Annotated in this window: 114 protein-coding genes and 1 tRNA gene (2 of these 115 running past the window's edge); 35 read left to right on the top strand and 80 right to left on the bottom strand. The window is 62.0% G+C overall.

The window, feature by feature from the left end:
• Positions 1-1,042: the 3' portion of a formate--tetrahydrofolate ligase gene (locus tag M1D51_RS06685; protein WP_458108987.1), read on the top strand. 647 nt of this gene lie to the left of the window's left edge; 1,042 of the gene's 1,689 nt are visible here — the last part of the coding sequence; the start codon falls outside the window, past its left edge; it ends in the stop codon at positions 1,040-1,042.
• A gap of 677 nt (positions 1,043-1,719) precedes the next feature.
• Here M1D51_RS06685 and M1D51_RS06680 read toward each other — a convergent pair.
• The 8 genes from M1D51_RS06680 to glmS form a co-directional block, all read right to left on the bottom strand.
• Positions 1,720-2,805: an inositol-3-phosphate synthase gene (locus tag M1D51_RS06680; RefSeq protein WP_054808938.1), complete on the bottom strand. Its 1,086-nt coding sequence runs from the start codon at positions 2,803-2,805 to the stop codon at positions 1,720-1,722.
• Between the two features lie 167 nt (positions 2,806-2,972).
• Positions 2,973-4,010 (bottom strand): L-glyceraldehyde 3-phosphate reductase, encoded by a 1,038-nt coding sequence (mgrA, locus tag M1D51_RS06675; RefSeq protein WP_172322675.1) that lies wholly within the window; start codon positions 4,008-4,010, stop codon positions 2,973-2,975.
• Positions 4,011-4,089: 79 nt separating this feature from the next.
• Positions 4,090-5,862, bottom strand: coding sequence for a malto-oligosyltrehalose trehalohydrolase (treZ, locus tag M1D51_RS06670; RefSeq protein ID WP_458109554.1), 1,773 nt, complete (start codon positions 5,860-5,862; stop codon positions 4,090-4,092).
• Between the two features lie 57 nt (positions 5,863-5,919).
• Entirely contained in the window at positions 5,920-8,232 is a 2,313-nt protein-coding gene (gene treY, locus M1D51_RS06665) for a malto-oligosyltrehalose synthase (RefSeq protein WP_458108986.1), read from the bottom strand.
• Positions 8,229-10,508, bottom strand: coding sequence for a glycogen debranching protein GlgX (gene glgX, locus M1D51_RS06660; RefSeq protein ID WP_458108985.1), 2,280 nt, complete (start codon positions 10,506-10,508; stop codon positions 8,229-8,231). The genes treY and glgX overlap by 4 nt, the downstream gene beginning before the upstream one ends.
• Positions 10,509-10,577: 69 nt before the next feature.
• The gene (locus tag M1D51_RS06655) at positions 10,578-12,155 is read right to left on the bottom strand and encodes an NAD(P)H-hydrate epimerase (protein WP_458108984.1); all 1,578 of its coding nucleotides are present in this window, start codon (positions 12,153-12,155) and stop codon (positions 10,578-10,580) included.
• 15 nt (positions 12,156-12,170) lie between these two features.
• Positions 12,171-12,518, bottom strand: a complete 348-nt coding sequence (locus tag M1D51_RS06650) for a holo-ACP synthase (RefSeq protein ID WP_011775548.1) — start codon at positions 12,516-12,518, stop codon at positions 12,171-12,173.
• 4 nt (positions 12,519-12,522) lie between these two features.
• Complete coding sequence (gene glmS / locus M1D51_RS06645; protein ID WP_458108983.1) at positions 12,523-14,406, bottom strand: glutamine--fructose-6-phosphate transaminase (isomerizing); 1,884 nt, start codon at positions 14,404-14,406, stop codon at positions 12,523-12,525.
• 138 nt (positions 14,407-14,544) lie between these two features.
• On the opposite strand from glmS, the gene coaA reads away from it, so the two are divergent.
• Together coaA and M1D51_RS06635 are read left to right on the top strand one after the other, a co-directional pair.
• Positions 14,545-15,516, top strand: coding sequence for a type I pantothenate kinase (coaA, locus tag M1D51_RS06640; RefSeq protein ID WP_011775550.1), 972 nt, complete (start codon positions 14,545-14,547; stop codon positions 15,514-15,516).
• A gap of 67 nt (positions 15,517-15,583) precedes the next feature.
• Complete coding sequence (locus tag M1D51_RS06635; RefSeq protein WP_458109553.1) at positions 15,584-16,393, top strand: M15 family metallopeptidase; 810 nt, start codon at positions 15,584-15,586, stop codon at positions 16,391-16,393.
• Positions 16,394-16,457: 64 nt separating this feature from the next.
• Here the strand turns inward: M1D51_RS06635 and glmM are convergent, their stop codons facing one another.
• From glmM to rplM, 3 genes are all read right to left on the bottom strand, one after another.
• Positions 16,458-17,822: a phosphoglucosamine mutase gene (gene glmM / locus M1D51_RS06630; RefSeq protein WP_172324889.1), complete on the bottom strand. Its 1,365-nt coding sequence runs from the start codon at positions 17,820-17,822 to the stop codon at positions 16,458-16,460.
• Between the two features lie 154 nt (positions 17,823-17,976).
• Positions 17,977-18,483: a 30S ribosomal protein S9 gene (rpsI, locus tag M1D51_RS06625; RefSeq protein WP_035760464.1), complete on the bottom strand. Its 507-nt coding sequence runs from the start codon at positions 18,481-18,483 to the stop codon at positions 17,977-17,979.
• Between the two features lie 39 nt (positions 18,484-18,522).
• Positions 18,523-18,966 carry a 50S ribosomal protein L13 gene (gene rplM, locus M1D51_RS06620; RefSeq protein ID WP_024817563.1) on the bottom strand — a complete coding sequence of 148 codons (444 nt, stop codon included), beginning with the start codon at positions 18,964-18,966 and terminating at the stop codon, positions 18,523-18,525.
• A 287-nt stretch (positions 18,967-19,253) separates the two neighbouring features.
• Here rplM and M1D51_RS06615 point away from each other — a divergent pair, with 287 nt between their 5' ends.
• The 9 genes from M1D51_RS06615 to M1D51_RS06575 all read left to right on the top strand — a co-directional run bounded on the left by M1D51_RS06615 (position 19,254) and on the right by M1D51_RS06575 (position 27,232).
• Complete coding sequence (locus M1D51_RS06615; protein WP_458108982.1) at positions 19,254-19,898, top strand: prepilin peptidase; 645 nt, start codon at positions 19,254-19,256, stop codon at positions 19,896-19,898.
• A 322-nt stretch (positions 19,899-20,220) separates the two neighbouring features.
• A complete protein-coding gene (locus M1D51_RS06610; protein ID WP_458108981.1) occupies positions 20,221-20,409 on the top strand; it encodes a Flp family type IVb pilin in 189 nt (62 codons plus the stop codon).
• A gap of 104 nt (positions 20,410-20,513) precedes the next feature.
• Positions 20,514-20,921 carry a TadE/TadG family type IV pilus assembly protein gene (locus tag M1D51_RS06605; protein WP_458108980.1) on the top strand — a complete coding sequence of 136 codons (408 nt, stop codon included), beginning with the start codon at positions 20,514-20,516 and terminating at the stop codon, positions 20,919-20,921.
• Positions 20,922-21,004: 83 nt separating this feature from the next.
• A complete protein-coding gene (locus M1D51_RS06600; RefSeq protein ID WP_458108979.1) occupies positions 21,005-21,943 on the top strand; it encodes a pilus assembly protein TadG-related protein in 939 nt (312 codons plus the stop codon).
• Between the two features lie 51 nt (positions 21,944-21,994).
• Positions 21,995-22,762 carry a Flp pilus assembly protein CpaB gene (gene cpaB, locus M1D51_RS06595; protein WP_458108978.1) on the top strand — a complete coding sequence of 256 codons (768 nt, stop codon included), beginning with the start codon at positions 21,995-21,997 and terminating at the stop codon, positions 22,760-22,762.
• Positions 22,759-23,958 (top strand): AAA family ATPase, encoded by a 1,200-nt coding sequence (locus M1D51_RS06590; protein WP_458108977.1) that lies wholly within the window; start codon positions 22,759-22,761, stop codon positions 23,956-23,958. Before cpaB ends, M1D51_RS06590 begins: the two co-directional genes overlap by 4 nt.
• A gap of 107 nt (positions 23,959-24,065) precedes the next feature.
• Positions 24,066-25,397, top strand: a complete 1,332-nt coding sequence (locus M1D51_RS06585) for a CpaF family protein (RefSeq protein WP_458109552.1) — start codon at positions 24,066-24,068, stop codon at positions 25,395-25,397.
• A gap of 2 nt (positions 25,398-25,399) precedes the next feature.
• Positions 25,400-26,341, top strand: a complete 942-nt coding sequence (locus M1D51_RS06580; protein ID WP_458108976.1) for a type II secretion system F family protein — start codon at positions 25,400-25,402, stop codon at positions 26,339-26,341.
• 12 nt (positions 26,342-26,353) lie between these two features.
• The gene (locus M1D51_RS06575) at positions 26,354-27,232 is read left to right on the top strand and encodes a type II secretion system F family protein (RefSeq protein ID WP_458108975.1); all 879 of its coding nucleotides are present in this window, start codon (positions 26,354-26,356) and stop codon (positions 27,230-27,232) included.
• Between the two features lie 123 nt (positions 27,233-27,355).
• Here the strand turns inward: M1D51_RS06575 and M1D51_RS06570 are convergent, their stop codons facing one another.
• From M1D51_RS06570 to M1D51_RS06535, 8 genes are all read right to left on the bottom strand, one after another.
• Entirely contained in the window at positions 27,356-28,246 is an 891-nt protein-coding gene (locus M1D51_RS06570; protein WP_172325512.1) for a tRNA pseudouridine synthase A, read from the bottom strand.
• 32 nt (positions 28,247-28,278) lie between these two features.
• The gene (gene rplQ, locus M1D51_RS06565; RefSeq protein WP_089595783.1) at positions 28,279-28,839 is read right to left on the bottom strand and encodes a 50S ribosomal protein L17; all 561 of its coding nucleotides are present in this window, start codon (positions 28,837-28,839) and stop codon (positions 28,279-28,281) included.
• A 66-nt stretch (positions 28,840-28,905) separates the two neighbouring features.
• Positions 28,906-29,916, bottom strand: coding sequence for a DNA-directed RNA polymerase subunit alpha (locus M1D51_RS06560; RefSeq protein WP_011775567.1), 1,011 nt, complete (start codon positions 29,914-29,916; stop codon positions 28,906-28,908).
• A gap of 149 nt (positions 29,917-30,065) precedes the next feature.
• Positions 30,066-30,467: a 30S ribosomal protein S11 gene (gene rpsK, locus M1D51_RS06555; protein ID WP_014922380.1), complete on the bottom strand. Its 402-nt coding sequence runs from the start codon at positions 30,465-30,467 to the stop codon at positions 30,066-30,068.
• Positions 30,468-30,518: 51 nt separating this feature from the next.
• The gene (gene rpsM, locus M1D51_RS06550; protein WP_011775569.1) at positions 30,519-30,896 is read right to left on the bottom strand and encodes a 30S ribosomal protein S13; all 378 of its coding nucleotides are present in this window, start codon (positions 30,894-30,896) and stop codon (positions 30,519-30,521) included.
• 196 nt (positions 30,897-31,092) lie between these two features.
• Positions 31,093-31,206, bottom strand: coding sequence for a 50S ribosomal protein L36 (gene rpmJ, locus M1D51_RS06545; RefSeq protein WP_011775570.1), 114 nt, complete (start codon positions 31,204-31,206; stop codon positions 31,093-31,095).
• A gap of 72 nt (positions 31,207-31,278) precedes the next feature.
• Positions 31,279-31,500 carry a translation initiation factor IF-1 gene (gene infA, locus M1D51_RS06540; protein WP_011775571.1) on the bottom strand — a complete coding sequence of 74 codons (222 nt, stop codon included), beginning with the start codon at positions 31,498-31,500 and terminating at the stop codon, positions 31,279-31,281.
• Positions 31,501-31,693: 193 nt separating this feature from the next.
• The gene (locus M1D51_RS06535; RefSeq protein WP_458108974.1) at positions 31,694-32,644 is read right to left on the bottom strand and encodes a P1 family peptidase; all 951 of its coding nucleotides are present in this window, start codon (positions 32,642-32,644) and stop codon (positions 31,694-31,696) included.
• 245 nt (positions 32,645-32,889) lie between these two features.
• On the opposite strand from M1D51_RS06535, the gene M1D51_RS06530 reads away from it, so the two are divergent.
• The 3 genes from M1D51_RS06530 (at position 32,890) to M1D51_RS06520 (ending at position 36,210) form a co-directional block, all read left to right on the top strand.
• Positions 32,890-33,873 carry a carbohydrate ABC transporter permease gene (locus tag M1D51_RS06530; protein ID WP_458108973.1) on the top strand — a complete coding sequence of 328 codons (984 nt, stop codon included), beginning with the start codon at positions 32,890-32,892 and terminating at the stop codon, positions 33,871-33,873.
• Positions 33,870-34,802 (top strand): carbohydrate ABC transporter permease, encoded by a 933-nt coding sequence (locus M1D51_RS06525; protein ID WP_458108972.1) that lies wholly within the window; start codon positions 33,870-33,872, stop codon positions 34,800-34,802. The genes M1D51_RS06530 and M1D51_RS06525 overlap by 4 nt, the downstream gene beginning before the upstream one ends.
• A gap of 61 nt (positions 34,803-34,863) precedes the next feature.
• Positions 34,864-36,210 carry an ABC transporter substrate-binding protein gene (locus M1D51_RS06520; protein ID WP_458108971.1) on the top strand — a complete coding sequence of 449 codons (1,347 nt, stop codon included), beginning with the start codon at positions 34,864-34,866 and terminating at the stop codon, positions 36,208-36,210.
• Between the two features lie 97 nt (positions 36,211-36,307).
• Here the strand turns inward: M1D51_RS06520 and map are convergent, their stop codons facing one another.
• The 28 genes from map to rpsJ all read right to left on the bottom strand — a co-directional run bounded on the left by map (position 36,308) and on the right by rpsJ (position 54,793).
• Complete coding sequence (gene map, locus M1D51_RS06515; protein ID WP_172324485.1) at positions 36,308-37,135, bottom strand: type I methionyl aminopeptidase; 828 nt, start codon at positions 37,133-37,135, stop codon at positions 36,308-36,310.
• A 33-nt stretch (positions 37,136-37,168) separates the two neighbouring features.
• Positions 37,169-38,080: an NAD-dependent epimerase/dehydratase family protein gene (locus tag M1D51_RS06510; RefSeq protein WP_458108970.1), complete on the bottom strand. Its 912-nt coding sequence runs from the start codon at positions 38,078-38,080 to the stop codon at positions 37,169-37,171.
• Positions 38,077-39,789: a class I adenylate-forming enzyme family protein gene (locus M1D51_RS06505; RefSeq protein ID WP_458108969.1), complete on the bottom strand. Its 1,713-nt coding sequence runs from the start codon at positions 39,787-39,789 to the stop codon at positions 38,077-38,079. The genes M1D51_RS06510 and M1D51_RS06505 overlap by 4 nt, the downstream gene beginning before the upstream one ends.
• Complete coding sequence (locus M1D51_RS06500; RefSeq protein WP_458108968.1) at positions 39,782-40,966, bottom strand: cytochrome P450; 1,185 nt, start codon at positions 40,964-40,966, stop codon at positions 39,782-39,784. The genes M1D51_RS06505 and M1D51_RS06500 overlap by 8 nt, the downstream gene beginning before the upstream one ends.
• Positions 40,963-41,688 (bottom strand): glycosyltransferase, encoded by a 726-nt coding sequence (locus tag M1D51_RS06495; protein ID WP_458108967.1) that lies wholly within the window; start codon positions 41,686-41,688, stop codon positions 40,963-40,965. The genes M1D51_RS06500 and M1D51_RS06495 overlap by 4 nt, the downstream gene beginning before the upstream one ends.
• Before the next feature lie 83 nt (positions 41,689-41,771).
• Entirely contained in the window at positions 41,772-42,815 is a 1,044-nt protein-coding gene (locus M1D51_RS06490) for a 3-oxoacyl-ACP synthase III family protein (protein WP_458108966.1), read from the bottom strand.
• Between the two features lie 109 nt (positions 42,816-42,924).
• Complete coding sequence (locus tag M1D51_RS06485) at positions 42,925-43,494, bottom strand: adenylate kinase (protein ID WP_172324492.1); 570 nt, start codon at positions 43,492-43,494, stop codon at positions 42,925-42,927.
• A 5-nt stretch (positions 43,495-43,499) separates the two neighbouring features.
• Positions 43,500-44,810: a preprotein translocase subunit SecY gene (gene secY, locus M1D51_RS06480; RefSeq protein WP_172324490.1), complete on the bottom strand. Its 1,311-nt coding sequence runs from the start codon at positions 44,808-44,810 to the stop codon at positions 43,500-43,502.
• A gap of 186 nt (positions 44,811-44,996) precedes the next feature.
• Positions 44,997-45,479, bottom strand: a complete 483-nt coding sequence (gene rplO, locus M1D51_RS06475; RefSeq protein WP_035760461.1) for a 50S ribosomal protein L15 — start codon at positions 45,477-45,479, stop codon at positions 44,997-44,999.
• Positions 45,479-45,685, bottom strand: a complete 207-nt coding sequence (gene rpmD, locus M1D51_RS06470; RefSeq protein WP_026539814.1) for a 50S ribosomal protein L30 — start codon at positions 45,683-45,685, stop codon at positions 45,479-45,481. Before rpmD ends, rplO begins: the two co-directional genes overlap by 1 nt.
• 2 nt (positions 45,686-45,687) lie before the next feature.
• Entirely contained in the window at positions 45,688-46,359 is a 672-nt protein-coding gene (rpsE, locus tag M1D51_RS06465) for a 30S ribosomal protein S5 (RefSeq protein ID WP_026539813.1), read from the bottom strand.
• 29 nt (positions 46,360-46,388) lie between these two features.
• A complete protein-coding gene (gene rplR / locus M1D51_RS06460; protein WP_011775582.1) occupies positions 46,389-46,772 on the bottom strand; it encodes a 50S ribosomal protein L18 in 384 nt (127 codons plus the stop codon).
• A 3-nt stretch (positions 46,773-46,775) separates the two neighbouring features.
• Entirely contained in the window at positions 46,776-47,312 is a 537-nt protein-coding gene (rplF, locus tag M1D51_RS06455; RefSeq protein ID WP_026539812.1) for a 50S ribosomal protein L6, read from the bottom strand.
• Positions 47,313-47,330: 18 nt separating this feature from the next.
• A complete protein-coding gene (gene rpsH, locus M1D51_RS06450; RefSeq protein ID WP_011775584.1) occupies positions 47,331-47,729 on the bottom strand; it encodes a 30S ribosomal protein S8 in 399 nt (132 codons plus the stop codon).
• A gap of 78 nt (positions 47,730-47,807) precedes the next feature.
• A complete protein-coding gene (rplE, locus tag M1D51_RS06445) occupies positions 47,808-48,386 on the bottom strand; it encodes a 50S ribosomal protein L5 (RefSeq protein ID WP_458108965.1) in 579 nt (192 codons plus the stop codon).
• Positions 48,386-48,745, bottom strand: a complete 360-nt coding sequence (rplX, locus tag M1D51_RS06440; RefSeq protein WP_062073171.1) for a 50S ribosomal protein L24 — start codon at positions 48,743-48,745, stop codon at positions 48,386-48,388. Before rplX ends, rplE begins: the two co-directional genes overlap by 1 nt.
• 3 nt (positions 48,746-48,748) lie before the next feature.
• Positions 48,749-49,117, bottom strand: a complete 369-nt coding sequence (rplN, locus tag M1D51_RS06435; protein WP_003803789.1) for a 50S ribosomal protein L14 — start codon at positions 49,115-49,117, stop codon at positions 48,749-48,751.
• Positions 49,118-49,470: 353 nt separating this feature from the next.
• On the bottom strand, positions 49,471-49,767 hold the full coding sequence (rpsQ, locus tag M1D51_RS06430; RefSeq protein ID WP_011775587.1) for a 30S ribosomal protein S17: 297 nt from the start codon (positions 49,765-49,767) through the stop codon (positions 49,471-49,473).
• The gene (gene rpmC / locus M1D51_RS06425; RefSeq protein ID WP_014922387.1) at positions 49,764-50,084 is read right to left on the bottom strand and encodes a 50S ribosomal protein L29; all 321 of its coding nucleotides are present in this window, start codon (positions 50,082-50,084) and stop codon (positions 49,764-49,766) included. The genes rpsQ and rpmC overlap by 4 nt, the downstream gene beginning before the upstream one ends.
• A 2-nt stretch (positions 50,085-50,086) precedes the next feature.
• A complete protein-coding gene (rplP, locus tag M1D51_RS06420) occupies positions 50,087-50,503 on the bottom strand; it encodes a 50S ribosomal protein L16 (RefSeq protein WP_003803795.1) in 417 nt (138 codons plus the stop codon).
• Positions 50,504-51,325 (bottom strand): 30S ribosomal protein S3, encoded by an 822-nt coding sequence (gene rpsC, locus M1D51_RS06415; RefSeq protein WP_011775589.1) that lies wholly within the window; start codon positions 51,323-51,325, stop codon positions 50,504-50,506.
• Positions 51,326-51,691, bottom strand: coding sequence for a 50S ribosomal protein L22 (gene rplV / locus M1D51_RS06410; RefSeq protein ID WP_011775590.1), 366 nt, complete (start codon positions 51,689-51,691; stop codon positions 51,326-51,328).
• Positions 51,692-51,729: 38 nt separating this feature from the next.
• Positions 51,730-52,011: a 30S ribosomal protein S19 gene (gene rpsS, locus M1D51_RS06405; RefSeq protein ID WP_011775591.1), complete on the bottom strand. Its 282-nt coding sequence runs from the start codon at positions 52,009-52,011 to the stop codon at positions 51,730-51,732.
• 12 nt (positions 52,012-52,023) lie between these two features.
• Complete coding sequence (gene rplB, locus M1D51_RS06400; protein WP_011775592.1) at positions 52,024-52,863, bottom strand: 50S ribosomal protein L2; 840 nt, start codon at positions 52,861-52,863, stop codon at positions 52,024-52,026.
• Between the two features lie 29 nt (positions 52,864-52,892).
• Positions 52,893-53,198 (bottom strand): 50S ribosomal protein L23, encoded by a 306-nt coding sequence (gene rplW, locus M1D51_RS06395; protein WP_011775593.1) that lies wholly within the window; start codon positions 53,196-53,198, stop codon positions 52,893-52,895.
• Positions 53,195-53,812 carry a 50S ribosomal protein L4 gene (rplD, locus tag M1D51_RS06390; RefSeq protein WP_089595800.1) on the bottom strand — a complete coding sequence of 206 codons (618 nt, stop codon included), beginning with the start codon at positions 53,810-53,812 and terminating at the stop codon, positions 53,195-53,197. The genes rplW and rplD overlap by 4 nt, the downstream gene beginning before the upstream one ends.
• 4 nt (positions 53,813-53,816) lie before the next feature.
• Positions 53,817-54,467, bottom strand: a complete 651-nt coding sequence (rplC, locus tag M1D51_RS06385) for a 50S ribosomal protein L3 (protein WP_026539807.1) — start codon at positions 54,465-54,467, stop codon at positions 53,817-53,819.
• Between the two features lie 17 nt (positions 54,468-54,484).
• Positions 54,485-54,793 (bottom strand): 30S ribosomal protein S10, encoded by a 309-nt coding sequence (rpsJ, locus tag M1D51_RS06380; RefSeq protein ID WP_003803825.1) that lies wholly within the window; start codon positions 54,791-54,793, stop codon positions 54,485-54,487.
• A gap of 394 nt (positions 54,794-55,187) precedes the next feature.
• Here rpsJ and M1D51_RS06375 point away from each other — a divergent pair, with 394 nt between their 5' ends.
• Positions 55,188-56,621 (top strand): GH1 family beta-glucosidase, encoded by a 1,434-nt coding sequence (locus M1D51_RS06375; protein WP_458108964.1) that lies wholly within the window; start codon positions 55,188-55,190, stop codon positions 56,619-56,621.
• 32 nt (positions 56,622-56,653) lie between these two features.
• On the opposite strand, the gene M1D51_RS06370 is transcribed toward M1D51_RS06375, so the two are convergent.
• From M1D51_RS06370 to rpoB, 8 genes are all read right to left on the bottom strand, one after another.
• A complete protein-coding gene (locus tag M1D51_RS06370) occupies positions 56,654-56,779 on the bottom strand; it encodes a hypothetical protein (protein ID WP_256378464.1) in 126 nt (41 codons plus the stop codon).
• Positions 56,780-56,807: 28 nt separating this feature from the next.
• Positions 56,808-61,337: a hypothetical protein gene (locus M1D51_RS06365; RefSeq protein WP_458108963.1), complete on the bottom strand. Its 4,530-nt coding sequence runs from the start codon at positions 61,335-61,337 to the stop codon at positions 56,808-56,810.
• Between the two features lie 154 nt (positions 61,338-61,491).
• Entirely contained in the window at positions 61,492-62,682 is a 1,191-nt protein-coding gene (gene tuf, locus M1D51_RS06360; protein WP_011775598.1) for an elongation factor Tu, read from the bottom strand.
• 231 nt (positions 62,683-62,913) lie between these two features.
• Complete coding sequence (gene fusA / locus M1D51_RS06355; protein ID WP_026539805.1) at positions 62,914-65,028, bottom strand: elongation factor G; 2,115 nt, start codon at positions 65,026-65,028, stop codon at positions 62,914-62,916.
• A 69-nt stretch (positions 65,029-65,097) separates the two neighbouring features.
• The gene (gene rpsG, locus M1D51_RS06350; protein ID WP_003803829.1) at positions 65,098-65,568 is read right to left on the bottom strand and encodes a 30S ribosomal protein S7; all 471 of its coding nucleotides are present in this window, start codon (positions 65,566-65,568) and stop codon (positions 65,098-65,100) included.
• Between the two features lies 1 nt (position 65,569).
• Positions 65,570-65,944, bottom strand: a complete 375-nt coding sequence (rpsL, locus tag M1D51_RS06345; protein WP_009358312.1) for a 30S ribosomal protein S12 — start codon at positions 65,942-65,944, stop codon at positions 65,570-65,572.
• Positions 65,945-66,382: 438 nt separating this feature from the next.
• Complete coding sequence (locus tag M1D51_RS06340) at positions 66,383-70,282, bottom strand: DNA-directed RNA polymerase subunit beta' (protein ID WP_172325033.1); 3,900 nt, start codon at positions 70,280-70,282, stop codon at positions 66,383-66,385.
• 103 nt (positions 70,283-70,385) lie between these two features.
• Positions 70,386-73,892 carry a DNA-directed RNA polymerase subunit beta gene (gene rpoB / locus M1D51_RS06335; protein WP_043471397.1) on the bottom strand — a complete coding sequence of 1,169 codons (3,507 nt, stop codon included), beginning with the start codon at positions 73,890-73,892 and terminating at the stop codon, positions 70,386-70,388.
• A gap of 480 nt (positions 73,893-74,372) precedes the next feature.
• Between rpoB and M1D51_RS06330 the strand changes: the two genes are divergently transcribed.
• Both M1D51_RS06330 and M1D51_RS06325 read left to right on the top strand, forming a co-directional pair.
• Entirely contained in the window at positions 74,373-75,572 is a 1,200-nt protein-coding gene (locus M1D51_RS06330; RefSeq protein WP_172326303.1) for an acetyl-CoA C-acetyltransferase, read from the top strand.
• Between the two features lie 2 nt (positions 75,573-75,574).
• Positions 75,575-76,102 carry an aminoacyl-tRNA deacylase gene (locus M1D51_RS06325; protein ID WP_375154267.1) on the top strand — a complete coding sequence of 176 codons (528 nt, stop codon included), beginning with the start codon at positions 75,575-75,577 and terminating at the stop codon, positions 76,100-76,102.
• Between the two features lie 132 nt (positions 76,103-76,234).
• Here M1D51_RS06325 and rplL read toward each other — a convergent pair whose 3' ends face one another.
• The 9 genes from rplL to M1D51_RS06280 form a co-directional block, all read right to left on the bottom strand.
• Complete coding sequence (gene rplL, locus M1D51_RS06320) at positions 76,235-76,612, bottom strand: 50S ribosomal protein L7/L12 (RefSeq protein ID WP_011775604.1); 378 nt, start codon at positions 76,610-76,612, stop codon at positions 76,235-76,237.
• A 76-nt stretch (positions 76,613-76,688) separates the two neighbouring features.
• Complete coding sequence (rplJ, locus tag M1D51_RS06315) at positions 76,689-77,282, bottom strand: 50S ribosomal protein L10 (protein ID WP_062073190.1); 594 nt, start codon at positions 77,280-77,282, stop codon at positions 76,689-76,691.
• A 302-nt stretch (positions 77,283-77,584) separates the two neighbouring features.
• On the bottom strand, positions 77,585-78,754 hold the full coding sequence (locus tag M1D51_RS06310; RefSeq protein WP_458108962.1) for a GNAT family N-acetyltransferase: 1,170 nt from the start codon (positions 78,752-78,754) through the stop codon (positions 77,585-77,587).
• Entirely contained in the window at positions 78,733-79,839 is a 1,107-nt protein-coding gene (locus M1D51_RS06305; RefSeq protein WP_458108961.1) for a GNAT family N-acetyltransferase, read from the bottom strand. The genes M1D51_RS06310 and M1D51_RS06305 overlap by 22 nt, the downstream gene beginning before the upstream one ends.
• A gap of 119 nt (positions 79,840-79,958) precedes the next feature.
• Positions 79,959-80,666 (bottom strand): 50S ribosomal protein L1, encoded by a 708-nt coding sequence (gene rplA, locus M1D51_RS06300; protein ID WP_026539797.1) that lies wholly within the window; start codon positions 80,664-80,666, stop codon positions 79,959-79,961.
• Positions 80,667-80,813: 147 nt separating this feature from the next.
• Positions 80,814-81,245 (bottom strand): 50S ribosomal protein L11, encoded by a 432-nt coding sequence (rplK, locus tag M1D51_RS06295; protein ID WP_011775609.1) that lies wholly within the window; start codon positions 81,243-81,245, stop codon positions 80,814-80,816.
• Positions 81,246-81,375: 130 nt separating this feature from the next.
• Entirely contained in the window at positions 81,376-82,230 is an 855-nt protein-coding gene (nusG, locus tag M1D51_RS06290) for a transcription termination/antitermination protein NusG (protein WP_458108960.1), read from the bottom strand.
• A gap of 114 nt (positions 82,231-82,344) precedes the next feature.
• Positions 82,345-82,626, bottom strand: a complete 282-nt coding sequence (gene secE / locus M1D51_RS06285; RefSeq protein ID WP_024817604.1) for a preprotein translocase subunit SecE — start codon at positions 82,624-82,626, stop codon at positions 82,345-82,347.
• Positions 82,627-82,706: 80 nt separating this feature from the next.
• Positions 82,707-82,779: transfer RNA gene (locus tag M1D51_RS06280), tRNA-Trp, on the bottom strand.
• Positions 82,780-83,031: 252 nt separating this feature from the next.
• On the opposite strand from M1D51_RS06280, the gene M1D51_RS06275 reads away from it, so the two are divergent.
• Positions 83,032-84,261: a pyridoxal phosphate-dependent aminotransferase gene (locus M1D51_RS06275; protein WP_458108959.1), complete on the top strand. Its 1,230-nt coding sequence runs from the start codon at positions 83,032-83,034 to the stop codon at positions 84,259-84,261.
• Between the two features lie 111 nt (positions 84,262-84,372).
• Here the strand turns inward: M1D51_RS06275 and M1D51_RS06270 are convergent, their stop codons facing one another.
• Together M1D51_RS06270 and M1D51_RS06265 are read right to left on the bottom strand one after the other, a co-directional pair.
• Positions 84,373-85,047 (bottom strand): LuxR C-terminal-related transcriptional regulator, encoded by a 675-nt coding sequence (locus tag M1D51_RS06270; protein WP_172325829.1) that lies wholly within the window; start codon positions 85,045-85,047, stop codon positions 84,373-84,375.
• Positions 85,044-86,669 (bottom strand): ATP-binding protein, encoded by a 1,626-nt coding sequence (locus M1D51_RS06265; RefSeq protein WP_458108958.1) that lies wholly within the window; start codon positions 86,667-86,669, stop codon positions 85,044-85,046. The genes M1D51_RS06270 and M1D51_RS06265 overlap by 4 nt, the downstream gene beginning before the upstream one ends.
• A gap of 125 nt (positions 86,670-86,794) precedes the next feature.
• On the opposite strand from M1D51_RS06265, the gene M1D51_RS06260 reads away from it, so the two are divergent.
• From M1D51_RS06260 to M1D51_RS06240, 5 genes are all read left to right on the top strand, one after another.
• Positions 86,795-88,321 carry a PspC domain-containing protein gene (locus M1D51_RS06260; RefSeq protein ID WP_458108957.1) on the top strand — a complete coding sequence of 509 codons (1,527 nt, stop codon included), beginning with the start codon at positions 86,795-86,797 and terminating at the stop codon, positions 88,319-88,321.
• A 1-nt stretch (position 88,322) separates the two neighbouring features.
• Positions 88,323-88,724 (top strand): hypothetical protein, encoded by a 402-nt coding sequence (locus M1D51_RS06255; RefSeq protein WP_458108956.1) that lies wholly within the window; start codon positions 88,323-88,325, stop codon positions 88,722-88,724.
• A gap of 31 nt (positions 88,725-88,755) precedes the next feature.
• Positions 88,756-89,004: a PspC domain-containing protein gene (locus M1D51_RS06250; RefSeq protein ID WP_172326083.1), complete on the top strand. Its 249-nt coding sequence runs from the start codon at positions 88,756-88,758 to the stop codon at positions 89,002-89,004.
• 193 nt (positions 89,005-89,197) lie between these two features.
• Entirely contained in the window at positions 89,198-90,223 is a 1,026-nt protein-coding gene (locus M1D51_RS06245) for a 6-phosphofructokinase (RefSeq protein ID WP_026539790.1), read from the top strand.
• A gap of 17 nt (positions 90,224-90,240) precedes the next feature.
• Positions 90,241-90,990: a GNAT family N-acetyltransferase gene (locus M1D51_RS06240; RefSeq protein ID WP_172326082.1), complete on the top strand. Its 750-nt coding sequence runs from the start codon at positions 90,241-90,243 to the stop codon at positions 90,988-90,990.
• A gap of 71 nt (positions 90,991-91,061) precedes the next feature.
• Here the strand turns inward: M1D51_RS06240 and M1D51_RS06235 are convergent, their stop codons facing one another.
• The 7 genes from M1D51_RS06235 to M1D51_RS06205 all read right to left on the bottom strand — a co-directional run bounded on the left by M1D51_RS06235 (position 91,062) and on the right by M1D51_RS06205 (position 97,130).
• Positions 91,062-92,582, bottom strand: a complete 1,521-nt coding sequence (locus tag M1D51_RS06235) for a DHA2 family efflux MFS transporter permease subunit (RefSeq protein ID WP_458108955.1) — start codon at positions 92,580-92,582, stop codon at positions 91,062-91,064.
• Positions 92,566-93,195, bottom strand: a complete 630-nt coding sequence (locus tag M1D51_RS06230; protein ID WP_458108954.1) for a PadR family transcriptional regulator — start codon at positions 93,193-93,195, stop codon at positions 92,566-92,568. Before M1D51_RS06230 ends, M1D51_RS06235 begins: the two co-directional genes overlap by 17 nt.
• 111 nt (positions 93,196-93,306) lie before the next feature.
• Positions 93,307-93,735, bottom strand: coding sequence for an ankyrin repeat domain-containing protein (locus M1D51_RS06225; protein ID WP_458108953.1), 429 nt, complete (start codon positions 93,733-93,735; stop codon positions 93,307-93,309).
• A complete protein-coding gene (ygfZ, locus tag M1D51_RS06220; RefSeq protein ID WP_458108952.1) occupies positions 93,732-94,817 on the bottom strand; it encodes a CAF17-like 4Fe-4S cluster assembly/insertion protein YgfZ in 1,086 nt (361 codons plus the stop codon). Before ygfZ ends, M1D51_RS06225 begins: the two co-directional genes overlap by 4 nt.
• Before the next feature lie 39 nt (positions 94,818-94,856).
• The gene (locus tag M1D51_RS06215) at positions 94,857-95,579 is read right to left on the bottom strand and encodes a flavodoxin family protein (protein WP_458108951.1); all 723 of its coding nucleotides are present in this window, start codon (positions 95,577-95,579) and stop codon (positions 94,857-94,859) included.
• 50 nt (positions 95,580-95,629) lie between these two features.
• Positions 95,630-96,229: a nitrobindin family protein gene (locus M1D51_RS06210; protein WP_172326312.1), complete on the bottom strand. Its 600-nt coding sequence runs from the start codon at positions 96,227-96,229 to the stop codon at positions 95,630-95,632.
• Between the two features lie 166 nt (positions 96,230-96,395).
• Positions 96,396-97,130 (bottom strand): permease, encoded by a 735-nt coding sequence (locus M1D51_RS06205; protein WP_458108950.1) that lies wholly within the window; start codon positions 97,128-97,130, stop codon positions 96,396-96,398.
• Between the two features lie 260 nt (positions 97,131-97,390).
• Here M1D51_RS06205 and M1D51_RS06200 point away from each other — a divergent pair, with 260 nt between their 5' ends.
• From M1D51_RS06200 to asd, 10 genes are all read left to right on the top strand, one after another.
• Entirely contained in the window at positions 97,391-98,089 is a 699-nt protein-coding gene (locus M1D51_RS06200; protein WP_018776718.1) for a winged helix-turn-helix transcriptional regulator, read from the top strand.
• Between the two features lie 258 nt (positions 98,090-98,347).
• On the top strand, positions 98,348-99,319 hold the full coding sequence (gene mshD, locus M1D51_RS06195) for a mycothiol synthase (protein ID WP_458108949.1): 972 nt from the start codon (positions 98,348-98,350) through the stop codon (positions 99,317-99,319).
• 103 nt (positions 99,320-99,422) lie between these two features.
• Positions 99,423-101,672 (top strand): RNA degradosome polyphosphate kinase, encoded by a 2,250-nt coding sequence (locus tag M1D51_RS06190; RefSeq protein WP_458108948.1) that lies wholly within the window; start codon positions 99,423-99,425, stop codon positions 101,670-101,672.
• 9 nt (positions 101,673-101,681) lie between these two features.
• Entirely contained in the window at positions 101,682-102,650 is a 969-nt protein-coding gene (locus tag M1D51_RS06185; protein WP_458108947.1) for an NUDIX hydrolase, read from the top strand.
• 81 nt (positions 102,651-102,731) lie between these two features.
• Positions 102,732-104,393 (top strand): hypothetical protein, encoded by a 1,662-nt coding sequence (locus M1D51_RS06180; protein WP_458108946.1) that lies wholly within the window; start codon positions 102,732-102,734, stop codon positions 104,391-104,393.
• Complete coding sequence (locus tag M1D51_RS06175) at positions 104,390-104,782, top strand: GntR family transcriptional regulator (protein WP_458108945.1); 393 nt, start codon at positions 104,390-104,392, stop codon at positions 104,780-104,782. The genes M1D51_RS06180 and M1D51_RS06175 overlap by 4 nt, the downstream gene beginning before the upstream one ends.
• Entirely contained in the window at positions 104,779-105,582 is an 804-nt protein-coding gene (locus tag M1D51_RS06170; protein WP_011775634.1) for a thymidylate synthase, read from the top strand. The genes M1D51_RS06175 and M1D51_RS06170 overlap by 4 nt, the downstream gene beginning before the upstream one ends.
• On the top strand, positions 105,579-106,172 hold the full coding sequence (locus M1D51_RS06165; RefSeq protein ID WP_458108944.1) for a dihydrofolate reductase: 594 nt from the start codon (positions 105,579-105,581) through the stop codon (positions 106,170-106,172). Before M1D51_RS06170 ends, M1D51_RS06165 begins: the two co-directional genes overlap by 4 nt.
• Before the next feature lie 20 nt (positions 106,173-106,192).
• Positions 106,193-106,417 carry an NF038396 family protein gene (locus M1D51_RS06160; protein WP_172325131.1) on the top strand — a complete coding sequence of 75 codons (225 nt, stop codon included), beginning with the start codon at positions 106,193-106,195 and terminating at the stop codon, positions 106,415-106,417.
• A gap of 107 nt (positions 106,418-106,524) precedes the next feature.
• Positions 106,525-107,679, top strand: a complete 1,155-nt coding sequence (asd, locus tag M1D51_RS06155) for an aspartate-semialdehyde dehydrogenase (protein ID WP_458108943.1) — start codon at positions 106,525-106,527, stop codon at positions 107,677-107,679.
• Positions 107,680-107,823: 144 nt separating this feature from the next.
• Here asd and M1D51_RS06150 read toward each other — a convergent pair whose 3' ends face one another.
• Entirely contained in the window at positions 107,824-108,957 is a 1,134-nt protein-coding gene (locus M1D51_RS06150) for a winged helix DNA-binding domain-containing protein (protein ID WP_458108942.1), read from the bottom strand.
• 85 nt (positions 108,958-109,042) lie between these two features.
• Here M1D51_RS06150 and M1D51_RS06145 point away from each other — a divergent pair, with 85 nt between their 5' ends.
• Positions 109,043-109,522, top strand: coding sequence for a hypothetical protein (locus M1D51_RS06145; RefSeq protein ID WP_458108941.1), 480 nt, complete (start codon positions 109,043-109,045; stop codon positions 109,520-109,522).
• Between the two features lie 123 nt (positions 109,523-109,645).
• On the opposite strand, the gene M1D51_RS06140 is transcribed toward M1D51_RS06145, so the two are convergent.
• The 6 genes from M1D51_RS06140 to M1D51_RS06115 form a co-directional block, all read right to left on the bottom strand.
• Positions 109,646-110,713 carry a UDP-N-acetylmuramate dehydrogenase gene (locus tag M1D51_RS06140; protein ID WP_458108940.1) on the bottom strand — a complete coding sequence of 356 codons (1,068 nt, stop codon included), beginning with the start codon at positions 110,711-110,713 and terminating at the stop codon, positions 109,646-109,648.
• 9 nt (positions 110,714-110,722) lie between these two features.
• Complete coding sequence (locus tag M1D51_RS06135) at positions 110,723-112,069, bottom strand: MFS transporter (RefSeq protein ID WP_458109551.1); 1,347 nt, start codon at positions 112,067-112,069, stop codon at positions 110,723-110,725.
• 41 nt (positions 112,070-112,110) lie between these two features.
• Positions 112,111-112,548, bottom strand: a complete 438-nt coding sequence (locus M1D51_RS06130) for a MaoC family dehydratase (RefSeq protein ID WP_458108939.1) — start codon at positions 112,546-112,548, stop codon at positions 112,111-112,113.
• Between the two features lie 2 nt (positions 112,549-112,550).
• Positions 112,551-113,000, bottom strand: coding sequence for an FAS1-like dehydratase domain-containing protein (locus M1D51_RS06125; RefSeq protein WP_172324654.1), 450 nt, complete (start codon positions 112,998-113,000; stop codon positions 112,551-112,553).
• 71 nt (positions 113,001-113,071) lie between these two features.
• Positions 113,072-113,296, bottom strand: a complete 225-nt coding sequence (locus tag M1D51_RS06120) for a DUF3188 domain-containing protein (RefSeq protein ID WP_172324652.1) — start codon at positions 113,294-113,296, stop codon at positions 113,072-113,074.
• 169 nt (positions 113,297-113,465) lie between these two features.
• A protein-coding gene (locus tag M1D51_RS06115; protein ID WP_458108938.1) for a DUF2797 domain-containing protein crosses the window boundary here: on the bottom strand, positions 113,466-113,764 show its final stretch. Its footprint extends 616 nt past the window's final position; only the last 299 of its 915 coding nucleotides appear in the window; the start codon falls outside the window, past its right edge — the gene reads right to left on this strand; the stop codon is at positions 113,466-113,468.

Genomic DNA, 113,764 nt, shown 5'->3' with positions numbered 1-113,764 from the left:
CCTGGACGACCTCCGCGCACGGCTGGGCCGGATCACTTTTGGTTACACCTATGATCGCGCACCGGTCACAGTTTCGGACCTTGGCGTAGAGGGCGCCCTGACCATGCTGTTGAAGGATGCCATCAAGCCCAACCTGGTCCAGACCATCGCAGGAACGCCGGCGTTGGTCCACGGTGGCCCGTTCGCCAACATCGCCCATGGCTGCAACTCACTCATAGCCACCAGCACGGCCATGCAGCTGGCCGACATCGTGGTCACTGAAGCCGGGTTCGGAGCCGATCTCGGCGCTGAGAAGTACATGGACATCAAGGCGAGAATCGCCGACGTGGCCCCATCCGCCGTCGTGGTTGTTGCCACCATCCGTGCCCTCAAGATGCAGGGCGGGGTCCCCAAGGACCAACTCAGCCAGCCCAACGTAGAGGCCGTGGCTGCCGGAGTGGAGAACCTCCAAAGACACGTCCGGAACGTCTCGAAGTTCGGCATCTCCCCCATCGTGTCCATCAACAAATTCGCCACGGACACCCCCGAGGAACTGGAATGGCTGCTCGCTTGGTGCGCGGCGGAAGGCGTGGAAGCCGCCGTCGCCGATGTCTGGGGCCGGGGCGGAGGGGGCGACGGTGGCGACGAGCTTGCCGCTAAGGTGGCAGCGGCCCTGTCCTCGCCGTCGGACTTCCACCATCTCTACCCGCTGGAGCTGCCTGTGGAGGAGAAGATCCGGACCATCGTGCAGGAAATCTACGGGGCCGACGGCGTCGAATTCTCGGTTCCTGCCCTCAGGCGCCTTGCCGAGATCGAGAAGAACGGCTGGCAGGACTTCCCCGTCTGCATGGCCAAGACACAGTACTCATTCACGGACGATGCCTCCAGGCTGGGGGCGCCCAAAGGTTTCACAGTGCACGTCCGCGAGCTGATCCCCAAAACCGGCGCCGGGTTCATTGTCGCGTTGACCGGCGCTGTCATGACCATGCCCGGGCTGCCCAAGGAACCGGCCGCCATGCGCATGGACGTGGACGCCGAAGGTCAACCCACGGGCCTCTTCTGACCCTCTCCCACATCCCTCGGGCTTCAACCCAACCCCCTCCCACATCCCCCGGGCTTCAACCCAGCCCTCTCCCACATCCCTCGGGCATCAACCCAACCCCTCCCACAACCCCCGGGCATCAACCCAACCCCCTCCCACAACCCCCGGGCTTGGACGGGTTACGGCTGCACTGTTTCCCGAGCCGGCCGGCTTGATGGGAGGCTGCAGTCTGTGAATATTTGAAGCCGCTGCCCGTTGGGGATCTGTGGCTGCATGTGTCCGCGAATCGATCAGCGAAGCAGGTAGCTAAAAGATCGAGGATGGGCAGTACTTTTATGAACGGGCTCGTGCCTGCGCCGGCACCCGGAGGACGCGGGAGTCCCGACCCGGATCCGGTACCCGATGATCGGGGGCTTGTGGCGCGGGGAACACCAGACAATCTTGGCCGAAAACGAACGGTTGTAAGCAGAGGTCGAGTCCCTGGGACATGTCAACGAAGTCTTTGCTGCGAAGCAATGTAGAGCCAGGGACCTGATAGAGGGACCCACCCAAACCCGCGGGACCTGATAGAGGGACACACCCAAACCCGCGGGACCTGAAAGAGGGACCCACTCAAACCCGCGGGACCTGATAGAGGGTCCGGGATACGACAAACGCCCCCGCATCGGAATACAGGGGCGCCTGGCGTGAAGGAACGTTTAGCGTTCGATGTCGCCGCGGATGAAGGCTTCAACCTTGTCGCGGGCGAGGTCGTCGTTGAACTGCTCCGGCGGGGACTTCATGAAGTAGCTGGAAGCGGAGAGCAGCGGGCCGCCGATGCCGCGATCCAGGCCGATCTTCGCAGCGCGGATGGCGTCGATGATCACGCCGGCGGAGTTCGGGGAGTCCCAGACTTCGAGCTTGTACTCGAGGGAAACGGGGGCATCGCCGAAGTTGCGGCCTTCAAGGCGTACGAAGGCCCACTTGCGGTCATCGAGCCAGGCAACGTAGTCGGACGGTCCGATGTGGACGTCATCGGCGTGCAGCTCAGCTTCAACGTTGGACGTAACAGCCTGGGTCTTGGAGATCTTCTTGGACTCAAGGCGGTCGCGCTCCAACATGTTCTTGAAGTCCATGTTGCCGCCGACGTTCAGCTGGTACGTGCGGTCCAAGGTGACACCGCGGTCTTCGAACAGCTTGGCCATGACGCGGTGCGTGATGGTGGCACCGATCTGGCTCTTGATGTCATCGCCAACAATCGGGACACCGGCTTCGGTGAACTTGTCAGCCCACTCCTTGGTGCCTGCGATGAAGACGGGCAGTGCGTTGACGAAAGCAACGCCGGCGTCGATGGCGCACTGGGCGTAGAACTTTGCAGCCTGGTCCGAGCCAACGGGCAGGTAGCAGACCATGACGTCGGCCTTGGCTTCGCGGAGAGCGGCGACAATGTCAACGGCTTCTTCCGAAGCTTCAACGATCGTTTCGCGGTAGTACTTACCCAAACCATCCAAGGTGTGGCCGCGCTGAACAGTCACACCCGTGGCGGGAACGTCGGCGATCTTGATGGTGTTGTTTTCGCTGGCACCGATGGCGTCCGCGAGGTCCAGCCCAACCTTCTTGCTATCGACGTCGAAAGCAGCAACGAACTGGACGTCGTTGACGTGGTACTTGCCGAACTCCACGTGCATCAGACCCGGGATCGTGGCCTTGGGGTCAGCGTCGCGATAGTACTGAACACCTTGGACCAACGATGCGGCGCAGTTACCTACGCCGACAATGGCAACACGAATCGGATGTGAAGACACGGAACTCCTTTTGAGAAATAACCTCAGGTGCCAGGCGCATCCTGACTGAGTCCAGGGCACGGCTGAATGGCACGGCGCCATTCGGCGCACACTTGCATTGTAACCAACACAGCGGGAGCCGGTTTTGTTCCCTGCCGGCCCCCGCTGTTTGCGTCAGTTCCTGGAAGCTACTTCTGCTCCCACAGGTTGATGTCCGATTCCACGGCAAATTCGTCAATCGCGGTCAACTCATCGGTGGTGAACTTCAGGTTGTTGATTGCGCTGAGGGTGTCCTCGAGCTGAGCCACGCTGGAAGCACCAACCAGCGCAGAGGTGACGGGCGAGCCCTTGGGCTGATCGCGCAGGATCCACGCAATGGCCATCTGCGCGAGCGTCTGCCCACGCCCCTCGGCAATGGCATTCAGTCCCCGTACGCGGTCCAATTTGTCTTCGGTCAACGCGGACTCCGAAAGGAACCGTTCCTTTGCTGCACGGGAGTCGGCCGGAACACCGTTGAGGTACCGGTTGGTGAGCATTCCCTGGGCCAGAGGCGAGAACGCGATGGAACCGGCACCCACTTGGTCCAGTGCTTCGTAGAGGTTGGGCGAGCCGTTCTCTGTCCAGCGGTTCAGCATGGAGTAGCTGGGCTGATGGATGAGCAGCGGTGTTCCGAGTTCCTTGAGGATCCGTGCAGCTTCGAGCGTCTGCTCAGGAGTGTAGGAGGAGATACCGGCGTAGAGGGCCTTGCCGGACCGGACCGCGTAGTCCAACGCACCCATGGTCTCTTCCAGGGGTGTCTCGGGATCGGGTCGGTGACTGTAGAAAATGTCCACATACTCCAGGCCCATCCGCTCCAGCGACTGGTCGAGGCTGGAGATCAGGTACTTACGGGACCCCCACTCACCGTAAGGGCCGGGCCACATGTAGTAGCCGGCTTTGGTGGAGATCACCAGTTCGTCACGGTACGGCTTGAAGTCGTCCTTCAAGTGACGCCCGAAGTTGGTCTCCGCTGATCCATCCGGCGGTCCGTAGTTGTTGGCGAGATCGAAGTGGTTCACGCCGAGGTCGAAGGCACGACGCAGGATGGCGCGCTGTTCGTCGAATCGTTTGTCGTCGCCGAAGTTGTGCCAGAGGCCCAGCGAGATTGCGGGGAGCTTCAGTCCACTGCGTCCGACGCGGCGGTAGGGCATGGTTTCGTAGCGGTTTTCCGCAGCCGAATAAGTCATACGTACCATCCTGCCACTGCACAAACGGGGGCGACGGCGGTGTCCGCCATGTGGGCGCCGTCACCCCCGTTGGACAGGCTTAGTGGACGCGCACGACGGCGGCGCTACCGCCGGGAAGCGTCAACGTACCGCCTTCCAGGGCTGCTTTGTTGTCGGTAGCCAGCAACACCCAGCCGCTCAGCGGGGTATCGAGAGCTTCGTCCCCAAAGTTGCAGACCACCCGGACCTTTCCGCGGGAGAACTGAAGCCAGTGTTCGTCGTCGTCGAACTCAACGGATATCGCCTCGAAGCCGCCCTCAACCAGCTCCGGAGTATTCCGGCGCAGCTGTGCTAAATCCCTGTACAACTGCAGCAAGCGCCCGTGATCGCCTTCACCGGCTTCGTCCCATTTGAGCTTGGAACGCTGGAACGTTTCCGGGTCCTGCGGGTCGGGCACCACAGCGGGGTCCCATCCCATGCGTTCGAACTCCTTGATCCGCCCCTCCGCCGTAGCCTTTCCAAGCTCAGGTTCCGGGTGGGAGGTGAAGAACTGCCAGGGAGTGGAAGCCCCGAACTCCTCGCCCATGAACAACATGGGCGTGAAGGGGGACGTCATGGTCAGCACAGCACCGATAGCCAGCTTTCCGTAGGACAACGACGCAGTGAGCCGATCACCGGTTGCCCGGTTGCCGATTTGGTCGTGGTTCTGCAGGCACACCACCAGTGCGGACGGGTGGGCGAGGTCGTGCCTGATTGGCCTGCCATGGTGCCGTCCCCGGAAGCTGGAGTAGCTGCCATCATGAAGGAAGCCGTGCTCCAGGACCTTCGCCAGGACGGCAAGGGAGTCAAAGTCCGCGTAGTAGCCGGTGGTCTCCCCGCTCAGGTTGACGTGCACTGCGTGGTGGAAGTCGTCGCTCCATTGGCCCTCGAGCCCATAACCGTTGTCCATGCGCGGGTAGATGAGCCGCGGATTGTTCAGGTCCGATTCCGCGATCATGGTCCGGGGAATTCCCGTCTCCGCCTCGATTTCATCCCCCAGTGCTCCAAACTCCTCGAGGATGTGCACGGCGCGCTCGTCGCGCAAGGCATGAACAGCATCAAGACGCAGTCCGTCCACGTGATAGTCCCGGAGCCACATGGCGGCGTTTTCGAGGATGTAGCGGCGAACATCGTCTGATCCAGGTCCGTCCAGATTGACCGAGTCACCCCAGGTGTTGCCCTCCCCCGACTTCAGGTAGGGACCGAATTTGGGCAGGTAGTTCCCACTCGGTCCAAGGTGGTTGTAGACAACATCCTGGATGACTCCCAAGCCAGCGGCGTGCGCGGCATCAACGAATCGCTGGTACGCAGCCGGGCCGCCATACGGCTCGTGGACGGCGTACCAGAGAACGCCGTCGTAACCCCAGTTGTGGACTCCGTTGAAACCGTTGACCGGCAGCAGCTCGATGAAGTCCACCCCCAGGTCCACCAGGTAGTCCAGCTTGCCGGCGGCTGCATCCAAGGTGCCCTCAGGGGTGAAGGTGCCCAGGTGCAGTTCATAGATGACAGCCCCCTTGAGTTGCCGGCCCTTCCAGCCCGAGTCCTGCCACTGATGGGCTGAGGGATCAAACGTGGCCGACAACCCGTGAACGCCGTCCGGTTGGCGCCGCGAGCGCGGATCCGGGAACGGCCCTTCGCCATCGACGATGTACCCGTACGGCACACCGTCGCCATCCTGACCGGCCGCCTCAGCCGGCGCCCGCCACCAACCGGGCGCGGCGCCGTCGTGGTGTTGTTCCATGGTGTGCTCGCGCCCATCGGCAAGAAGCCGGACCGAATCAGCGTTCGGCGCCCAGACGTCGTAGCGGTTTTTTCCAGCAGCGTGCTCCAGCATCATGCTCCCTTATGCGTGTTCAAGCGTGCGTTGCAGCGATGGTTGTGATGACGTGCATTAGTCCGTTGGCACCAGCAGGGCCACAGGGTACTTATCAAGGAGCGTCGCCAGGGGGATGGTGCCGGCATCATAGGTAGCTCCCGTGAGCTCGTCCCTGACGGTGGTGGACACCTCGATTGACGTGTCCCGCCACCCGCCGTCCCCGGCAAGACGCTTGGGCAGGCGCGTGGCAACGGTGAGGGCACCGCGTCCTTCGGCGCCGCGGTCGAAAGCCACTACGTGACCAGCCGCGGAACCTTGCGCTACTACCGGCACATACCCGCCGAACAGCTCGGGCCGGTCGCGCCGCAGCCTGAGGGCACGGGACACCACCAACAACTTGGCGGCTTCGTCCGTGAATGACGGCGAAGCCCCCTTGTCCAGCTCTTCCAGTGCAGACATCCGGGCTTGGAAGTCAACAGGGCGCCTGTTGTCCGGGTCGGTCAGGGAACCGTCCCGGAACTCCGAGCCTTGGTAGACGTCGGGAACACCGGGCATGGTCAGCTGGATCAGCTTGGCTGACAACGAATTGGAGGTCCCATACGGTTCAAGCTCCGCTACGAAATTAGCCAGCGCCGCTGCAACCTCAGGCACATCAAAAACGGAGTCGACGGCGGCAGCCAGGTGACGCTCGAACTCTTGGTCGGGGTCGGTCCAGTTGGTGGAATTCCCGGCTTCACGCGCCGCCTTCAGGGCATACGACTGCAGCCGTCCCCGGTCTGCCGGCCATGCACCAACAATTGACTGCCATACGAGTGCGGCCAACGGGCCATCCGGAATCGGGGCCAACTCCTGGACCGTCCCGAGGAAGAGTTCCCACTCCGGGACGGCCTCGGAAATGACCGATATACGCGCCCGGGCGTCCTCGCTTCGTTTGGTGTCATGGGTGCTCAGCGTGGTCATGGACAGAGGCAAGGCCTGCTGTCGGCGAACCATGCGCTCATGGAAGACCTCACTGGAAACAGCGAATTCGGTGGGATCGGCCCCCACCTCCGTCAGTGTCCCCAGACGGGTGTAACGGAAGAACGCCGTGTCCTCCACACCCTTGGCCATGACCATGCCGGAGGTCTGCTGGAACCGCTGGGCCAATGCACCGGAGGAATCAAGCAGCAGCGGGGTCAGGTCTTCCAGCACATCCTTGAGATCCGCACGGCTTTCCGCTGCTCGGTGGATGGATTCCACCAAGACGGCCTCGCCGTAGGGCAGATAGGTGCGGTAGATGGGGAAGCAGCAGATGACTTCCGCGATGGCGTCGGCCACCTTGTCCGCGGGCAAGTCCATGGACGGTGGTACCAGGCGTGCGAGCCTGAGGATTTCCGACTTCAGAATGCCGTCCGCGATGCGGCGCTTGGTGCCGTGGATCATGGTTTCGTAGTCCGCCGGGGCGTCCGCATCCCGCAGCCTGGCATCGAGCGAGTCGAGGTATTCCTCCGCTGCGGGGTCCACAAAGAGCCGGTCCACATCGGCGAGGGCGTCATAGCCGGTGGTACCTTCACAGTCGAAGGTTTCCGGCAATTGTTCGCCCGGTTCCAGGATTTTCTCGACAAGAAGATATGCCCCGCCCGTGGCTTCCCGCAGCCTCGACAAGTAGCCCTCAGGATCTGCGAGCCCGTCCGGGTGGTCGATCCTGAGACCGTCCACCAGGCCCTCACGGAACCAACGCACGATCTCTTGGTGGGACTCGTCGAAGACCCATGGGATCTCCACCCGAAGCCCGGCCAAGGTGTTGACGGCGAAGAAGCGTCGGTAGTTCAGTTCGGCATCTGCCCTGCGCCATCCCATGAGCTGGTAGTGCTGACGGGCATGGACGTCCCGGGGGCTGTCCCCTGGGCCGTAGGTGCCATCTGCCAACGGGAAACGGTGATCGTAGTAGTGCAGCTCGCCATCCACCACAGTGAGTTGGTCGAGGTCGTCGTCGCTGCCCAGCACCGGGATACGGATCTTCCCGCCACCGAAGTCCCAGTCGACGTCGAAGGCCTCGGCGTACTTGGACCCGCGACCTTCCTTCAGGAGCTGCCACCACCAGGAGTTCTGTCCGGGTGTGGCAACGCCCATGTGGTTGGGCACGATGTCGGCCAGGACGCCCAGACCCTGCTCACGGGAGGCTTTGGACAAAGCCGCGAGCCCTTCAGGACCTCCGCGTGCAGGGTCCACAGTGGAAGGATCGGTGACGTCGTAACCGTGGTCCGAGCCCTCCTCCGCCGTCAGGATGGGTGACAAGTACACCCAGTCAATACCGAGCGAGCGCAGGTAGCCCGTGAGTTCCGCCGCGTCCTGGAGTGTCAGCCCGGGCCGGATCTGGAGCCGGTAGGTGGAGACTGGCGTTTTCATGAGTCCGCCTTCTTAGCTTCTCCGGTTTCCTCTTTTGCCGGTTCCTCACCCTTGTAGTCGAAGGGCAGCGACGTCACGGCCGGAGCCGTGATGGATGCCGTTTCCGGGGTGCTCGTTTGCGTCAGCGCAGCCAACGAGGCCGCCACCGAATGGTCGGGCTCAATCTCCGGAGTGCTGTGGGCACGGAGCACCACCAGTGACTTTGCCCCGACCATGAGGATCTGGTCAGGTTTGACGACGCCTGCCTCTGCGCCTTCACCAGCGGTGTCGATCATGATGTCCCAGGCCGGAGCGTATTCATCGGACGGGATCCGGAAGCCTACCTCGTCCTGGTCTGCATTGAAGTAGAGCAGGAAGTTGACGTCGGTAATGCGCCGTCCCTGGTTGTCGCGTCCGTGAATGCCGTCGCCGTTGAGGAACACGCCCACTGAGCGGCCCAACGCCTCATCCCAATCCGAGGGACTCATGGTGCTCGCGTCGGCATCCAGCCAAACGATGTCAGGGAGACGTTCGCCTTCGCCCCGCAGGACCGGACGTCCGTCAAAGAACCGGCTCCGGCGGAGGCTGGGGTGCTTGGCGCGGAGGGCGCACACCGCGGCGGTGAACTCGATGAGCGGCTGGTCCACGTTTTCCCAGTTGATCCACGTGAGTTCGGAGTCCTGGCAGTAGCCGTTGTTGTTGCCGTTCTGCGTCCTTCCCAGTTCGTCGCCGTGCAGGAGCATGGGGACACCTTGGGAGAGGAACAACGTGGCAATGAAGTTGCGCTGCTGGCGTGCCCGCAGGCCAAGGACCGCGGGGTCATCGGTGGGTCCTTCGGCGCCGCAGTTCCATGAGCGGTTATGGGACTCGCCGTCGTTGTTGTCTTCACCATTGGCTTCGTTGTGCTTCTCGTTGTACGAGACGAGGTCGGCCAACGTGAAGCCATCGTGGGCAGTAACGAAGTTGATCGAGGCCACCGGTCGACGGCCGGAGTGCTCGTAGAGATCTGCCGAGCCGGTCAAGCGGGACGCGAATTCTCCCAGGGTGGAAGGTTCACCGCGCCAGAAGTCGCGGACGGTGTCCCGGTACTGGCCATTCCATTCCGTCCACTGGGGCGGGAAGTTGCCCACCTGGTAACCGCCGGGGCCCACATCCCACGGCTCGGCGATGAGCTTCACCTGGGAAACAACCGGATCCTGCTGGATGAGTTCGAAGAAGGTGGAGAGTTTGTCGACGTCGTAGAACTCGCGGGCCAGGGTGGACGCGAGGTCGAAGCGGAATCCGTCCACGTGCATCTCGGTCACCCAATAGCGCAGGGAGTCCATGAGCAGCTGCAGGGAGTGCGGGCTGCGGACGTTCAGCGAGTTTCCGGTGCCGGTGTAGTCCATGTAGTACTTCTGGTCGTCCTCCACCAGCCGGTAATACGCGGAGTTGTCGATGCCCTTGAAGGACAAGGTGGGGCCGAGGTGGTTGCCCTCGGCCGTGTGGTTGTACACCACGTCCAGGATGACTTCGATCCCTGCCGTGTGAAGGGCCCGCACCATGGCTTTGAAGTCCTGGACCTGCTGGCCGGTATCACCCTTGGAGCTATAGCTGTTGTGCGGGGCAAAGAAGCCGATGGTGTTGTAGCCCCAGTAGTTGTTGAGGCCCTTGTCCTGCAGGATGCCGTCATTGACGAACTGATGCACGGGCATGAGTTCGATCGCGGTGATGCCCAGCTTCTGCAGGTGGGAAATAACGGCCGGATGCGCGACGCCCGCGTAGGTTCCGCGCTGTTCCTCCGGGATTTCCGGGTGCATCTGGGTCAGGCCCTTGACGTGGGCTTCGTAAATGACTGACTTGTGGTACGGAATCCGAAGGAGCTTGTCGCCATCCCAGTCGAAGAACGGGTTGATGACGACGCCCAGCATCATGTGCGGCGCAGAGTCCTCGTCGTTTCGGGAGTCGGGGTCCCCCAGGTTGTACGAGAACAGGGCCGGGTCCCAGTCGATCTGCCGGTGGATGGCCTTGGCGTAAGGATCCAGCAGCAATTTGTTGGGGTTGAAGCGCTGACCGGCATCGGGATCGTACGGGCCGTGAACCCGATATCCGTACTTTTGCCCAGGCTGAACCTGTGGAAGGTAGCAATGCCATACATATCCATCTACCTCGGTGACTTCTACGCGGACTTCCCCGCCGTCGTCGTCAAAGAGGCACAACTCAACTCTTTCGGCATTCCCGCTGAACAGCGCGAAGTTGGTGCCGGTGCCGTCAAAAGTGGCTCCCAGCGGATAAGCCGATCCAGGCCAGACTTCCATGCGTTCTCCTCTTGATGATGCGAACAACTGCTGCAAGCCTACTCATGACCCATGACACGGACAGTAACCTTAGGGTCTTGTCCGGTCGCATTCCGCGCTCAGCGAACCAAGGACGCTTGGAACCGCCGCCATGATCGCCGACGCTGTAATGGGGCCGCCGTGCAATAACGCCGATGCTGCCGCTCCTGCCCGCCCGTGGACGCTCGCCGCCACCGCCGCCACCGCAGCCCAGCGGTCGTCAACATCCAAGCCGAGGGCCGCATATGCGCCGTCGTCGTCCGTGATGGAGTCAGCGCACTGGGCCAGCAAGGCACCCAATACGCCTCCCAGGACATCGCCGCTGCCCGCGGTGGCCATCCACGCGATGCCCTCAGCCTGGCTGAAAACAACGCCCGACGGCGATGCCACCAGTGTGGTGGCGCCCTTCAGGAGCACGGTGGCACCGGTTTGTTCGGCGGCCTGCCGTACGAAGTGCAGGGGTCGGGACTCCACGTCCTCCCTGGTCACAGCTAGCTCACCCGTGGAAGGAAGGGATCCCAGCAGCGTGGCCAGTTCACCGGCATGGGGTGTCAGGATCCAATGGGGCGGGCAGCGTTCCGGAAGGAGGCTCAGCGCACCGGCATCAACAACCACCGGCACACCGGCGGTCAGCGCAGCCGCAGCCGCAGATTTGGCCCGCTCGTGTTGCTCTTCCCCATCCACCCCCGGGCCCAGCAGCCAAGCCTGGACACGTCCGTGTTCATCGGATTCCCACAAAGCTTCAGGGGTTCGGGCGAGTACCAGTTCTGCCGCCGCCCGGGGGCCGAGGTAGCGCACCATTCCGGCTCCGGCGAGGGCCGCCGCGTGGACAGCCAGAACAGCAGCCCCGCCAAACCGCACCGAGCCCGCCACAACACCAAGGACACCCCTGGAGTACTTATGTGCTCTACGGCCAGGTGCAGGTAGTACGGCTCCCAGGTCCTGGGAAGTGAGACGGCGGAGCTCCGGTTCCTGGGAGGCCAAAGAGTCTTCGATGCCGATCTGTACCAGGTGGACCACTCCGGAACATCCTTCGCCGGGATCTGTCATGAGCCCTGCTTTGACTCCCCCGAAAGTCACAGTGACGTCCGCGTCCAGTACCGGCCAGTGCACCTCACCGGTAGTGGCATCCAGCCCGCTGGGTAGGTCGCACGCCACCACCAAGGGAGGACGTAATTCCTGAAGGGAGGCAATCAATTCCGCGGAGGCACCTCGGAGGCCGCCACGGGCACCGGTACCGAGCAGGGCATCGATGATCACGTCATCGCCGGCGCACAGGACCGCGAGTTCCTCAGCATTTGCGTGCTCGAGGTACAAGGTCCGTCCGCCGGCCGCTGTGAAAGCAGCCAGTGCCTCAGCATGGACTTCCGCATTGGCGAGAACCGCCGTCGTGCGCATCCCCCGGCGGGCCAGCAGTCCGGCAGCAAAGAGACCGTCGCCGCCGTTGTTTCCCTTCCCCGCCAGGACAGTGACGCCGGCACCCGCAAGCCTGCGCCTTTTCCTGACCTCGCGCACCACGGCTTGGGCCAGCCCGTAAGCTGCCCGCTGCATAAGAACAGCGCCCTCACCGGAGTCCAGGAGCGGTTGTTCCGCATCCCTGATCTGTTGTCCGGTGAAGGCGCTGATCATTGCTTATGAAATCCGTTAGCCCTCGGCGAGGACAGTCGCGGTGGCGATGCCGCCGTCATGGCTCATGGACAGGTGCCAGCGCTTGACGCCCTTGGCCTCAGCCACCGCCAGCACCGTTCCCTTGACCTGGACCGTAGGGCCGTTCTCATCGAGACCGATCCAGCAGTCCTGCCAGTTCATTCCGGCAGGAGCGCCCAGAACCTTGGCCACGGCCTCCTTGGCAGCAAAGCGCGCAGCCAAGGAGCGGGTGTTCAGTTCCCGCTCGGCAGGAACAAACAGGCGGTCCCGGAGTCCCGGAGTCCGTTCCAGCTGCCGGCCGAACCGTTCGATGTCTACGACGTCTACCCCAATGCCAACAATCATGGCGTTATTCTACGGTCACGCTCTTGGCGAGGTTACGCGGCTGGTCCACGTCGTATCCCTTGGCACCGGCCAGTTCGGCAGCAAAAATCTGCAGCGGAACGGTGGTCAGCAGCGGCATCAGCAGGGTGGGCGTCTCCGGAACGTAGAACACCTGCTCTGCGTAGTCCTTGACCGACTCGTCGCCCTCTTCAGCGATAACCAGGGTACGGGCACCACGTGCGCGGACTTCCTGGATGTTGCTGACAACCTTGGAGTGCAGGGAATCGCGACCGCGCGGGGACGGGACCACAACGAAGACCGGCTGGCCGTCGTCGATCAGGGCGATCGGACCGTGCTTGAGCTCGCCGGCAGCGAAACCTTCAGCGTGGATGTAGGCGATTTCCTTGAGCTTCAGCGCGCCTTCGAGGGCAACCGGGTAGCCGACGTGGCGGCCGAGGAACAGCACGGACTTTTCGTCCTTCATGCTGCGGGCGAGCTCGCGCAGGGGACCGGCGTTGTCCAGGATTTTCTGGATCTTTGCCGGGATCTTGTTGAGGTCCGCGAGGACGTCCTTGATCTGGCCGGAGAAGATGTTGCCGCGCAGCTGTGCCAAGTACAGGCCCAGCAGGTAGGCGGCAGTGATCTGCGCCAGGAATGCCTTGGTGGAGGCCACTGCGATTTCCGGGCCAGCGTGCGTGTAGAGCACGGCGTCGGATTCGCGAGGGATGGTGGAACCGTTGGTGTTGCAGATGGAGATCGTCTTGGCGCCCTGTTCACGGGCGTAGCGGACGGCCATCAGCGTGTCCATGGTCTCACCGGACTGGCTGATGGAAACCACCAGCGTGTTGGCGTCGACGATCGGGTCACGGTAGCGGAACTCGTGGGCGAGCTCTACTTCCGTGGGGATACGGCACCAGTTCTCGATGGCGTACTTGGCAACCAGGCCGGCATAGGCCGCGGTACCGCAAGCCAGGACGATGATCTTGTCCACCTGCTTGAGGAGCTCAGGATCAATGCGCACCTCGTCCAAGGTCAGCTTGCCATCGAGGTCCGAACGGCCCAGGAGGGTCTGTGCAACAGCGTCAGGCTGGTCGTGGATTTCCTTCTCCATGAAGGAGTTGAAGCCACCCTTTTCGGCAGATGCCGGGTCCCAGTCAACGTGGTATTCCTTGCCCTCGGCGGGAGCGCCGAAGAAGTCGGTGATCTCCACGGAGTCCGCGGTGATGGTGACGATCTGGTCCTGGCCCAGTTCCACGGCACGGCGGGTGTAGTCGATGAAGCCGGAGACGTCGGAGCCGAGGAAGTTCTCGCCTTCGCCCAGGCCAACCACCAGCGGGGAGTTGCGGCGGGCAGCTACGACGACGTCGGGCTGGTCTGCGTGGACGGCAAGAAGGGTGAAGGCGCCTTCGAGGCGCTGGCAGGCCAGGCGCATCGCTTCGGTGAGGTTTCCGCCGTCGCCATTGAGCTCGGTGCGGAAGATATCGCCCACCAGTGCGGCAGCAACCTCGGTGTCGGTCTCGGACTCGAAGGTAACGCCCTTGGCCAGGAGTTCCTGCTTGAGTTCGGCGAAGTTCTCGATGATGCCGTTGTGAATAAGTGCAAGGCGGCCGCCGTCAGAGAGGTGCGGGTGCGCGTTGCGGTCGGTCGGGCCGCCGTGGGTGGCCCAACGGGTATGGCCGATGCCGGTCAGGGATTCAGGGACTGGATTTGCTTCCAGTTCACTGATCAGGTTGCTCAGTTTGCCGGACTTTTTACGGGACGAGATTGTCCCGTCAGCCACCACTGCGACGCCTGCGGAGTCATAGCCGCGGTACTCAAGACGACGCAGCCCTTCCACGACGACGTCAAGGGCGCTGTGACCAGCTGCCTTGCGAGACGAATTGCCAACATAGCCTACGATTCCACACATGGGTACAAGCCTAACGGCTAGCGCAAACAACTGACGTGGGACATCCCAGCTCCTCCCCTTGCCAGTATGATGTCCAACCCCACAATTCACCCTCCCGTCGTCGCGCATTTCCTGTTCCGCCGCGTGGAGGGCAGAATCATGAGCGTGACTTTGCAACGCACCGAAGCTAACGGCGACGGCGCTTCCCCCTTTGTAGAACTGGACCGTCAAACATGGTCCAGGCTTGCAGCGCAGATGGAGCAGCCCCTCAACGAAGAGGACATCTTCCGCCTCCGCGGCCTCGGCGACCCCCTGGACATGAAGGAAGTCAGGGAGGTCTACCTCCCGCTTTCCCGGCTTCTGCACCTATATGTAGAGGCTTCCCACCAGCTTCATGCCGCCACCACCACCTTCCTGGGCGAACAAACCCAGCGCACGCCGTTTGTGATCGGAGTGGCCGGCTCGGTGGCCGTGGGCAAGTCCACCATTGCCCGTGTACTGCGCGAAATGTTGAGGCGCTGGCCCGGAACTCCCAACGTGGAACTCATCACCACCGATGGCTTCCTCTATCCCCTGGCCGAACTGAAGCGCCGCCATCTCCTGGAACGCAAGGGATTTCCCGAGTCCTACGACAGGCGGGGCCTCCTGCGCTTCGTCTCGGAAGTCAAAGGCGGCGCAGAAGAAGTCCGCGCACCGTGGTATTCCCACGTAACTTACGACATCGTGCCGGGCAAGGAAGTGGTGGTGAGGCGTCCCGACGTCCTGATCGTGGAGGGACTCAACGTCCTGGCACCCGCACGCCCCCGCATGGACGGCAAGCAAGGACTGGCAGTCAGTGACTTCTTCGACTTCTCCATCTACGTGGACGCGAAGACCTCCTACATCGAGGAATGGTACGTGGACCGTTTCCGGAAATTGCGCACTACGGCCTTCGCGCAGCCGGAATCCTACTTCCACCGTTACGCCACGTTGTCCGATGATGACGCCGAATCGACCGCACGCGGCATCTGGAAGCGGATCAACGAACCCAACCTTGAAGAGAACGTGCTGCCCACCCGCGGCCGCGCCCAACTGGTTCTGACCAAGGACGCAGACCATTCCATCCGCCGGATGCTGCTGAGGAAGGTCTAGCGTGGGCGGGGCCAGGCAGCTTCCCAGCCGGCGCGCTTTTGCAAGCCTGATCACTGCCGGCGCCGGAATGGCAGCGTTGGCCGCTTGCACGCCGGAGAAGGCCGCCCCCTCCCCTGCGGCGGCCAATGCCGCCAGCGGAGCCGCTACAGCTTCGGCAATGCCCTCCACCGCCGTCGCCTCCAACCCAGCCACGGGAACCGCAACCGCGGCGTCCAGCGCTGCGTCCCCCACTGCGACAGCATCCAGCTCGGCGCCCTCCAGCGCCGTTGCGCCGCAGCACTCCCTCACCGACCCCACCAGCCCGTGGGTGGTCGTCAACAAGCATCGCCCCCTCAGCCCTCAGGACTTCGTCCCGGCCGACTTGGTCCAGCCGAACGTCCGCCTCGCCGTCAGCGGCGAAGCCTCCCTGCTTAACAGCACGACGGCGGCTGCCGCGGAGAAGATGTTCGGCGCTGCGGCCACCGAGGGCATCATCATGACCTTGGCTTCGGGCTACCGTTCCTACTCCACGCAGGTAGCTACGTACGGCGGCTACGTTGCCGGCACCGGCCAGGCCGCAGCCGATCGCGCCTCAGCCCGGCCAGGGCACTCCGAACACCAGACCGGCTGGTCCTTCGACATTGCCGACGGCGGTGGAGCCTGCAGCTTCCAGCCATGCTTTGCCGAGCAACCGGCCGCCGTCTGGGCCAAGGCGAACGCCCATAGGTTTGGATTCGTGGTCCGCTATCCGTGGATGTTCCACGACACCACAGGCTACTTCTACGAGTCCTGGCACCTGCGTTATATCGGCGTGGAAGCGGCAACCGACATGGCCACCCGCGGCATCCCGACACTGGAAGAGTACTTCGGACTGGAAGCAGCCCCGGATTACCTGTAGCCCTTAAACGACGCCGGCCCGGCCCCTGCCAGGCAGGGGGCGGGCCGAAACTCGTTCAGGCTTCTTAGACGGCCATCTCGCTGTTGGCTCCGAGGCGTTCCTTGACTACGGCGGCAAGGCTGTTGCAAATGCGCTCAGCCGTTTCCATGTCAGCGGCTTCCACCATCACACGGACCAAAGCTTCAGTACCTGACGGGCGGAGCAGCACACGGCCGGTCTCGCCCAGTTCCAGTTCCGCTGCAGCCACAGCGGCCGCCACGCCTTCGTCTGTTCCAGCACGGGCCTTGTCCACGCCTTTGACGTTGATCATCAGCTGCGGGAGCTTGGTCATCGCGGTGGAGAGTTCCTTGAGGCTGCGGCCTGTGAGGGCAACCTGCGCTGCGAGCTGCAGGCCAGTCAACACACCGTCACCCGTGGTGGCGTAATCGGAGAAGATCACGTGTCCGGACTGTTCCCCGCCAAGGTTGTAGCCGCCGTCGCGCATTTCTTCCAGGACGTAACGGTCGCCGACTCCGGTTTCGCGGATGGTGATACCGGCGTTCTTGAGGGCGATCTTGAGGCCGAGGTTGCTCATGACCGTCGCCACAAGGATGCTGTCCTTGAGCTTTCCGGCATCGTTGAGGGCCAGTGCCAGGATAGCCATGATCTGGTCGCCATCCACTTCGTTGCCTTCGTGGTCTACGGCGAGGCATCGGTCGGCGTCGCCGTCGTGGGCAACACCAAGATCTGCGCCGTGCTTAACAACGGCTTCCTTCAAGGGGCCAAGATGGGTGGAACCCACACCTTCATTGATGTTCAGGCCGTCCGGCTCTGCGCCGATCACTACGACGTCCGCGCCGGCGTCCTTGAACACCTGGGGCGAACATCCGCTCGCTGCACCGTGGGCGCAGTCCAGGACGACCTTCAGTCCGTCCAGTCGCTTGGGAAGCGTGCCCAGCAGGTGCACGATGTAACGGTCTTCAGCGTCGGAGAAGCGCTGGATGCGTCCGACGTCGGCTCCTACGGGGCGCTGCGGCTCTTTGCCAAGCTGCGCCTCGATGGCGTCTTCGACGTGGTCCGGGAGCTTCTGGCCGCCGCGGGCGAAGAACTTGATGCCGTTGTCCGGCGCGGGGTTGTGGGAGGCCGAGAGCATGACGCCGAAATCGGCGTCGAGGTCTGCCACCAGGTAAGCGGCCGCGGGGGTGGGAAGGACACCGGCGTCATAGACGTCGATTCCGGAGCTTGAAAGCCCCGCTTCCACAGCGGCGGCGAGGAACTCGCCACTCGCCCTGGGGTCCCTGGCGACCACGGCGCGGGGCCGCTTGCCGTCGGTTGTGCGGTCATGGCCGAGTACGACGGCGGCGGCCTGGGCAAGCTGCATAGCCAGCTCGGCGGTGAGCAATCCGTTCGCGAGACCGCGCACGCCATCTGTTCCAAATAATCTAGACATCGGCTCAAGTTTAGACGACTGCGGGACACCGTCAGTTCAGTAGCGTGTCGGAGCGTCACATGAGGGGCCTAAAGGGCGCGTGTTAACGGCGAAAGCCCGCCCCGCCATAGTGGCGGAACGGGCTTTCGATACCCCGGTGAAGGGGGCAAGCGGATTAACGCTTGGAGTACTGCTGGGCCTTGCGTGCCTTCTTGAGACCAGCCTTCTTACGCTCGATGACGCGGGCGTCACGGCGCAGGTAACCGGCCTTCTTGAGGGTGGCGCGGTTGTTGTCGACGTCGATCTCGTTCAGCGAGCGGGCAACACCGAGACGCAGTGCACCGGCCTGGCCGGAGATGCCACCGCCGTGGATACGGGCGATGACGTCGTAGGCGCCTTCGAGATCAAGGATCTTGAAGGGCTCGTTGACGTCCTGCTGGTGCAGCTTGTTCGGGAAGTAGTTGTCCAGCGTGCGGCCGTTGATGGTCCACTTGCCGGAACCCGGAACAACGCGAACGCGTGCAACGGCTTCCTTGCGACGGCCAACAGCTGCACCGGCAACGGTCAGTGCCGGGCGCTCCTTCTTGGGCGCATCTTCAGCAGATGTGCTTTCAGAGGTGTAGCTGGTGAGGGTTTCCTCAGCCTCGACGGCTTCGGCGGTCAGTTCTTCGTTCTGAGCCACGGTTCTCCTTGTAATAAAAAGTTTAGTTGGTGGCCAGGACTACTGGGCGACCTGGGTGATTTCGAAAGTCTTCGGCTGCTGTGCAGCGTGGGGGTGCTCAGCGCCACGGTAGACCTTGAGCTTGCCCAACTGCTGTGCAGCGAGAGAGTTCTTGGGGAGCATGCCCTTGATGGCCTTCTCAACAGCGCGAACCGGGTTGGATTCCAACAGCTCGGCGTAGTTGACGGAGGTCAGGCCGCCCGGGTAACCGGAGTGGCGGTATGCGCGCTTCTGCTCCAGCTTGGCGCCGGTGAGGGCAACCTTTTCAGCGTTGATGATGATGACGAAGTCGCCCATGTCCATGTGGGACGCAAAGGTCGGCTTGTGCTTTCCGCGCAGCAGTGTTGCGGTCTGGCTGGCAAGACGACCAAGGACAACGTCGGTGGCGTCAATGACGTGCCACTGGCGGTTGATATCGCCGGGCTTCGGGGTGTACGTACGCACGGTTTTGCCTCGTTCTTGTTCTGGCGTTCATGTTTTAGGCGACACGCAGTGAGGCGTGTACCTACTATGTATGCGCTACCGGAGCAGAGGTGAGGGCTCTATGTACCAGTCATCCCGGAATCTCGAAATGCCTCAGGAGTTAGCGATCCTGCAACTGGATCCCCCGGAAGGCATGTGTCATCGAGATAGGACACGCACAACGACTATAAACAATACCTTCAACGGGGCGTCCGGGTCAAAATGGGGTAACCGCCCCCGGGGGCCGCGCACTGATTGAGGGAGAGCACATGACCAACGAGGCCGCCTTTCCCTTCATTATGGCCGTCGCCGGGCTCCTCCTGGCCCCGGCCCTTGAGTGGCTCATCTGCCGGCGGCTCCCGCGACTTGGCGGACTCCCCTCCCCTAAGGTCCGGATCACGACGGCGGCTGTCACCTCGCTGCTGTTTGGCTTGCTCGCTTTGCGGTTCGGCTTTTCTCCGGAGTTGCCGGCATTCCTGTTATTGGCATTGCTGGGCGTTCAACTTTCGCGCATCGACTTTGCGCTGCATTTACTGCCTAATCCCCTCATAGTGCTCCTCCTTGGGGGCGGGCTGCTGCTCCTCGCCGCCTCCGCGGCCCTTGCCCCTGGATGGTTGGAACTCTTCCGGGCCCTCGCCGGAGGGGCCATTTTGTTCGCAGGCTACTTAATTCTTGGACTTCTTTCGCCTGGAAGCATCGGAATGGGCGATGTAAAGCTCGCCGCACCCCTGGGGCTGTACTTGGGGTACTTGGGCTGGGAGCAAGTACTCTTCGGGGGACTACTGGGATTCGTGGTGGGCGGGGTGCTCACGGTACTGATGTTGCGCCTGCGACGCGCGGAAAAACCCGCGGAAACGGCTCATGGCCCGGCCATGATCATCGCCGTCCTCGGCGTTGCCCTGGTCATGAACTGACGCATCTTAGTACGCGCTTACCAGCCCCTCCGCAGGTCCCCATAACAATAAGGCGCCTGTCTAAAACAAGTAGTTTTGGCCCCTTTTTCCTCCAAAACTGAGTACTTCATGCCTTCGGTGCATGCAGGCGAGTAGTGCCCCTCCCGGTAAATCGAGTACGGCTACGCATTGTCGCAGCTGCCGCTCAGGGTGAATTCTTATCTCATCGAATTCCGAACCGCTAAAGGCAACATGGGGGTAGTTCGGAAGTCGAAGCAAATTCCGATAATTTGCTGGACCTATAACCCAATTCGCAAATATTTTTTCTGGGAAGGAAATTCCAATGTCTGCACTCATGCTTTCCATCACTTCGTACATCGCCGGCGTCAAGACCCGCTTCACCAAGGAGGAGAAGGGCGCAACGATGGTTGAATACGGCATCATGGTCGCCGCCATCGCGGTCGTAGTCGGCGGTGCTGCATTCCTGCTCGGTGGCCGGGTTCTTACTCTCTTCAACGGCATCACTTTCTAGTCTCCGATCAGTGACGAGGTTGGTCGGGAATGCCATTCGGCGAACCTGGCCAACCCGTCGCTTTTAAGAGCACATTCTGTTCGATCTGGGACCGGGAGACGGAAGTGAAATCCAAAACGAATGAGCGTGGCGCCGCGGCAGTGGAACTGGCCATCATTCTGCCACTGTTGCTGCTAATCCTGTTCGGGATAATGGAATTTGGGCGTGCCTACAATGTCCAGGTTTCCCTAACTCAGGCTGCACGTGAAGGTGCCCGCCACGCTGCGGTGCACTACCAAGACGGCACCCTCGACGTCTCCGGCGCCGCTTTGGCCGCCGCACCGGCACTGGACGGACTGGGTGTCAGCGTCGCAGACAATGCTTCCAGCTGCGCACCAGGAGCAAACGTGGAAGTCACCACCAGTGTTTCCCTGTCCTCAATGACAGGATTCCTGGACGCCGGTTTCTTCGGCGGAGCAGGCATCTTCCCCCTCAATCTGTCAGGTGTGGGGGTGATGAGATGCGGTGGTTAGTCAGAGCACCTCGGGACCTCCGGTCGCCTGAAGATACCGTCGATTCCGAACGCGGCGCAAGCACCGTTATCGTCGCAGTCCTCATGGTTGTCCTCCTCGGATTCGCTGCCTTGGCCGTGGATGTCGGGGCTATCTACGCCGAGAAAGCTCAACTGCAGAATGGCGCTGATGCTGCAGCGCTGGCTATCGCCACGGACTGCGCCGGGGGCAGCTGTGGGAGCAGCACGTCTACGGGAAATCAGTTCGCCAATGACAACGCCAATGACAACACCAGCGGCGCCGTCGTCACGTTCCCAGCTGCCACCACCGTGCGGGTGGCAACGAATGCAAGGGACACAGCTGGGCAGAACAGCCTCTCGTTGTTTTTCGCACAAACCATGGGCTTCGACACCGCGAACGTTACTGCCTCGGCCGAGGCGTCGTGGGGAGCTCCTTCTTCTGCAACCACCCTGCCATGGACCGCGAGCGAGTGCGTTTTCAAGAAGTATCTTTCGCCGGCCCAACTGGCCTCGCTAAACTCCACAGGTAATTTCACGGGCGACCCCATCCCGACACATCTTCTTCTTAGATACGACGAGAATGCGCCAACAGTCCCGGGATGCGCCGCACAGAATGGCTACCAACCTGGAGGCTTTGGTTGGCTGCTGACAGATTCTGGATGTTCCACGGACATCGATCTCGACATGACAGTCAATGGTCAGCCTGGCAATAGTTTCCCAAATGAGTGCACTGCTGCCTTGTCCAAAATCATGGATGAACCAGTGCTCATCCCGCTATTCAAAACCGCTGCAGGCAACGGCAGCAACGCGAAGTACACCCTGGTCGGTTTCGCCGCATTCCAGGTAACCGGGTATAAGTTCGGCGGCTCTGGGGCCGTACTAGACCCACTTGCACCAAACTGCACGGGAAACTGCCGTGGACTCCAGGGATTCTTCTCACGCTTTGTGTCCCTCGAAGAGGGCATGCAGGTTACCGGAGGTATCCCCAATTACGGGGCTTCGGTTGTCGTGCTCACCGAGTAGTCGCTCATAGAGTCTCTGCTCTCGAACTCACGAAACTCAAAGGAGTAGAAAGTGAAAACACGCCTACTGGGAGGCATTGCAGCACTGCTTTTGGCAGTCATTGGCACCGTCTTGCTGGTCACCTACGTTCAGGGGGCCGACAAGCGGGCACAGCAAGGGCTCGATCCCGTAACCGTACTTGTCGTCAAGGAACGCATTCCCGCCGGCACCAAGGCAGAGGAACTTCAATCCAAGGTCAAAACCGAAACTCTGCCTCAATCAGCGGTGGCACCAGGGACCATTAACGCCTTGACTGATCAAAAGGGCAAGGTTACCTCCTCCGATCTGCAGCCAGGTGAACAGCTTCTGGGAGTAAAACTGGTCAGCCCCAAAGAACTGGTCCCGGGAACCGTTCCAGTTCCCGAGGGATTGCAGGAAGCAACGTTTGTTCTTGCCCCGGAGCGGATGCTGGGAGGCCGGGTTGAAGCCGGGGATACTGTCACTGTCTTTGCTTCCTTCAAACTCGACGAAGCTGTGCCATCGGGAGCCAATCTGCCCGCTGGATTGACTGGGTGGAAGGACTTCACTGAGCTCCTTTATCACGATGTTCTGGTCACCGCGGTCCAGCAAGCAGCCCCTGACGCCGAGAAGTCAGCCGGGACGGAAAAGGCCGTCGCACTTCCCAATGGCTCGGCATATGTCACCGTTGCCCTTAGTGACGTCAATGCAGCCAAGATGGTCTACGGGGCAGAGTTCGGCACCTTGTGGCTCTCCAAGCAGACAGACAAGACCGTCAAGGGCGATCCGCCAACAACCACGTTCGGAGGGCTGGTCCAATGAGCCGATTCGTAGCCATCACCGCGGTCCGGGATTTTGAAGCCCGGATCCGACAGGCCATCGCCGGAGCCCTGCACGGTGAGCTTCAAACCTTGTCGCCCGCCGTGCTCCAAGGCGGCACTGATGAAATCTTCAAGCAGCTGACAGGTGCTCCTCCCGAGGTCATGGTCCTAGGCCCAGGCGTCAATCCCGATGATGCTTTCAAGCTGGCCACAGTAATTGACCTTCAGTATCCGGAAATCAGTTTGCTAATGGTAGCCGAGCCTTCTGCGGATGTCGTGTTGAAGGCCATGCATGCCGGAGTCAGGGATGTGGTGGCACCTGATGCTGAGGTCAACGAGCTTCGCGTCCTCCTGGAGCGCGCCTGCTTGGCATCCGCGAGCCGGCGACGCGGAATGCAGCCTGCTGCCGAGTCCGGGCAGGAGCGGGGCCGGGTCATTGCCGTCATGTCGCCCAAAGGTGGGGTTGGCAAGACGACCGTGGCAACCAACTTGGCTATCGGGTTGGGCGCAGTGGCACCCATGAGCGTGGTGATTGTGGACCTGGATTTGCAGTTCGGGGATGTTGCCTCGGGTCTCTTGCTGGAACCGGAACATTCCATCACCGAGGCCGTCCATGGAGCTGCGGCCCAAGACTCCATGGTCCTCAAGGCGTTCCTCACGGTGCACCCGGCCGGCATCTACGCACTCTGCGCACCGCAGAAACCCTCTGATTCGGACTACATTACTGCCGAACACGTCACCCGCCTCCTCAACCAACTGGCTACGGAGTTCAAGTACGTCGTGGTGGACACAGCACCGGGCCTCGGCGAACACTGTCTGGCGACCCTGGAGTTGGCTACTGACGGAGTCTGGGTCTGTGGCATGGATGTCCCCAGCATCAGGGGTCTCCGAAAATGCTTCAGCGTGCTGAAGGAGCTGCAGCTTCTACCTCAAGGCCGTCACACCGTCTTGAACTTCGCGGACAGGAAGAGCGGTCTTTCCGTCCAAGATGTAGAGGCCACCATTGGGGTTCCCGTTGACACAGTGATCCCTCGTTCCAAGACCCTTCCCTATTCCACAAATCGTGGTGTTCCCGTCCTGCAAGGAACCGCCCGGGATGCATCGATCAAGGGGCTGCGAAAGCTCGTTCAACGGTTCGATCCTCGGTTGGAATCGACACCCCAGAACAAATTGCACCGGAGGGTAGTGGTGTCGTGAAACTGTCAGAGAGATTGACCAAAAACAACCCTATTCACACAGTTGCTTCCACGGGTCCGGAGGCAGGAACCTTCGTTGCGGCCGAGGACAGCAATGCATTTCCCTCAGTGTCACCACCGATTTTGGGCGGTGCACCTAGCGCTCCGGCGGTGGATGCACTGGCTGGTCTCAAGCAACGAGCAGCATCTTCGCTTTTTGCACGCATAGGAAACCGCATGGGGGATACCTCATCCTCCGAGGAGGACCTTCGGTCCTTCGCAGTGGAGGAACTCTCAGCCGTCATCGACGAAGAGCAGGTACCCCTATCCCCGGAGGAACGGCGCCGGCTGATCCGCGAGATTTCCGATGAAGTCATGGGCTACGGTCCGTTGCAGCGATTGTTGGAAGACCCGTCGGTCACGGAAATCATGGTGAATCGATTCGACCAGATCTATGTGGAGCGTCACGGTCACCTGGCATTAACGGAGCTGCAGTTCAGCTCGGATGACCACCTTCGGAAGGTCATCGAACGGATCGTGTCGAAGGTGGGACGTCGCATCGACGAATCTTCGCCACTGGTGGACGCGCGGCTGGAAGACGGCTCCCGTGTCAACGCGATCATCCCGCCCCTGGCTGTCAACGGCCCATCTATGACTATCAGGAAATTCAGCCACGTTCCGCTCACGGTGAGGAATCTTATCGAATGGGGTTCCATGAGCCAGGAGATGGCCGAGCTGCTGAGTGCGTGCGTTCGTGCCAGGCTCAACGTCATTGTCTCGGGCGGTACGGGTACAGGAAAGACGACGTTGCTCAATGTCCTGTCGTCCTTCATTCCTGAGTCAGACCGCATCGTTACCATCGAGGACGCAGTAGAGCTACAACTCCAACAGCGTCATGTCGTCAGGCTGGAAAGCCGGCCACCCAATATTGAGGGAAAGGGTGCGATCACCATCCGCGACCTGGTCCGTAACTCGCTTCGTATGCGGCCGGATCGGATCATTGTAGGAGAGGTCCGCGGCGGCGAATCCTTGGACATGCTGCAGGCGATGAACACCGGCCATGATGGCTCCCTGTCAACAGTGCACGCCAACTCCCCCAGGGATGCCATTGCTAGATTGGAAACGCTGGTGTTGATGGCTGGGATGGATCTTCCACTCCGCGCAATTCGGGAGCAGGTTTCCTCAGCCGTTGATCTGATCGTCCAGGTCACCCGGCTACGTGATGGTAGCCGGCGGGTAACCCACGTGACCGAGGTGCAGGGCATGGAAGGCGATGTTGTCACCCTCCAGGACGCTTTTCTTTTCGACTACTCGGCGGGGTTGGATGCCCAGGGCCGTTTCCTGGGCAAAGCCATACCCACGGGTATTCGGCCCCGTTTCCTCGATCGGTTCGCGGAGCTCGGCATTCAGGTTTCCCCCACGACCTTTGGTGCTGTTCCCGTAACAGTGGGGAGGCGGTAGCGATGGATTCTCCAGCACTCTTCGTCCTCGCCGTCTCGCTCTGCGTGGCAGCCCTCATTGTCGTGGTAGCCGTTGTCCTGAAACCTCAGAACGGCCCTATCCCTGTCGAGCGTCGCCGAGCGGACCTGCCTCAGGATAATTCAGCAGTGGGGCGTGTTTCGGAGTCCGCCGTGCGCTTCGTTGACATCGCCATTGGCAAGTCAGGGGGGCCTTTCAACCGCGAAGTTCTCTACAACGCCGGCGTCAAACAGGCGCCCGCCGACGTGACCGTCGTGGTTGTCATTGCAGCCGTACTTCTGGGAGGCTTCGGCTGGCTTCTGATTAATCCGCTCATTGGCATTCTGCTGGCTATTGCCACTCCATTTGGTGCGAAGTTGATCCTTGGCGTGAAGACAGGAAAACGCCGCGGCAAGTTTGAGATGCAGCTAACTGACACTATTCAGATGTTGATAGGTGGACTACGTGTTGGGCACAGCATCATGAGGTCATTGGAGGCCGCGGCCCAGGAATCGCAGGCCCCCACGTCGGAAGAACTGGCCCGGATTGTCAACGAAGTGCGGATCGGCAAGGACCCACGGCAGGCGCTGGAAGATTGTGCCAGCCGCATGGACAGCGAAGATTTCCAGTGGATTGGGCAGGCAATCCAAATCAACCGCGAGGTGGGTGGGGATTTGGCCGAGGTTTTGGAGCAAGTGGCAGGAACAATCCGGGAGCGAAGCGAGATCAAGGGGCACGTACGTGCCCTAAGCGCTGAAGGCAAGATGTCGGCCATGGTCCTGATGATTCTTCCTGTTGCGGTGGGGTTATTCATGTCCGCGTTGAACCCCGGCTATATGAGGCTCTTCGCTGAGCACCCCATCGGGATTGCTCTGGTGATAGTCAGCGCAGTCCTGTTCGTTATCGGAGGCTTCTGGATGAGCCGCACTGTAAAGATCAAGTTCTAGGAGACACTACTCATGACTCCCATCGCATGGCTAATTATTGCCACCATCGTCCTTCCACTCGGCTACTTCGCATGGTCACTGCTCAGCATTGACCGGAGGGGCGTAGTTGCCATTCAAAGCAATCTCGGGTCGGGTTTCGCGCAAGGTAGCGGCGTGAACCTCAAACGACCGCCAGTCCTGCTTGGCGTTGCCAGGAAATTGACCCCCGGCAGCTACGAAGCCAGATTGGATCATTGGCTCGCGCTTGCCGGGCGGCCAATGTCGATGCCATTGCCCAAGCTCATAGCCTTGAAGCCAGCACTCGCGTTGGCTGGAGCAGTCGGCGGAGTATTCCTATTCCTCCTCAGTCCGGGAGCCGGAATGGTTGGGTTGGGCCTTTTCCTGGCCACATTCCTGTACTTCCTTCCAGACCTCCTGATCTATAACACTGGGATTAAGCGACAGGAAGCCATAAAGCTGGAGTTTCCCAACACCCTAGATCAAATGCTGATTTCGGTCGAAGCAGGCCTAGGGTTCGAATCAGCTATGGAACGGGCATCTTCGCAGGGGGCTGGCCCACTGCCCCAGGAGCTCATACGCACGTTGCAGGACATCCAAGTGGGTCGTCCCCGGCAGGAGTCCTACGAGGCACTGGCCGATCGTTGCGCCGTACCTGACGTCCGCAGTTTCGTCCTTGCCGTCATACAAGCGGACAAGTATGGCATAGGGATCGCTAACGTCCTCCGCGCCCAGGCCAAGCAAGCACGCGTGAAGCGGCGGCAAAGCGCCGAAGAGCGTGCGATGAAACTGCCCGTTAAGGTACTTTTTCCGCTCTTGTTCTGCATCTTTCCGGTGCTGTTCATAGTCCTTCTGGGTCCCGCAGTCATCAAGATCATCCAGGCTTTCTCCTGATCTTGTCCCGCGGGAAATAGACCGGCACTTCGCGGATCCCAGACCACGGAGTGCCACAACGGCCCCCTTCCGGTACCCAGAGCCGGGAGGGGGTCCTCCAACATCCGGACCCAACGGAAAGAACTACTCCCGCCGCGCCCGTGTCAGCTCAGCGCGGGCCAGCAACTCCGCATCCGACGGATAGGCTACTTCCTCCAGCACCAAGGGATGCGGTGCAGCAAGAACGGACTTGGCATCCCGCTTGCGTTCCAGCAGGCGCGAGTGCAACCAGCCAGGAGACTCCAGCCCCTCCCCCACACGCAGCGCAGATCCCACCAAGGAGCGCACCATGTTGTGGCAGAAGGCATCGGCCTGGACGGTGGCCTCAATGACACCGTCGCTTCCCCGGGAAAAGGAGAACTTCTGCAGCTCGCGGATGGTGGTGGCACCTTCACGCGGCTTGCAATAGGACCTGAAATCCTGCAGCCCCAGCAGCGCTGCTGCCCCGGAGTTCATGAGCGAAACATCCAACGGAGTCTTGTGCCACAACGTGATGCCCCGCAGCACCGGGTCCCATCGCTCGGGACCGTCGGCAATCCGGTAACTGTACCTCCGCCACAGCGCAGAGAAGCGGGCGTCGAAACCTTCCGGCGCCAGACCGGCGTCGTGCACTTCCACCGCACCGGTGAGGTCCCCAAGTATTCGGCTCAGTGCGCCACGGAGTCGCCGCAAGAGCGCGACGGCGGGATCGAGTTCGTGCCCGCGCGGCAGTGAGAACCACTCAGCTTCGGTCAGGTCCAGGTGCACTACCTGGCCGCGGGCGTGAACGCCGGCATCAGTCCGGCCGGCAACTGTTACACGGATGGGCCGTTGCAGCAAAAGTGCCAGTGCTTCTTCCAACGAACCCTGGACGGTACGAAGACCGGGTTGCAAGGCCCACCCGTTGAAAGGACCGCCGTCGTACGAGAGATCAAGCCGGACACGCAAAAACCCGCCGCCCCCCAAAACGGGGGCAGCGGGTTTTCGTTCGTTCATAGACTTAAGTCTACTGTGAAGAATTCAGTGAATTACTTCTTGTCCTCAGCGGCCGGAGCCTCTTCGGTTTCAGCAGCTTCAGCTTCAGCAGCGTCGGCTTCAGCGGCCGGAGCCTCTTCCGTCTCAGCAGCTTCTGCTTCTACAGCTTCGGTCTCAACGACCTCTTCCTCGGCAGCCGGAGCAGCCTTGGCAGCGGCAGCGGTTGCTTCAGCAACAACGGCCTGCTTCGGGGAAACCGGCTCGAGGACGAGCTCGATGACAGCCATGGGAGCGTTGTCGCCCTTACGGTTGCCGATCTTGGTGATGCGGGTGTAGCCACCATCGCGGTTGGCAACGGCGCCGGCGATGTCGGTGAACAGCTCGTGGACAACGCCCTTGTCGCTGATCAGGCCGAGAACGCGGCGGCGGGAAGCGAGGTCGCCACGCTTGGCGAAGGTGACCAGACGCTCTGCGTACGGCTTAAGGCGCTTGGCCTTGGTGACCGTGGTGGTGATGCGCTTGTGCTCAAACAGAGCAGCTGCCAGGTTCGCGAGCATCAGGCGCTCGTGAGCCGGGCCGCCTCCGAGGCGCGGACCCTTAGTGGGGGTAGGCATAGTTATTTCTCCTGTTATGTAAGCCGTTCAGGTCCATTGCTGGACCCGGCGGCCAAGATCTGCTGTTTAGAGCTCGTCGTCGCTGAACGCGGCGTCGTCCTCTTCGATGGCTGCGGCGCGGGCTGCGAGATCGAAACCGGGAGGGGAGTCCTTGAGGGACAGACCCAGTTCGACGAGCTTTGCCTTGACCTCGTCAATGGACTTCGCACCGAAGTTACGAATGTCCATCAGGTCAGCCTCGGAGCGGGCAACGAGTTCACCCACGGTGTGGATGCCCTCACGCTTGAGGCAGTTGTAGGAACGGACGGTGAGGTCCAGATCCTCGATCGGCAGAGCCATGTCAGCTGCCAGGGCAGCGTCCGTCGGCGACGGGCCAATCTCGATACCTTCAGCTGCGGTGTTCAGCTCACGAGCCAGACCGAACAGTTCCACCAGGGTGGTGCCTGCGGAAGCAACAGCATCGCGCGGAGCGATTGCCTGCTTGGTCTCGACGTCGACAATGAGCTTGTCGAAGTCGGTGCGCTGCTCAACACGGGTAGCTTCCACGCGGAAAGTTACCTTCATGACCGGCGAGTAGATCGAGTCAACCGGAATACGGCCGATCTCGGAGTCGCCGGACTTGTTCTGAGCTGCCGAAACGTAGCCACGGCCGCGCTCGATGGTCAGTTCGAGTTCGAACTTGCCCTTCGAGTTCAGTGTGGCAATGTGCAGATCCGGGTTGTGGAATTCGACGCCGGCCGGCGGAGCGATGTCCGCGGCGGTGACGACTCCGGGGCCCTGCTTGCGCAGGTACGCAACAACCGGCTCATCGTGCTCGGAGGAAACCGAAAGGTTCTTGATGTTCAGGATGATCTCGGTGACATCTTCCTTGACACCCGGAACCGTGGTGAACTCGTGCAGCACGCCATCGATCCGGATGCTGGTTACAGCGGCACCGGGGATGGAGGAGAGCAGGGTACGGCGGAGGGAGTTTCCGAGGGTGTAGCCGAAGCCCGGCTCCAGCGGTTCAATGATGAAACGGGAGCGGTTCTCGGATACAACTTCTTCAGACAGGGTGGGGCGCTGTGCAATGAGCACTTAGGTTTCCTTTCGGCGAGCATCCGCTATATGACGCAACACAGGTGGTGGAAATCGGCTTCGGTTTCCAGCCTGACCAGCCGGGCCATGCTGATGGAGCGTCGAAACACTCCATAGCAGGCCCGGCCGGTCAGGCAGGGAAGACCTAATTAGACGCGGCGGCGCTTCGGCGGGCGGCAACCGTTGTGGGCGCTGGGGGTGACGTCCTGGATGGAGCCAACCTCGAGGCCAGCGGCCTGAAGCGAACGGATTGCGGTTTCGCGTCCGGATCCCGGGCCCTTGACGAATACGTCAACCTTGCGCAGACCGTGCTCCTGAGCGCGCTTTGCAGCAGCTTCGGCAGCCATCTGGGCAGCGAACGGGGTGGACTTACGGGAGCCCTTGAAGCCAACCTCACCGGCGGAAGCCCATGAGATGACAGCACCGTTCGGGTCCGTGATGGACACGATGGTGTTGTTAAAGGTGCTCTTGATGTGCGCCTGGCCAAGCGCAATATTCTTCTTATCCTTGCGACGCGGCTTACGAACCGCTCCACGAGTCTTCGGGGGCATTGTTTCTCCTACAGAAAGTTATCGGGGGAAAACCAGGTCAATCCCGAGGGATTAACGTCCGGCCTTCTTCTTGCCGGCGACGGTGCGCTTCGGGCCCTTGCGGGTACGAGCGTTGGTCTTCGTACGCTGTCCGCGTACGGGCAGGCCCTTGCGGTGGCGCAGGCCTTCGTAGCTGCCGATTTCTACCTTGCGGCGGATGTCAGCGGCTACCTCGCGGCGAAGGTCACCCTCAACCTTGTAGTTGCCTTCAATGTAGTCACGCAGCTGGACCAGCTCGGCGTCAGTCAGGTCCTTGACGCGAACGTCAGCGCTGATGCCGGTGGCAGCCAGGGTTTCGTGTGCACGGGTCTTGCCCACGCCGTAGATGTAAGTAAGCGCAATTTCCAACCGCTTTTCGCGGGGAATGTCTACGCCAGCGAGACGAGCCATAGTGGCGGTACTCCTTGAATAAACCGGAGGTCGTAGGCAGTACACCCACACGTTCCGTGTGGCCCCAGCCTCCGACCGGGGGTTCGCTGACCAGGCTCTGAAATGCAGTCCTGGCACAGCTTGTGCTGCCTTTATTTACTTGCGTGGGCTAGCAACCCAGGTTTGCCCTTGCGGGCGCTGATTCCCGGAAGGGGAATTAGCCCTGGCGCTGCTTGTGGCGCGGGTTCTCGCAGATCACCATGACCCGGCCGTTACGGCGGATCACTTTGCACTTGTCGCAGATCTGCTTGACGCTCGGCTTGACCTTCATGGCGTTCCTTTGCGTGTTTTGCAGTTGATCTGCTGGAGCGGCTTAGGCACTATTGCCAGGCCGCCCAGCAATTTACTTGTAGCGGTAGACGATACGACCACGTGTGAGGTCGTATGGGCTCAGCTCAACCACTACCCGGTCCTCGGGGAGGATTCGAATGTAGTGCTGTCGCATCTTCCCAGAGATGTGTGCGAGAACGACGTGCTTATTGGTGAGCTCAACACGAAACATCGCATTGGGCAGCGCCTCAGTCACAACGCCCTCGATCTCAATGACCCCGTCCTTCTTGGCCATATCCTCCGCTAACTGTTGTTTGCCGCCGTCCTTCAGTAGGCACCGAAGATCCAGCGGACGTTTTTTGTTTGCTTGGCTCTCTTGAGCCACGACACTAAAAAGGGCGTGGCTGCACAGACAACCAACAAATAACTCTACGCCAATCAGGCCGGAAAGTTAAATCCGTCCATGGTAGCGCAAGGCACCCCCGCCGTCACTCCCCTGAAGGCCTGAAAGCCGGGAATTCACCTGCGCCCGTCGTAACGCTGTCCGCCGCCAGGACGCCGTCGAGGATTGCCAGCCGAACGGCTTCCGCCGCGGCGCTTTGGAGCGTTATCAGCGACACCTGCCGCGCCTGTTCAGTACTGCGGTCAAGCCCGACGGCGCTGGTCGCCAGAGCGAACACGGTGTCTCCGTCCGCCAAGGTATGGGACGGATCCAAAGCCCGCGCCAAGCCCGCATGCCCGGCCGAAGCAGTCCGCTTGCACTCAGCCACATCAAGCACCGCGTTGGTCGCAATCACCACCAACGTTGTGTTGAGCCCCTGCGGCGAAACGGCGGGGTCCACATCGGTTTTCAGGCCGGCAGGACCAAAGACCGGCGATCCCAGTGCATTCACAACAGCAATAGCGCCAACAACCACACCACCATCGAGAGTGATGGACGACGTCCCGATCCCGCCCTTGTACTGCCCCCGCGCTATGAGCGCACCGGTCCCCGCACCCACGTTTCCACGTTCGACGACGGCATGGTCACCGGAGGCGAACGCCGCGGCGGCTGCCTGGTAGCCCATGCCGGCGTCGGGTCGCGCCTTCACGTCACCACCCCGACCGAGATCAAAGATGGCGGCCGCAGGCACAATCGGCACCACGGTCCCCGGAACAGCGAACCCCCTGCCCTGCTCCTCACACCACAACTGAGCCCCGCCAGCCGAGGCCAACCCAAAAGCACTGCCCCCGGTCAGAACGACTGCATCAACGCCGGAAACGAGGGTAGTGGGATCCAGGGCGTCGGTCTCATGGGTCCCTGGACCCCCACCACGAACATCCACGGACCCCACAGTCCCCGCAGGAGGCAGCACCACAGTAACCCCGGACAACCACCCCTCCCCCACCCTCTGAACATGCCCAACCCGTATGCCGGCAACATCGGTGATCGAATCCATGGCTCCATTCTCCCCCTGCCGGGAGTCGAACGCGGGGTGGGGCGCCGGCCGAAAGTGGGAGCCGGGCCTCAAATACGAACAAGCGAGTAACCCCGAGTAAACAGCTTGGGAAGTGTAAGACAACTATCGCTACACACCACCAATTCGGCTCAAACAGCCGCTTCGCATGTGGTGAGCTAGGCCTGTCTTCGCCGCCCCGATCCGGGAGCCGGCGCCCCACGTTCGCCCGAAAACGTTAGTGACCCATGACTACCCGACAGATTCACAGCAGCACTGCGCCTGCCGGAAGGCGGGACCCTGAGCCCGCCCGGCCCGTTGAAGCAGCCCGGCACCGTCCGGTGAGGCGGCGTTGGTCAGGCCGCAGCCGCAAGGATTTCCTGGTTTTCCTTGCCATGGCTTTGCCCAACCTGGTGCTTATCGGCACCTTTACGTATTGGCCCCTGATTAACAACGTCTATTACTCCACGTTGGACTGGACACTCGGTTCGGCATCGGCCACGGTGGTGGGGCTGCAGAACTACGTCACCTTTTTCACCAGCGAGGATGCGTCCAAGGTCCTGGGGACCACGGCGATTTTTACGCTGGTGACCGTGGGCGGCTCCATGGTGCTCGGCTTGCTGGTAGCCCTTGCCCTGAACTCCAAGGTCCGTGGTACCACGTTCGCCCGGTCCGCTGTCTTCGCGCCCTACGTGCTCTCCGGGGTGGGTGTCGGCCTGGTGTGGCTGTTCATCTTTGATCCCGGATACGGCGTCCTGGCGTGGGTTCTCCGAGGACTGGGACAACAGAGCCCGCAGTGGATCAACGATCCCCAGCTCTCCTTGGTGATGGTCATCATTGTGTACGTCTGGAAGAACCTGGGCTACTGCGCCGTGGTGTATCTCGCCGGGCTGCAGTCCCTTCCACGTGACGTGATGGAAGCTGCAGCACTTGATGGGGCGAACAGCGTGCGGCGGTTCTTCGATATTTCCATGCCGCTGCTTTCTCCCACCACCTTCTTCCTGCTGATCACCACCATGCTCAGCTCCTTGCAGGCGTTCGACCTCATCCGCATCATGACGCCGCTGGGCAATGGCACCAGCACGTTGATCTACGAGGCGTACCTGCAGGCGTTCGGCGCCTATAACCGGGCCGGATATTCGGCCGCGATCTCGGTGATCCTCTTCGCCATCCTGCTGATCATTACGGTCCTCCAACTGCGGTTCGTTGAGCGAAAGGTCCACTACTCATGAGCGCGCCGTCACCAACCGCCGTCGTGCTTTCCCAACAGGAGGCGCAGCAGGAGAACCAGAAGCAGTCACCCCGGCAGGATCGGCCGCGTCCTTTCTCCAGCACCAACCTGCTCCAGACCGTGGCAACCGGCTATGTCCCGTTGATCATTGCCACATTGGTGGTGTTCCTGCCGCTGTTGTGGATGCTGTTGAGCTCTTTCAAGCAGCCGGGCGAGATCGTCACCACGGATCTGAAGGTCCTGCCGGAGTCCTTGAACCTGGAAAACTACGCCACTGCGATGACCACTGTCCCGTTTGCGCAGTTCTTCGCGAACAGCCTGATCGTCACAGTGGTGGGGGCGTCCATCAAGGTCGTTCTGGCCATCCTGACCGCCTATGCCCTGGTTTTCGTGCGCTTCCCGTTCAAGAACGTGATCTTCGTGTTGATCCTGGTGGCGCTCATGGTCCCGGCCCAAGTGTCGATCCTGCCCAACTACATCCTGATTGCAGGGATGGGCGGCAAAAACACGCTCTGGGGCATCATCCTTCCCGGCCTCGGCACGGCCTTTGGCACCTTCCTGCTGCGCCAACACTTCCTGACGCTGCCGCCGTCGATCCTGGAAGCCGCGGAAATTGACGGCGCCGGCCACTGGCGGAGGCTCTGGCAGATCATTGTCCCGGTATCTGTGCCGTCCATTGCCACTGTGGCATTGGTGACCGTGGTCAGCGAATGGAATGACTACATCTGGCCGCTCATCATCACCGACCGCCCCGAAACCATGACGCTGCCTGTGGGCCTGACGTTGCTGCAGAACTCTGAAGGTAACGGGGCAGGCTGGGGAATCCTCATGGCCGGAGCCGTACTGGTGATCGTCCCCATCCTGCTGGTGTTCGCAGCACTCCAGCGCTACATCGTGGCCGGACTGACCCAAGGCAGCGTCACCGGCTGATTTTCTCCCTCCGCACCATCGCATCGAAATACCCCTAGTGAAGTTATTGAGAGGAAGCACCATGCGTACCAACCTTGACCGCCGACATTTCCTGGGACTGGCCGGACTCGGCGCCGGAGCAGCAGCACTTGCCGCCTGCGGTGGGCCTTCGACGGCGGGCCCGGCAGGCGTCGTCGACACCGCTGGGATCGATTTCAGTGGCGTTAAGCCGGCCGCCTCCATCGATTTCTGGACTAACCACCCGGGCAAGTCTCAGGACGTGGAAAAGGCGATCATTGAGAAGTTCCACGCCAAGTTCCCGGACATCAAAGTAAACCTGGTCACGGCCGGCGCCAACTACGAGGAGATTGCACAGAAGTTTCAGACGTCGCAGGCAGCCAAGACCGGACTTCCGGCACTGGTGGTCCTCTCCGATGTCTGGTGGTTCCGGTACTTCTCCAACGGCAGCATCATCCCCATCGACGGCCTCGTGAAACAGCTGGACATCAAGATTGACGACTTCCAGAAGTCGCTGGTGGACGATTACAAGTACGACGACAAGCAGTGGGCCCTCCCCTACGGCCGGTCCACCCCGTTGTTCTACTACAACAAGGACCACTTCAAGGCTGCGGGCCTGCCTGACCGTGCACCGGCCACCTGGCAGGAATTCGCAGAGTGGGCCCCGAAGCTCAAGGCCACGTCCGGCGCACAGTACGCCTACATCTACCCCGCGCTTGCCGGATACGCGGGCTGGACCCTGCAGAACAACCTGTGGGGTTGGGGTGGCAGTTGGTCCAAGGATTGGGATATCACGTGCGATTCGAAGGAATCAGTGGCCGCGCTGCAGTGGGCCCAGGATTCCATCTATAAGGACGCGTGGGCCGGTGTGTCCTCCAAGGAAGCCGCGGACGACTTCGCCGCCGGCATCACCTCATCCACCATTTCCTCCACCGGTTCCCTGCTGGGTGTGCTGAAGGCGGCAAAGTTCAATGTGGGCGTCGGATTCCTTCCGGGTGGGCCTGAGGTACCCAGTGGAGTGTGCCCCACCGGTGGTGCCGGTCTGGGCATCCCCAGCGGAATCACCAAGGAGGAACAGCTCGCTGCAGCCACGTTCCTGAAGTTCATGACCGAGCCTGAAAACACGGCAGCCTTCTCCGCCGCCACCGGTTACATGCCTACGCGTCTCTCAGCGGACATGTCCGCTGTCCTCGCCGCAACACCGCAGATCAAGACGGCCATGGACCAGCTCGCCGTGACCAAGGTCCAGGACAACGCACGCGTGTTCCTGCCGGGCGCGGACCAGGAGATGGCCAAGGCTGCAGCCAAGATCCTGACGCAGCAGGGCGACGTCCAGGCAACCATGACGGATCTGAAGAAGACACTCGAGGGCATTTACACCAAGGACGTGCAGCCCAAGCTGAAGGGCTGACTCCTCCTCCGGGCATGAAAAGAGCCGGGCTGCTGCTGCAGCCCGGCTCTTTTTCTTCAGAAGCGCACTTATTTTCCCGGGTGTTCTTGTCCGGGTACTAGGGGATCGGTACAGGCACGACGCCGAGGGGCGCCAACTGCGCGGCGCCTCCATCCGGTGCGGACAGGACCCAGATGCCCTTTTCGTGGACGGCCACGGAGTGCTCCCACTGGCAGGAACGCTTGCCGTCCGTGGTGACTACGGTCCAGTCGTCGTCGAGGGTTGCCGTTTCGATGCCGCCGCGCACCAGCATGGGTTCAATGGCGAGGCACAGTCCGGGACGGATCTTCGGTCCGCGGTGGCTGGTCCGGTAGTTGAGCACGTCCGGTGCCATGTGCATTTCCGAACCAATGCCGTGTCCAACGTAGTCTTCGAGGATGCCCAGGGGCTTGCCGTGGACGGAAGAGACGTAGTCATCGATCGCGTTGCCGATGTCTCCGACGAACTTTCCGTTGGCAAGAGCGGCGATGCCGCGCCACATGGCAGCTTCAGTGACGTCGGAGAGCCGCTGGTCTTCGGGATCGGCAGTGCCGACGATGACCGTCCTGGCAGAGTCTGAATGCCAGCCGTCCACAATGCAGCCGCCGTCGATGGAGATGATGTCACCGTCGTTGAGGACCTTGGTTCCGGGGATCCCGTGAACCACTTCCTCGTTGACGGAGGTGCAGATGGTTGCGGGGAAGCCGTGATACCCGAGGAAGTTGGACTTGGCTCCTGCGTCGTTGAGGACCGCGGCAAATACCTCGTCCAGGTCCTTGGTGGTGACGCCCGGCTTGGCCGCCGCAACTGCAGCGTCAAGTGCACGGCTCAGGACAAGCCCGGCCTCCTGCATTTTGCGCATCTGCTCGTTGGTCTTGTATTCAATGCGGGGCTGACCGAACGCCATGTTCTCCTCTGGAAGTGTTGCTGATGGAGCCGATCAGGCTCCGTGCTTGAACCATTTTCCCGCATTGGAGACTGTGGTCGAAATTGGCTCGATTCCCAGCTCGTACCGGAGGCGTTCCAGGGCATAGGTTCGCTCACGCCCCAGCTGGCTGACCGCGTAACGGGTGAGTCGCGGATTCCGGCCGTTCGCCCGGGAAACAGCCTCCGATATGCCGGCCAAGGCCATAGCCGCAGGCTCCGGAAGGTACTTGATATTGATGCTCTCCAAGCCAGAGGCATCAAGAACCTGCCGCAGCACTCCGCCGAGTCCAACAGGCTCCGCATCCCCCACATTGACCGCGCCCCGGATATCCGAACAACAGGAGGCCAGTACGGCTCGCGTCAGATTGTCCACGTGCGTCAGTTGGTGTTTGACCCGGGCATGACCGACGCTCAGCAGGTGGCCCCGTTGGATGTTGCTGATCAGGCGCGGCAACAGCGTCCGGTCACCTGGCCCATAGACGCCATGCGGCCGCAGTGCCACGGCATTGCCATGACGGCGGGCTTCGACGTCGGCGAGCGCCTTGCTCTGTCCATAAGCACTGAGGTGCCGCGTGGCTACCTCGTCCTCAGCCCGGTTGACGCATGGTTCCCACCACGGGTAGACGCTCGAACTGGAGATGTGGACCAGGCGGGTTCCGGCGAAGGCTTCGGCAACGGCCCGGGTGCCAAGAACGTTGGCCCGGTGGAAGAGGGAGGGGGCACCCCAATCGGCAACGTGTGCAGCAGCGTGCACCACCGCGTCAACGCGGGGAAGCTGAGCCGGCGGCAGGCCCGTCAGATCCCAGTAGCTCAGGCCGGGGCCACGCTGCCTCGCGAAGCGGACCACATCCCAGCCCAGTGCCTCCGCTGCGCTGGCCACGGCTCCCCCAATGAATCCCGTGGCTCCGGTGACTGCGATCCTCACCGCGCTGCCATTCCCTGGGACCGTGACCCGAACTCCTGCCGCAACGCTGCCCGGTCAGGTTTCCTGTGCCGGCCACCGGCCGGGATGGACTCCAAAACTTCAATGTGGTCCGGAAGGGCAGATTCGTCGATGAGCTTGGGGAGTTCACGGGCAATCCGTGACTTCACTGATGCGGCACTCTCGCCGAGCGAAACCACTATGGCCAGCCATACGGCTTCGTCTCCGAGCTCATCCTTGACACCTACCATCACTGCTTGCTGTACTCCGTGGATCCCGGCTATGACCGGTTCGTAGAGCGCCGGGTAAATGTTGGTCTTGCCACGGATGATCATGTCCTTCTTCCGTCCGATCATCACCAACCGCGGCGCCCCGCCGCTGCCATGGTCCAGCCGAACCAGATCACCCGTGGCGTGCTCCGCCATCGGGTCTTCGCCCAGATATCCCTGGCACACGTTGGGGCCGTGAACAAACAGTTCGTGGTCTTCACCCACCCGGATCCCGACGGCGGGCAGCGGCTCCCCCAGGAAGTCACCTTCACCGCTTCCGTCGGGGGCCTTTATTTCAGCCTCCGCTCCCGAAGCGAAGGCCAGTTTCTCGTGTCCATCGGCAATCGAGACGGGCAGCGCTTCTGTCATGCCGTAGATCAGTTTGAAGTCGATGCCCGGGAGCAGGCGGGTGGCCCGTTTCAAAAATGGTGCCAGTATTGGTGCGGCACCAAGCATGACGGTCCTCAGCGAAGAAGGCAGCCTGACCGTACCGGTCTCGATCGAGTCCAGGATGGGTGCCAACTGGGACGGCACCAGAAAAAGGTGGGTGGCGCCGTCGTACGCTGTCTTTTTGCCGGCCACGGGTCCGAGCTCGCCGGCAAGCCGAAGAGGATCGATGTGGGCGGAAAACCCGTATGCGGGCATGGTCCAGTGTGCACCCGCAATGAGCGCGGGCAGGCCCATCATCAGTTGCTCTGAGTGGACCCTGTCGCCCTCCCTGAAGGTGCAGCGCGTAGTGAGCTGCTCGAAACCCGCGGCCAGGGATCCCCGGGTGTGGACCACTCCTTTGGGAGCACCCGTGGTCCCCGAGGTGAAGATGATCACGGCTTCCTGCGAGGAAGCGCCCTCCCAATCGCTGGCATCGTTGGCATCCCCGGACCTGGTTACCAGTGTTCTGACCGGTGACGCGCCCCTCGGCACACCGGGCAGCCACGGTCCGGAGTAATAGTGGTGGACGTCCATGGCGCCGTAATCAGGGAGGAGGAGCCCCTTGTTCCTGGCGATGGGACGAAGCGGACTTTTGGTGCTCAGCGCATACAGAAGCGACTCAGAAGCGGCCCATCGCGGTGATGCGAGAGCCGCGCGATCCTGAAAGAGGGAAGGCCCGATCCCCGGGTCAATGAACACCACTGAGCCGCCCGCCCGCACAGCGCCAAGGGCGAGGATGAACGCTGCAGGGCTGGGCCGCACGGAGAACAACATCCGTTCGCCCAAGCCGAACCCGTCTCGCTGGAGGCTGCGCGCAGTAGCCTCGATCCCGTCCACGAGTTCACGGTAGGAGATGGTCTGGCCGGGCTTCACAGAGTCCACGCCGCGCCGCTTGATGCGGCGGACCTTGCCAGGGGCTGTGATGGCGGGATGCTCCGGGTACCGTTCCGCTGCTGCATACACGGCGGCGATCAGATCGGCAGCGCCTACGGATTCCATGGTCTCCTCAGGCATTGGCAAGTTCCAAAGTCTTGTACCCCGGGATGAGAACACCCGTACTGACACGGCGACGTGCGATGGTCCAGGGGTGTTGAAGATACCGGTCCAGCAGTATCTCCAGGGTCTTATTGATCTCAGCCATGGCCAACGGCATGCCGATACAGAAGTGCGCTCCCGCGCCGAACCACAGTTGGCGCGCCTGCGCAGGAATAGCGTGGTCAGGATCAAAGCTGCCCAGGCTCTTGGTCGCATGGACGGTGGAAAGCAACACGCGGTCGCCCGGGTGCACCTTGGTTTCCCCAATGAATCCCGGAGCCACCGCATCCCTGAGCATCATGGGCGATGGCACCGTGAATCGCAGGGCCTCGTTGATGACGGCTGGAACAGTAGAACGATCGCTGGCCAGTTCCCCAATCCGTCCGCTGTCGCTAAGAAGCGCCACCAATCGCGGAAGGAAAGAGACCAGGGTTTCGGTACCCACCATGACGAACGCACTGATGATGCCCATCGCTTCGTCCTCGGTCATTCCTAGTTCACGGAGCCTGCCGGGAAACGTCCCCGGGTCACTCTCCCGATAAGCCACCCTTGCCGGTCCCGCAAGGATGCCGACGGCGGAGCGACCCTTGGCGATTTGGCGCACCGTCAGGGTGGGGCGCCCCAGGCGGACGAGGGAGGAAATGGAAGATCCCAGATTGAAGAGCTCCTTGTTGGGAAGCCTGCCCGGTGCATTCTCAGGCACTCCCAGCAGCCGGGAGATCACTCCCCCAGCCAGGTCCTTGACACAGTCCACTACGTCCACTGATCGTCCAGAGTCCAGTTTCCCGCTGATGCGTGCTTCGAAAGCAGCAGCCGCTGGTTCCACTATCCCGGCTACGGATCGGGGGGTGAACAGATCGCCCAGCCTTTGACGCAACTGTTTGTGCTCCTCGCCATCCATGTTCACCAAGGCTTTGGGGCCCACTACAGGAGTCCATAGAGCACCGGATCCCGAGGGCCCGTTCTTCACAAACCGCTGTTGGTCCATCAGGACCTCGCGAACCAGGCCCGCTTCGCTGACCAGCACCCCCAATCCTGGCAACCTAAGCACTGGCCGGATGCTCCCCAGGCCTCGGATCATGGGATAAAGCAGAGGGTGGGCGCCCAGGTGGATGCGCCGCTCCCAGCGCTCAGCGGTGGCTGCGTCCACCGTCATCGGATATCCACGTGCTCGGGACGGTACCGGTGGTCTGCGTACCAGGCCAAGGTGTTCTTCAAACCCCATGCCTTGACGCGACGGGAGGAACCGAACACCACAACATCACGCCGAAGGGCGTAGTTCCGTGTCAGCTTCCGCACTCGGTTGGACAAGGCCCTGTCCTCGTGGAGGTCCTCGATGCTGGAACGTGGGAACCCACCGGAGCGGTCATACATGTCTGCGGTGATGGCCATGTTGCAGCCCGGGAGCATCTGGTAAGGACCCAAGTATCCGTCACCTTTGTTACCGGGCCGGATACGGCCAAAGAATGAGGCTACTTCCACCGCGAGCAACATCATCCGCCGTTCGCCGGCGCTGATCCCCTCATCCAGCCTTGGATTAAGCTGGCCGGCGATCAATTCCAGCCCGTCATCGAAGGCCGCCATGATCCTGGCCGTCCAGTCCGGAGCTGCGAGGCAATCAGAATCGGTGCGCGCCAACCAGACCGCGCCGTGCTCCACCCCGAAACGCATTCCGGTGTCCGCGGCCGCACCGGTACCCTTCTGCGCTTCGATCAGCAACCGGATGTCCATTCCGGGATGTTCGGCTGCGAACTCCGCCACAATGCCTCGGCTGTCATCAGTGGAGCCGTTATCCACCACCACAACTGTGAAGTCCGTGAACTCCTGGGCCGCCAGGGACACCAGGGTCTGGCGTACCAGCTTTTCCTCATTCAGCATAGGAACAGCGATGCACAGCGGCCTGGTGGGGCCAGTCCCAGCCAACCGCGCGCTTACGGACCCGGACTGTAGGTTCATGGCCGTCACAGCCGCACCACAGCCATGCCCAGGCTCACCCCGCCGGCCAGGCCTACCAGTGCCACAAGGTCTCCGGGTCCACACCGGCCACTGTCCATGGCGAGTTTGAGCTGGAGCGGCAGGCTGACCGATGCCAGGTTGCCAAAATCTTCCACGGAGGGGACCAGCAATTCACTCGGGACACCTGCGCGCTCAGCAAAGATCTCCCGGTATGGAGCACTGACTTGGTGGACACAGACCACGGCGAAGTCCGTCCACGACAAGTCAAGCCGTTCCAGGGTCTCGTCAAGAATCTCAGAGCCCAGATCCAGGAACGCGTCCTTCAGCTTTTCGCCGTCCATACTGAAGTAGCTGGCCTCCGGATCACGGGGAAAAGCGGAACCTCCCGCTGAGAGCGTACCCACAGACCAGTGGCTGCTCCGGGCAGTGAAGGCCATGGACAGGATCCCGGCGGCTCCTTCGGGGCCCGAGGGCTCCCGGTCTACGGCCTCCAGCAAAACGGCTGCACCGCCGTCGCTCATGGTGTAGCCGGGAAAACTGGACGCAAAAGTCTCGAAATCCGGAACCCTCCACCGCACCGCCCGTGACGGCGACTCACCTGTTGCCACCAGCACGCGGGCATAACGTCCGGTCGCGATCAAGGAGTCCGCCACTTCAACGCCGTTGAGGAAACTGTTGCAGGCATTTTTGACGTCCATCACCGGGCATGAAAGCCCCAGCTTTGCCGAAACCATGTGCCCGGTGGCCGGCTCCACCATGTCCTGGCTGGCCGAAGCGAAAATCAAAAGGTCCACTTCCGGAGCCTGGAGACCGCACTCAGCCATCACTTTGGCAGCCGCGTTGGCAGCAAGGTCTGACGCTTGCTCAGTATCAGCCATGACGCTTCGGGAACGGATCCCCGTGACCCGCCCGATCAGCCCCTTCGGGACCCGGAAGCCCGGACTGCATTCACCAATACGGCGCTCGACGGCGGCCGTGTCCAGCCGGGTGGGCGGCAAGTAGACTTCCAGCCCCGAAATCCGGCTGTGCCCGGATAAAGCAGTGTGCATGCGGTCCCCCACTAGTCAGCCCCGAAACGAAAAGGGTGTGCCCCGCACCAATGGTACGGGACACACCCTTCGCTCCAGAGCCGGGAAATCCGGCTATGTGGAAAACAAACTAGACCGCTTTGGCCGACTCAATCGCTGTAAGGACACGGTCGGTAACTTCATCGATACCGCCAATGCCATCGACCTGCGTGAGGATGCCACGCTCGGCATACTTGGCCACAACGGCCTCGGTCTGCTCGTGGTACAGATCAAGACGGTGACGGATCACGGTCTCATTGTCATCAGAGCGGCCGGTTTCCTTGGCACGGCCAAGGAGACGCGTCACCAGTTCTTCGTCGTCAGCAGTCAGCTGAAGCACGACGTCGAGCTCCTGCTGGCCTTCGGCGAGGATCTGGTCCAGGTAATCAACCTGGGCAGTGGTGCGCGGGTAGCCGTCCAAGAGGAAGCCGTTCTCCACATCGCTCTGGCTCAGGCGGTCACGAACCATATCGTTCGTGACGCTGTCCGGAACGAAGTCGCCTGCGTCCATGTACTTCTTGGCTTCGATGCCCAAGGGTGTTTCGCCCTTGACGTTGGCACGGAAGATGTCGCCGGTGGAGATGGCGACTACGCCGAGGCGCTCGGAAATCCGCTCAGCCTGCGTACCCTTGCCCGAACCGGGAGGTCCAATGATCAGCATTCTCGTCATCGCAAAAGCCCTTCGTAGTGACGTTGTTGTAGCTGCGCATCAATCTGCTTGACGGTTTCCAGGCCGACACCCACCATGATCAGGATTGACGTGCCACCGAACGGAAAGTTCTGGTTGGCATTGATCAGGACGAGTGCAACCAGCGGAATCAACGCCACGAAGCCCAGGTAAAGGGCTCCCGGCAGGGTGATCCTGGAAAGCACGTACTGCAGGTAGTCCGCGGTCGGTTTACCCGCCCGGATGCCCGGAATGAACCCGCCGTACTTCTTCATGTTGTCCGACACTTCTTCAGGGTTGAAGGTGATGGCCACGTAGAAGTAGGTGAAGAACACGATCATGGCAAAGTAGAGCGCCATGTAGATGGGGTGGTCGCCACGGGTGAGGTTGTTGTTGATCCATTCAACCCATGGAGCCATCTGCTCCCCTGCAGCCGGCTGGTTGAACTGAGCAATCAGGCCAGGCAGGTACAGCATGGAGGAAGCGAAGATAACAGGCACGACGCCGGCCATGTTCACCTTGATGGGAATGTAGGTACTGGTTCCGCCCACGGTGCGGCGGCCAATCATGCGCTTGGCATATTGGACCGGAACACGTCGCTGGGACTGCTCCACGAAAACAACCAAAGCCACGGTCAGGAGGCCTACAGCCAGCACGGTGAAGAAGGTGCCGGGGCCCTTGCTCTCCCAGATGGAACCGAGGGAACCCGGGAAGCTTGCAGCAATGGAGGTGAAGATGAGCAGCGACATACCGTTGCCCACGCCCTTCTCCGTCACCAGTTCGCCCATCCACATGATCAGGCCGGTACCGGCCGTCAAAGTGATGATGATGAGGATCGTGGTCATGATGCTCTCATCAGGAATGATGGGCAGGTTGCAGCCCGGGAGCAGCTGACCGGACCGTGCCAGGGACACCAGCGTGGTGGCGTTCAGCAGTCCGAGGGCGATAGTGAGGTACCGGGTGTACTGGGTCAACTTTGACTGTCCCGACGAACCCTCTTCGTAGAGCTGCTGGAACCGGGGAATGACCACCCGGAGCAGCTGTACGATGATGCTCGCCGTGATGTAGGGCATGATGCCCAAGGCAAAGACTGAGACCTGCAGCAACGCGCCGCCGCTGAACAAGTTCACCAGCTGGTAGATGCCCTGCGAGGTGTCACCGGTGTTCAAGCATTGCTGGACATTCTGGTAGTTCACACCAGGCGAGGGGATAAAAGCTCCCAAGCGGAAGATTGTGATGATTCCCAGCGTGAACAACAACTTGCGTCGCAAATCAGGCGTCCGAAACGCCCGGCCGAATGCGCTTAGCAAGCGTCCTCCTGAGTAGAAAGTACAAGGATGTGATAGGGCTCAATGAAACCCAACAACCGAGTCTAACTGCTTGTGACGCCGTCGTAATAATCGCGAGTCCACAACCACGAAAAAAATCCCGGTACTCAGGGCCGAAGCCCCGGGTACCGGGATCCTTTTTACAACGGGCATCTGCCCCACTGGCTCTTAGAGAGCAGTGGTGCTTCCGCCTGCTGCAGCAATCTTTTCCGAAGCGCTGGCGGAGAATGCGTGGGCCGTAACATCAACCTTGACGGTGATGTCGCCGGTGCCAAGCACCTTCACGGGCTGGTTCTTGCGAACGGCACCCTTCTCAACCAGGGATTCAACGGTGACAGCGCCACCTTCCGGGAACAGCTCGTTGAGCTTCTCCAGGTTTACAACCTGGAACTCAACCCGGAACGGGTTCTTGAAGCCGCGCAGCTTCGGCAGGCGCATGTGCAGCGGCAGCTGGCCGCCGGCAAAGCCAGCCTTTACCTGGTAGCGGGCCTTCGTACCCTTGGTACCGCGACCAGCGGTCTTACCCTTGGAGCCTTCGCCACGACCCACACGGGTCTTGGCGGTCTTGGCACCCGGGGCGGGACGCAGGTGGTGGACCTTCAGAGCGTTCTGCTTCTCAGCAGTCTCTGCGGCGGTCTTGTTCTCTGCCATTACTTCGCCTCCTCTACATTCACGAGGTGCGGAACCGTGTTCAGCATTCCAACGGTCACGGCGTCAGCGGTGCGGACAACAGTGTGTCCGATGCGCTTGAGTCCGAGGGACCGAAGGGTGGCGATCTGGTTCTGCTTGGCGCCAATGACGCCCTTGATCTGGGTGATCTCCAACTGGGCGTCGGAGGGAGTCAGGTTCTTAGCCATGACTAAACACCTGCCTTCTGGTTCTGGAGCGCGCGCACCAGAGCAGCAGGAGCAACCTCGTCCAGCGGCAGGCCACGGCGGGCAGCCACGGAAGCGGGCTCTTCGAGCTGCTTCAGAGCGGCAACGGTCGCGTGAACGATGTTGATCGCGTTGGAAGAACCGAGCGACTTGGAGAGGATGTCGTGGATACCCACGCACTCCAATACCGCGCGGACCGGACCACCGGCGATAACACCGGTACCGGCGGAAGCCGGACGCAGCAGGACTACGCCTGCAGCAGCCTCACCCTGCACACGGTGCGGGATGGTGTTGCCAACGCGGGGAACGCGGAAGAAGGACTTCTTGGCCTCTTCAACGCCCTTTGCGATAGCAGCGGGAACTTCCTTGGCCTTGCCGTAGCCCACGCCGACCATACCGTTGCCGTCACCGACGACGACGAGAGCGGTGAAGCTGAAGCGACGACCACCCTTGACGACCTTGGCAACGCGGTTGATGGTGACAACGCGCTCTACGAACTGGCTCTTCTCAGCCTCACGACCGCCGTCGCGGCCACCACGGCCACCACGGTCGCCGCGGCCCTGGCCACGGTCGCCGCGCTCGCCACGACGTCCGCCGCGGCGGTCATCGGCAGCGGGTGCGGTCTCAGTTGCTTCAGCAGCTACAGCTTCAGTCACCTGAATGTCCTTTTCGTTATTTTCAACGGTCACAGTGCCAGCCCACCTTCGCGAGCACCGTCAGCGACGGCGGCGATGCGGCCGTGGTACTTGTTACCGCCACGGTCGAAGACAACAGCCTCGACGCCTGCAGCCTTGGCGCGCTCTGCAACGAGCTCGCCGACGCGCTTGGCCTTGGCAGTCTTGTCTCCGTCAAATGCGCGAAGGTCAGCTTCCAGGGTGGAAGCGTAAGCCACGGTTACACCCTTGCTGTCATCGACAACCTGGACGAATACGTGACGTGCCGAACGGTTGACGACCAGACGAGGACGTACAGCCGTACCGGTGATGCGCTTGCGGATACGAAGCTGGCGACGGCTGCGTGCAGCAGACTTGCTCTTGTTCGAACGCTTCTTGTTAATTGCGATGGCCATGGTTTACTTACCAGCCTTTCCGACCTTGCGGCGGATGACTTCGCCGGCGTAACGGACACCCTTGCCCTTGTAGGGGTCAGGCTTGCGCAGCTTGCGAATGTTGGCAGCAACCTCGCCGACCTGCTGCTTGTTGATACCCGAAACAGAGAGCTTGGTCGGACCCTCTACTACGAAGGTGATGCCTTCGGGTGCAGAGACGTTAACCGGGTGGCTGTAGCCCAGAGCGAACTCCAGGTCAGAACCCTTGGCCTGAACGCGGTAACCAGTACCAACGATTTCAAGCTTCTTCTCGTAGCCCTCGGTAACGCCCTGGATCATGTTGGCGATCAGGGTGCGGGTCAGGCCGTGCAGCGAACGCGAGTTGCGCTCGTCGTTCGGGCGGGTGACCGTCAGGGTGTTCTCTTCCTGGGTAACCTCGATCGGGCTGGCCACAGTGTGGCTCAGCTCGCCTTTGGCACCTTTGACGCTGATGACGGAGCCATCGAGCTTGACCTCAACTCCGGCAGGAACGGTGATGGGGAGACGTCCAATACGTGACATTATTCTCTTCCTTTCCCGTTACCAGACGTACGCGAGGACTTCGCCGCCCACGCCCTTCTTACCGGCCTGCTTGTCAGTCAGGAGGCCGGAAGAGGTGGACAGGATTGCGATACCCAGGCCACCCAGCACGTGCGGCAGGTTGGTGGACTTCGCGTAAACGCGGAGACCCGGCTTGGAGATGCGGCGGACGCCAGCGATTGAACGCTCGCGGTTCGGACCGAACTTCAGGTCGATGGTCAGCTTCTTGCCAACCTCGGCGTCTTCTTCCTTCCAGCCGGCAATGTAGCCTTCTGCCTTCAGGATGTCAGCAACGCGTGCCTTCAGTTTGCTGTACGGCATGGACACGGTGTCGTGGTATGCCGAGTTTGCATTGCGCAGACGCGTGAGCATGTCTGCGACAGGATCTGTCATAGTCATTTGGGCTATAGCCCTTCCTCGTACCGGTTTCCGCTGCGCCGGCTCTCAAGAGCCTGCGTAGTCGGACCTGTCACGTAGTTAGTTTTCGGTCTTGAACGGGAAACCAAGCGCCTTGAGCAGCGCGCGGCCTTCGTCATCGGTCTTGGCGGTGGTGACGACCGTGATGTCCATACCGCGTACGCGGTCGATGGAGTCCTGGTCGATCTCGTGGAACATAACCTGCTCGGTCAGACCGAAGGTGTAGTTGCCGTTGCCATCGAACTGCTTGCCGTTGAGGCCGCGGAAGTCACGGATACGCGGCAGAGCCAGCGAAACCAGACGATCCACGAATTCCCACATACGGTCTCCACGCAGAGTTGCGTGTGCACCGATCGGCATGCCTTCGCGCAGCTTGAACTGTGCGATCGACTTGCGGGCCTTGGTTACCTGCGGCTTCTGGCCGGTGATCAGGGTGAGGTCGCGGACAGCGCCGTCGATCAGCTTGGAGTCCTTGGCGGCATCTCCAACACCCATGTTCACAACAACCTTGACCAGGCGGGGAACCTGGTTGACGTTCGCGTAGCTGAATTCCCCCTGCAGGGACTTCTTGATGGTCTCTGCATACTTGGTCTTCAGACGCGGAACGATCTTCACTGGAGTCTCGAGAGTCTCAGTCATTAGATGTCCTTCCCGGTGGCCTTGGACACGCGGATACGGACGGTCTTGGTAGCGCCATCCTTCTCAACGGTGTCGAGACGGAAACCAACACGGGTCGGCTTCTTGGTCGACGGGTCAACCAGAGCAACGTTGGAAACGTGGATCGGGGCTTCAACAACCTCGATGCCACCGGTCTTGGTGCCGCGCTGCGACTGACCGACCTTGGTGTGCTTGGTGACGCGGTTGATTCCCTCTACCAGCACGCGGTTGGTGTCCGGGAATACGCGCAGAACCTTGCCCTGCTTGCCGCGGTCTCCGCCGCGTTCCTGCTTGGCGCCGGTGATGACCTGAACGAGGTCACCCTTCTTGATCTTAGCCATGGACTAAAGCACCTCCGGGGCCAGCGAAACGATCTTCATGAACTTCTTGTCGCGAAGTTCACGACCAACCGGGCCGAAGATACGAGTACCGCGGGGGTCACCGTCGTTCTTCAGGATCACAGCTGCGTTTTCGTCAAACTTGATGTAGGAACCATCCGCACGGCGGCGTTCCTTCTTGGTACGAACGATGACAGCCTTGACGACGTCACCCTTCTTTACGTTTCCGCCAGGGATAGCGTCCTTGACGGTAGCGACGATCACGTCGCCAATGCCTGCGTAGCGACGACCGGATCCACCGAGAACGCGAATGGTAAGGATTTCCTTAGCACCCGTGTTGTCGGCGACCTTGAGTCGCGACTCCTGCTGAATCAATTTTTACTCCTTGCGTCGCGCCGGTTCTCAGACCGAAATCATGCATACGGAATGAGCCTTGCGGAACGGTTGATCGGGGTGTCTCTTGACCTGCCTGGATTTTGCCAGTACAGGCCTAAACGCCCGTGCCACAAGCATCAGCTTCCCTTGCAGAAAACTCTGCGCGGGGCAGTATGCAGCGGCACGATTGTTTACGAGGTAGTTGATGACGCACAAGTGGCGCCATACAAACTCAATATCCTAGCACGTTTTCAACCCGAAGCCGAAACGTCCGGACAAGCGGAAAGGCCCGCATTCCCAAAGGAACACGGACCTTTCCAGTGAATCACTGCCAGGCAAGCCTGGCGTTGGATTTACTTGGCCTTTTCGAGGATCTCCACCAGACGCCACCGCTTGGTAGCAGACAGCGGGCGGGTCTCAGAGATGAGAACGAGGTCGCCGATGCCGGCGGTGTTCTCTTCGTCGTGAGCCTTGATCTTCGAGGTGCGGCGAATAACCTTGCCGTACAGAGCGTGCTTCACGCGGTCTTCAACCTGAACAACGATGGTCTTTTCCATCTTGTCAGAGACAACGTAGCCGCGACGCGTCTTACGGTAACCGCGCTGTTCAGCGCTGGCTGCTGCTTCCGTCACAGTTTCCTTCTCGCTCACTTGGCGTCCTCTCCAGCTTCAACCTCGGCCTTTTCAGCCTTGGCAGCCTTCTTGGACTTCTTTTCTTCCTTGGCTTCCACAACCGGTGCGGCAACCTCGGCACGAATGCCCAGCTCGCGCTCACGGAGAACGGTGTAGATGCGTGCGATGTCCTTCTTTACCGCGCGCAGGCGACCGTGGTTCTCCAGCTGTCCGGTGGCGGACTGGAAACGCAGGTTGAACAGCTCTTCCTTGGACTTGCGGAGTTCTTCAACGAGACGCTCGTTGTCGAAACCGTCCAGCTGTGCGGGTGCGAGATCCTTCGACCCTACTGCCATTTCTATTCACCACCTTCGCGACGCACAATGCGTGCCTTCAACGGGAGCTTGTGGATTGCCAGGCGCAGGGCCTCGCGAGCTACCTCTTCATTGACACCGGAGAGTTCGAAGAGAACCCGGCCCGGCTTGACGTTTGCGACCCACCATTCCGGAGAACCCTTACCGGAACCCATACGGGTTTCGGCAGGCTTCTTCGTCAGCGGACGGTCCGGGTAGATGTTGATCCAGACCTTGCCGCCACGCTTGATGTGGCGGGTCATCGCGATACGAGCGGATTCGATCTGACGGTTGGTTACGTATGCCGGGCTAAGAGCCTGGATACCGTACTCACCGAAGCTGACCTTGGTGCCGCCCGTAGCAGCGCCGGAACGACCCGGGTGGTGCTGCTTACGGTGCTTGACTCGACGTGGGATAAGCATTTAAGCCTGTCCTCCTTCTGCTGCCGGAGCAGCAGCTTCAGCGGCCGGTGCTTCAACGGCAGCAGGTGCTGCCTCAGCTGCCGGACGGTCGTTACGACGACGGCGGTCGCCACCCGGGCGGCCCGGACGGTCTCCTGCACGGCCACGGGACGGAGCAGCAGCTGCCTGCTGAGCCAGTTCCTTGGCAGTTACGTCACCCTTGTAGATCCAAACCTTCACACCGATGCGGCCGAAGGTGGTCTTGGCTTCGTAGAAGCCGTAGTCGATGTTCGCGCGGAGGGTGTGCAGGGGCACACGGCCTTCGCGGTAGAACTCCGAGCGGGACATTTCTGCGCCACCCAGACGGCCCGAGCAAGCAACACGGATGCCCTTGGCACCCGCACGCTGTGCGGACTGCATTGCCTTCTTCATCGCACGGCGGAAAGCCACGCGGGAAGTCAGCTGCTCAGCGATGCCCTGGGCAACAAGCTGTGCTTCCATCTCGGGGTTCTTGACCTCGAGGATGTTCAGCTGAACCTGCTTGCCGGTGAGCTTTTCGAGCTCGCCGCGGATGCGGTCTGCTTCTGCGCCGCGGCGGCCGATAACGATACCCGGGCGTGCCGTGTGGATATCCACGCGGACACGGTCGCGGGTGCGCTCGATCTCGACCTTGGCGATGCCGGCGCGCTCCATGCCGGTGGACATGAGCTGACGGATCTTGATGTCCTCGCGGACGAAGTCCTTGTAGCGCTGTCCGGGCTTGGTGCTGTCAGCGAACCAGTGCGAAACGTGGTCGGTGGTGATGCCGAGTCGGAACCCGTGCGGGTTTACTTTCTGTCCCACTTAGCGAGCCTCCTCTTTCTCCGGGGTTGCGACAACCAGCGTAATGTGGCTGGTCCGCTTCCTAATGCGGTAGGCGCGGCCCTGGGCACGCGGCTGGAACCGCTTCATGGTCGGGCCTTCATCAACAAATGCTTCGGTGATGAAGAGGTCGCTGTCGTCGAATGCAACGCCGTCACGGTCCGCGAGGACACGTGCGTTGGCCATTGCCGACTGAAGTACCTTGAATACCGGCTCCGAAGCTGCCTGGGGGGCAAACTTCAGAATTGCCAGAGCCTCATTCGCTTGCTTACCACGAACAAGGTTGACGACGCGCCGGGCCTTCATAGGCGTTACGCGGATGTGACGCGCAATAGCCTTGGCTTCCATTGCTTTCCTTCTCTCGTCTAAGACGTAAAGTCAGGCGCCTAGCGGCGCTTGCCCTTACGGTCGTCCTTAACATGGCCGCGGAATGTCCGCGTGGGAGCGAATTCGCCGAGCTTGTGCCCGACCATCGACTCTGTGACAAACACCGGGATGTGCTTGCGTCCGTCGTGTACGGCGATCGTGTGCCCGAGCATGTCGGGGATGATCATCGAACGGCGGGACCAGGTCTTGATGACGTTCTTGGTGCCCTTATCGTTTTCCCGTGCGACCTTCACAAAGAGGTGCTGGTCAACGAAAGGACCTTTTTTCAGGCTGCGTGGCATGTGTCCAGGCTCCTATCGCTTGTTCTTGCCAGTACGGCGGCGACGAACAATAAGCTTGTCGCTCTCTTTGTTCGGACGGCGGGTACGGCCCTCGGGCTTGCCGTTCGGGTTAACCGGGTGACGTCCACCGGAAGTCTTACCTTCACCACCACCGTGCGGGTGGTCAACCGGGTTCATGGCTACACCACGGACGGTCGGGCGAACGCCCTTCCAGCGCATGCGGCCGGCCTTGCCCCAGTTGATGTTCGACTGCTCGGCGTTGCCGACCTCGCCGACGGTTGCGCGGCAGCGCACGTCAACGTTGCGGATTTCACCGGAGGGCAGACGCAGCTGGGCGAAACGGCCTTCCTTGGCAACGAGCTGTACCGAAGCACCTGCGGAACGTGCCATCTTGGCGCCGCCACCCGGACGCAGTTCAACTGCGTGGATTACGGTACCAACCGGGATGTTGCGCAGCGGCAGGTTGTTGCCCGGCTTGATGTCAGCGTCGGGACCAGCCTCGACGAAGTCACCCTGGGACAGCTTGTTAGGGGCGATGATGTAACGCTTGGTGCCATCAACGTAGTGCAGGAGTGCGATGCGAGCCGTGCGGTTCGGGTCGTACTCGATTTCGGCAACGCGGGCGTTGATGCCGTCCTTGTCGTGACGACGGAAGTCGATCAGACGGTACTGGCGCTTGTGCCCACCACCCTTGTGACGGGTGGTGATCTTACCGGAGTTGTTACGACCGCCAGTTTTGTGCAGCGGACGCAGCAACGACTTTTCCGGAGTCGATCGCGTGATTTCAGCAAAGTCGGCTACGCTCGAGCCACGACGGCCCGGGGTAGTCGGCTTGTATTTACGGATTCCCATAATTTATTTCCTCGTTAAAGTGGTCTCCGCTACGCGAGCGGACCGCCGAAGATGTCGATTGTGCCTTCTTTGAGGGTGACAATTGCACGCTTGGTGCTCTTGCGCTGTCCCCAGCCGAATTTGGTGCGCTTGCGCTTACCGGCACGGTTGATGGTGTTGATCGAGTCAACCTTGACCGAGAAGATCTTCTCGACGGCCAATTTGATCTCGGTCTTGTTCGAGCGAGGGTCCACCAGGAAGGTGTACTTGCCTTCGTCGATCAGACCGTAGCTCTTTTCCGAAACGACGGGTGCAAGCACGACGTCGCGCGGGTCCTTGATGGTGGTTACGCTCACTTGGAGGCCTCCTCGTTCTTTGCCTTGTCAGCGACGAACGCCTCGAAAGCAGCCTTGGTGAAGACCACGTCGTCGGAGACAAGCACGTCGTAGGTGTTCAGCTGGTCTGCGTACAGAACGTGAACATCCTGGAGGTTGCGCACGGAAAGTGCAGCAACATCGTTGGCGCGCTCGATAACGACGAGCAGGTTCTTGCGCTCAGTAACGGAGCGCAGCGAAGCCAGTGCGTCCTTGGCGGACGGCTTGGTGCCGGCTACCAGTTCAGCGATGACGTGGATGCGGCCGTTGCGGGCGCGGTCAGACAGGGCGCCGCGGAGTGCAGCAGCCTTCATCTTCTTGGGGGTGCGCTGGCTGTAGTCACGAGGGGTCGGACCGTGGACAACGCCACCGCCGGTCATGTGAGGAGCACGGATGGAACCCTGACGGGCGCGGCCGGTACCCTTCTGCTTGAACGGCTTGCGACCTGCACCGGAAACCTCGGCGCGGGTCTTCGTCTTGTGGGTACCCTGGCGTGCAGCAGCGAGCTGTGCGACGACGACCTGGTGCAGCAGCGGCACGTTGGTCTGGACGTCGAAGATCTCTGCAGGCAGGTCTACCTTGACAGTGCTAGTCATTGAACTAGGCTCCCTTCACGGCGGTGCGTACGAGTACGACCTGGCCGCGGGCGCCGGGAACGGCACCCTTGATAAGGAGCAGCGACTTCTCAACGTCAACTGCGTGAACCGTGAGGTTCAGCGTGGTGTGACGTTCGGCGCCCATGCGGCCGGCCATTTTCAGGCCCTTGAAGACGCGGCTCGGGGTGGATGCGCCACCGATGGAGCCAGGCTTACGGTGGTTCTTGTGGGCACCGTGGGAAGCGCCAACGCCGTGGAAGCCGTGACGCTTCATAACACCGGCGAAGCCCTTACCCTTTGAGGTGCCGACGACGTCGATCTTCTGGCCGGCTTCGAAGATCTCAACAGAGAGCTCCTGGCCCAGCTCGTAGGATGCGGCGTCTGCGGTACGCAGTTCGACGACGTGGCGGCGAGGGGTGACGCCGGCCTTTTCAAAGTGACCAGCCAGCGGCTTGGTGACCTTGCGGGGGTCGATCTGGCCGTAGCCGATCTGTACGGCGACGTAGCCATCTACCTCTGCGTTGCGCAGCTGGGTGATGACGTTGGAGTCAGCCTGGACAACAGTTACCGGGATGAGCTTGTTGTTCTCGTCCCAGACCTGGGTCATGCCGAGCTTCGTGCCCAGCAGGCCCTTTACGTTACGGGTTGCGGTCATAGTCTCTCAGCACCTCCCTAGAGCTTGATTTCGATGTTCACGTCTGCAGGCAGGTCGAGACGCATAAGCGAGTCGACGGCCTTCGGCGTGGGGTCGATGATGTCGATCAGACGCTTGTGAGTACGCATTTCGAAGTGCTCACGGCTGTCCTTGTACTTGTGAGGAGAGCGAATAACGCAGTAAACGTTCTTCTCCGTGGGCAGCGGCACCGGGCCGACTACCGTTGCGCCTGCGCGCGTGACCGTCTCAACGATCTTCCGCGCTGAAACATCAATGACCTCGTGGTCATATGACTTCAGCCGGATGCGGATTTTTTGTCCCGCCATGTCGCCTGACTCTCTTTCAGCTAGTGCTGCTCTAGTTAGGGCTGCTCTGTTTACTTACCTGTTGATGTGGCCGCCGAAGCGTTTGAGGTTTTACCACCACACGCCGCACAAGCTGAATCCGGATATTCCGGGTTCCTCAACCTGCCGGCGCACCGACCCCCGCGGTCGGGCGTGTCGCGATTTCCACGCAGACTCGACCGCATTCCATGGGGTTCAGGGTTATGTTTGGGCTTCAACCTGGACCCTGACACCCGGCATTATCCGGATCGGGACACGAAGAAGCGCTTGAACAACTCATCCAGTATGGCGGAAATCCGGAGTAAAGGCCAATCGGCGGCATAAGAGCCCTTGAAGGACCATTGCCCGGCGGCCCGCGCCTGAGGAAGATGGGTGCATGACCGTCCAGGATTCAGGCTCCGTGGAAGATCTGGCCGCCCGGCTGCGTCCCGGTTTCACGCTGGGTGTGGCCTCGGCTGCTTTCCAGATCGAAGGATCACTGACGGCCGATGGCCGCGGCCCTTCCGGCTGGGATGCGTTTGCGGAAAAGCCGGGAGCAATAGTCGACGGCGGCTCCCCCAGTGTAGCGTGCGACCATTACAACCGCTCTGATGAAGACATCGCCTTGATGCAGGAACTTGGCGTGGACTCCTACCGCTTTTCGCTTTCGTGGCCGCGCATCCAACCCGGCGGGAAGGGCTCGATCAATCAGCGGGGCCTGGACTTCTACGATCGTCTCATCGATAAGCTCCTGGCTGCAGGCATCTCCCCCATGGCCACGCTGTACCACTGGGATACCCCGCTGGAACTGGAGCATGCCGGCGGATGGATGAACCGGGACACAGCCGAACGCTTCGCCGTCTACTGCGAGGCCGCGGCTGAACGCTTTGGCGACCGCGTTGATCACTGGGTCACGATGAACGAGCCCGTCTCCGTCACCGTGCAGGGTTACTCGTTGGGAGTGCATGCCCCGGGCCGGGAGCTGCTTTTCGATTCCCTGCCTGCTGCACATCATCAATTGCTGGGGCACGGAATGGCGGTACGCGCACTCCGGGATGCAGGAGTGAAGGGACAGATCGGCGTATCCAACATGCACTGCCCCGTCGAGCCCGCCGGCACCAGTCTCGGCGACCGGCTCATGGCGCAGGCGCTTGACCTGATCCTCAACCGCATCTATGCCGATGCCATACTGCTTGGCCAGTACCCCAGGCCGCCTCTACCCATGAAACCTTGGTTCCGCTCCCTTGGTACTGTCCACGACGGCGATCTTGAGCTGATCAGCCAGCCGTTGGACTTCTACGGACTCAACTACTACTACCCTGTCAAGGTCGCCTCCGGTCCCGGCCCGGCAGAAATCCCCACGGGAACCTCTCCCGAGATGACCAAGGTCCCGTTCCATCTGGCGGCCTACCAGGAGTACGACACCACCGGGTTCGGCTGGCCTGTTGCACCCGAGTATTTGGCGCTATTGCTGAGGCAGATGAAGGACCGGTACGGGGAAGCCCTCCCCCCGATATACATCACCGAAGGTGGGGCCAGTTTTCCGGAACCACCGCAGGTTGACGGCCCGCTCCAGGACACCAACCGCATCTCCTACCTCGCCGAGCACCTTGGCCATGCCCTGACGGCAACCGGTCCCGGCGGAATTGCCGAGGATGTGGATCTGCGCGGCTATTACGTCTGGACGCTCCTGGACAACTTTGAGTGGGCAGCCGGCTATTCCCAGCGCTTCGGGCTGGTTCATGTTGACTTCCATACCTTGGAGCGGACTCCCAAAGAATCCTATTACTGGCTGCGCGCGCTGGAGCGGGCCCGTCGCCGTGAATCGTGAGCCTGACCGCCCAATCAGGTTAAAACGAGGGGCTAATTGTTCTTATTGGCACGCCTGATCCGCTTGGCGCGCTCAATTTCGCTCCGAAAGTTCTTGCGGCCCCACAGCACGCCACCACCAACTGCGGCAATGACTGCCAGGAAGATCAGGAATTCCATACCGTGCTCCTCTTCGTAGACTGCCAGATTATCGGATTCCGTCCTTCTCTTGTCCCCACGGGACGGGACCCGGCACGGCATTGTTCGGTGAACTATTCTGCGCCGAAGCAGTGTCCGGATAAACGCCGCCCTGTCCCACGTTCTGCGGCGGCACACCACCCGGCACGCCACCGGGCCCACCATTCGGCCATACGTTCTGCGGCGGCACACCACCCGGCACGCCACCGGGCCCACCATTCGGCCATACGTTCTGCGGCGGCACACCACCGGGCCCATTACCACCGGGCCCGCCACCTCCTGCAACTGCCTGAGGCTTCCGGTTCAGACGCCACACAGCCAGGACAATCAGTGCCAAGGCAACCAGCGCGAGCATGGCGAACGCGTATGAGCGCAGCGCCCACATGACGCTAAGCGCAACGCCCACGGCGCCCCACCACACCATGGCCCTCTCGGCCAGCAGCAACCCGGCCACAAGCAGCAAGGCATGCCCCACCAGGACATACAACTGCTGGGGGGTCGTTCCACCAAAGATGGTGCCCGTGGATGTCAGAGACAATAAGGCCGCAGCAATTCCGAGCCGCAGCAGGCCTTCGCTCCGTTGGCCCCTCATATAGCGCAGCCCTGCTAAAACAGCCCCGGCCAGAACGTACCACTGCACGGCCCAGAACCAGTCCGGCAAGGTTTCGCCAACGAACAGCACCGAACGCTGGAGGGCGGCCAAGGAAGCCAACGCTGAAACTTCTGCGGCCAGCCACTTGCTGTGCGGCATCTCCACGACTACCAGCGCACCGGTCGCCACAACCAGGAGAACAGCCACCCAGGACGTCTCATCACGGATCATTCCCACGGCAGCCGACGAAGCCAGCGCCAAGGCTGCTGTTGCCGCGAGGGCATTCCGCCGCAACGGCTGCCCGCCGATTGCAGCTCCTCCCATCCACTTCGCCGCGTAAAGAAGCACTGCTGTACCAACACCACCCACCAGCCAAGGGACGTAGTGGCTCCATACCCCAAGTGCCATGTCCCCGAGCAAGCCTTCGACGGCGGGGACGGCGCCTACCAGCACCGACGGGGCGGCACCGAGGTAAAGTGCGGGCAACTGCTCAACATGCGAAGCAGCGAACAGCACCAAGGCAAAGACCAGCAACGCCAGCCCGGTCAGTGCGTAGGACACGTCAAGCGTCAGGAGACCCCCGATGATGACGAAGGAAAACGCCGCAATGAACCAGAACCAGCGCTCAGCAAGGTGGCCGGTTGCTTGGCCCGCGCGGACAACGGCCTGCACAACCCGGACACCAACCATCACGACGGCAAGTCCCAAGAGAACCGCCGGTACCTGCGCCCTGTCGAGCAAAGGCTCGGACCACCACGTGTTGGCTGGGAACGTCAAGGCCGGGCCGGCGGACAGCACCACCCCTGCCACGGCAGCGATACCTACATACTGGGATCCACGGACCCCCAATAGACGCCACGCGATCGCTGCGGAAGCCGCGGTGAGCGCCAACTGTACGATGACCACCCAACGGCCGCCGCCGTCGTCGTATGCGCCTGCCAAAAGGTAAGCCGCAGGCAACAGGAGCTGGGCGGCCAGAGCAGCCCAAGCTGCTGCCTGCTGGAAGGCGATATCAACGCCACGGCTTCGCTGGATCCACGTCACAGCGTGCTGCAGCACAAGGACCACAGCCAAGGTCATGGCAACGGTGGCGCTTGACTCAGAGAGATCCCCCACGAGGACCCCGACGAAAGCCAAGGACAAGACACGGAGTCCCAGCATGTAGCCGCCCCGGACATGACGGCCTTTTTCCACTGCCACCATGAACCCGCTGTAGGCTGCGAAAATTCCCAGGAGAATCTCTACGTCCCGGACACTCCCGAGCCGTAGGGCAAGGAGCAGCACCAAGGATGCCGGCCCAAAGATCCAGGCTGCCGGATGCGGCCTCAGGACGATACCACTGAGAACTGCCGCGAGGGCCGTCGCGATTGCTACAACTCCGGGTTGCCAGCTTCCATCAGGAAGCTGCTCCCCCGAGATACGGGAGACCCCGGAAAGCGTCAGAATCATGGCCGCGCCGGCCATCACGGCTGCCACCGCCGCGGCATCTGCCACGGAAGCGTGCGGAAAGCGTCGCCTGCTGTTTTTCTGCAGGGGCAGAACCAATTGCAGGGCTGCCGCCGCAGCAATCACCAGCGCCACCGTGGGAACTTCGCCGGCCAGGCTGAAGCTCCAGCCATTCCGTACTGCGTCAAAGTAGGCCGAACCTGCCAGGATGGTGCCGGCCGCACGTGCCAGCCACCAATAACTTTGACGGTGGAAGGAAAGCGGAATCCGGAGCGCGGTTATCGCAAAGTAAGCCACCCCCACCAGGAGAACCACATTTCCCAATGCCAACGAAACGGCAGCAAATGCCACCACTCCGGCGACGATGCCCATGGCTGGGGCAAGAACTTCACCCAAGGTAGGACGCCACGGCACACCTGCAGCCCAATTGTGCCGGGTGGCCGGGAACGTCAAGGCGCCCGAGGCTACGCCCGTCAGCAACACCAGCAACACTGCCGTTGCCACGAAGGGATGCCCGGCAGCGCGGTCCACCAATGGCAGGACGAGCATGCCTGCCACAGCAAGCCCGCCGAATCCGGCAATGGTCACCGACGGAGCGAGCAGGCGGACTCCCGCACGCGTGAGCCATGCGCTGACCAGTTGTTGCGCTGCAGCCGCAGCCACGAGTGCAACCACTGAAATAGCGAACCTGTCCGGGCTCTCCGCAAAGGCACCGGCCGCGGCGGCAGGCACCGCTGCCGTGGCGGCAATTCGTGCTGCAAGGACCAACACAGCTTGGAAGGCCACCGGATGAACGGCCGCCCGCAACGACCAATACAAGGCGGCCGCGGCCAGAAGCCCCGCTACCGGCCAAGCGCCCAGCAGGCCCATGAACGGTAACGTCACAGCGAGAACCACTCCGGGAGCAAACTCAGTTCCGTTGCCCAGTTTCCACCCCACCACCATGGCCGTCGCCATGGTTACAACGAGCGGAACATAGGCAGGCAAATCATAAGTCCCGAGAGCCAACACCACGGTGAGGACGGCAGCCGTGGCCAACTGCAGGCCCAGACAGGAGACGGCGTCGTTCCACCAGTACCGCAGCTTCAGGCTCTCTCCCCCAAAGGCAACTCCCAGGGACTGCACGCCACAGCAAATCACTGCGGCCAGCATCACGCCACTGACATCCGAGGTCACATCCCACACCACGCCCAGTAACGCCAGCGTCAGCGCTACGCGCGCCCCGTAAACGTGCTGCAGTCTGTACTGCGCCCGTGGAATGAAGGCCACCACAGCAAAGTAGATTCCACACATCAGCATGACCAGCGGGTATTCGCCCTTGGCCAGGAGTTGCGGCGTCACCGTGACAGCAAGTGCCACCAACGGGACAACATAGGGATGGAGCACCATCAGCGGTCGGACATAGAGCGGTGGTAGCCACCGGGGACGAATCAGCGCCGCCAGAGTCAGGATGATGGCGATTCCGATCAGTGCCGTGAAGTACCAGACCAAGGCCCCGCCCAGCACGGAAACTCCGGACCAGGCGGTAGAGACAACGAAGCTCAGGGAAAGGAAAGCCAGGACCTTGTTGTCCAGCCGAACTGCGGTGTAGGCATACACAGCTGTCCCTATCAGAGAGGTCACCAGCCATGCTGCCGGACCGTTGGGGAGCACAAAGTTGTACATGGCCAGCCCCGTGACGGGGATGAGCGCCAAGCCCGTTCCGACGAACGCAACCGCAGCCGGACGCAATCGGGGCATTTTTGCGTGGATGATCAAACCAGCGCCGTAAAACAGAGCGGTGATGAAGCAGATGCCCGCGAACCGGAAGAGTGCCGGCAGGCTCGTTCCAACGAACAGCGCACCGGCAGCAACCAAGAGAAGACTGGCTACATAGAGGGTGACGTTGATGTTCTGTTGGTCGCGCTTGGCCTTGCGCGCTGCCGCTGCCTCGGGAGTTTCCCGGGTGATCGGAGCCTGTTGCGCTACGGCCCACTGCGGTTGTGCCGCCACGACGGGCCGCTGCTGGACCGGGGGCGGTTGAATGCCCGACGGCGGCACGGGGGGCTGCGCTGTGAACCGTGCACCCGCTTGGGCCGGTTGAAGCGTTGACGGCGGCATTTGGGTCCGCGCGGACGTCGGCATCGGGGCGGGCGACGGCATCGGTCTCGGCGTCGGGGCGGGCATCGGCATCGGCGTCTGGGTGGGCGCAGCGAACGGTGCGCCCACGTGCGTGGGCGGCTGAACCGGTGGCGACGCAGGCATCACTGGCAGACCCGCCCCGGAAGCAGCTGGAGCCGCGGCGCCCGGACGCTGCGGCACAGGAATGTCAGTGGACTTCCTGGCCTCGGCGTCGCGCCAACCGGCCAGATGGCCGGCAAGGAAACCGGCGTGGTAGTCGGCCGCCTTGTCCGGCGCCACGGAAGGGCCAGGAACCGCACCCCGGCGCCCCTTGGCTAGCCCGGCTGCAAAGCCAATACCGCCAACAATGACGATGAGCAGCAGTATAAGGAATGCAGTCATGAAAGCTCCTTGGTAGCGCTGGATTCAGCGGCGGACCGCTCTTTATCCATTCGATAGAGTAACTGTACCAAAAAGAACCCCACCGCCGAAACGGTGGGGCTCTTCCTGAATGACTACCGGCTGGGCCGGAAGGTCACAGATCTACAAGTAGTGACTACTTGATGATGCTGGTGACACGTCCCGAACCAACGGTGCGGCCGCCTTCGCGGATAGCGAAGCCGAGGCCCTCTTCCATAGCGATCGGCTGGATGAGCGCAACGGTCATCTCAGTGTTGTCGCCAGGCATAACCATTTCCGTGCCTTCCGGCAGGGTGATAACGCCGGTTACGTCCGTGGTACGGAAGTAGAACTGCGGGCGGTAGTTGGAGTAGAACGGGTTGTGACGTCCGCCTTCGTCCTTGGACAGGATGTAGACGTTGGCCTCGAAGTCGGTGTGCGGGGTAATGGAACCCGGCTTGACGACAACCTGGCCACGCTCGACATCGTCGCGCTTCAGACCGCGGAGCAGGAGGCCACAGTTCTCGCCGGCCCATGCTTCGTCGAGCTGCTTGTGGAACATCTCGATACCGGTAACCGTGGTCTTCTGGATCGGGCGGATGCCAACGATCTCAACCTCGGAGTTGATGGCGAGGGTTCCACGCTCGGCGCGGCCCGTAACAACGGTGCCACGACCGGTGATCGTGAAGACGTCTTCGATCGGCATCAGGAACGGCTTGTCGCGGTCACGTACGGGGTCCGGAACGGACTCGTCGACAGCTGCCATCAGGTCCTGGACGGACTTGACCCAAACCGGGTCGCCTTCCAGAGCCTTGAGACCGGAAACGCGAACAACCGGAGCCTCATCGCCATCGAAGCCCTGCGAGCTCAGGAGCTCACGAACTTCCATTTCGACGAGGTCGAGGAGTTCTTCGTCATCAACCATGTCGGACTTGTTCAGTGCGACCAGCAGGTAGGGAACACCAACCTGGCGGGCGAGCAGAACGTGCTCACGGGTCTGAGCCATCGGACCATCGGTTGCAGCAACCACGAGGATTGCGCCGTCCATCTGGGCAGCACCGGTGATCATGTTCTTGATGTAGTCAGCGTGACCCGGGGCGTCTACGTGTGCGTAGTGGCGCTTCTCGGTCTGGTACTCCACGTGGGAGATGTTGATGGTAATACCGCGCTGGCGCTCTTCCGGAGCAGAGTCAATCGACGCGAAGTCGCGCTGCTCGTTGAGATCCGGGTACTGGTCGTACAGCACCTTGGAAATGGCGGCAGTCAGCGTCGTCTTACCGTGGTCAACGTGACCAATGGTGCCGATGTTGACGTGCGGCTTAGTCCGCTCGAACTTTGCCTTTGCCACAGGTTCCTCCTAGAACGATTTCAAGTGAAGTGCTCCTCGGCCGCGCTTTTCGCGGCAGAAACTTTAGCAAGTCTACTTGGGGGCTTGGTTTTGGTGAAATTGCAGATTCAGGAACCAATAGTAGTTCCTCGAGCCTGTTTGCGCAGGGGCCGGGCCGCGGCTCTCGCCGCAGCCCCGCCTCACGCGCTTAGATGCCTTCCCGATACCGGAATTGCATCCGTTACCGGGAGATTACTCGCCGCGGGTTTTCTGGATGATCTCGTCGGCTACTGCCTTCGGGACCTCCGCGTAGCTGTTGAACGTCATGGAGTACACAGCGCGACCCTGGGTCTTGGACCGGAGGTCACCGATGTAGCCGAACATGCCGGACAGCGGAACGTGTGCACGGATAACCTTCACACCTGCTGCGTCTTCCATGGACTGCATCTGGCCACGGCGGGCGTTCAGGTCACCAATAACATCACCCATGTATTCCTCAGGTGTGCGGACCTCAACATCCATCAGCGGTTCAAGCAGAACAGGGTTCGCCTTGCGTGCAGCTTCCTTGAAAGCCATACGGCCGGCGATCTTGAACGCCATTTCCGAGGAGTCAACATCGTGGGACGCGCCATCAATCAGCGTGGCCTTGATGCCGACAACCGGGTAACCGGCCAGGACGCCGTCGTTCAGTGCATCCTGGATACCAGCGTCAACGGACGGGATGTATTCACGCGGAACGCGGCCACCAGTGACCTTGTTCTCGAATGCGTACAGCTCGCCGGAAGCGGTGTCCATGGGCTCGATCGCGATCTGGATCTTTGCGAACTGACCCGAACCACCGGTCTGCTTCTTGTGCGTGTAGTCATGACGCTCGACTGCGCGTTTGATGGTTTCGCGGTAAGCAACCTGCGGCTTGCCAACGTTTGCCTCGACCTTGAATTCGCGGCGCATGCGGTCCACCAGGATGTCCAGGTGGAGCTCGCCCATGCCGGCGATGATGGTCTGGCCCGTGTCTTCGTTGAGGGAGACCTGGAAGGTCGGGTCCTCAGCGGAGAGCTTCTGGATGGCCGTGGAGAGCTTCTCCTGGTCACCCTTGGTGTTGGGCTCGATGGCAACCGAGATCACGGGCTCCGGGAAGCTCATGGACTCGAGGACGATCTGGTTGTTGGCATCGCACAGGGTGTCGCCCGTGGTGGTGTCCTTCAGACCGATCGCTGCGTAGATGTGGCCTGCGGTAGCGCCCTCAACGGGCATTTCCTTGTTGGCGTGCATCTGGAACAGCTTGCCGATGCGCTCCTTCTTGCCCTTGGTGGAGTTGACCACCTGGGCGCCGGCCTCGACGTGACCGGAGTACACGCGGACGAAGGTCAACTGACCGAAGAACGGGTGTGCAGCAATCTTGAAGGCGAGGGCCGAGAACGGCTCGTCAGCAGAGGGCTTGCGGGTGAGTTCCTTCTCTTCGTCGCGGGGATCGTGACCGATCATCGGCGGGACGTCGAGCGGGTTCGGCAGGAAGTCAACAACAGCGTCAAGCATCGGCTGGACACCGCGGTTCTTGAAGGCTGAACCACAGAACACCGGGTAGAGCTCGGAGTTGATGGTCATCTTGCGGATGCCGGCCTTCAGTTCCTCAAGGGTGAGTTCTTCACCTTCGAGGTACTTCTCCATGAGTTCTTCGGAAGCCTCGGCCACAGTCTCTACGAGCTGTGCACGGTACTCTTCGGCCTTGGCCTGGAGGTCCGCCGGGATTTCCTGCACTTCGTAGGAAGCGCCCATGGTGACGTCACCCTTTGCGTCGCCAGGCCAAACCAGGGCGCGCATTTCGAGGAGGTCAACAACACCGATGAAGTCGTTCTCAGCGCCAATGGGCAGCTGCATGACCAGCGGCTTGGCACCAAGGCGGGAGATGATGGTGTCTACGGTGAAGTAGAAGTCAGCGCCCAGCTTGTCCATCTTGTTGACGAAGCAGATGCGCGGAACGTTGTACTTGTCAGCCTGGCGCCAAACAGTCTCGGACTGCGGCTCCACGCCTTCCTTGCCGTCGAACACTGCAACTGCACCGTCGAGGACGCGCAAGGAGCGCTCAACCTCAACCGTGAAGTCAACGTGGCCCGGGGTGTCGATGATGTTGATCTGGTTCTTGTCCCAGAAGCAAGTCACGGCGGCAGACGTGATGGTGATGCCGCGTTCCTTTTCCTGTTCCATCCAGTCAGTCGTCGAAGCGCCGTCGTGCGTCTCGCCGATCTTGTGGTTCACACCCGTGTAGAACAGGATGCGCTCGGTAGTGGTGGTCTTGCCGGCATCGATGTGGGCCATGATGCCGATGTTGCGGACCTTATTAAGGTCGGTAAGCACGTCCTGTGCCACGGGGTCTCCCTTTCGGATGGACTACACGTTCGCCGCCGGCTCAGTGAGCCGGCGGCGTCCGGAAAGTTTTTACCAGCGGTAGTGTGCGAAGGCCTTGTTGGACTCGGCCATCTTGTGGGTGTCTTCGCGACGCTTCACAGCGGCACCAAGACCATTGGAGGCATCCAGGATTTCGTTCTGGAGGCGCTCGGTCATGGTCTTCTCCCGGCGGGCCTTGGAGTAGCCCACGAGCCAACGCAGAGCGAGGGCGGTGGAGCGACCCGGCTTGACCTCAACCGGAACCTGGTAGGTAGCGCCACCAACACGGCGTGAACGCACCTCGAGGGAAGGCTTGACGTTGTCCATGGCCTTCTTGAGAGCGGCAACGGGGTCGCCGCCGGACTTGGCACGTGCACCTTCAAGTGCACCGTAAACGATGCGCTCTGCGGTGGACTTCTTGCCGTCGACAAGAACCTTGTTGATCAGCTGCGTGACCAACGGGGAGCCGTAAACGGGATCGGAAACTAGCGGCCGCTTCGGGGCCGGACCCTTGCGAGGCATATTACTTCTTCTCCATCTTTGCGCCGTAACGGCTGCGAGCCTGCTTGCGGTTCTTGACACCCTGGGTGTCGAGTGCGCCGCGGACGATCTTGTAGCGGACACCCGGAAGGTCCTTCACACGACCACCACGGACGAGCACGATGGAGTGCTCCTGGAGGTTGTGGCCAACACCGGGGATGTAGGCGGTTACTTCTACGCCACCGTTGAGACGCACACGTGCCACCTTACGGAGAGCCGAGTTCGGCTTCTTGGGGGTGGTGGTGTAAACGCGGGTGCAAACACCGCGGCGCATCGGGCTGCCCTTCAGCGCAGGAGCCTTGGTCTTGGAGACCTTCGGCGTGCGGCCCTTGCGGACCAGCTGGTTAATCGTAGGCACTTTCGTGTTCTCCGTTGTTTGATCTCTGCCCCCACACACAGGCGCCAGCCAGTGTAAACGTGGGAACTTTGGCGTTGCTCGTGCAGCCGGCCGAAACTCCGGTAGGCGTGCAAAAGTGCGGCATTCGTTGCGCATGTTGCCCGCAACCCGGAAACAGGCTCCACCCAGCACCATGAGAACAAAACCAAAATGATGCTGCGGCGGCCTTCATCCACTGCCACACAGAACAATTACCAAAAGTCTAGCACGGCTTGATCTAGGGCCTTAATCGGGTGTATGGAGGACGACGGCGCCACCCGGCTGCCGCCGTCGTCCTCCACTCCCCCAACTGACTTCGCGGGTAGCCGCGGCCCTTAACGGGTCCGGCCCCGCACTCAGGGAGTACGGGGCCGGACCTTTACGGCGTCAAGCAAGCGATGACGGCGTCAACTTACCGGTTTAGCGGAAGTCGTTACCGAGATCGTAGTCATCCAGCGGGATGGCGTGGAACTCGGGAGCGCCGTCGCCACCCAGGGCGTCATAGGAGAAGTCGGTGAAAGCGCTGGGGCCCGTGAACAGGCTTGCCTTTGCTTCTTCCGTCGGCTCCACAGTGACCTCTGTGTAGCGGGGCAGACCCGTACCGGCCGGGATGAGCTTACCGATGATGACGTTTTCCTTCAGGCCGAGCAGAGGATCGCTCTTGCCTTCCATGGCCGCCTGCGTCAGGACGCGGGTGGTCTCCTGGAAGGAAGCTGCCGACAGCCAGGACTCGGTAGCCAAGGAAGCCTTGGTGATACCCATGAGTTCCGGACGACCCGAAGCCGGGGACTTGCCCTCGGACACGACGCGGCGGTTCTCGTCCTCGAAGCGGGCGCGCTCTGCAAGCTCACCGGGGAGCAGGTCGGAGTCGCCGGATTCGATGACGGTCACGCGGCGCAGCATCTGGCGGACGATAACCTCGACGTGCTTGTCGTGGATACCAATGCCCTGGCTGCGGTAAACGCCCTGAACTTCGTCCACAAGGAACTTCTGTGCAGCACGCGGACCCATGATGCGCAGAACCTGCTTCGGGTCCACCGGACCGTTGATCAGCTTCTGGCCGACGCTGACGTGCTCGCCGTCTTCGATGAGGAGACGTGAACGACGCAGTACCGGGTAGGCAATCTCTTCGGAACCATCGTCCGGAGTGATGACCAAGCGCATCTGGCGCTCGGACTCTTCGATGGTGATGCGGCCGGCTGCTTCAGCAATCGGTGCAACACCCTTCGGAGTACGGGCTTCGAAGAGCTCCTGGATACGGGGCAGACCCTGGGTGATGTCGTCGCCACCACCGGCGGAAACAGCACCACCGGTGTGGAACGTACGCATGGTCAGCTGTGTACCGGGCTCACCGATGGACTGTGCGGCAATGATGCCCACGGCCTCGCCGATGTCCACGGTCTTGCCGGTGGCCAGCGAACGGCCGTAGCAGAGCGCGCAGGTGCCGACCTTGGACTCACAGGTGAGTACGGAGCGGACCTTGACCTCGGTGATGCCTGCAGCCAGCAGCTGGTCGATAACGACGTCGCCGCAGTCGGTACCGCCGGCAGCCAGGACGTTGCCCTGGGCATCGACGACGTCGACAGCCAGCGTACGTGCGTAGGCGCTGTTCTCGACGTTCTCGTCCAGGACGAGTTCACCGTTGGAATCCGGCACGGCGATCGGCGTGAGCAGACCGCGCTCGGTACCGCAGTCCTCTTCGCGGACGATGACGTCCTGCGAAACGTCCACCAGACGACGGGTCAGGTAACCCGAGTTGGCGGTACGGAGAGCGGTATCGGCCAGACCCTTACGGGCACCGTGCGTGGCGATGAAGTATTCCAGCACCGACAGGCCCTCACGGTAGGAGGACTTGATCGGGCGAGGAATGATCTCACCCTTCGGGTTGGCCACAAGACCACGGATACCCGCGATCTGGCGGACCTGCATCCAGTTACCACGTGCACCGGAGGACACCATGCGGTTGATGGTGTTCATCGGGGACAGGCTGTCACGCATCGCCTGGGCGATCTCGTTGGTTGCCTTGTTCCAGATTTCGATCAGTTCCTGGCGACGCTCGTCGTCGTCGATCAGGCCCTTGTCGTACTGGCCCTGGATCTTGGCGGCCATGGCTTCGTAACCGGCCAGGATGGCAGGCTTGGAAGTAGGTACCTCGATGTCGGAGATGGCAACCGTGACACCCGAACGGGTGGCCCAGTAGAAGCCTGCGTCCTTGAGGTTGTCCAGCGTTGCCGCCGTAACAACCTTCGGGTAACGCTCGGCGAGGTCGTTGACGATCCGGGACAGCTCGCCCTTGTCGGCAACAGCCTCTACCCAGGGGTAATCCTCGGGCAGCGTCTGGTTGAAGATGACCTGTCCCAGGGAGGTCTCAACGAGAGCCGGCTGACCGGGCTCCCAACCTTCCGGAGCTTCCCATCCTGCGTAAGGCACAAAGTCATCCAGACGGATCTTCACCTGGGAGTTCAGGTGCAGGTCGCGGGCGTCGTACGCCATGATGGCTTCCGAAACCGAGGAGAAGATGCGTCCTTCGCCGGCAGAACCGACGCGCTTGGTGGTCAGGTGGTACAGGCCGATGATCATATCCTGCGAAGGCAGGGTCACCGGACGGCCATCGGACGGCTTCAGGATGTTGTTCGAGGACAGCATCAGGATGCGTGCTTCGGCCTGGGCTTCCGGGCTCAGCGGCAGGTGGACTGCCATCTGGTCGCCGTCGAAGTCAGCGTTGAAGGCGCCACAAACCAGCGGGTGAAGCTGGATTGCCTTGCCTTCCACAAGCTGCGGTTCGAAGGCCTGGATGCCGAGGCGGTGCAGGGTAGGTGCACGGTTGAGCAGCACCGGGTGTTCGGTGATGATCTCTTCCAGCACGTCCCAGACCTGCGGACGGTAACGCTCGACCATGCGCTTTGCCGACTTGATGTTCTGTGCGTGGTTGAGGTCAACCAGGCGCTTCATCACGAACGGCTTGAAGAGCTCCAGAGCCATCTGCTTGGGCAGACCACACTGGTGCAGCTTCAGCTGCGGGCCAACCACGATGACCGAACGGCCGGAGTAGTCAACGCGCTTGCCGAGGAGGTTCTGGCGGAAACGACCCTGCTTGCCCTTGAGCATGTCGCTCAGGGACTTCAGCGGACGGTTGCCCGGACCGGTGACGGGACGGCCACGACGACCGTTGTCGAAGAGGCTGTCAACAGCTTCCTGAAGCATGCGCTTCTCGTTGTTGACGATGATCTCCGGAGCACCGAGGTCAAGCAGGCGCTTGAGACGGTTGTTGCGGTTGATCACACGGCGGTAGAGGTCGTTGAGGTCGGAGGTCGCGAAGCGGCCACCGTCGAGCTGGACCATCGGGCGCAGTTCCGGCGGGATCACCGGTACGGCGTCGAGAACCATGCCAAGCGGGCTGTTGTTGGTGGTCAGGAACGCGTTGACAACCTTCAGGCGCTTCAGGGCACGCGTCTTACGCTGGCCCTTGCCGTTCTGGATGGTGTCGCGCAGTGACTCAGCTTCAGCCTGCATGTCAAAGGTCTCGAGGCGCTTCTTGATGGCTTCGGCACCCATGGAGCCTTCGAAGTACAGACCGTAGCGGTCACGCAGTTCGCGGTAGAGGCCTTCATCACCTTCAAGGTCAGCGACCTTGAGGTTCTTGAAGCGGTCCCAGACCTGCTCGAGGCGCTCGATGTCGGCGTCGGCACGCTTGCGGACGTTCGCCATCTGGCGGTCGGCAGAGTCGCGGGCCTTCTTCTTGTCGGCAGCCTTGGCGCCTTCGCCTTCGAGACGGGCAAGCTCGTCTTCAAGGTCGCGGGCGATCGTGGCGATGTCGCTGTCGCGGTTGTCCACCATCTGCTTCTTCTCGAGGTCGTGCTCAACCTGGAGGTTCGGCAGTTCGGCGTGACGGGATTCGGTGTCAACGCTGGTGATCATGTAGGCAGCAAAGTAGATGACCTTTTCAAGGTCCTTCGGTGCCAGGTCCAAAAGGTAGCCCAAGCGCGAGGGAACGCCCTTGAAGTACCAGATGTGGGTTACAGGCGCGGCGAGCTCGATGTGGCCCATGCGCTCACGACGCACCTTGGCGCGGGTGACTTCAACGCCACAACGCTCGCAAATGATGCCCTTGAAGCGGACGCGCTTGTACTTACCGCAGTAGCATTCCCAGTCGCGGGACGGGCCGAAGATCTTCTCGCAGAAGAGGCCGTCCTTCTCGGGCTTGAGCGTGCGGTAGTTGATGGTTTCCGGCTTCTTGACCTCACCGTAAGACCATCCGCGGATGTCTTCCGCGGTGGCGAGGCCGATCTGCATGAGGCCGAAGGAGGATTCGCTGGACATATGGTCCCTGTTCTCTCTTGTTCTCTAAATTCTGAAGTCTTGGTTACGGGAAGAGGGAGATGTTCCGACGGACAGTGGTTGAGGCTGTCCGCCGGAACAGCTGCTAGACCTCTTCTACGGAACTGGGCTCTGCACGAGACAGATCGATGCCCAGTTCTTCCGCAGCCGTGAAGACTGCGTCATCAGAGTCACGCATTTCGATCGTGGTTCCGTCCGTGGAAAGAACTTCCACGTTCAGGCACAACGACTGCATTTCCTTGATCAAGACCTTGAAGGACTCGGGAACGCCAGGCTCAGGGATGTTCTCGCCCTTGACGATGGCTTCGTAGACCTTCACACGACCATGGATGTCATCAGACTTGATCGTGAGGAGTTCCTGAAGGGTGTAAGCGGCGCCGTAAGCTTCGAGCGCCCACACTTCCATTTCACCGAAGCGCTGGCCACCGAACTGAGCCTTACCACCCAGCGGCTGCTGGGTGATCATGGAGTACGGGCCGGTGGAGCGCGCGTGGATCTTGTCGTCCACCAGGTGGTGGAGCTTCAGGATGTACATGTAACCGACGGAGATCGGGTCCGGGAACGGCTCGCCGGAGCGGCCGTCGAACAGACGGGTCTTGCCGGAGGAGTCGATCAGGCGGTCGCCGTCGCGGGTCACGTTGGTGGAGTCAAGCAGGCCGGTGATTTCTTCTTCACGGGCGCCATCGAACACCGGGGTGGCAACGGTTGTCTGGCCGGTTTCACGAGGCAGGTTGGGCAGGTTCTTGACCCACTCCGGCTCGCCTTCGATCTTCCAACCGGTCTTGGCAACCCAACCGAGGTGGGTTTCCAGGACCTGGCCAACGTTCATTCGACCCGGAACACCAAGCGGGTTCAGGACGATGTCCACCGGGGTACCGTCTGCAAGGAAGGGCATGTCCTCGATCGGGAGGATCTTGGAGATAACACCCTTGTTGCCGTGACGGCCGGCGAGCTTGTCCCCGTCGGTGATCTTACGCTTGGCTGCAACGTAGACGCGGACCAGCTGGTTCACGCCCGGGGGCAGTTCGTCGTCGTTGTCGCGGTCGAAGACGCGCACGCCGATGACCGTACCGGACTCGCCGTGGGGCACCTTCAGGGAGGTGTCGCGGACTTCGCGGGACTTCTCACCGAAGATGGCGCGCAGGAGGCGCTCTTCCGGGGTCAGTTCGGTTTCACCCTTAGGGGTGACCTTTCCGACCAGGATGTCGCCGGCTTCAACCTCGGCACCGATGTGGATGATGCCGCGCTCGTCCAGGCCTGCAAGGACTTCCTCGGACACGTTGGGGATGTCACGGGTGATTTCCTCGGCACCAAGCTTGGTGTCGCGGGCATCAATTTCGTGCTCCTCGATGTGGATGGAGGAAAGAACGTCCTCAGCAACAATGCGCTGCGACAGGATGATGGCGTCCTCGAAGTTGTGGCCTTCCCATGACATGAATGCCACGAGGAGGTTCTTACCGAGGGCCAGTTCACCCTGGTCCGTTGCGGGACCGTCAGCGATGATGCCGCCAACTTCCAGGCGCTGGCCTTCGTTGACCAGGACGCGGTGGTTGTAGCAGTTGCCCTGGTTGGAACGGGCGAACTTGTTGATGCGGTAGTTGGTCTCGGTGCCGTCGTCGTTGATCATGACAACCAGCTCGGCGGAAACCTCGGTGACCACACCTGCCTTCTTGGCGATGACAACGTCACCGGCGTCGACGGCTGCTGCGCGTTCCATGCCGGTGCCCACGAAAGGAGCCTCGGAACGGACCAGCGGCACGGCCTGGCGCTGCATGTTGGCACCCATGAGTGCGCGGTTTGCATCGTCATGCTCGAGGAACGGGATCAGGGCGGTTGCCACGGACACCATCTGGCGCGGGGAAACGTCCATGAACTGAACGTCTGCAGCGGGAACCAGGACAGGCTCGCCTCCACCACCACGGGCACGGACAAGGACAGTCTCTTCAGAGAACTTCTTGTCAGCATCCAGCGGAGCGTTGGCCTGTGCGATCAGGACCTCGGCTTCGTCATCGGCCGTCAGGTACTGGACTTCGTCGGAAACGACGCCTTCGGAGACCAGGCGGTACGGCGTCTCGATGAAACCGAACGGGTTGATGCGGCCGTAGGATGCCAGCGAACCGATCAGACCAATGTTCGGGCCTTCAGGGGTTTCGATGGGGCACATACGTCCGTAGTGGGACGGGTGAACGTCTCGAACTTCCATGCCTGCACGGTCACGGGACAGACCACCCGGGCCAAGTGCCGACAGGCGGCGCTTGTGGGTCAGACCCGAGAGCGGGTTGTTCTGGTCCATGAACTGCGACAGCTGGGACGTTCCGAAGAACTCCTTGATGGCTGCTACAACAGGGCGGATGTTGATCAGTGTCTGCGGCGTGATGGCCTCGACGTCCTGCGTGGTCATGCGTTCGCGGACGACGCGTTCCATACGGGACAGACCGGTGCGGACCTGGTTCTCGATCAGTTCGCCAACTGCACGGATGCGACGGTTGCCGAAGTGGTCGATGTCATCGACGTCGACGCGGAGCTCGTGGTCTTCGCCATCGCGCTTGCCCATGAGGGTCTTCTCGCCGGCGTGGAGCGCAACGAGGAACTTGATCATGGCGACGATGTCTTCAACGTGCAGGACCGAGGCTTCCTTGTCACCAAGGGAGCGGTCGATACCGAGCTTGCGGTTGATCTTGTAACGGCCAACCTTGGCAAGATCGTAGCGCTTGGCGTTGAAGTACAGGTTGTCCAGCAGCGACTGGGCAGCCTCGACTGTGGGCGGCTCGCCCGGACGCAGCTTGCGGTAGATATCCAGAAGCGCGTCTTCGCGGGTCTCGGTGGCGTCCTTCTCCAGCGTTGCACGCATGGAGTCGTACTGGCCGAACTCTTCCAGGATCTGGCCTTCGGTCCAACCGAGGGCCTTCAGGAGAACCGTTACCGACTGCTTGCGCTTGCGGTCGAGGCGAACGCCGACCTGGTCGCGCTTGTCGATTTCGAGTTCGAACCATGCACCACGGGACGGGATGATCTTCGCAGTGAAGATGTCCTTGTCACTGGTCTTGTCAGCAGTGCGCTCGAAGTAGGCGCCCGGCGAACGGACCAACTGGGAGACAACAACACGCTCGGTGCCGTTGACGACGAACGTTCCCTTCTCAGTCATGAGGGGGAAGTCGCCCATGAACACGGTCTGCTGCTTGATTTCGCCCGTGTTGTTGTTCATGAACTCGGCCTTGACATACAGCGGTGCCGAGTAAGTGGCGTCACGGTCTTTGCATTCGGCCATGGTGTACTTCGGGTCAGCGAACTCCGGCTCGGAGAAGCTCAGGGACATGGTGCCCTGGAAGTCCTCGATGGGGGAGATCTCTTCGAAGATGTCGGCAAGTCCGGAGGTGGTGGCGACGCTGAGGTCGCCCTCCTCGACAGCCTTCGCTACCCGCGCCTGCCAGCGTTCGTTTCCGACGAGCCAGTCAAAGCTGTCCGTCTGCAGGGCGAGAAGATTCGGAACGTCAAGCGGTTCGTGAATCTTTGCGAATGAGAGGCGGCGGGTGGCACCATCGGTGCTTGCCGTGTTAGCGGTTTCGTTATTAGAGGTGCTCGAGGCGACCAAGAGGGATCCTTCCACAGACCTTCAGGCGTTTTCAGATCTCCCCCGTTTGCATCCCGCAGAGTGCTCCGCAGGATACTTATTCCGGTTCCGCTATATGACCCGGACCCAGTCCACTCATTGGCTATGCACGTTAAGGAACGGCACGTCAATGGTGCAGCTGAGAGGTAAAGCCCACCGCTATATGAAGGCTGAAGGTTAACAGGGAAGACGCAAATATCTACGATACGGCAAAGTAGCCTTCCTGTCTACCCCAGATCGTCCCTGATTGCAAGCACCGTTGCTGCAGGCACCTAAGCACAGGGCTCCGCAGTGAATCGGCCTGCACGTAAGAGAACCTTCCGGACCTAAAAGAACATTCCGGTATGTCTTTGGTTCCTCGCGCGTGATTGGAATGCCGACGCAAGCACAACCGTTGAAAGGGTAGGCTGGCGCACGCCCCGCGATAGCCTTGCAACACCACACCCGGATGGAAGAGAGACCATGACCAACTCCGCTGACGACAATGACGTTGTCATCCTTGCCGCTTCCCGTACCCCGCAGGGCCGGCTAAACGGGCAATTGGCGGGCTTTACCGCCGTCGACCTTGGCGCGCATGCCATCACAGCAGCCCTGGCGGCCAGCGGCGTGAAAGCCGAACAAGTGGACGCCGTGATCATGGGGCAGGTGCTCCAAGCGGGAGCGGGCCAAAACCCTGCCCGCCAAAGCGCAATTGCCGCCGGCGTTGGTTGGAACATCCCTGCCGTGACCATCAACAAGGTCTGCCTTTCCGGGCTCACAGCAGTGATTGACGCCGCCCGCATGATCCGCAGCGGTGACGCCACAGTGGTGGTTGCCGGGGGCCAGGAATCAATGACCCGCGCACCACATCTCCTGCCCGGTTCGCGGCAGGGTTGGACCTATGGAGCCATCCAGGCTTTGGACGTTGCAGCCCATGACGGTCTCACGGATGCTTTCGATGGACAATCCATGGGCCTGTCCACGGAAACCAGGAACCTCACCCTGGGCATTGACCGCAAGGCCCAGGACGAGGTGGCGGCTGCCTCCCACCAGCGTGCCGCTGCCGCCATCGCAGACGGAACGTTCGACGTCGAAATAGCTCCGGTAAGCGTCAAGCAGCGCAAGGGTGATCCCCTGGTCCTCACCTCGGATGAAGGTGTCAGGCCCGCCACCACTGTAGAGACGTTGGCACCACTCAAGGCTGCTTTCGCCACAGACGGCACCATCACGGCCGGCAACTCCTCTCCCCTGTCCGACGGCGCCTCCGCACTGGTGCTGACCAGCCGACGCTTCGCCGAGGACAACGGCTTGGACTACCTTGCTGTTGTGGGTAAACCCGGCCAGGTTGCCGGACCGGACAACTCGCTGCACTCACAGCCCTCGAACGCCATTGCACAAGCCTTGAAACGTGCGGGTTGGACCGCGGAGGACCTGGATTTCATCGAGATCAACGAAGCCTTCGGCTCTGTTGCCGTCCAGTCCCTCAAGGACCTCCGCTATCCGCTGGATAAGTGCAACATCCACGGCGGCGCAATTGCCCTGGGCCACCCCATCGGGGCCTCCGGTGCGCGGCTCGCGCTGCACGCAGCCCACGAGCTCAAGCGCAGGGGAACAGGCAAGGCCGCAGTGTCACTTTGCGGCGGTGGCGGCCAAGGTGAAGCCCTGCTCCTGTACCGCGACTGACTATGGAACCGGGACTGGGTCCCGAACCGCCAACGAGGGGAAACGACGTGAATGATCCTGTGACGGACGGGGCCGAACGCTTCCTGTCCGATGCTGCCGCCCGCGGACTGGACGTGGACGTCGTCGAGCGTCCCGCAGCCCGCAGCTTGGAAGAAGCTGCCGGGATACTGGGCATCAGCCCGGCTGACATTGTGAAGTCGCTGGTGGTCAAGCACCGCGATGGCAGTTTCCTGTTCGCGCTGATTCCGGGCGACCGCCAGATCTCGTGGCCTAAGCTGCGCGCCCTGGTGGGCGTCAATAAGCTCTCACTCCCCCACGCTGACGTCGCCCTGGCCGCCACCGGCTACGAGCGGGGCACCATAACCCCCCTGGGAAGCACCACACCGTGGCCCGTCTATGCCGACGCCACGATCACCGGACGGCGGATCTCCATGGGAGCCGGTGCCCACGGCCGAAGTGCGTTCGTGGACGCCGATGCCCTCACGTCCGCACTCGGTGCGGTTGTGGCGGACATCAGCGAACCAAACTAGGTAGGTAGCAGCACTTGCCGTTCTGACAGCTCAGAACGGCAAGTGCTGCTAGCTGCTTGGGGTGCATTAAACGCAGGAAGCCCCGCCCGCTCCTTAGTCGGAGCGGGCGGGGCTTCCACAAGCAAGAACGAGTTACTTGAGGGTAACCGTTGCGCCAGCTTCTTCGAGCTGAGCCTTTGCCTTCTCGGCAGCTTCCTTGGTGGCGCCTTCGAGAACAGCCTTCGGTGCGCTGTCAACCAGGTCCTTGGCTTCCTTGAGGCCGAGGGAGGTGATGGCGCGAACTTCCTTGATCACTGCGATCTTCTTGTCGCCAGCAGCTTCGAGAACGACGTCGAATTCGGTCTTCTCTTCAGCAGCTTCAGCAGCACCGCCGGCAGCGGGGCCGGCAACTGCAACAGCAGCAGCCGTAACTTCGAAGGTCTCTTCGAAGAGCTTGACGAACTCGGAGAGCTCGATGATGGTCAGTTCCTTGAAAGCTTCAATGAGCTCTTCGTTGCTGAGCTTCGCCATGGTGGCGTCCTTCCATTAGTTGGTGCAGGTCCGGGCTAAACCGATCCATGCACCAGAGTTTGATTGAGGGGAGAACTTAGTTCTCTTCGGTTGCAGCTTCAGCGGCTTCGGCCGGAGCCGCAACCTCTTCAGCAGCAGCCTCTTCAGCGGCCGGGGCTTCTTCAGCGGCCGGTGCAGATGCGCCGCCCTCTTCTTCAAGCTTGAGGCGCAGAGCGTCGATGATGCGTGCAGCAGCGGATGCGGGAGCCTTGAGGACACCAGCAACACGTGCAAGCTGCAGCTCGCGGGACTCGAGGGCTGCCAGTGCGGCAACTCCTGCTGCGTCCAATGCCTTGCCTTCGAAGACGCCGGTCTTGATAACCAGCTGCTTGTTGGCCTTGGCAAAGTCCGTCAGGCTCTTGGCAGCAGCAACAGCGTCACCCTTGATGAAAGCGATTGCAGTAGGGCCGGCGAGCTGATCGTTGAATGCTTCAACTCCAGCTTCCTTGGCTGCAATGGCACTCAGGGTGTTCTTGACGACCGAGAACTTGGTGTCCTGGCCGAGCGCAACACGCAGTTCCTTGAGCTGTGCAACAGTGAGCCCGCGGTATTCGGTCAGGACAGCCGCGTTCGATTCCTTGAAATCGTTGGTGATCTCCGCAACAGCGGAAACCTTGCTAGGCGTTGTCATAACCCTCCTTCCGGGGAATAAAGCCGGTCTTCCGGGTCCCCGCTCACGAGAGCTAAAACTAAAAAACGCCCCGCGCAGATGCACGGGGCTTGGCTCAACACAGACAGAATCTGTGGAGACTTGCTTCGTTCACCTGCGCCGGCCGCCCTATGTTCAGGGTCCTTCGTCAAGGAATTCACTGTGATCTCAAGGGCGTAGCTGCAGAATTGAGCTGTGCTCGAAAGAGTGGATTCCCATCAACCGACGGTCTTTGGTACTTCAAGGTTACGGGAGAGTGTTCCCCAAACCAAATCGAGGGCGGACTAGTCCGACGACGTAGTGTCCTTGCCCCGTCCGGGAAGTTCCTTCTGCCAGAGTCCGGTGACGCCCGCCGTCGTAAAGCCCAACTGCTTGTTTACCGTCAGGAGGTAGCGGTTTTCGGGTGCGTTCCAGGTGTAGATCACCCTGGCATCAGGGAACTGCTCACTGAGCCTTTCCATGTTCGCCAACTTGATCAACAGACCCAGCTTGTTGCCCCGGTGTTCCTGGAGAACCAGGGTGTCGTCCTGGAACACCACGTCCTGTCGGTGCGCCAGGACACTGATGGTAGTCAGGCCCACCAGCTTTCCGCTCTCTACATGCTCGACGGCGGTGACCACCGTGCGCCGGCCCTGCGCCAAGGCTGCGTCCTCGGTTTCGCGAAGAACGACGGGGTCGAACACCATACCGCTTGCCTCGACTTCGGGGGCATCTTCTTCCCCGTCCTCACGGACCACCTCACCGGCAGCATTCTCCAACGCCGCTACGGCCTCAAGCCACGGTTCCGGGCAGCGGTCGGTCCAGTGGTGAAGGAGGTACCGGCCACCGTTGGCTTCCTCGGCCTCCACCTGAAGATCGCCCACCAGCTTGGAATCCAGCGGCAGCACGCAGGAGCTGAACTGCTCAATGTGTTGCAGGGTGTATCCGGCGCGCTTGGCAAAATCCACTTCCCTGCTGCTGACGGGAACAAAGCCCGCACCGCTGCCAGGGATCAACTGGTCCTCAGGTACCTCGGTCAGGGATGTTGCAGGGTGATTGGTGTCCACCAGAATCATGGTCCTGCCCTCTGCCCGGGCCAGTTGTTCAGCGGCCTCAAGCAATTGGCGTCCGACGCCCTGGCTTTGGTACTCGGGCAGGATGTCCAGGGTGAACTCCGCCAGGTCCATGTTGTCCGTCAGGGGCAAGGCGATGTCAACCGTACCCACAATCGTTCCATCCACCTTGGCCACCAGGATGATCTGGCGCTCGTAGGGATCGGAGAACTCCAGCAACTTCTCCAACGGCGTGTAGGCGAGGTCGTCGCTCCCCCAGGTCTCCATGCGTACCCGTCGGCCTACTTCCACGGCGTCCAGGAAATCAGCGGCGTCGGGGCTGTCCAGGGTGTCAGGCACCCACAGCTGCTCGACGTGAACGGTCTTTGCCTCGTCTACAGTCATTCCAGCCGTTTCTGCCATTCGCCTTCAAAGCCGGAGGGCTTGAATCCCAGGGCGATATTAATGGCCAGCATATGCCGGTTTTCAGTGGCGTTCCATGTCATGACGGACGTGGCGTCCGGCCAAAGCTCTTTTGCGCGTCGAAGATTGGCGATCTTAACCAGCAACCCCAGGCGGTGGCCGCGGTATTCCGGGGCCACCAACGTGTCCTCCTGATAGATCACCGCCGGCAAAGCCACACGATGAGTCAGGACCGTGTACGCCGCCAACTCACCCGTGGCATCGTGGCGCGCGACAGCGGCCACCACATCAATACCGCTCGCTCGCCACGTGGCCTCTTCCTGACGCACACGTGCGGCATTCCACTGCTCACCCTCCCACCCCAATCCGGCGATCGGCACTTCGGTGCTCATCAGGCTCTTGAGGCGCGCGAAGACGTCCACCACCTCGTCCGGACACTGGTTCTGCCAAGAGATGACGCTGTATCCGGCCGATCGCTGAGACGCTTCTGCCTCGAGTTTTAACAGGACTTCTTCCGCCACGGGGAAGGACAATGTGCTGGTGGTTTCAACCTGTTCCAGCGAATACCCATGATGAAGGGCGAACATTGTGGATGCGGAATCGAGAGGAACACTGCCAGTACCGGACTTGGCCTCCAGCAAACGGCCGGGGCCCGTGGCAGGTCCAAGCGGCTCCTCGCAATACCCGTCGAAAGAGCGGCGGCCCCGCCCTCGTGCCAGCTCCTCCAGCATCCCAAGGATGGTCGAACCAAACCCGCGCCGCCGAAAAGGTGCGGCGACAAGGACGTCCACACCCGCCGTCGTCGTGTTTTCACTCAGTGGCAGCGTCAGCGTCCCGCTGCCCACCACCACACCATTGAGATACGCCAGGAAAACCTGCCGCTCTTCGTACTCATTTCCCCGCCAGAAGACGGCAGCTTCCACCAACTCAGGGCAACGGTCCCGGCTGCCCCAGAGCTCCAAATGGTGGGCGACGTTCAAAGCGTGGAATGACTCAAAGTCCGACGCCTCGTCACCAGGCTGTTCGGGCACAGGGATGCGTTCTACGGACAGCCCGCCATTTTCGAGAAGGTACGACGACGACACGCACCACAGCCTACGGCTCGCCTTGGGCTGCGAACAGGGCGGGCGGAACATTCGAACAAGAAAAAGGACCGCCCGGCTAAGCCGGACGGTCCTTTTCTCAGAGCCAGTGTTCGCGAAGCTTACGCGTCGGTGAGAACCTTGGTGACGTTCGGGTCAACGGTGATGCCCGGACCGAACGTGGTGGCAACGGTAGCCTTCTGGATGTAGCGGCCCTTGGAAGCGGACGGCTTCAAACGAAGCACCTCTTCCAGTGCAGCTGCGTAGTTCTCGGCCAGCTTGTTGGCGTCGAAGGAAACCTTGCCGATGATGAAGTGCAGGTTCGAGTGCTTGTCGACGCGGAAGTCGATCTTGCCACCCTTGATGTCGTTGACAGCCTTGGTGACATCCGGGGTAACCGTGCCGGTCTTCGGGTTCGGCATAAGGTTACGCGGGCCGAGGACCTTACCGAGGCGGCCAACCTTGCCCATGAGGTCAGGGGTTGCCACTGCGGCGTCGAAGTCGGTCCAGCCGGCTGCGATCTTTTCGATCAGGTCATCGGAACCAACGAAGTCGGCGCCTGCAGCGATTGCTGCTTCAGCCTTGTCACCGGTTGCGAAAACGAGGACGCGGGCAGTCTTACCGGTGCCGTGGGGCAGGTTGACGGTGCCACGAACCATCTGGTCGGCCTTACGCGGGTCGACGCCCAGGCGGAAAGCGACCTCAACGGTTGCGTCGAACTTGGAAGGGTTGGTGTCCTTCGCGAGGTTGATGGCTTCGATCGGGGCGTAGACCTTGTCTGCCTCGATCTTGGCTACGGCTGCCTCATATGCTTTGCTGCGCTTTGCCATGCTGCTGTTTCTCCTTGTGCAGTTGTGGTCTGCGGACCGCGCTGGGCCCTGCCACAGTCGTGGATCCGGCAAGGATCCTGCGACATTTCAAATGTTTCAGATGCCGGTTACCCGGCGGGTGAAGGCCACGGGGGCCTTCGAAGGGTATTAGCCTTCTACGGTGATGCCCATGGAGCGGGCGGTGCCGGCGATGATCAGGGCAGCAGCCTTGATGTCGTTGGCGTTGAGGTCTTCCATCTTGGTGGAAGCAATTTCCTCGACCTGTGCCTGGGTCAGCTTGGCAACCTTGACGGTGTGCGGGGTAGCCGAACCCTTGGCGACGCCTGCAGCCTTCTTGATGAGCTCTGCAGCCGGCGGGGTCTTGGTGATGAAGGTGAAGGAACGGTCTTCGTAGACCGTGATTTCGACCGGGATAACGTTTCCGCGCTGGGATTCCGTTGCAGCGTTGTACGCCTTGCAGAATTCCATGATGTTGACACCGTGCTGGCCAAGCGCAGGACCGATCGGCGGAGCCGGGTTAGCGGCACCTGCCTGGATCTGCAGCTTGATGAGGCCGGTGACCTTCTTCTTGGGAGCCAATGTAGGGTCCTTCTCTCAATAGCTTCCTGGGACACAGGAGCGCGTCCCAGGTTTTTGGCCGCCATGGCGAGGCGGCCGGCCGCTCCCGAACTGCTAAGCAGGCAGGACTGGAGCGAAATTTTGGAATCAGCTAGATCTTGGTGACCTGGTTGAATGCGAGCGTCACCGGGGTTTCGCGCTCGAAGATCGAGACCAGCACCACCAGGGTCTGGGACTCTGGCTTGATCTCGGAGATCGTTGCCGGAAGGGTCTCGAACGGGCCCTCCTTGACGATGACCGACTCGCCGACCTCGAAGTCGACGGCCACGGGAGCCTGGTTCTGCTTGTTGACCGGCTTGCCCTGCTCTGCCTGCTCTTCTTCGAAGACCGGGGCGAGCATGGAGAAGACCTCGTCAAGGCGCAGCGGAACGGGGTTGTGGGCGTTGCCCACGAAGCCGGTAACACCAGGGGTGTGGCGAACGGCGCCCCAGGAGGCGTCCGTCAGGTCCATGCGGACCAGGACGTAACCGGGGATGCGAACGCGGTTGATCACCTTGCGCTGCGCATTCTTGATCTCGACGACCTCTTCCATGGGGACCTGGATTTCGAAGATGTAATCTTCCATGTCCAAGGTCTGGATGCGGGTCTCAAGGTTTGCCTTCACGCGGTTTTCGTAACCTGCGTAGGAGTGGATGACGTACCAGTCACCTTCCTGGCGGCGCAGCTTGGCCTTGAACTCTTCAGCCGGGTCAGCGGGCGCTGCAGCAGCAGCGACTGCGAGGTCGTCGCCGTCGGACTCTTCCGAAGCGTCGTCTTCGTCTGCGACATCGCCGGACGCGTCATCAGACTCGTCGTCCACGTCCGCGCCGAAGTCCTCTTCGGAATCGTCGGCGTCGGCAGATTCGGGCGCAGCAGAATCAACCTCGGACTCTTCCACAGCCTCAGCTGCGGTGTCGTCGGTTGCTTCCAGCTCAGTCTCGTTTACCTCGAGCTCCTGCTCAGACACTTGGTCTCCTGCTTCCTCATTGCCTAACATGCCTATTTAAATGGCTCAATTCCGCAAACCCCGCAAAATTCCTGAACTACCAAGGAATTTCACACAGTTTGCGGACAGATCCGCTTAGCGGTCCGTAGCGCCCGACCCACCGAAGACCCAGCTGACTCCCGTGCCGAAGGCCAGGTCCAGAAGGGTGACGATGAGCATCATGATGGCCACGAACACCAGCACCACGAGCGTGTAATTGATCAGTTCCTTGCGGGTGGGCGCAACGACCTTCTTCAGTTCACCAATAACCTGGCGGACGAAGAGAGCAATACGGGCGAAGAAGCCGCGATCGGCTTTCTTGGCGGGACGGCCCTTCGAGCTGCTGGCAGCTGTTTCGGTCACCTGATCCTCACTCACCTTGCAAAGTCGTTGACCCGACTCTGATCAGAGCCATGGTTGCTGCGCGTGCCCCGGCGTTTCCGCCGGGACAGCTTGCGCAGGGCAGACAGGACTCGAACCTGCAACCTGCGGTTTTGGAGACCGCTGCGCTACCAATTGCGCCACTACCCTATGGATCGAATCCATGTTTCAGGCCGCACTTCAGCCTGTGGTGCTTTTCAACACCGGTGAACCAGTCTACGCAAGAATTTCGCGATAGTCGAACCGGCTCATTTCCGGTCCTCCCGACCCCAAAAACCTGTGACCAGCATTATCAGTCACAAAGTCCGGCAGACACCCGGGAGGTCCGCAGATCAGCATAAGGTAGTTTACGTCGAATCCCATCATCCAGCCCACGAGCTGCCTGCGAAGAACGGTACATAGATGTCTGCCGGAACAACTACCGCCCGCATTTCACAGCGAATCTCCGCCATCGCCGAGTCCGCCACCCTTGCCGTTGATGCCAAGGCCAAGGCACTGAAGGCCGCGGGCCGCCCCGTGATCGGTTTTGGTGCCGGGGAACCCGATTTCCCCACCCCGGATTACATCGTGCAGGCTGCGATTGAAGCTGCCGGCCAGCCGAAGTACCACCGCTACTCCCCTGCCGGCGGACTCCCTGAGCTGAAGAAGGCCATTGCAGAGAAGACCCTGCGGGACTCCGGCTACAAGGTTGACCCTTCCCAGGTGCTGGTGACCAACGGTGGCAAGCAAGCCGTCTACAACACCTTCGCCACCTTGGTGGATCCGGGCGACGAGGTCATCATTCCCACCCCGTTCTGGACCACCTACCCCGAAGCCATCCGCCTCGCCGGCGGTGTGCCCGTTGAGGTTTTCGCCGGACCGGAACAGGGATACCTGGTGACCGTCGAGCAGCTTGAAGCCGCTGTAACCGACCGCACCAAGATCCTGCTGTTCGTTTCTCCGTCCAACCCCACCGGCGCCGTGTACAGCCCGGAGCAGGTTGCGGAAATCGGTAAATGGGCCGCTTCCAAGGGTCTTTGGGTTGTCACGGACGAGATCTACGAGCACTTGACCTACGACGGCGTTGAGTTCACCTCCATCGCCACCGCCGCCCCGGAACTGGGCGACAAAGTGGTCATCCTCAACGGTGTGGCCAAGACCTATGCCATGACCGGTTGGCGCGTGGGCTGGATGATCGGCCCGGCTGACGTCATCAAGGCAGCCACCAACCTGCAGTCGCACGCCACCTCCAACGTCTCGAACATCATGCAGGTTGCCGCCGCCGCTGCCCTCACGGGTCCGCTGACCGCCGTCGACGAAATGAAGGTTGCGTTCGACCGTCGCCGCAAAGCGATCGTTGCCGGCCTCAACGCGATTGAAGGCGTTGAATGCCCGACGCCGACCGGCGCCTTCTACGTGTACGCGGACGTCCGCGGACTCTTGGGTAAGGAATTCGAGACCTCCAACGGTCCCGTCCGGCCGCAGACTTCGGCTGAACTTGCCACGCTCATCCTGGACGAGGTTGAAGTTGCCATTGTTCCGGGCGAAGCCTTCGGACCTTCCGGCTATGTCCGCCTGTCCTACGCCCTCGGCGATGACGACCTCGCCGAAGGTGTCCGCCGCATTCAGGAATTCCTGGGCAAGGCGAAGTAGCAAGCAGCCAGGGCAAACGCTCTTCCACCCCACCAGGTGGAAGAGCGTTTGCATTTAAGGCTCGGGAAGTGCGAGAGCGATGGGGAAATCCCCGCGGGAAGTGGGAGAGCGTCAGAGGAGGCGGCGCTCGGCGGCCCACTTGGTCAGTTCGTGCCGACTGGAGAGCTGAAGCTTCCGCAAAACGGCCGAGACGTGTGTTTCAACCGTCTTGATGGAGATGAACAGCTCTTTGGCTACTTCCTTGTAGCTGTACCCACGGGCAATGAGCCTCATGACTTCGAGTTCGCGGGCCGAGAGCTTGTCCAGTTCGTCATCGGCGATATCTGCCGGGGCGGTGCCGAACGCATCCAGCACAAAGCCTGCCAGCCGGGGTGAGAACACGGCATCGCCGTCGGCCACCCGGATGACGGCGTCGGAAATCTCCTTGCCGGAGATGGTCTTGGTCACGTAGCCACGGGCACCGGCACGGATCACGGACACCACGTCCTCGGCAGCGTCGGAAACGCTGAGCGCCAGGAAACTGGTGGTTCCCAGCATCGCGGCCGATCCTGCAATGACTTCACGGCCGCCACCGCCCAGACCCCCGGGAAGGTGCACATCCAGGAGCACCACCTCCGGGCGGGTTTCGGCAATGACGGCGATGGCCTGCTCCACCGTTCCGGCCTCTCCGATGACGTCCACGCGGGCATCCAGGTCGGCCTTCAGTCCGGACCGGAAAATGGTGTGGTCATCCACGATCACCACCCGCACTGTGCGTTCCGGACCACTCTGGGGGTTGGTGCTCATTGCTTCGCCTCTCCATTCCGGGCTTCAGTGTTCCGGGTTTCGGTGTTCCGGGTTCGTTGTTCCGCTGTGTCGCCGCCAATGTCGCCATTGGCTGACGGCATGGCCAGCCGGACTTCGGTGCCATCGCTGCTGCTGTTGATGGTTGCCGTGCCACCGTGCCGTTTCATCCGGCCAATGATCGATTCCTTGACGCCCAGCCGATCGTCCGGGACAGCATCAAGATCGAAGCCGGGGCCGCGGTCCTTGATGAAGATCTCAGTGCTGCCCGCGGTGCTCTCCACATAGACGGACACGGTTCCGCCACCGTGCCGCGCGGCGTTAAGCATCGCTTCCCGGGCTGCCTGCACCATGGCTTCGTGCCGCTCCGTCATGTCCGTTTCGCCCACGGCCACCACCTCTACTGCGTGGCCCTGGGAGTCTTCAACCTCCGCTGCGACGGCTTTGATGCGCTCGGCCAGGAGCCCGGACTCTTTGGCGGCATCGCTGAAGAGCCAGGCCCGGAGTTCGCGTTCCTGGGCTCTGGCAAGCCTCACGACGTCCTGTTCCGAGCCCGCCCTGCGTTGGATCAATGCCAAAGTCTGCAGCACGGAATCGTGGAGGTGGGCGGCGATCTCAGCGCGCTCTGTCTCGCGGATGCGGCCTGCCCGTTCTGTTTCCAGGTCCTTCCAAAACTTCAGGCCCCAGGGCAGTAGTACCAGGGCTACGCCGCCCAGGACAGCGACCGATGCCAGCAAGGCCAGCCAGGTCTGTTCCCACGACCCTGAGCCTGAGACCATCACCAGGACGCCCGCCACCACAAGCGCCAGCCCGGCCGCCAGCCGGACCCAGCCGCCTGCTTGATCGGCCTTCGTCTTATCCACCAGGCCGGCCCGGCGGGTTTCGTCAAGCTGCATCCAGGCAATCGCAGCACCACCGAGGATGGCCGCGGCCGGAATGAGGGTTCCCAACGGAACGTCGACGCCGAACTGGCGTGCGATCAGGATGGCGGCCACCAGGAGAAGGGCCGCGCCGAGCAGGATTTCCTTGCCGTACGGGATGCTCCGTGCGGTAAACCAGGACGCCCAGGTACCCTGATCGCCGCTTCCGGACCAATTCCAGGCGGCGGAAGGACTGCCAAATCCTGGAGGCTCAGCCGTGGAGTCGGGACCACCGCGGGGGATGGCACCCACGCCGGAGGCAGGACGGTCAACGGTTGGCCCGCCGACCGGAATGGAACCACGGACCGGAACGGAACCACGGACCGTAGGTGCGCCGGCAGCAGCCGGCAAGGGACCGGCGTCGTGCGTTGTCACTACCCGCGAATTTCCGCCGCCCGGCCTGAATCCTGCAGCAGGCACGCCTCCACCACCAGGCGCAGGCACGGGCGGCAGGCTCACGGCAGGAGCAATGGGCGACGCCGGACGCCGGGCATTGCGCTTGGCGCTCTCATCCGCGGTAGGGACCATGGTCCACAGCCAGGCATAGAAGGCAACGCCTGCACCGCCGGCCAAACACGCAAGGACCATGCCAAGCCGGACGAACTTGACCGGCCAGCCCAAGTGATCGGCCAGTCCACTGCAGACGCCGGCGATCATGCGGTCGCTGCTGCGGACCAGCACAGGGCGTTGTACAGCGGTTGTCATGTACCAATCCAAACACGGATCAGGGCAACCCGGACCGGAAACCGGCGCTGTTCGGGGGTCGCTCAGGGATCATTCAGGGTATCCCCCAGTAGAGGGAAGGACCGGCCGGGCGGCAGGATCGAAGTATGAACGCGAACAGCATGAATCCAGAGGAACCCGGAACGCCAGGCACTGCCGGCACCTCCGGCTCACAGCACGAGCCCGCTGCCGGCGCTTCCGCGGCCACTGGTCCGGAAAACAGCAGCTACCCGCCTGCCGGCGGCGCTCCGGCCACTTCCCAGGAGAACTTCTTCGACTGGATCCGCCACCAAGGCGTCCGCCGCGGACCGGACCGCTGGATTGGCGGCGTCGCAAGCGGTGTGGCCCACCGTTTCGGCATCGACCCTCTGATTGTGAGGGGCATCTTCATTGTTTTGGCGATCTTCGCCGGTGTGGGGGTGCTGCTCTACGGCATCGCCTGGGCGCTGCTGCCGGAGCCTGACGGGCGCATCCACGTCCAGGAAGCCGCCGCGGGCCGCTGGTCTGGAGGCATGACCGGGGCATTGATCACCACCATCATCGGGCTTCCAAGCCTGGGCCGCGGATTCTGGGGCTGGGGCTGGGATGGGCTGCCGGGCCTGTTCTGGACGCTGTTCTGGATGGGTGGCGTCTTCTACCTCATCTACTTCCTGGTCCAACGCAACAAGACGTCGAAGGGAATTCCGCCCGTGGGCCAACAGAACTACTCCACCGCACCCGGCAGGACTGACGCGTACGGAACCCCGACCACCTATGGATCGTCTACGGCCTACGGGGTTCCGACGGCCACCAACACCGGCGTCCCTGTTTACGGCAGCGGCCAACCCGGCACGAAACACCAGGGTCACGGCGCCAGCGCCATGCCGGCATCGGGCCCGTACACGCCGTCAGGGCCTTACACCCCGGGAAGCTCCTACACTCCGGGAGGTCCTTCCGGTCCCCGTCCGCCTCAGGGTCCCACTCCCCCGCACGACTGGCAGCCCAAACCCGCAGCCCCCAAGCGCAAGGGACCCGGAGCCGCAATCGTGGCTGTCTCTGCCGGCGCTGCATTGCTGGCCGGCGGTACGTTGAAAGCGCTCGACGCTGGCAACGTCATTGACTTGGGCAGCTCGGCCAACGCCGTGGTGTGGGCCACCGGCGCCGCAGTCCTGGGACTCGGCATCCTGGTTGCGGGGCTCCGCGGCCGGACCTCGGGGTTCCTCGGATTCCTCGCAGTCGCTGCCCTGGTGATAGGCGGAATCTTCAACGTGGTCCCCAGGGACGGAGACCGTTTCTCTTTCCACGACGTGAATTGGGCACCAACCAGCTTGGAACAAGCACGGCTGGGTATCAATGTCACCGGCGCCCAGGGCCACTTGGACTTGAGTGAGATGAACCTTACGCCCCCGCTGGTCACCGAAGTCCTGATCCCCGTGGACGCGACCGCAAGCAACGTCACAGTCATCATTCCCGACGACGTACCCGTGGAAGTCAGGGCGGATATGACGTTCGGCAACCTCAACGAACGCGGCTCGGACCGCGGCGGCCGGCTCCAGGACGAGCGGACCCTGTACAACACCGGGAAACCCGGCGCCAACCTCGTGGTGGAAATCGACGGCACGTTCAGCAACGTGACCATCCAGGAAGGAAACTGACATGAGCACCAACGAGCCCGGCAACACCAACCAAACCAACCCGACCGAGGCACTGCCGAAGGAAACCAACCCTACGCAGGCACTGCCGAAGGAAACCCGCACCACCGAGGCGCTGCCGAAGCCACGCCTCCAGGAAATCCCGCTCACGCCACCACTGGAGCGCAGCTTCAACGTAGAACATACGGACGACGACGAACCCCGGCAGGCGCGGATCGGCACCGTGGTTTGGGGGCTGATCGTGATAGCCCTGGCAGCGCTGATAGTTATCTCGACGCTCGGTTGGGTGACCCTGAACGGCACGTATGTGCTGATTGGCTTGATGATCGGAGCCGGAGCGGCCTTGGTGGTCGGAGGACTCCTCTCGGCCCGCAAGGGTTCAAAAAAAGTAAGCACTACGAAGTGACAAAGCAACCACAACAGGGAAGTCTGTAGCCATGGACAAGTTCTTCAGCATCGTCAGGGGCTTCGGCCTGAAGCGTGGACCGCAACGCTGGCTGGGCGGCGTCTGCGGAGGAATTGCTGCAAAGCTCAGGGTGGACGTGGCTTACGTCCGGGTGGCATTCCTGCTCTTCTGCCTGCTGCCGGGGCCGGCATTCGTGGTCTACATCCTTGGTTGGCTGCTCCTGCCGGACCAGAACAACAAGGTTGCCCTCGAATCGTTCATCAACCAGCGTTCCCGGTAGTTTCCGGTCACAAAGTACCCCAAGCGTCCCGCCTCCTGGCGGGGCGCTTGCTTTGTTTTCAGCCAGGTTTCCAATACCGCACAGCCCGGTTCAAAAGTAACCATTTGTGTCCCACCCCACATGCGCGTCTACAATCATGGGGAGCTCAGCGTGGCGCTCTGCACGTATTCCTCCAAGCCATGAGTGAGCAAACATGAAAATTGGCATTCTTACCAGCGGTGGCGACTGCCCCGGCCTCAATGCAGTGATCCGGGGAGCAGTCCTCAAGGGCATCGCCATCCACGGTCAGGAATTTGTGGGCTTCCGCGACGGCTGGCGTGGTGTAGTGGAAGGTGATGTCATTGACATCCCCCGCACCATGGTCCGCGGTATCGCCAAGCAGGGTGGCACCATCCTGGGGACCTCCCGCACCAACCCGTTCGAAAACGGCGGCGGCCCGGATGTCATCAAGGCCCACATGGAACGCTTGGGCATCGACGCCATCATCGCCATCGGCGGTGAGGGAACCCTGGCTGCAGCAAAGCGCCTGACCGACGCCGGCCTGAAGATCGTCGGAGTCCCCAAGACCGTGGACAATGACCTCGACGCCACCGACTACACGTTCGGCTTCGACACCGCAGTTCAGATCGCCACCGAGGCCATCGACCGCCTGCGCACCACGGGCGAATCGCACCACCGTTGCATGATTGCCGAAGTCATGGGCCGCCACGTCGGCTGGATCGCCCTCCACTCGGGCATGGCGTCCGGTGCGCACGCGATCCTGATCCCGGAGCAGAAGGTCAGCATCGAGGAGATCACCGAGTGGGTCCAGGAAGCCCACGATCGTGGCCGCGCACCCCTGGTGGTGGTAGCCGAGGGTTTCGTTCCCGAGCACATGGAGTCCCCGCACTCCGAACGCGGCCTGGACACCTTTGGACGGCCCCGCCTCGGCGGTATTGCTGACCAGCTGGCCCCGGAGATTGAGGCCCGCACCGGCATTGAAACCCGCGCAACCATCCTTGGCCACATCCAGCGCGGTGGCGTCCCCACTGCCTACGACCGCGTCCTGGCAACCCGCCTAGGCATGGCGGCGATCGACTCCGTGGTGGACGGAAGGTGGGGCACCATGGTGGCCCTCAAAGGCACGGACATTTCCCATGTGGGTTTCGAAGAAGCCCTGGGCAAGCTCAAGACCGTGCCGCAGCACCGCTACGACGAAGCGTCTGTGCTTTTCGGCTAGTCCGCTAGGCTGAATCCATGACTTTAGAGCCCACGTCCGCTGCCATCATCCAGCTGGCGTGGGCTCGCCATTTGGGGCTCGACGACGACGCTTTCGCCACCGCCGCAGCCCGGCTCGCCGCTTCCTCGACCGACCCTGGCGAGCCCGCGAACCGCATCACCCGCGTGGACGAATCGGCCCGCGCCGTGGTCTTCCTCAGGCTGTTTGGAGTTTCAGCATTGGTGGGCCCGCAATGGGCCTTGGACGCCGCCGTCGGACTTCCCGATACCGAGCTCGCCCAACACGTGACGTTACTGACGCTGACCCGTTCGCATGGCGGGCACGGGCTTGGATCGACCGCGCTGTTCTTCGCTGACGATTTGCCGCTGCAACAACCTTCCGAGGACCTTACAGTCTCCCGGGGGAACCCCGAGGCGATCAGTTTGGAAGGGTTGTGCCCTCCGGACGACGTCAATGAGGTGGGACTGCAAGGACTGGAACACCGGTTCACCATCATGCACCCTGACGAGGAAGTGCCCACTCCTGTGGCCTGCGGCGCCTACTCCGAGTGGGAAGGCATCCTGGCCAACATGGGGGTCCTGGTGGCACCGCCGTATCGTCGGCGCGGTCTGGGCACTTTGGCCGCGTCCATTGCAGCGCATGAAGCCCTGGCTGCCGGGCTGACCCTGCAGTGGAAATCCGACGTCAGCAACACGGGAGCACTGGCGATGGCCCGCAGCCTTGGCTTCGCCACGGGCGGGCTCCACGCAAGCGTGCTGCTGGGCTGACTCCCCCGGGAGTTTTTGTACAGCTAACGCCCTTAAGGGGCTCCTTAAGGGCGTTATCTGTACAAAAAACTCTAGGTGTTGAGATCAGCCTTGGCAGTTTCCGGTGCAGTTTCGGACGTGCCGCCCCAGCCCTGCACGGACTTCGGCTTGCCAAAGAACAACGCCACCACCGCACCCAGCAGGATCGCACAGGCAGGCAAAAGGATGGACTGGCTCATCGCCGTCGAGAATCCTGCATGAAGGGCTTCCGGCAAGACTCCGCTCATGGACGCCTCGCCCACCGGAGCGCCGGCGGGCGCTGCCGGCAGTTCCGCTGAGAGCCGCGACTGGATCAAGGCAGCAATGGCAGCCGACCCCAGGACCGCACCGATCTGGCGGGTGGTGTTGAAGACACCGGATCCTGCTCCTGCTTGACGTGGTTCCAGGTTGCGGGTGGTTGCATTTGATACCGGACCCCAGATGAAAGCGTTGGCAACGCCCTGCAGTGCACTGGGCAATAGGAACATCCAGATGGGGGTGTCGGGTCCCAGCAGGGCGGCGGTCCAGAACAAGGCTCCAGCCATGCAGACGAGCCCAAAGGAGGCAAAGTACCGCGGATTTGCGCGGTCAATGAGCTTGCCCACGAACGGAGCCAGCACACCCGAAATAACGGCCATGGGGATCATGAGCAGAGCCGACTGGGTTGGTGTCAGCCCGCGGACCGTCTGATAGTAGAAGATGGTGGGCAACGGGAATGCAGTCACGGTGAAACCGACAGCCATGATGGTGGTGTTGCCAAGGGAGAAGTTGCGGTCTTTGAACAAGCCAAGGGGCAGCAGGGGTTCCCCGCCGCGGCGTTCAAGGAGCCACTGCCACAGAACAAAGAGCACCAGGACCACGAGCCCGGTGATGATCAGGCCCCAGACGGTGACGAAACCGGTCACCGTTCCCCACTTGTAGCTTTGGCCCTCCTGGATGCCAAACACCAGGAGGAACATGCCGACGGCGGACAGCACCACGCCCAGGACATCGAACGAGTGGGTGTGGGTGGTCAGTTTCGGCACGAAGCGCATCACCAGGATGAAAGCCACGATCCCGATGGGGACGTTGACGAAGAAGATCCATTCCCAGCCAAGGCTGTCCACCAGGACGCCGCCCAGGATAGGGCCAACCAGGACGGCCATGCCGGCGGTAGCGCCCCACAGTCCCATGGCGGCACCGCGGCGGTCCGGAGGGAAGATGCGGGTGATGACGGCCATGGTCTGGGGTGTCATCATGGCTGCACCCAGGCCTTGGAGGACACGTGCGGCGATCAACATGGTGACGTCACCGGACAGGCCGCACCACAACGACGCAAGGGTGAAGACCACCAAGCCGATCAGGTACAGGTTCTTCGGTCCGAACCGGTCCCCCAACCTTCCGGTAATAAGCAGGGGCACGGCGTAGGCCAGCAAATAGGCGCTGGTGACCCAGATGACGGCGTTGATATCGGTATTGAGGCCCTCCATGATCCGCGGGTTCGCCACGGACACAATGGTGGTGTCGATGAGGATCATGAAGAACCCCACCACCAGTGACCAGAGCGCCGGCCACGGCTTAGCTACGTTTTCCAAGGGATTCCTTTGGCTTGTGTGAAAGTTCGGCGGGAGTTGGCCGGGGTTCATCCCAAGGCAGTCGCCCGGAGCCCAACTCCTCCAGGAGGCCGCGGATCCACGCGATCTCCGTTCGGCGCATTGCTTGTTGATACGTGATGTCTATCCAGTACTTGCGGTCCAACCCCTTTGCCGTCACAACGGTTTCGGCGCTGAGCAGGAAGTCAAGGTCGGCGGTCAGCGCCACAACCCGTTCCTCGAGGAGTTCCATCACCACGCCCGCAGGCAGGTGATGCGCCTCGGCAATGGCGTGGGGAAACAGCGGATACTCGTTTACGGGAGTGGACAGCATGGCCCTGAGCCGGGCATCGAGTGCCTGGTGGCCGGCGGCTGTGATCCGGTACGTAGTCCTCTCGGGCCGGTTGCCTTCCCGCTCAGTTCCCAGGGCCTCTACCAGTCCGCTCTCATCAAGCCGGCCCACTGCGTGATACAGGGTGCCGGGACGAACCTTGACCAGCCTGTCCTCATGACGGGCCATCAACAGTTGATACATCTCATAGGGATGCATTGGTTCCTCGGCCAACAGGGCCAAGGCTGCGACGCCCAAGGGCGTCAGATCGGAAATCCTGGGCACAGTGGTCCCTTCCGCAACGTATATTCCACCAACAACTATTCCACGTGGAATATAAGGGCGCAAGTAAGCCCGGCCGCCTCTGCGACCGGGCTTACCAGGCTAAGAGTCTCCTCAGCCCAAGAGGGCCAGAATTTCGGTTCGCGCGAACATGGCCGCAGCCTCGCGCGCGGTGGGGGTTCCGGCGTCGGGGTCTGCTCCTGCGTCCAGCAGCACCCTGGCCACGCCGGTATATCCCTTGAAAACTGCCCCTGCAAGGGGTGTCTGGCCGCGGTCATTGGCTGCATTGACGTCGGCGCCGTGGTGGAGGATCAGCTGAACAGCTTCCTCGTGCCCGTGGTAAGCGGCCAACATCAGCAGGGAGTCCCCCGCTGCGTTGGTCAAAGTGGCAGGAGCACCTGCGGCCAGGTAGCCACGCAGCAACCCGGTGTTTCCCTCACGGGCGGCATCGAACAGTGCGTGGGCAAGTGCCAGCGTTTCGTCATCGGCACCTGCCTCCGGGCTCGCGGGCCCGGAACCTTCGGGCTGGTTCGGGTGGCTCATCGGTGGGGTCCCTTCAGGAATCCGGTCTGGCGCCCGACAACCTGGCCGGCGTCGGGGGCGACGATCACTTCCTGGGCAGCGACGTACGGTTCCTCACCATCCATCACCGTCAGGGTTTCCTCAGCTGAAACGGACCTCTTCACCACGGCCAAAGCCACTGGCCCCATCTCGAAGTGCTGCGCCACCGATGTCAGAGTACCTACCTTGCGCTCCCCGGCAAATACGACACTGCCAACAGCCGGGAGGGTGTGCTGGGAACCGTCCAATTGCAGGAACACGAGGCGGCGCGGCGGGTGCCCCAGGTTGTGGACACGGGCAATGGTCTCCTGGCCCTTGTAGCAGCCCTTGTTCAGGTGCACCGAGGTCCGCAGAAGATCCAGCTCATGGGGAATGGTTTTCTCGTCGGTCTCTGCGCCAAGACGCGGACGCCACGCAGCGATCCGCAGGGCATCGGCGGCCAGCGCACCCGCCAGCGGGAGGCCTTCAACCGCGTTCTCCAACTCTGCGGCCGGGACGAGGTACTCGAACCACGGACGTTCAAGGCCCGGATGGGACTCCTCCGGAACGATGCTGTAGGCGTAACCTCCCGGGCTGACATGCGGCCACGGATCCTCCCATACCAAGCGGGAAGAGAACTGTTCCACCGGCTTGGTGGCTCCCAGCACTGCCCACTGATCAGAGACATCGGTGATCTCCACCCGGAGCATGAATTTCATCTTGTTCAGCCACTCGGCCAAAGGCGCGGCTTCCGCGGTCTCCACGATCAGCCACGTGGTCCCGCCGTCATCAATCACCCGGGCATCAAATTCGATGCGGCCTTGGACACTCAACAACAAGAGCTCGCTGGCAACCCCGGGCTGGAGGTTGGTGAGCTGCTGGGAGGACAACGTGTTGAGCCAGCTGAGGCGGTCGGGTCCGGATACGGTGACCACCCCGCGGTGTGAGAGATCGACGACGGCGGTGCCGGCGGCCAAGGCGCGCTGCTCACGCAGCGGCTCACCATAGTGGGCAGCGACGCCGGCATCGAGGCCGGTGTCCTCGACCGCGCCAGGGCGCGACAACAGAGGGCTGGTGTAAGTCATATGTAGTAGAAGTCCTTGCAGCTCAGCGGTATTCCGGCATCAGCGGTATTCCGGATTTTCGAAGTCGAAGCGGGTGCCCGCTTTCCATTCGGCGGGCAGGTTGCCGTAAGCCGGAATACCCCCGGCATCCCGGAGGATTTTGGCCATGTGGAGCAGGTTCCACGTCATGAAGGTGGCGTTCCTGTTAGTAAAATCACTCTCCGGCCCACCCGATCCTTCATCAAGATAACTGGGTCCGGGCCCCACCGGACCGATCCATCCGGCGTCGGCTTGTGGCGGAATAGTGAAACCGATGTGCTGGAGGCTGTACAGCACGTTCATGGAACAGTGCTTGATACCGTCCTCGTTGCCGGTGATGAGGCAACCGCCCACCTTCGGATAGAACGCCCATTGGCCGTTGCTGTTCAGCTCGCCCGAATGGGCATAGAGGCGCTCGATGAGCTTCTTGGTTTGGGAGGAATTGTCACCGAGCCAGATGGGCCCGGCCACCACCACGATGTCGGCATCGCGGACATCAGGGTAGATTTCCGGCCACTCGTCGGTTGTCCAGCCATGCTCGCGCATATCGGGGTAGACCCCGCTTGCGATGTCGTGGTCCACAGTGCGGACAACCTTGGTGGAGACGCCCTGCTTCTCCATGATGTCCCGGCTGATCTTGATCAGGCCATCGGTATTGCTCAGTTGCGGTGAAGGTTTCAGCGTGCCATTGAAGAAGAGAGCCTTCAGGCCCTTGTAGCCGTCGGGCTTGAGGTGATTGTTCACTCACTGCTCCTTCTGCTGCCGGCTGCTGGAACGTACGGTCAAGGCCCTGGTCAGGACACCTTGTGCAGGAAGGCCGAGGCGTGGGCTTCGAGTGCTTTCCCGCTGGCTGCGACGTCCCAGCGCCACAGGAGGTTTCCGTCAACCAGCCCGAAAATCCTGGTGGCCGCGGTGTACTCCTTGGAGTGGCTTCCGCGCATCACCATGTCCGTGCTCAGCTGGATCTGGGGTCCTTTGATCTGACCGTAGTAGAGCTCCGTAATGCCACCGGGATGGGCAATCGAAACGGAGATGTCGAATCCGCCATCCTCGTTGCGGCGCTCTTCGACGTCGTCCGCGGTCTTCAGTACCGGGACGATGTCCGCCGGAATGAGTCCGGGACCGCCGTCGCCCTCCTGGAGCTTCCGCTCCAAGGCCCAAAAGCCTGTCTCGACCGTCAACGGGCGCAGCTTTGCGCCGGCGTCGTCACTCAGCCAGGTCTCAGCCCTGTACTGCAAGTACGGCAGGCCGTTATGGGTGAAGGAAACGTGCTGGACAAAATGCTCGGAATCCTCGTCGCCGCTGCCGAGCCGGCCACGGCCTTCCCACTCACCAATGAGCCAGGAAAGGGGGACGAGTTCAGGCGTCAGATCGGTAGGGATCTCAATAGGCACAACGACTACCTCTGTTGGAGAGCAGGGTCAGAGAATTTACTTCTGGCCCTTGAAAAGGCGGTAAACGACAAAACCCGCAAACCATGCCATGGCAACGCTGGCCAGGCCAAGGAGAACGAGGAAGAAGATTTCAAATGCGAGTACAGACATGATGCCATCCTAACCGTTAGTAGATGAGTAGTTTGTCTATGAAGTACACCAGAGCCCCCACAGCCCAGACGGGGGCAACACCCATTCCCACGGCTGCCCGGAGGTTCAGGCGCCCGCGCCGGAGCGTGGTCATCCGCCGGAAGCAGACCAGGACGGAGCCCACCACAACGCCCACCAGTGCCGCAGGGAGTACTGCAATATCCGAGAATACAAGACCTGCGAGGGGCCCCATGAGTCCGGCCATGACCACGCCAAGGGGAGCCACTATGCGGTCGGGCCACCGGATGATTCCCACCAGCAAGGCCACAGCAGCGCTCAGGCCGGCCACCAGGACCATCTCCTTGACGCCGTTGAACCGTGCGCCGGCGATCCACCCTGCACCAAGGCAGTTCAACAGCACGCCGGCACAGCATCCCAAGGTTGATTCCAGCCGCTGCGCCTGCCCTGTGCCCCGGACCAACTGCACCACGAAGACCGCCATCACGCCCAAGGCAATGAATGCCGGCGTTCCTTCCAGGAACCCGGGAGCAGGCAGGTAAGCGGCGGTCACAGCCGATCCCGCTCCCGCCAGCCCGATCACTGATGCCAGGGTTTTCTTGGCCGGGACGCCAAGGAAATGCGGCCAGCCAATCCCCACGGCCGCGGAGGCAGCAATGCCGACGCCCACCATGGCTTCCCGGGAAACGAAGGTGCTGGCCACGATGGCGATGAGCGCCACGAGTCCGAATACCCCGATGCTCCAAGATTTCACTGTGTGCCGACCTCAATCCGATGCGCCTTACGACCTCTCGACAATCCTGCCTTAAGCCGGCCCAATATGTCGTAATTCCGGTGTCCGCCCGTCACGAATCCATGTGTCGCAGGGCACTGATGGGTATACTCAGACTTCAACGGCGCACTGTATTGGCCTTGATCCCGTTACAACGGGCAGAGGCCGCCAATGCGCTGTGACCGGCCGGGATTCTCCGGTTTCGACGCCCGATGATGCGCGTACAGCCCATTGGAGGAACTATGTCGCACATCCTGCTCCTGACGAACAGCACCGGCTCATCGGTGGACATTTTGCCTGCCTTGGAGTTGCTGAACCACCGCGTACACATCCTCCCGGCAGAACCCACCGCCCTGCTTGAAACCGATCCCACGGACATCGTTTTCCTGGATGCCCGCAAGGACCTGGTGGGCGCCCGCTCGTTGACCCAGCTGCTCAAGGCCACCGGCCTCAGCGCTCCGCTCATGCTCATCCTTACGGAAGGCGGCATGGCTGCCGTCTCCTCTGCCTGGGCAGTGGACGACATCGTGCTGGACTCCGCAGGCCCCGCTGAAGTGGAGGCCCGGATCCGACTGGCCATGGCGCGGGCGGTTCCCGGTGAAGAGGAAACCCAAACGGAGATCCGCGCTGCCGGGGTGGTCATTGACGAGGCCAGCTATACCGCACGCGTCAGCGGCCAGCCACTGAACCTGACGTTCAAGGAATTTGAGCTCCTGAAGTACCTGGCACAGCACCCGGGACGGGTGTTTACGCGCCAGCAACTGCTGACAGAGGTCTGGGGCTATGACTACTACGGCGGCACCCGGACGGTGGATGTCCACATCCGGCGGCTTCGGGCCAAGCTCGGCGTGGACCACGAGAACCTGATCAGCACAGTCCGGAACGTTGGCTATCGGCTCACGCTGGTGCGGCTGCCCGATGACGAGCTCTCCGAGGCCTAAGCCGCCCGGCGCCTTGGGAAAACGCGCTCAACATGAGAATGAAGGCCGGAATCCCCTCGGATTCCGGCCTTCTTTCATCTTCTTGGTGGAGGACATACGGGTCGAACGTATCGAGGCCACCCCACTGGTGGATCCCCCCTGCGCTGACCTGCAGGTGACTTACGAATAAGCCACGAAGCCGAGCGAGATATTGAGACTACCGCCCTTCCACCGGGACTTCAAATCAACGGGCTTGCCCTGGGCGTATAGCCTTGCATCATGAGTCACGCGCACCCGGAAAACTGGCCCGTCCTGATCATCGCCGGCGCCTTGGACCCCGATCTCCTCAAGGACGTCAAGACCCTCGCCGCAGCAGCTGAAGAGTCGGACGGGAACCCACCCTTTTCGGAGCAGACGCTGGTGATGCTGCGCGGCATCGATTCCGGCGACCACTCGGTGCTGTCCTTGGTCCTCTACGCCCCTGACGAGGATTCCGATCCGGCCACGGGTGAAGACCTGGCGGGCGTCGCCGTCGTCGTTGAAGCGCCTGACTCCAGCGGAGTCCTGGAACTGGCTGTCCACCCGAGCTACCGCAACCAAGGCGTTGCCGGACGGCTGCTGGGCGCGTTGCAGGGCAAACGGAGCCTGGAGGGCCTCAGCGCTTGGTCACACGGAAACCACGAGGCCGCAGCCGGGCTTGCCGCCACCTTCGGATACGGGCCGGTACGTGAGCTGCGGAAGATGCGTCTGATGTCCTCCGCTTCGGCACTGCCCGACGACGGCCTCCCGGACGGTGTTTCCCTCCGCGCCTTTGTGCCCGGCCAGGATGAGCAGGCATGGCTGGCAGCCAACCGTGCCGCGTTCGCCCACCACCCCGAGCAGGGTTCCATGACCTTGGCGGACCTCGAGGCCCGGAAGGCTGAGGATTGGTTCGACCCCGAGGGCTTCCTGTTGGCCGTGGACGCCGAGGGAGAGCTCCTGGGATTCCACTGGACCAAAGTCCATCCGCGCCAGGGACCGCACCCGGCCATCGGCGAGGTGTACGTGGTGGGCGTTACTCCAGCGGCGCAAGGCCTGGGCTTGGGCAAGGCCCTGACCGTCGCTGGAATCAAGCACCTCCAGGACAAAGGCCTGCACGCCGTCATGCTGTACGTTGACGCCGACAACGAGGCGGCGGTAGCCCTATATCAGAAGCTTGGCTTCGTTCGCTGGGACACCGATGTAATGTATGGACCTTTAACCAAAAATTAACCCGGGGCGATTACCGGACGGAAAGCCGGTGACATCTATGATTCGGGCAGCACAATTGCTTGTAATGTGGGAGGAAACCCCGTCCTGAGCTTAGGAGAACCCCATGCAGCCGGACCCCGTCGGCACCGCCGGATCCACATCGAAGGGCGCAACTCTGCCCCCGCGCTTCGGATCCTCGGAAGTGCCGGCATCGCGAGCCACCCAGGACCGCATCGACATTCCGGAATTCGCGCCGAGCCTTGAGCCCGAAGGCGACATCACCCCGGACCGCTTCCTGGACCGCGAGCTCAGTTGGCTGGCGTTCAATTCCCGCGTGCTGGAACTCGCAGAGGACCCTGACTTGTTCCTGCTGGAACGCGTCAACTTCCTCTCGATCTTTGCCTCGAACCTGGATGAGTTCTTCATGGTCCGCGTGGCAGGCCTCAAACGGCGCATCGCCACCGGCCTCGCCGTACCCTCCCCCGCCGGGCTGAGCCCCATCGAGGTGCTCGAACAGATCGGCGAAGAGGCGCACAAGCTGCAGGAACGCCATGCACGGGTCTTCGCCGAGCAGATCCGCCCGGCACTGGCCTATGAACACATCCACCTCATGCACTGGCACGAACTTGATGAGGATGCCCGCCACAGGATCAGCATCATGTTCCAGGAGAAGGTCTTCCCCATCCTGACCCCGCTGGCCGTGGATCCTGCGCACCCCTTCCCGTACATCTCCGGGCTCTCCTTGAACCTTGCCGTGATTGTGAGCAACCCGATCAGCGATAAGGAACTCTTCGCCCGTGTGAAGGTTCCGGACCAGCTCCCCCGCCTGATTTCCGTGGATGGCCCCCGCGCAGGCGCCATCCCGGGCCGTGTTGCCCGCTTCATCGCGCTGGAAGAAGTCATCGCCGTCCACTTGGACAAGCTCTTCCCCGGCATGGAAGTCCTGGAGCACCACACCTTCCGTGTCACCCGCAACGAGGACCTGGAAGTTGAAGAGGACGACGCCGAGAACCTCCTCCAGGCCCTGGAGAAGGAACTGCTGCGCCGCCGCTTCGGTCCTCCCGTCCGTTTGGAAGTCACCACGGACATCAACCCGAACATCAAGGCCCTGCTGATCCGGGAACTGGGTGTCGAAGAGTCCGAGGTCTACTCCGTACCGGCACCGCTGGATCTGCGTGGGTTGTCGGCGATCAGCAACATCGACCGTGCTGATCTCCACTACCCCAAGCACGTTCCGCACACGTCGCGCTACCTCAACGAGTCCGAGACGTCCAAGGCTGCCAACGTTTTTGCCGCCATGCGCCGCCGGGATATCCTGCTCCACCACCCTTACGACTCCTTCTCCACCTCCGTTCAAGCCTTCCTGGAGCAGGCCGCGGCGGATCCCAAAGTGCAGGCCATCAAACAAACCCTCTACCGGACCTCCGGCGACTCGCCCATTGTGGATGCGTTGATCGATGCTGCAGAGGCGGGCAAGCAGGTGCTGGCCCTGGTGGAAATCAAGGCCCGATTCGATGAGCAGGCCAACATTTCCTGGGCACGCAAGCTGGAGCAGGCCGGCGTCCACGTGGTGTACGGCATTGTGGGCTTAAAGACCCACTGCAAGTTGTCACTGGTGGTCCGCCAGGAAGTGGACGGCCTGCGCCGCTACTGCCACATCGGCACCGGCAACTACCACCCCCGCACAGCCCGCTACTACGAGGACCTTGGCCTCCTGACCGCCAACGAGCAAGTGGGTGAGGACCTCTCCAAGCTGTTCAACCAGCTCTCCGGCTACGCCCCGAAGTCCACCTTCAAGCGCCTGCTTGTGGCTCCGCGCTCAGTCCGGGCAGGCTTGGTGGAGAGGATTGAAACCGAAATCCGCAATGCACGCGCCGGCATCCCGGGCCTGGTGCAGATCAAGGTCAATTCCATGGTGGACGAGGCCATCATCGATGCCCTGTACCGTGCCTCGCAGGCCGGCGTGAAGGTTGACGTCGTAGTACGTGGCATCTGCTCGCTGCGCCCTGGGGTACCGGGTTTGAGCGAGAACATCACGGTCCGCTCCGTTCTGGGACGCTTCCTTGAACACTCGCGCGTGTTTGCTTTCGGCAACGCCGGCGAGCCCGTGGTGTACATCGGTTCCGCGGACATGATGCACCGCAACCTCGACCGCCGCGTGGAGGCCCTGGTTCAGCTGGCCAGCAAGGAAGACACAGCAACCGTCATGGACCTGATGCGCCGCTACGTAGATGATGACACTGCCAGCTGGCACTTGGACAACCAAGGCCACTGGACGCGTTATCACCAGGATGAGGACGGCAAGCCGCTGCTGGACATGCAGTCCTGGCTCCTGGACTCCCGTTCGCGCCAGCGCGCATCGGCACGGCGGTAGAGGAACCACTTGAACAGCGATACCCCCGTGGCGGATCAGACGGACCACCCCGGCGAGCCGGTGGCTGTTGTCGCGGCCGGCGCCATTCCATGGCGGCTCAACAAAGGTGCCCTCGAGGTTCTCCTCATCCACCGCCCGCGCTACGACGATTGGTCCTGGCCCAAAGGAAAGCTCGACGCCGGCGAAACGGTTCCCGAGTGCGCAGCCCGTGAGGTGTGGGAAGAGATTGGCCTCCTGGCTCCTTTGGGCATACCCCTTCCCGCCATTCACTACCATGTGAGTGCCGGCTTGAAGGTGGTCCGGTATTGGGCTGTCCGTGTCAACGGAGCCCCGCTCAGGCCCGATGGCAAGGAAGTGGACAGCGTGATGTGGTGCAGCCCTGACAGGGCGGCCTCGTTCCTGAGCAACCCTACGGATGTGGAGCCGCTCGAATACCTCGAGAAGGCCCATATCCGCGGTGAGCTGGACACTTGGCCGCTGATACTGATCCGCCATGCCAAGGCAAAACCACGGTCTTCCTGGACCAAGGCCGAGGGCGACCGTCCGTTGGCGGCTACGGGCCAGCGGCAGGCAGTTGCCGTTCAGCGTCTCCTGGGGGTGTGGAAGCCACAACGCGTGGTCACCAGCCCTTGGGCGCGCTGCGTTGCCACCATCGCCCCTTATGCCAAGGCCAGCGGAGCCAAGGTCAAACTGGTGGAAGCCTTGACGGAACACAGCCACCAGCGCTCCCCCAAGAAGACTGCTGTGGCCGTTGAGGCGCTGTTCGACAAGCAGGTGCCCATTGCCGTGTGCACGCACCGACCTGCCCTGCCTACTGCCCTGAAACAATTGGGCCAACACATGTCCCAGGGCCTCAAAGCGTTTCTTCCGGCATCAGACCCTTACCTGACGCCCGGTGAAGTGATTGTTTGCCAAGTGGCGCGTGGGTCCGAGCGGAAGATCGTTTCCGTGGAACAGGTCAAGCCTTTCGACGACTAGGCATTTTGTGGGATGGCCACACGGCTTGACCCCTGCAACTTTGTATCAGTAGATTGACACAAAAGATGTGGGGGTCTTGCCGTGGTTGTCATACCAACCTTGTTTTTCCTGGCGCCGGTAGTCGGTGCCATCATCGTGTACCTGTTCCTGCGCCTGCAGGTCTGGTCCAAGCCCGATGCCCAATCTGTTGCCTCGCACGGTTTATGGGTGGGCATCATCGGGTGGATGGCCAGCTCACTGCAGGGTGCCATGAATGCCGGGATCATGCGCGCGAATCCCATGGGATCGAACGCCCCTGCAACTCCGGACCAGATCGCCACCGCCCTGGGCTGGCCAATCGTCGCCTGCCTCACCGTCCATGCCCTGGGGCAGTTGAGCTACCCGGCACCGAAAGCCCCGCGCAGATACGCTGAACTCACCGTCCGCAGGATCCGCGACTTCCTTCCCCGCAGGCTTGCATGGACCACCGCCGCAATCTTCGCGGTCGCAGCGCTGGCCATCGCGTGGATCGGGGCCCTTCCAAGCCACACGCCGGTACTCCCTACACCCCCGGGCCAGGCACCACCCCAGGGCAGTGCCTATCCCTACAACGGGTACATGGGTCAAGGCCAGGACGGCCGGATTCCCGGAGCAGAGCTGGCCGCCTGGCTCGGCGCGGCCTTGGTGGTCCTGGCACTGGGAACCGTGCTGGTACTTCTCCTGATCGCCCGCCGCCGCCAGCTTGAGACCCTCGATGGCGACGACAACCGAACACTCCGGACCATCGCCACCAGCCGACTGCTCCGGACGGTCTGCACCATCGCCGCCGGCCTGGCTGCCATCGCCGGCAACTTCGCCGCCCAGCCCGCACCGGGAGCCCTTTGGCAATCGTCGTGGTTCAACGTCCTGGGCCTGGTCAACATGGTGGTCCTCCTCATGATGTGGTGGTGGCGGGTTCCGGAATTGCCGTCGCTGCAGAAAGCGGCCAAGACCACCAGCGCAGCAACACTCCGCGCCGATCCCCGAACGCACCCCGCTGCACGATTGAGCATTTCCCTCGGAGCGGCCCTGGGAGTGGTGGGCGGACTAGCGTTGGCCGCCGGCTACGCAGCAATACTGTTCCCGCCCCGGCCACCTGCCGTGTGGTCCTTCCCGGTGTTGACGGGCATTGTGGCCGCGCTGCTCCTCGCAGCCATCGCTGCGGGCGACCTCCTGGCCGCCAGGAATTACGGCACACCCGACGCTCCAGTCCACTGGCCTAGACAACCCGTCTCCAGGGGCCTGCTCTCCTTCGCCATTGGCAGCACCCTGGTGCTGGCCCTGGCGGTTGCTTTCGCTGTGGCCGGGGAAACGCAGCCCTTTGATCCGAAAGCCTGGCCGGCCGCCGTTCTTACTACTGTCATGGTTGGGCTCGCCGGCGCAGCAGCTATCCTGGCGGTGCGTCGCCGTCGTGGTATCCCCGAGGCAGGCGGTAATGCGGGACTGGACGCCGCGCTCCGGGCCATCAGCATGTACAGGATCGTCCGGACCCTGGCAGCGTATGGTCTTGGCCAGGCGGGCGCGCTGCTGTGCAGCACCGGCAACGCCTGGTACGGTGTGTTCCCGCCCGCACCCAGTCCCGATCCCATCGGACCCAACCCTGGAATCCCTATCGGCATCGCCCTGATCGTCGTTGCGCTCCTGGTCGCTGTGACTCCGGTGCGGAGCTTGTTCAGGAGCATTCCACGGGGTGGCGCCGTCAAACAGGGAGAACACGCACAATGACCGCCGGGATCACGGTGGACCTCTCGGATCCTGTCCCGCCGTTCGAGCAGATCCGCCGGCAGCTCAGCTCACTCATTGCAGTAGGGGTCCTGGCACCCGGCAGCCGCTTGCCCACAGTGCGCAGCCTGGCCGCCGATCTCGGCATCGCCGCGGGAACAGTGGGGCGCGCGTATAAGGAGCTGGAGCAGTCCGGACTGATCGAATCACGACGACGGAACGGGACTATCGTCGTCGGCCCGCCACCAGCACCCCACGGCACTGTCCGTTCGGATGCTGCGGTGATGGCCGCCGTCGACGATTTGCTCCGGACGGCGCGTGAGGCCGGCATTGGTGACGACACTCTCATAGATCTGGTTCGGGGCAGGCTGACCAGTAAGCTGGACTCGTGAGCATCCCCACCCCTTATGAAGATCTTCTGCGCGACGTCATGGCCAACGGCACGCATAAGTCGGACCGTACCGGCACCGGAACGCGCAGCGTCTTCGGCCGCCAGTTGAGGTTCGATCTTGCCGAAAGCTTCCCGCTCATCACCACCAAGCGGGTCCATTTCAAGTCCGTGGCAGTAGAGCTCCTGTGGTTCCTGCGCGGTGACTCCAACGTGAAGTGGATGCAGGACCAAGGCGTGTCCATCTGGGACGAGTGGGCGGATGCCGACGGCGAGCTCGGCCCCGTCTACGGCGTCCAGTGGCGCAGCTGGCCGACCCCCGACGGCGGGCACATCGACCAAATCTCCGAGCTCATGACCAACCTGGCCGCCAACCCGGACTCACGCCGGCACATCGTGTCCGCATGGAACGTCTCCGAACTCAAGGACATGGCACTGCCGCCATGCCATGCGTTCTTCCAGTTCTATGTGGCCGACGGAAAATTGTCCTGCCAGCTCTACCAGCGCTCCGCGGACACATTCCTGGGTGTCCCCTTCAACATTGCCTCCTACGCCCTGCTGACCCGCATGGTGGCGCAGCAGCTTGGCCTGGAGCCGGGCGAATTCGTCTGGACCGGCGGCGACGTCCACGTCTACGACAACCACGTTGACCAGGTTGCCGAGCAGCTCAGCCGTGAGCCGTACGAGTACCCGCAACTGAAGATCCTCCGGAAGCCGGACTCCATCTTCGACTACACCCTGGACGACTTCGAGGTTGTGGACTACCGCCACCACCCCACCATCAAGGCGCCGATCGCCGTATGAGCACTTCCGGGAATCCCTCGCAGCTGCCCGGCGTCATCTTCACGCAAGAGACCGCCGCCAGCATGACCGGCATCGGCATGGTGTGGGCGCAGACAAAGTCCGGCGTAATCGGCAAGGACGGCTCCATGCCGTGGCACCTGCCCGAGGACCTCAAGCACTTCAGCCAACTCACCACCGGGCATCCCGTCATCATGGGCCGCAAGACGTGGCTGTCATTTCCGGAAAAGTACCGTCCCCTTCCGGGCCGGACCAACATTGTGGTGACCCGCAATGCAGGCTGGGCATCCACGCCCGAGGCGGAGGGCGCCGTCGTGGTTTCATCCCTGGACGCGGCCCTGCTGGAATCCCAGTTCGCCCCCGGTGGCCAGAAGGTCTGGATCATCGGTGGTGGCGAGATCTTTGAGCAGTCCATGGAAATCGCCAATCTGGCGGTCATCACCATCATTGACGCCGACTTGGAGGGTGACACCTTCGCCCCCGAGCTCGGTGATGACTGGGCGTTCGACGCCGTAGCCCCGTCCGAAGGCTGGCTCACCGCCAAAAACGGCACCAACTACCGGTTCACCACATGGCGCCGGAACGCAACCTAGGAAAGCCAAGAGAGCTGAGCATGCTGAAGAAACCTGAAACGCTGTTTGTGCTGGGCTATATGCTGCTGCCGCTCTTCGCCCTGATCTCCGCCATTGTGGGACTGACCATGATCCTGGGCGGCAACAAGATTGCCGGGATCATCGTGCTGATCGTTGTTACGCAGGTGTTCGCGTTTGGAGCCTTCTTCGCCCTGCGCAAGCGCAAGGCCGTGCTCCTGCAAGAGCACGACGCCGGCACCCCCTAACCAGCGCGGCAGGCCTCCGCGGCCGCTTGGGCGGGTATCGGCGTCGTGCAGGGCGTGCGTGACGTAACCAACAGCGGCCCTGCGTCCCGAAAGTCTAGACTTGTTCAATGACTACAGCAGCTAATCCGTCCGTTGGACTGGTCGGTTGGCGTGGCATGGTTGGTTCCGTCCTGATGCAGCGCATGCAGGACGAGAACGACTTCGCCAACATCAACCCGGTATTTTTCTCCACCTCGAACGCAGGAGGTGCCGCCCCGTCGTTCCTGAGCTCTACCGATGGTGATCCTGGCAAGCTCGAGGATGCGTTCGATATTGAGACGCTGGCCAAGCTGCCGATTATTGTCACCGCCCAAGGTGGCGACTACACCAAGCAGGTCCACGGTGAACTCCGCAGCCGCGGCTGGGACGGCCTGTGGATCGATGCTGCTTCCACCCTGCGCATGAACGATGACTCGATCATCGTGCTGGACCCCATCAACCGCGACGTGATCGACGCCGGACTGTCCGGTGGCGTGAAGGACTTCATCGGCGGCAACTGTACGGTTTCCTGCATGCTCATGGGCCTCGGCGGCCTGTTCAAGAACAACCTGGTGGAGTGGGGGACCTCCATGACCTACCAGGCTGCTTCAGGCGGCGGCGCCCGCCACATGCGCGAGCTCCTCAACCAGTTCGGCACCCTCAACAACGAGGTCAGCAGCGAACTGGAAGACCCTGCCTCGGCCATTCTCGAAATCGACCACAAGGTCCTCGCGGCCCAGCGCACCGGCGTTGACGCCACCCAGTTCGGCGTGCCGCTGGCCGGCTCCCTCATTCCGTGGATCGATGCCGACCTCGGCAACGGCCAGTCCAAGGAAGAGTGGAAGGCCGGGGTGGAGACCAACAAGATCCTCGGCACCGGAAACGGAACCGCCGGCAAGGACCACATCGCCATGGACGGCCTGTGCATCCGCATCGGTGCCATGCGTTCGCACTCCCAGGCCCTCACGCTCAAGCTGCGCGAAGACCTGTCAGTCACCGAAATCGAGAACCTCCTGGCCAAGGACAACGAGTGGGCCAAGGTAGTTCCCAACACCAAGGAAGCCTCCATGGCGGACCTGACCCCCGTGGCAGCTTCCGGCACCCTGGACATTCCCGTGGGCCGTATCCGCAAGCTCGAAATGGGCCCGGAGTACATCAGCGCCTTCACCGTTGGCGACCAGCTACTGTGGGGTGCAGCCGAGCCGCTGCGCCGCATGCTGAACATTGCAACGGGCAAGCTCTAGAACGTTCCCTCGGGTACGTCGAAACCCGCTGTTCCGTTGCTGGTCCGCAACAGAACAGCGGGTTTCCGACGTTCCGGGGTTAGTCAGCGGCGCCGTGTACAGCGGGGGCTTGCTCAGTGGGGGCTTGCTCAGCCGGGGATTTGCTCAGCCGGCCATGAACTTCGCATAGGCCCTGCCTTGTGCCTCAAAGGATCGTCCGGCGGCCGTTCCCAGCTGCCCCGCGAACGGTTCCGGGAGCACACCTACGGATTTGCCGTTCACAGTCCTGGCCCACGTTCCCACCACCTCTCCCCCTGAGACAATGATGCGCTTGAACACGCCGTTCTTGCCTGGCACTACCTGCTCGGCGTATTCCGGGGCCAGCACCAGGCTCCGGTCCTGGTAGCCGAGCAGGAACTCATCGAAGCCCGGAAGAGCCAGCAGCGAGCGTGAGCCGGGGACGCCGTCGTCGAGCATTGCAGCAGTCTCCGGCGACATCCAATAGCTGGTGCCGCGAAGCGGCAACTCAACCAAGTGCCCGTGCAGGCTCTTGAGCGCCGCACGCGCCTCAGTGAGCGGGATTTGGCTCCACCAGGCAAAGTCCTTGATGGTGGCGGGGCCGTGGCTCCTGAGGTAGCGGAACAACAGCTCTGCTATGCCCTCCTCCCGCTGAAGCACCCGGGAATTGGGTATCCATTCCTCAAAGGGCACAAACAGCTGCTGCAGGCCGGCTTTTCCGGCAGAAGCGGCCATTGGCCCCTGAACCAGCCACGCACGCTGGCACAGACTTCCCAGCAAGTGGATGCCCCGCTGTGCCGTAGTGCTCTGCCCTGCTTCTTCAAAGGCTTGGAACAGCTGCTCCCGGGTGGCACCATGGGCGCCCTCGGATGCCTTGAGGCCCTCCGTTGTTTTGTGGGCGATGTCCCGGCAATGGCTGATGTCGTCCTGGGTAATGCCGAGTTCACGGTGCCGTCCGGCAACCGCGGTCATGAGGCGGCCACTGGTGATGTCCAGGATCCAGCGCAGGTCCTCGGGGGCCAGCAGGTGCAGCGTCCCCCGCATGGGCCAGGAGCGGACCACTGTCCCGGCGTCCAGGGCAGCCCTGACGTCCGAGGCCCGCGTGCCGGGGACGCGCTGACCCACGGCCCACAGCGCGTGGCCAAGGTCCTGGGCCTGCATCGCGGTCATCCAACGGACCGCGTCGGCTACAGAAGGAAAGCCGCCGCCCAACAGGCCCTGGCTGACGAGCCGCAAACGGCCCATGATGCGTGGACTGGGGTTCTGGTGGGCTAGGGCCATGCTTCATCCTAAAAGGGCCGGCATGCACAGGGAACCTTGCCGCGCCTCCCAGCCCTCACCCAGCGTGGGATCCTAGGATGGATTCATGCTTTTTGGAGATCTTGCCCCGTTTGTGCGGCCGATGAGCCGGTGGTTGGCTACCGCCGGCTGGTTCTGCGCGCTGGTGGGACTCGGTGCCGGGCTGATCGTTGCAGTGGGTACGGGTGTCAGCCTGTCCCCCTCAATGCGGGCCATCCAGACAGCCAGCCTTGTAGCGACCGCCGCAGCCGCACTTCTCATCGGCACCGCCGCGGCCAGCCAACCCGTATCCGGCCGTGATGACCAAGCGCCCGAGCCATGGTTCTACCCGACAGCCGCCGCGCAGGTCCGCAGCTTCCTGGTAGGGGCCATCGTCATGCTCCTGGGTTTGGTGGGCTTCGCCGCTGCCGGCCTGTTCATGCCCAGCGGACCATCGCCGCAGAGCATCGCCTTCAGCCAGATCTTCCTTCTAGGCTCGGTCAGTTGCGGGCTCACGTTCCTGCTGCTCAACAAGATCCTGCCGATTGCGGAGCGGCGGACCCGCTAGGCCCTGACGGCGTCGCGCGCTTGGCGTCTTTTGGCCGCGTTGCGACTTCGCCGAGGGGCGGGATCTCGACCGAAAGATCCCCCTATTCCCGCGAGATCCAACCCCTCGCGAGCTGGCAAGTCCCTAAAGCGAAACGCCGATCAGCAACGGTTCCGGGTGCAGTTCAATACCAAAACGCTCGACGACGCCGTCCCGCACCTCACGCGCTATGGCCACCATGTCCGAAGCCGATGCTGAACCCCTGTTGGTGATGGCGAGGGTGTGCTTGGTGGACAGGGAAGCCCGTCCACCGGAGATACTGCCTTCTTCCAGGCCGAAACCTTTGCCGAATCCGGCCTGATCGATCAGCCAGGCAGCGGAGAGCTTCACCAGTCCGTCATCGCCGGCGGGATACTTGGGTGCGTTCTCCGGCAACTTGGCGGCGAGTCCTGTCTCCACGATCGGGTTGGTGAAGAATGAGCCGGTTGAATAGGTATCCCGGTCCGCTGGATCCAGGACCATGCCCTTGGACGCGCGGAGCCGGAGGACTTCACGTCGCACATCGTTGGAGTAGGCGCGTTTGCCGGGCTCGACGCCCAGGACCCTTGCCAACTCCGCATACCGGATGGGGGCGCTCATCCGGCCCAGCGGCAACTGGAACTCCACAGTGAGCACCACGTAACGGGGCGAGCCCTCAACGGTGGTCTGCTTCAGGATGGAGTCGCGGTATCCGAACTTGAGCTCGGAGTTGGTGAAGGTCTGCACTGCATTGCGTTGGCGGTCCCATGTTCGGACGGCTGCGATGGTCTGGGAAACATCCGCCCCGTAAGCTCCCACATTCTGCACAGGGGTGGCACCGGTGGCACCCGGGATTCCGGACAATGCCTCGAGGCCGGACCACGCGTGCAGCACTGAGTGTTCCACCAGGGCGTCCCAGTTGTGGCCCGCCTGTACTACCACCGAGACCCCTCCGCAGCTGTCCTCGGAGTTGACCGTGAATCCCTCGGAGGCGATCTTCAGGACCGTCCCGGGGTAGCCGTCGTCCGAGATCAGGAGGTTGGAGCCGCCCCCGATGATCAGGAGCTTCCGGCCTGCAGCGTCAGCGGACCGGACGGCGTCGATAATTTCAGCCTCGGTGCGGGCCTCAACATAGTTGCCCGCGGGGCCGCCAACGGCAGCAGTGGTCAGTTCGGAAAGCAGCGTTTGGGTCACCAATCAAGCCTAACGGGCTTCGTTGGCCTCAGCGGACTTTGCCGCCTGTTGGCCGGCCAAGGGCGCCAGGAAGAAGCTGACAACCAGAAGTGCCAGGGGCGCCAGCAGTGAATGCAGAATGCCGAAATGTTCGGCCAACAGCCCCAGGAGCGGAGGTCCGCACAAGAAGGCACCGTAGCCGATGGTGGAGACCACCGATACCCGGGCAGCGGCGTGGACGGGGTCATCTGCCGCAGAGGACATCCCCACCGGGAAGCCGAGGGATGCGCCCAGTCCCCACACCGCCAAAGCCACGAAGGCGAGCCATGGAACCGGAGCGAAAACGAAGAGCGCGAGGCCCACGACGGCGGTTGCCGAGCACCAGCGCATCACCACCACACGGCCGAAACGGTCTAGGATGACCGTCCCGGTGAAGCGCCCGATGGTCATGAACGTGACGAAAAGCCCATAGCCGACAGCGCCTGCAGCGTCGCTCTGCCCGTAGCCGTCCGCGAGTGCCAGGGCCACCCAGTCACCGGCGGCTCCTTCGGCCAGTGCCAAGCCGAGGACCAGGACGCCGATCAGCAAAGTCCGGCGGTCACGCCAGGCAAGTGCCACCAGCCGTTTATTATCCAGCGGAGGGGCGGCATTGCCGGCGCCCTGTTGAGAGTGCGCCGATTCGGGAGTAACAGCCGGTTCGGGAGTAACACCCGGTTCGGGAGTAATAAGGGGCAGGGGGCCGGTGGAAGGATCCTGGAAGGTATCCGTTTCCGTCGAACGATAGCTCTGCGCAGTTGAAGAGGTGGCAGCTGCGGCGGTCTTCTCCGCGCGGAACCAGAACGTGGCCGTAACAACGGACGATGTCACCACAACACCGGAGATCAGGAAATGCCAGAACACCGGCATGTGGATGGCAGCAGCCCACGCACCGAACCCTGCAGCGGCTACGGTTCCAAGGCTGAAGGCGCCGTGCAGGTGCGGCATGATGTGCCGCTCCAACTCGCGTTCGAGTGAGGCCCCTTCCACATTGGAGGCGGTGTTCCAACTGGCTGTACCCAGGCCAAGTACCACCAAGCCTGCCGCTACCACCAGGGAGTTTGCCGCAATGGAGGTGCCCACACCCACCGTGACCAGGCCCGCACCCACCATGCAGCTGCCAATCCTCGTGGTCAGCTTGGGACCGAGCCGCAGCACGATGAGGCCGGAGGCGGAGATCGATATGAACGAGGCCACCGTCATGCACATGAGCAACAAGCCGATGCCGCCCGGGGTGAGGTTCAATCCATCGCGGATGGCGGGCAGTCGGGATACCCACGTGGCGAACGCGATGCCGCTGGCCGCGTAGGAGGCAAGAACAGCGGCGCGCCACCGCGACATTTCAGTCGAGGTGGCGCGCCGTTGAGAGGTGTTCGATTGGTTCAAGAGACCTTCACAACCGCCTGGGACTTCATGAGGACTTTCTGTCCGGCCGCCATGACGGTGAGGTCAATACGCGCGGTGCGGGCGTCGGCGTCGAGCGCTCCTACAACACCGGTGACGTCGATGACAGCACCGGCGTCATCGGTTCCGGTCGTGTCGGTTACGAGGACAGGCTTGGTGAAGCGGGTCTGATAGTCGACGACGGCGGCGGGATCGCCTGCCCAGTCACTCACCAACTGCACGGCGGCACCCATGGTGAACATGCCGTGGGCGATGACGCCCGGCAGTTCCACGGAGGTCGCGAACGACTCATTCCAGTGGATCGGGTTGAAGTCGCCCGAAGCCCCTGCGTACTTGACCAGGTCCTGGCGGGTGACGTCAATGCTGCGGGTGCCGATTTCCTGGCCGACCGTCAGTTCTTCGAATGTGGAGCTCATGGTTACTGTCCCTCTCCGCGGACCAGGATGGATGAGGTGGTGGTTGCGACCTTTTCGCCTGCCACGGTGGAAATCTCGGAGCGCGTGGTGATCATGGCTCCGCCGCCCATGGCACGTACACCGTCCACATGAAGCTCGGCGACCAATTGGTCACCGGCAACGATGGCGCGGTGGTGCGTGAACCGCTGGTCGGCGTGGACCACGCGGGAAAAATCGATGCCCGACTCCGGGTCCTGGACCAGCTGGGCGTCAGCACGCTGGGCGACGATGATGGCGAACGTTGGCGGGGCTACGAGGTCACTGTGGCCCAAGGCCTTGGCGGCCTCGACATCGAAGTGCGCGGGGTTGCCGGCTTTCACAGCCTTGGCGAACTCGCGGATCTTTTCACGACCGACGTCGTATACCTCTGCGGCAGGGTAGCTTCGGCCCTGCAGGTCCGGATTGATACTCATGCTCCAACCCTATCGGGCTGCGGGGGCCGGGGGCAGCGCCTTGATCCGGGAGCACGAAGTTCGGTGATGGATTACTTTTTATAGCCCTTGCGGATCTTCTGGCCCCGGACCACGAGTCCGCCCACGTGCAGGAGCAGGCCCACGCCAATGATCGGCAGCGAAGCCATCGCAAGGCCTTGGTTCCCGGAGGTGTTCCCGACAATGGACAAGATGAGTCCGACAGCGATCAGCCCCATGGCGCTGAACACCAGGACTTTGTAAGCAGTGGAGGCGTTGGCCCAGAATTCGTCTAGCACCGTCCAAGTCTACTGGTGCATCAGCGTGCGTTGCCGAGGGGTTGGCTCTCAAGGGAAAGATGGGCTCATACTCCCGAGAGCTCGCCCCTCGGCGGTCAGAGATGTCGCCCCTCGGCGGTCAGAGATGTCGCCCCTCAGCGGAGAGAGACGTCGCCCCTCGGCGGAGGAACTAGAACAAGGAGTCCTGCAGCGCCGGGATTTCCGTCAGGTGCGGGCCGAACTCGATCTTCCTGCCCTTCAGGGCGCCCAGGTCCGCCACGAAGCTGCCCTCGATTTCGTTACCCGAGGCGTCGGGAAGACCAGCCAGGGCGATGGCGCCGGACAGGGCGTGGACGCGCAGGCCATGCCCGCCGGCGTCGAAGGTTGCCGGGTATGGATGGCGGCCACCGGCACCGGCGGTGCAGAGCCGTTCTGCCAACTCAGGCCGTTCCCACTCTTCCTCCACAACGGCATAACCGGTCATGGCCA

The organism is Arthrobacter sp. R3-55 (genome assembly GCF_054161505.1).
The sequence above is the reverse complement of the archived record's forward strand: the minus strand, read 5'-3'. Positions and strand labels throughout refer to the sequence as shown.

What these genes read in the sequence shown, in the direction of transcription:
- coaA (WP_011775550.1), top strand. Translation starts at nt 14,545, where the DNA reads ATGAGCGTGACTTTGCAACGCACCGAAGCTAACGGCGACGGCGCTTCC.
- ygfZ (WP_458108952.1), bottom strand. Translation starts at nt 94,817, where the DNA reads ATGACTTACACCAGCCCTCTGTTGTCGCGCCCTGGCGCGGTCGAGGAC.
- rplC (WP_026539807.1), bottom strand. Translation starts at nt 54,467, where the DNA reads ATGACCGCAACCCGTAACGTAAAGGGCCTGCTGGGCACGAAGCTCGGC.
- rplQ (WP_089595783.1), bottom strand. Translation starts at nt 28,839, where the DNA reads ATGCCTACCCCCACTAAGGGTCCGCGCCTCGGAGGCGGCCCGGCTCAC.
- M1D51_RS06125 (WP_172324654.1), bottom strand. Translation starts at nt 113,000, where the DNA reads ATGAGTATCAATCCGGACCTGCAGGGCCGAAGCTACCCTGCCGCAGAG.
- M1D51_RS06520 (WP_458108971.1), top strand. Translation starts at nt 34,864, where the DNA reads ATGCGTACCAACCTTGACCGCCGACATTTCCTGGGACTGGCCGGACTC.
- M1D51_RS06590 (WP_458108977.1), top strand. Translation starts at nt 22,759, where the DNA reads ATGAGCCGATTCGTAGCCATCACCGCGGTCCGGGATTTTGAAGCCCGG.
- M1D51_RS06260 (WP_458108957.1), top strand. Translation starts at nt 86,795, where the DNA reads ATGAACGCGAACAGCATGAATCCAGAGGAACCCGGAACGCCAGGCACT.
- M1D51_RS06530 (WP_458108973.1), top strand. Translation starts at nt 32,890, where the DNA reads ATGACTACCCGACAGATTCACAGCAGCACTGCGCCTGCCGGAAGGCGG.
- rplF (WP_026539812.1), bottom strand. Translation starts at nt 47,312, where the DNA reads ATGTCACGTATTGGACGTCTCCCCATCACCGTTCCTGCCGGAGTTGAG.
- infA (WP_011775571.1), bottom strand. Translation starts at nt 31,500, where the DNA reads ATGGCCAAGAAGGACGGGGTCATTGAGATCGAGGGCGTTGTGACTGAG.
- treZ (WP_458109554.1), bottom strand. Translation starts at nt 5,862, where the DNA reads ATGCTGGAGCACGCTGCTGGAAAAAACCGCTACGACGTCTGGGCGCCG.
- M1D51_RS06525 (WP_458108972.1), top strand. Translation starts at nt 33,870, where the DNA reads ATGAGCGCGCCGTCACCAACCGCCGTCGTGCTTTCCCAACAGGAGGCG.
- rplJ (WP_062073190.1), bottom strand. Translation starts at nt 77,282, where the DNA reads ATGACAACGCCTAGCAAGGTTTCCGCTGTTGCGGAGATCACCAACGAT.
- M1D51_RS06505 (WP_458108969.1), bottom strand. Translation starts at nt 39,789, where the DNA reads ATGCCTGAGGAGACCATGGAATCCGTAGGCGCTGCCGATCTGATCGCC.
- M1D51_RS06580 (WP_458108976.1), top strand. Translation starts at nt 25,400, where the DNA reads ATGGATTCTCCAGCACTCTTCGTCCTCGCCGTCTCGCTCTGCGTGGCA.
- M1D51_RS06150 (WP_458108942.1), bottom strand. Translation starts at nt 108,957, where the DNA reads ATGGCCCTAGCCCACCAGAACCCCAGTCCACGCATCATGGGCCGTTTG.
- M1D51_RS06275 (WP_458108959.1), top strand. Translation starts at nt 83,032, where the DNA reads ATGTCTGCCGGAACAACTACCGCCCGCATTTCACAGCGAATCTCCGCC.
- M1D51_RS06310 (WP_458108962.1), bottom strand. Translation starts at nt 78,754, where the DNA reads ATGGCAGAAACGGCTGGAATGACTGTAGACGAGGCAAAGACCGTTCAC.
- M1D51_RS06490 (WP_458108966.1), bottom strand. Translation starts at nt 42,815, where the DNA reads ATGCACACTGCTTTATCCGGGCACAGCCGGATTTCGGGGCTGGAAGTC.
- M1D51_RS06340 (WP_172325033.1), bottom strand. Translation starts at nt 70,282, where the DNA reads ATGTCCAGCGAATCCTCCTTCGGCCTCATGCAGATCGGCCTCGCCACC.
- M1D51_RS06250 (WP_172326083.1), top strand. Translation starts at nt 88,756, where the DNA reads ATGGACAAGTTCTTCAGCATCGTCAGGGGCTTCGGCCTGAAGCGTGGA.
- rplD (WP_089595800.1), bottom strand. Translation starts at nt 53,812, where the DNA reads ATGACTAGCACTGTCAAGGTAGACCTGCCTGCAGAGATCTTCGACGTC.
- M1D51_RS06330 (WP_172326303.1), top strand. Translation starts at nt 74,373, where the DNA reads ATGACCAACTCCGCTGACGACAATGACGTTGTCATCCTTGCCGCTTCC.
- rpmJ (WP_011775570.1), bottom strand. Translation starts at nt 31,206, where the DNA reads ATGAAGGTCAAGCCGAGCGTCAAGCAGATCTGCGACAAGTGCAAAGTG.
- M1D51_RS06245 (WP_026539790.1), top strand. Translation starts at nt 89,198, where the DNA reads ATGAAAATTGGCATTCTTACCAGCGGTGGCGACTGCCCCGGCCTCAAT.
- mgrA (WP_172322675.1), bottom strand. Translation starts at nt 4,010, where the DNA reads ATGACTTATTCGGCTGCGGAAAACCGCTACGAAACCATGCCCTACCGC.
- M1D51_RS06240 (WP_172326082.1), top strand. Translation starts at nt 90,241, where the DNA reads ATGACTTTAGAGCCCACGTCCGCTGCCATCATCCAGCTGGCGTGGGCT.
- rplR (WP_011775582.1), bottom strand. Translation starts at nt 46,772, where the DNA reads ATGGCCATCGCAATTAACAAGAAGCGTTCGAACAAGAGCAAGTCTGCT.
- rplE (WP_458108965.1), bottom strand. Translation starts at nt 48,386, where the DNA reads ATGACTGAGACTCTCGAGACTCCAGTGAAGATCGTTCCGCGTCTGAAG.
- treY (WP_458108986.1), bottom strand. Translation starts at nt 8,232, where the DNA reads ATGAAAACGCCAGTCTCCACCTACCGGCTCCAGATCCGGCCCGGGCTG.
- rpsM (WP_011775569.1), bottom strand. Translation starts at nt 30,896, where the DNA reads ATGGCTCGTCTCGCTGGCGTAGACATTCCCCGCGAAAAGCGGTTGGAA.
- rplL (WP_011775604.1), bottom strand. Translation starts at nt 76,612, where the DNA reads ATGGCGAAGCTCAGCAACGAAGAGCTCATTGAAGCTTTCAAGGAACTG.
- rplX (WP_062073171.1), bottom strand. Translation starts at nt 48,745, where the DNA reads ATGGCTAAGATCAAGAAGGGTGACCTCGTTCAGGTCATCACCGGCGCC.
- M1D51_RS06370 (WP_256378464.1), bottom strand. Translation starts at nt 56,779, where the DNA reads ATGGAATTCCTGATCTTCCTGGCAGTCATTGCCGCAGTTGGTGGTGGC.
- rpsG (WP_003803829.1), bottom strand. Translation starts at nt 65,568, where the DNA reads ATGCCTCGCAAGGGTCCGGCCCCGAAGCGGCCGCTAGTTTCCGATCCC.
- rpsK (WP_014922380.1), bottom strand. Translation starts at nt 30,467, where the DNA reads ATGCCCCCGAAGACTCGTGGAGCGGTTCGTAAGCCGCGTCGCAAGGAT.
- M1D51_RS06600 (WP_458108979.1), top strand. Translation starts at nt 21,005, where the DNA reads ATGGTTGTCCTCCTCGGATTCGCTGCCTTGGCCGTGGATGTCGGGGCT.
- M1D51_RS06130 (WP_458108939.1), bottom strand. Translation starts at nt 112,548, where the DNA reads ATGAGCTCCACATTCGAAGAACTGACGGTCGGCCAGGAAATCGGCACC.
- rpsS (WP_011775591.1), bottom strand. Translation starts at nt 52,011, where the DNA reads ATGCCACGCAGCCTGAAAAAAGGTCCTTTCGTTGACCAGCACCTCTTT.
- M1D51_RS06575 (WP_458108975.1), top strand. Translation starts at nt 26,354, where the DNA reads ATGACTCCCATCGCATGGCTAATTATTGCCACCATCGTCCTTCCACTC.
- M1D51_RS06485 (WP_172324492.1), bottom strand. Translation starts at nt 43,494, where the DNA reads ATGCTGATCATTGGACCTCCCGGTTCGGGCAAGGGTACGCAGGCTGAG.
- rplV (WP_011775590.1), bottom strand. Translation starts at nt 51,691, where the DNA reads ATGGAAGCCAAGGCTATTGCGCGTCACATCCGCGTAACGCCTATGAAG.
- M1D51_RS06145 (WP_458108941.1), top strand. Translation starts at nt 109,043, where the DNA reads ATGCTTTTTGGAGATCTTGCCCCGTTTGTGCGGCCGATGAGCCGGTGG.
- M1D51_RS06255 (WP_458108956.1), top strand. Translation starts at nt 88,323, where the DNA reads ATGAGCACCAACGAGCCCGGCAACACCAACCAAACCAACCCGACCGAG.
- M1D51_RS06610 (WP_458108981.1), top strand. Translation starts at nt 20,221, where the DNA reads ATGTCTGCACTCATGCTTTCCATCACTTCGTACATCGCCGGCGTCAAG.
- rpmC (WP_014922387.1), bottom strand. Translation starts at nt 50,084, where the DNA reads ATGGCAGTAGGGTCGAAGGATCTCGCACCCGCACAGCTGGACGGTTTC.
- rpmD (WP_026539814.1), bottom strand. Translation starts at nt 45,685, where the DNA reads ATGGCTAAGAACCTGACTCCCTCCGACGCCCAGTTGGAGATCACCCAG.
- rpsJ (WP_003803825.1), bottom strand. Translation starts at nt 54,793, where the DNA reads ATGGCGGGACAAAAAATCCGCATCCGGCTGAAGTCATATGACCACGAG.
- M1D51_RS06175 (WP_458108945.1), top strand. Translation starts at nt 104,390, where the DNA reads ATGACCGCCGGGATCACGGTGGACCTCTCGGATCCTGTCCCGCCGTTC.
- M1D51_RS06200 (WP_018776718.1), top strand. Translation starts at nt 97,391, where the DNA reads ATGTCGCACATCCTGCTCCTGACGAACAGCACCGGCTCATCGGTGGAC.
- M1D51_RS06615 (WP_458108982.1), top strand. Translation starts at nt 19,254, where the DNA reads ATGACCAACGAGGCCGCCTTTCCCTTCATTATGGCCGTCGCCGGGCTC.
- M1D51_RS06135 (WP_458109551.1), bottom strand. Translation starts at nt 112,069, where the DNA reads ATGTCGCGGTGGCGCGCCGCTGTTCTTGCCTCCTACGCGGCCAGCGGC.
- glmS (WP_458108983.1), bottom strand. Translation starts at nt 14,406, where the DNA reads ATGTGTGGAATCGTAGGCTATGTTGGCAATTCGTCTCGCAAGGCAGCT.
- M1D51_RS06190 (WP_458108948.1), top strand. Translation starts at nt 99,423, where the DNA reads ATGCAGCCGGACCCCGTCGGCACCGCCGGATCCACATCGAAGGGCGCA.
- M1D51_RS06570 (WP_172325512.1), bottom strand. Translation starts at nt 28,246, where the DNA reads ATGAACGAACGAAAACCCGCTGCCCCCGTTTTGGGGGGCGGCGGGTTT.
- M1D51_RS06655 (WP_458108984.1), bottom strand. Translation starts at nt 12,155, where the DNA reads ATGATCAGCGCCTTCACCGGACAACAGATCAGGGATGCGGAACAACCG.
- M1D51_RS06500 (WP_458108968.1), bottom strand. Translation starts at nt 40,966, where the DNA reads ATGACGGTGGACGCAGCCACCGCTGAGCGCTGGGAGCGGCGCATCCAC.
- rpsH (WP_011775584.1), bottom strand. Translation starts at nt 47,729, where the DNA reads ATGACTATGACAGATCCTGTCGCAGACATGCTCACGCGTCTGCGCAAT.
- M1D51_RS06225 (WP_458108953.1), bottom strand. Translation starts at nt 93,735, where the DNA reads ATGAGCCACCCGAACCAGCCCGAAGGTTCCGGGCCCGCGAGCCCGGAG.
- rplO (WP_035760461.1), bottom strand. Translation starts at nt 45,479, where the DNA reads ATGGCAGAGAACAAGACCGCCGCAGAGACTGCTGAGAAGCAGAACGCT.
- M1D51_RS06535 (WP_458108974.1), bottom strand. Translation starts at nt 32,644, where the DNA reads ATGGATTCGATCACCGATGTTGCCGGCATACGGGTTGGGCATGTTCAG.
- map (WP_172324485.1), bottom strand. Translation starts at nt 37,135, where the DNA reads ATGGCGTTCGGTCAGCCCCGCATTGAATACAAGACCAACGAGCAGATG.
- M1D51_RS06325 (WP_375154267.1), top strand. Translation starts at nt 75,575, where the DNA reads ATGGAACCGGGACTGGGTCCCGAACCGCCAACGAGGGGAAACGACGTG.
- M1D51_RS06160 (WP_172325131.1), top strand. Translation starts at nt 106,193, where the DNA reads ATGCTGAAGAAACCTGAAACGCTGTTTGTGCTGGGCTATATGCTGCTG.
- rplB (WP_011775592.1), bottom strand. Translation starts at nt 52,863, where the DNA reads ATGGGAATCCGTAAATACAAGCCGACTACCCCGGGCCGTCGTGGCTCG.
- M1D51_RS06650 (WP_011775548.1), bottom strand. Translation starts at nt 12,518, where the DNA reads ATGATTGTTGGCATTGGGGTAGACGTCGTAGACATCGAACGGTTCGGC.
- glgX (WP_458108985.1), bottom strand. Translation starts at nt 10,508, where the DNA reads ATGGAAGTCTGGCCTGGATCGGCTTATCCGCTGGGAGCCACTTTTGAC.
- M1D51_RS06635 (WP_458109553.1), top strand. Translation starts at nt 15,584, where the DNA reads ATGGCAGCGTTGGCCGCTTGCACGCCGGAGAAGGCCGCCCCCTCCCCT.
- mshD (WP_458108949.1), top strand. Translation starts at nt 98,348, where the DNA reads ATGAGTCACGCGCACCCGGAAAACTGGCCCGTCCTGATCATCGCCGGC.
- asd (WP_458108943.1), top strand. Translation starts at nt 106,525, where the DNA reads ATGACTACAGCAGCTAATCCGTCCGTTGGACTGGTCGGTTGGCGTGGC.
- glmM (WP_172324889.1), bottom strand. Translation starts at nt 17,822, where the DNA reads ATGTCTAGATTATTTGGAACAGATGGCGTGCGCGGTCTCGCGAACGGA.
- M1D51_RS06265 (WP_458108958.1), bottom strand. Translation starts at nt 86,669, where the DNA reads ATGACAACCGCTGTACAACGCCCTGTGCTGGTCCGCAGCAGCGACCGC.
- M1D51_RS06375 (WP_458108964.1), top strand. Translation starts at nt 55,188, where the DNA reads ATGACCGTCCAGGATTCAGGCTCCGTGGAAGATCTGGCCGCCCGGCTG.
- M1D51_RS06270 (WP_172325829.1), bottom strand. Translation starts at nt 85,047, where the DNA reads ATGAGCACCAACCCCCAGAGTGGTCCGGAACGCACAGTGCGGGTGGTG.
- rplP (WP_003803795.1), bottom strand. Translation starts at nt 50,503, where the DNA reads ATGCTTATCCCACGTCGAGTCAAGCACCGTAAGCAGCACCACCCGGGT.
- M1D51_RS06365 (WP_458108963.1), bottom strand. Translation starts at nt 61,337, where the DNA reads ATGACTGCATTCCTTATACTGCTGCTCATCGTCATTGTTGGCGGTATT.
- M1D51_RS06165 (WP_458108944.1), top strand. Translation starts at nt 105,579, where the DNA reads ATGAGCACTTCCGGGAATCCCTCGCAGCTGCCCGGCGTCATCTTCACG.
- M1D51_RS06495 (WP_458108967.1), bottom strand. Translation starts at nt 41,688, where the DNA reads ATGCTGAATGAGGAAAAGCTGGTACGCCAGACCCTGGTGTCCCTGGCG.
- rplA (WP_026539797.1), bottom strand. Translation starts at nt 80,666, where the DNA reads ATGGCAAAGCGCAGCAAAGCATATGAGGCAGCCGTAGCCAAGATCGAG.